At 72.8% G+C, this 115,343-nt stretch carries 94 protein-coding genes and 2 tRNA genes (2 of these 96 cut by a window edge); 41 read left to right on the top strand and 55 right to left on the bottom strand.

Annotated features, from left to right (window positions below):
- A protein-coding gene (gene rplU, locus FRADC12_RS22315) for a 50S ribosomal protein L21 (protein WP_045880039.1) crosses the window boundary here: on the bottom strand, window positions 1-34 show its 5' end (the start). Its footprint begins 284 nt before the window's first position; 34 of the gene's 318 nt are visible here — the first part of the coding sequence; the start codon lies at window positions 32-34; its stop codon lies off the left edge, out of view.
- Window positions 35-603: 569 nt separating this feature from the next.
- Here rplU and FRADC12_RS22310 point away from each other — a divergent pair.
- Window positions 604-1,137, top strand: a complete 534-nt coding sequence (locus FRADC12_RS22310; protein ID WP_045878101.1) for a hypothetical protein — start codon at window positions 604-606, stop codon at window positions 1,135-1,137.
- A gap of 179 nt (window positions 1,138-1,316) precedes the next feature.
- Here the strand turns inward: FRADC12_RS22310 and FRADC12_RS22305 are convergent, their stop codons facing one another.
- The 15 genes from FRADC12_RS22305 to FRADC12_RS22230 form a co-directional block, all read right to left on the bottom strand.
- Window positions 1,317-4,892, bottom strand: a complete 3,576-nt coding sequence (locus FRADC12_RS22305; RefSeq protein ID WP_052711089.1) for an Rne/Rng family ribonuclease — start codon at window positions 4,890-4,892, stop codon at window positions 1,317-1,319.
- A 233-nt stretch (window positions 4,893-5,125) separates the two neighbouring features.
- Window positions 5,126-5,869 (bottom strand): TIGR03936 family radical SAM-associated protein, encoded by a 744-nt coding sequence (locus FRADC12_RS22300; protein WP_045878100.1) that lies wholly within the window; start codon window positions 5,867-5,869, stop codon window positions 5,126-5,128.
- Window positions 5,850-7,820: a TIGR03960 family B12-binding radical SAM protein gene (locus tag FRADC12_RS22295; protein WP_045878099.1), complete on the bottom strand. Its 1,971-nt coding sequence runs from the start codon at window positions 7,818-7,820 to the stop codon at window positions 5,850-5,852. The genes FRADC12_RS22300 and FRADC12_RS22295 overlap by 20 nt, the downstream gene beginning before the upstream one ends.
- Before the next feature lie 44 nt (window positions 7,821-7,864).
- Window positions 7,865-9,097, bottom strand: a complete 1,233-nt coding sequence (gene rodA / locus FRADC12_RS22290; RefSeq protein ID WP_045878098.1) for a rod shape-determining protein RodA — start codon at window positions 9,095-9,097, stop codon at window positions 7,865-7,867.
- Window positions 9,098-9,194: 97 nt separating this feature from the next.
- A complete protein-coding gene (mrdA, locus tag FRADC12_RS22285; RefSeq protein WP_045878097.1) occupies window positions 9,195-11,504 on the bottom strand; it encodes a penicillin-binding protein 2 in 2,310 nt (769 codons plus the stop codon).
- Window positions 11,501-12,049, bottom strand: coding sequence for a rod shape-determining protein MreD (gene mreD, locus FRADC12_RS22280; RefSeq protein WP_084011107.1), 549 nt, complete (start codon window positions 12,047-12,049; stop codon window positions 11,501-11,503). Before mreD ends, mrdA begins: the two co-directional genes overlap by 4 nt.
- Before the next feature lie 4 nt (window positions 12,050-12,053).
- Complete coding sequence (gene mreC / locus FRADC12_RS22275; RefSeq protein WP_045878096.1) at window positions 12,054-13,088, bottom strand: rod shape-determining protein MreC; 1,035 nt, start codon at window positions 13,086-13,088, stop codon at window positions 12,054-12,056.
- Window positions 13,089-13,405: 317 nt separating this feature from the next.
- Entirely contained in the window at window positions 13,406-14,437 is a 1,032-nt protein-coding gene (locus FRADC12_RS22270) for a rod shape-determining protein (protein WP_045880036.1), read from the bottom strand.
- 714 nt (window positions 14,438-15,151) lie between these two features.
- Window positions 15,152-15,568 (bottom strand): nucleoside-diphosphate kinase, encoded by a 417-nt coding sequence (ndk, locus tag FRADC12_RS22265; RefSeq protein ID WP_013423125.1) that lies wholly within the window; start codon window positions 15,566-15,568, stop codon window positions 15,152-15,154.
- Between the two features lie 194 nt (window positions 15,569-15,762).
- The gene (locus FRADC12_RS22260) at window positions 15,763-17,145 is read right to left on the bottom strand and encodes a bifunctional folylpolyglutamate synthase/dihydrofolate synthase (protein WP_084011106.1); all 1,383 of its coding nucleotides are present in this window, start codon (window positions 17,143-17,145) and stop codon (window positions 15,763-15,765) included.
- 723 nt (window positions 17,146-17,868) lie between these two features.
- The gene (gene clpX / locus FRADC12_RS22250) at window positions 17,869-19,161 is read right to left on the bottom strand and encodes an ATP-dependent Clp protease ATP-binding subunit ClpX (RefSeq protein WP_045878094.1); all 1,293 of its coding nucleotides are present in this window, start codon (window positions 19,159-19,161) and stop codon (window positions 17,869-17,871) included.
- Between the two features lie 294 nt (window positions 19,162-19,455).
- Complete coding sequence (locus FRADC12_RS22245; protein WP_045880034.1) at window positions 19,456-20,088, bottom strand: ATP-dependent Clp protease proteolytic subunit; 633 nt, start codon at window positions 20,086-20,088, stop codon at window positions 19,456-19,458.
- A 61-nt stretch (window positions 20,089-20,149) separates the two neighbouring features.
- Entirely contained in the window at window positions 20,150-20,797 is a 648-nt protein-coding gene (locus tag FRADC12_RS22240) for an ATP-dependent Clp protease proteolytic subunit (RefSeq protein WP_045878093.1), read from the bottom strand.
- A 339-nt stretch (window positions 20,798-21,136) separates the two neighbouring features.
- On the bottom strand, window positions 21,137-22,603 hold the full coding sequence (gene tig / locus FRADC12_RS22235) for a trigger factor (protein WP_045878092.1): 1,467 nt from the start codon (window positions 22,601-22,603) through the stop codon (window positions 21,137-21,139).
- A gap of 511 nt (window positions 22,604-23,114) precedes the next feature.
- Window positions 23,115-23,187 (bottom strand) — tRNA-Pro (locus FRADC12_RS22230).
- A 229-nt stretch (window positions 23,188-23,416) separates the two neighbouring features.
- Between FRADC12_RS22230 and FRADC12_RS22225 the strand changes: the two genes are divergently transcribed.
- The 7 genes from FRADC12_RS22225 to FRADC12_RS22195 all read left to right on the top strand — a co-directional run bounded on the left by FRADC12_RS22225 (window position 23,417) and on the right by FRADC12_RS22195 (window position 33,093).
- Window positions 23,417-23,487: transfer RNA gene (locus FRADC12_RS22225), tRNA-Gly, on the top strand.
- Window positions 23,488-23,699: 212 nt separating this feature from the next.
- Complete coding sequence (locus FRADC12_RS22220) at window positions 23,700-24,506, top strand: 4'-phosphopantetheinyl transferase family protein (RefSeq protein ID WP_045878091.1); 807 nt, start codon at window positions 23,700-23,702, stop codon at window positions 24,504-24,506.
- Entirely contained in the window at window positions 24,506-26,407 is a 1,902-nt protein-coding gene (locus FRADC12_RS22215; protein WP_045878090.1) for a class I SAM-dependent methyltransferase, read from the top strand. Before FRADC12_RS22220 ends, FRADC12_RS22215 begins: the two co-directional genes overlap by 1 nt.
- A gap of 68 nt (window positions 26,408-26,475) precedes the next feature.
- Entirely contained in the window at window positions 26,476-28,326 is a 1,851-nt protein-coding gene (locus FRADC12_RS22210; RefSeq protein ID WP_045878089.1) for a class I SAM-dependent methyltransferase, read from the top strand.
- 370 nt (window positions 28,327-28,696) lie between these two features.
- The gene (locus FRADC12_RS22205; RefSeq protein ID WP_045878088.1) at window positions 28,697-28,960 is read left to right on the top strand and encodes a metallothionein; all 264 of its coding nucleotides are present in this window, start codon (window positions 28,697-28,699) and stop codon (window positions 28,958-28,960) included.
- A gap of 390 nt (window positions 28,961-29,350) precedes the next feature.
- Window positions 29,351-31,984 (top strand): Tex family protein, encoded by a 2,634-nt coding sequence (locus tag FRADC12_RS22200; protein ID WP_084011104.1) that lies wholly within the window; start codon window positions 29,351-29,353, stop codon window positions 31,982-31,984.
- Between the two features lie 200 nt (window positions 31,985-32,184).
- The gene (locus tag FRADC12_RS22195; RefSeq protein WP_045878087.1) at window positions 32,185-33,093 is read left to right on the top strand and encodes a L,D-transpeptidase; all 909 of its coding nucleotides are present in this window, start codon (window positions 32,185-32,187) and stop codon (window positions 33,091-33,093) included.
- A 117-nt stretch (window positions 33,094-33,210) separates the two neighbouring features.
- Here FRADC12_RS22195 and FRADC12_RS22190 read toward each other — a convergent pair whose 3' ends face one another.
- Window positions 33,211-33,414, bottom strand: coding sequence for a hypothetical protein (locus tag FRADC12_RS22190; RefSeq protein ID WP_045878086.1), 204 nt, complete (start codon window positions 33,412-33,414; stop codon window positions 33,211-33,213).
- Here FRADC12_RS22190 and FRADC12_RS22185 point away from each other — a divergent pair.
- From FRADC12_RS22185 to FRADC12_RS22175, 3 genes are all read left to right on the top strand, one after another.
- The gene (locus FRADC12_RS22185; RefSeq protein WP_349305895.1) at window positions 33,319-34,464 is read left to right on the top strand and encodes a neutral zinc metallopeptidase; all 1,146 of its coding nucleotides are present in this window, start codon (window positions 33,319-33,321) and stop codon (window positions 34,462-34,464) included. The two genes, FRADC12_RS22190 and FRADC12_RS22185, sit on opposite strands and share 96 nt — an antisense overlap.
- A 216-nt stretch (window positions 34,465-34,680) precedes the next feature.
- Window positions 34,681-35,601, top strand: coding sequence for a beta/alpha barrel domain-containing protein (locus tag FRADC12_RS22180; RefSeq protein ID WP_045878084.1), 921 nt, complete (start codon window positions 34,681-34,683; stop codon window positions 35,599-35,601).
- 147 nt (window positions 35,602-35,748) lie between these two features.
- Window positions 35,749-37,242, top strand: coding sequence for a VWA domain-containing protein (locus FRADC12_RS22175; protein WP_052711088.1), 1,494 nt, complete (start codon window positions 35,749-35,751; stop codon window positions 37,240-37,242).
- Between the two features lie 138 nt (window positions 37,243-37,380).
- On the opposite strand, the gene FRADC12_RS22170 is transcribed toward FRADC12_RS22175, so the two are convergent.
- Together FRADC12_RS22170 and FRADC12_RS22165 are read right to left on the bottom strand one after the other, a co-directional pair.
- Window positions 37,381-37,659 carry a GlsB/YeaQ/YmgE family stress response membrane protein gene (locus FRADC12_RS22170; protein ID WP_045878083.1) on the bottom strand — a complete coding sequence of 93 codons (279 nt, stop codon included), beginning with the start codon at window positions 37,657-37,659 and terminating at the stop codon, window positions 37,381-37,383.
- Between the two features lie 144 nt (window positions 37,660-37,803).
- Window positions 37,804-38,379 carry a TerD family protein gene (locus FRADC12_RS22165; protein ID WP_045878082.1) on the bottom strand — a complete coding sequence of 192 codons (576 nt, stop codon included), beginning with the start codon at window positions 38,377-38,379 and terminating at the stop codon, window positions 37,804-37,806.
- A gap of 153 nt (window positions 38,380-38,532) precedes the next feature.
- Between FRADC12_RS22165 and FRADC12_RS22160 the strand changes: the two genes are divergently transcribed.
- Window positions 38,533-39,057, top strand: coding sequence for a hypothetical protein (locus FRADC12_RS22160; RefSeq protein ID WP_045878081.1), 525 nt, complete (start codon window positions 38,533-38,535; stop codon window positions 39,055-39,057).
- A 30-nt stretch (window positions 39,058-39,087) separates the two neighbouring features.
- Here the strand turns inward: FRADC12_RS22160 and FRADC12_RS22155 are convergent, their stop codons facing one another.
- From FRADC12_RS22155 to FRADC12_RS22145, 3 genes are all read right to left on the bottom strand, one after another.
- Window positions 39,088-39,399, bottom strand: coding sequence for a putative quinol monooxygenase (locus FRADC12_RS22155; protein WP_045878080.1), 312 nt, complete (start codon window positions 39,397-39,399; stop codon window positions 39,088-39,090).
- Between the two features lie 181 nt (window positions 39,400-39,580).
- A complete protein-coding gene (locus FRADC12_RS22150) occupies window positions 39,581-41,206 on the bottom strand; it encodes an AMP-binding protein (protein ID WP_045880031.1) in 1,626 nt (541 codons plus the stop codon).
- A gap of 112 nt (window positions 41,207-41,318) precedes the next feature.
- The gene (locus tag FRADC12_RS22145) at window positions 41,319-42,662 is read right to left on the bottom strand and encodes an ABC transporter substrate-binding protein (protein WP_232303963.1); all 1,344 of its coding nucleotides are present in this window, start codon (window positions 42,660-42,662) and stop codon (window positions 41,319-41,321) included.
- A gap of 439 nt (window positions 42,663-43,101) precedes the next feature.
- Here FRADC12_RS22145 and FRADC12_RS22140 point away from each other — a divergent pair, with 439 nt between their 5' ends.
- Window positions 43,102-44,856, top strand: a complete 1,755-nt coding sequence (locus FRADC12_RS22140) for an N-acyl-D-amino-acid deacylase family protein (protein WP_045878078.1) — start codon at window positions 43,102-43,104, stop codon at window positions 44,854-44,856.
- Between the two features lie 189 nt (window positions 44,857-45,045).
- Here the strand turns inward: FRADC12_RS22140 and FRADC12_RS22135 are convergent, their stop codons facing one another.
- The 3 genes from FRADC12_RS22135 to FRADC12_RS22125 all read right to left on the bottom strand — a co-directional run bounded on the left by FRADC12_RS22135 (window position 45,046) and on the right by FRADC12_RS22125 (window position 49,618).
- Window positions 45,046-46,875, bottom strand: a complete 1,830-nt coding sequence (locus FRADC12_RS22135; protein ID WP_045880030.1) for a patatin-like phospholipase domain-containing protein — start codon at window positions 46,873-46,875, stop codon at window positions 45,046-45,048.
- Between the two features lie 157 nt (window positions 46,876-47,032).
- Window positions 47,033-48,115 carry an alcohol dehydrogenase catalytic domain-containing protein gene (locus FRADC12_RS22130; RefSeq protein WP_045878077.1) on the bottom strand — a complete coding sequence of 361 codons (1,083 nt, stop codon included), beginning with the start codon at window positions 48,113-48,115 and terminating at the stop codon, window positions 47,033-47,035.
- A gap of 42 nt (window positions 48,116-48,157) precedes the next feature.
- On the bottom strand, window positions 48,158-49,618 hold the full coding sequence (locus tag FRADC12_RS22125) for an aldehyde dehydrogenase family protein (protein ID WP_045878076.1): 1,461 nt from the start codon (window positions 49,616-49,618) through the stop codon (window positions 48,158-48,160).
- A gap of 456 nt (window positions 49,619-50,074) precedes the next feature.
- On the opposite strand from FRADC12_RS22125, the gene FRADC12_RS22120 reads away from it, so the two are divergent.
- Window positions 50,075-51,208 (top strand): LLM class flavin-dependent oxidoreductase, encoded by a 1,134-nt coding sequence (locus FRADC12_RS22120; protein ID WP_045878075.1) that lies wholly within the window; start codon window positions 50,075-50,077, stop codon window positions 51,206-51,208.
- Window positions 51,209-51,336: 128 nt separating this feature from the next.
- On the opposite strand, the gene FRADC12_RS22115 is transcribed toward FRADC12_RS22120, so the two are convergent.
- The 7 genes from FRADC12_RS22115 to FRADC12_RS22085 all read right to left on the bottom strand — a co-directional run bounded on the left by FRADC12_RS22115 (window position 51,337) and on the right by FRADC12_RS22085 (window position 57,333).
- Window positions 51,337-51,666, bottom strand: coding sequence for a transglycosylase family protein (locus FRADC12_RS22115; RefSeq protein WP_045878074.1), 330 nt, complete (start codon window positions 51,664-51,666; stop codon window positions 51,337-51,339).
- Between the two features lie 646 nt (window positions 51,667-52,312).
- Window positions 52,313-52,957, bottom strand: a complete 645-nt coding sequence (locus FRADC12_RS22110; RefSeq protein WP_052711087.1) for a TetR family transcriptional regulator — start codon at window positions 52,955-52,957, stop codon at window positions 52,313-52,315.
- 357 nt (window positions 52,958-53,314) lie between these two features.
- Window positions 53,315-53,686, bottom strand: coding sequence for a peroxiredoxin family protein (locus FRADC12_RS22105; protein ID WP_052711086.1), 372 nt, complete (start codon window positions 53,684-53,686; stop codon window positions 53,315-53,317).
- A 332-nt stretch (window positions 53,687-54,018) separates the two neighbouring features.
- Window positions 54,019-54,483 carry a hotdog family protein gene (locus tag FRADC12_RS22100; RefSeq protein ID WP_045880028.1) on the bottom strand — a complete coding sequence of 155 codons (465 nt, stop codon included), beginning with the start codon at window positions 54,481-54,483 and terminating at the stop codon, window positions 54,019-54,021.
- Between the two features lie 35 nt (window positions 54,484-54,518).
- On the bottom strand, window positions 54,519-55,640 hold the full coding sequence (locus FRADC12_RS22095; RefSeq protein ID WP_045878072.1) for an NAD(P)H-dependent flavin oxidoreductase: 1,122 nt from the start codon (window positions 55,638-55,640) through the stop codon (window positions 54,519-54,521).
- Window positions 55,637-56,455, bottom strand: a complete 819-nt coding sequence (locus FRADC12_RS22090) for a CoA-transferase subunit beta (protein WP_198153003.1) — start codon at window positions 56,453-56,455, stop codon at window positions 55,637-55,639. Before FRADC12_RS22090 ends, FRADC12_RS22095 begins: the two co-directional genes overlap by 4 nt.
- Entirely contained in the window at window positions 56,452-57,333 is an 882-nt protein-coding gene (locus FRADC12_RS22085; protein ID WP_045878071.1) for a CoA transferase subunit A, read from the bottom strand. The genes FRADC12_RS22090 and FRADC12_RS22085 overlap by 4 nt, the downstream gene beginning before the upstream one ends.
- Before the next feature lie 307 nt (window positions 57,334-57,640).
- Here FRADC12_RS22085 and FRADC12_RS22080 point away from each other — a divergent pair, with 307 nt between their 5' ends.
- The 7 genes from FRADC12_RS22080 (at window position 57,641) to FRADC12_RS22050 (ending at window position 64,264) form a co-directional block, all read left to right on the top strand.
- The gene (locus tag FRADC12_RS22080; RefSeq protein ID WP_045880026.1) at window positions 57,641-58,549 is read left to right on the top strand and encodes an SDR family oxidoreductase; all 909 of its coding nucleotides are present in this window, start codon (window positions 57,641-57,643) and stop codon (window positions 58,547-58,549) included.
- 31 nt (window positions 58,550-58,580) lie between these two features.
- Window positions 58,581-59,591, top strand: coding sequence for an LLM class flavin-dependent oxidoreductase (locus FRADC12_RS22075; RefSeq protein ID WP_045878070.1), 1,011 nt, complete (start codon window positions 58,581-58,583; stop codon window positions 59,589-59,591).
- Window positions 59,592-60,079: 488 nt separating this feature from the next.
- Window positions 60,080-61,360, top strand: a complete 1,281-nt coding sequence (locus FRADC12_RS22070) for a sensor histidine kinase (protein WP_045878069.1) — start codon at window positions 60,080-60,082, stop codon at window positions 61,358-61,360.
- 9 nt (window positions 61,361-61,369) lie between these two features.
- Entirely contained in the window at window positions 61,370-61,813 is a 444-nt protein-coding gene (locus FRADC12_RS22065) for a roadblock/LC7 domain-containing protein (protein WP_045878068.1), read from the top strand.
- Between the two features lie 42 nt (window positions 61,814-61,855).
- Window positions 61,856-62,266, top strand: a complete 411-nt coding sequence (locus tag FRADC12_RS22060) for a DUF742 domain-containing protein (protein WP_045878067.1) — start codon at window positions 61,856-61,858, stop codon at window positions 62,264-62,266.
- Window positions 62,267-62,406: 140 nt separating this feature from the next.
- On the top strand, window positions 62,407-63,045 hold the full coding sequence (locus FRADC12_RS22055; RefSeq protein WP_198153155.1) for a GTP-binding protein: 639 nt from the start codon (window positions 62,407-62,409) through the stop codon (window positions 63,043-63,045).
- Window positions 63,038-64,264 carry a styrene monooxygenase/indole monooxygenase family protein gene (locus tag FRADC12_RS22050; protein WP_045878066.1) on the top strand — a complete coding sequence of 409 codons (1,227 nt, stop codon included), beginning with the start codon at window positions 63,038-63,040 and terminating at the stop codon, window positions 64,262-64,264. Before FRADC12_RS22055 ends, FRADC12_RS22050 begins: the two co-directional genes overlap by 8 nt.
- A 545-nt stretch (window positions 64,265-64,809) precedes the next feature.
- Here the strand turns inward: FRADC12_RS22050 and FRADC12_RS22045 are convergent.
- Entirely contained in the window at window positions 64,810-65,838 is a 1,029-nt protein-coding gene (locus FRADC12_RS22045) for a hypothetical protein (RefSeq protein WP_232303962.1), read from the bottom strand.
- A 150-nt stretch (window positions 65,839-65,988) separates the two neighbouring features.
- Window positions 65,989-67,479, bottom strand: a complete 1,491-nt coding sequence (locus FRADC12_RS22040) for an NAD(P)/FAD-dependent oxidoreductase (RefSeq protein WP_045878064.1) — start codon at window positions 67,477-67,479, stop codon at window positions 65,989-65,991.
- Between the two features lie 110 nt (window positions 67,480-67,589).
- Between FRADC12_RS22040 and FRADC12_RS22035 the strand changes: the two genes are divergently transcribed.
- A complete protein-coding gene (locus FRADC12_RS22035) occupies window positions 67,590-68,321 on the top strand; it encodes a TetR/AcrR family transcriptional regulator (protein WP_084011102.1) in 732 nt (243 codons plus the stop codon).
- A 372-nt stretch (window positions 68,322-68,693) separates the two neighbouring features.
- On the opposite strand, the gene FRADC12_RS22030 is transcribed toward FRADC12_RS22035, so the two are convergent.
- The 3 genes from FRADC12_RS22030 to FRADC12_RS22020 all read right to left on the bottom strand — a co-directional run bounded on the left by FRADC12_RS22030 (window position 68,694) and on the right by FRADC12_RS22020 (window position 71,571).
- Window positions 68,694-69,518, bottom strand: coding sequence for an SDR family oxidoreductase (locus FRADC12_RS22030; RefSeq protein ID WP_198153002.1), 825 nt, complete (start codon window positions 69,516-69,518; stop codon window positions 68,694-68,696).
- Complete coding sequence (locus FRADC12_RS22025; protein WP_232303961.1) at window positions 69,511-70,725, bottom strand: acyl-CoA dehydrogenase family protein; 1,215 nt, start codon at window positions 70,723-70,725, stop codon at window positions 69,511-69,513. The genes FRADC12_RS22030 and FRADC12_RS22025 overlap by 8 nt, the downstream gene beginning before the upstream one ends.
- Window positions 70,726-70,917: 192 nt before the next feature.
- Window positions 70,918-71,571 carry a TetR/AcrR family transcriptional regulator gene (locus FRADC12_RS22020; protein WP_052711085.1) on the bottom strand — a complete coding sequence of 218 codons (654 nt, stop codon included), beginning with the start codon at window positions 71,569-71,571 and terminating at the stop codon, window positions 70,918-70,920.
- 228 nt (window positions 71,572-71,799) lie between these two features.
- Between FRADC12_RS22020 and FRADC12_RS22015 the strand changes: the two genes are divergently transcribed.
- Both FRADC12_RS22015 and FRADC12_RS22010 read left to right on the top strand, forming a co-directional pair.
- Window positions 71,800-72,441 carry a BlaI/MecI/CopY family transcriptional regulator gene (locus tag FRADC12_RS22015; protein ID WP_232303960.1) on the top strand — a complete coding sequence of 214 codons (642 nt, stop codon included), beginning with the start codon at window positions 71,800-71,802 and terminating at the stop codon, window positions 72,439-72,441.
- Window positions 72,442-73,584, top strand: coding sequence for a M56 family metallopeptidase (locus FRADC12_RS22010; protein WP_045878062.1), 1,143 nt, complete (start codon window positions 72,442-72,444; stop codon window positions 73,582-73,584). It abuts the gene before it with no gap.
- A 46-nt stretch (window positions 73,585-73,630) separates the two neighbouring features.
- On the opposite strand, the gene FRADC12_RS22005 is transcribed toward FRADC12_RS22010, so the two are convergent.
- The 5 genes from FRADC12_RS22005 to FRADC12_RS21985 all read right to left on the bottom strand — a co-directional run bounded on the left by FRADC12_RS22005 (window position 73,631) and on the right by FRADC12_RS21985 (window position 78,512).
- Window positions 73,631-74,056, bottom strand: a complete 426-nt coding sequence (locus FRADC12_RS22005) for a PPOX class F420-dependent oxidoreductase (protein WP_045878061.1) — start codon at window positions 74,054-74,056, stop codon at window positions 73,631-73,633.
- A gap of 78 nt (window positions 74,057-74,134) precedes the next feature.
- Window positions 74,135-74,554 carry a hypothetical protein gene (locus FRADC12_RS22000; protein ID WP_052711083.1) on the bottom strand — a complete coding sequence of 140 codons (420 nt, stop codon included), beginning with the start codon at window positions 74,552-74,554 and terminating at the stop codon, window positions 74,135-74,137.
- Window positions 74,555-74,633: 79 nt separating this feature from the next.
- Window positions 74,634-75,455 carry an ABC transporter ATP-binding protein gene (locus tag FRADC12_RS21995; RefSeq protein WP_084011101.1) on the bottom strand — a complete coding sequence of 274 codons (822 nt, stop codon included), beginning with the start codon at window positions 75,453-75,455 and terminating at the stop codon, window positions 74,634-74,636.
- Window positions 75,452-76,282 carry an ABC transporter ATP-binding protein gene (locus tag FRADC12_RS21990; protein WP_045878060.1) on the bottom strand — a complete coding sequence of 277 codons (831 nt, stop codon included), beginning with the start codon at window positions 76,280-76,282 and terminating at the stop codon, window positions 75,452-75,454. The genes FRADC12_RS21995 and FRADC12_RS21990 overlap by 4 nt, the downstream gene beginning before the upstream one ends.
- On the bottom strand, window positions 76,269-78,512 hold the full coding sequence (locus FRADC12_RS21985; RefSeq protein ID WP_045878059.1) for a branched-chain amino acid ABC transporter permease: 2,244 nt from the start codon (window positions 78,510-78,512) through the stop codon (window positions 76,269-76,271). Before FRADC12_RS21985 ends, FRADC12_RS21990 begins: the two co-directional genes overlap by 14 nt.
- A gap of 500 nt (window positions 78,513-79,012) precedes the next feature.
- Here FRADC12_RS21985 and FRADC12_RS21980 point away from each other — a divergent pair, with 500 nt between their 5' ends.
- The 4 genes from FRADC12_RS21980 (at window position 79,013) to FRADC12_RS21965 (ending at window position 83,531) form a co-directional block, all read left to right on the top strand.
- Window positions 79,013-80,089, top strand: a complete 1,077-nt coding sequence (locus FRADC12_RS21980) for a Zn-ribbon domain-containing OB-fold protein (protein WP_084011100.1) — start codon at window positions 79,013-79,015, stop codon at window positions 80,087-80,089.
- A 157-nt stretch (window positions 80,090-80,246) separates the two neighbouring features.
- A complete protein-coding gene (locus FRADC12_RS21975; RefSeq protein WP_045878057.1) occupies window positions 80,247-81,416 on the top strand; it encodes a thiolase family protein in 1,170 nt (389 codons plus the stop codon).
- Window positions 81,413-82,567, top strand: a complete 1,155-nt coding sequence (locus FRADC12_RS21970; protein WP_045878056.1) for a thiolase family protein — start codon at window positions 81,413-81,415, stop codon at window positions 82,565-82,567. The genes FRADC12_RS21975 and FRADC12_RS21970 overlap by 4 nt, the downstream gene beginning before the upstream one ends.
- 37 nt (window positions 82,568-82,604) lie before the next feature.
- Complete coding sequence (locus FRADC12_RS21965) at window positions 82,605-83,531, top strand: cyclase family protein (protein ID WP_045878055.1); 927 nt, start codon at window positions 82,605-82,607, stop codon at window positions 83,529-83,531.
- Window positions 83,532-83,908: 377 nt separating this feature from the next.
- On the opposite strand, the gene FRADC12_RS21960 is transcribed toward FRADC12_RS21965, so the two are convergent.
- Window positions 83,909-84,061, bottom strand: coding sequence for a hypothetical protein (locus FRADC12_RS21960; RefSeq protein ID WP_045878054.1), 153 nt, complete (start codon window positions 84,059-84,061; stop codon window positions 83,909-83,911).
- A gap of 108 nt (window positions 84,062-84,169) precedes the next feature.
- Between FRADC12_RS21960 and FRADC12_RS21955 the strand changes: the two genes are divergently transcribed.
- Window positions 84,170-85,609: an aminotransferase-like domain-containing protein gene (locus tag FRADC12_RS21955; RefSeq protein WP_045878053.1), complete on the top strand. Its 1,440-nt coding sequence runs from the start codon at window positions 84,170-84,172 to the stop codon at window positions 85,607-85,609.
- 385 nt (window positions 85,610-85,994) lie between these two features.
- Window positions 85,995-87,761 (top strand): S8 family peptidase, encoded by a 1,767-nt coding sequence (locus FRADC12_RS21950; RefSeq protein ID WP_045880019.1) that lies wholly within the window; start codon window positions 85,995-85,997, stop codon window positions 87,759-87,761.
- Between the two features lie 88 nt (window positions 87,762-87,849).
- Here the strand turns inward: FRADC12_RS21950 and FRADC12_RS21945 are convergent, their stop codons facing one another.
- Complete coding sequence (locus tag FRADC12_RS21945) at window positions 87,850-89,466, bottom strand: AMP-binding protein (protein ID WP_084011397.1); 1,617 nt, start codon at window positions 89,464-89,466, stop codon at window positions 87,850-87,852.
- A gap of 384 nt (window positions 89,467-89,850) precedes the next feature.
- Here FRADC12_RS21945 and FRADC12_RS21940 point away from each other — a divergent pair, with 384 nt between their 5' ends.
- Entirely contained in the window at window positions 89,851-90,930 is a 1,080-nt protein-coding gene (locus FRADC12_RS21940; RefSeq protein WP_084011099.1) for an alcohol dehydrogenase catalytic domain-containing protein, read from the top strand.
- A gap of 114 nt (window positions 90,931-91,044) precedes the next feature.
- Window positions 91,045-92,400, top strand: a complete 1,356-nt coding sequence (locus tag FRADC12_RS21935) for an MFS transporter (protein ID WP_045878052.1) — start codon at window positions 91,045-91,047, stop codon at window positions 92,398-92,400.
- Between the two features lie 10 nt (window positions 92,401-92,410).
- Here the strand turns inward: FRADC12_RS21935 and FRADC12_RS21930 are convergent, their stop codons facing one another.
- Both FRADC12_RS21930 and FRADC12_RS21925 read right to left on the bottom strand, forming a co-directional pair.
- The gene (locus FRADC12_RS21930) at window positions 92,411-93,658 is read right to left on the bottom strand and encodes a flavin reductase (RefSeq protein ID WP_232303959.1); all 1,248 of its coding nucleotides are present in this window, start codon (window positions 93,656-93,658) and stop codon (window positions 92,411-92,413) included.
- Window positions 93,659-93,693: 35 nt separating this feature from the next.
- Window positions 93,694-94,809, bottom strand: coding sequence for a nitronate monooxygenase (locus FRADC12_RS21925; RefSeq protein WP_045880016.1), 1,116 nt, complete (start codon window positions 94,807-94,809; stop codon window positions 93,694-93,696).
- A 308-nt stretch (window positions 94,810-95,117) separates the two neighbouring features.
- On the opposite strand from FRADC12_RS21925, the gene FRADC12_RS21920 reads away from it, so the two are divergent.
- Together FRADC12_RS21920 and FRADC12_RS21915 are read left to right on the top strand one after the other, a co-directional pair.
- Window positions 95,118-96,158, top strand: coding sequence for a Gfo/Idh/MocA family protein (locus FRADC12_RS21920; RefSeq protein ID WP_045878050.1), 1,041 nt, complete (start codon window positions 95,118-95,120; stop codon window positions 96,156-96,158).
- Between the two features lie 434 nt (window positions 96,159-96,592).
- The gene (locus tag FRADC12_RS21915) at window positions 96,593-97,348 is read left to right on the top strand and encodes a sulfite exporter TauE/SafE family protein (protein WP_084011098.1); all 756 of its coding nucleotides are present in this window, start codon (window positions 96,593-96,595) and stop codon (window positions 97,346-97,348) included.
- Here FRADC12_RS21915 and FRADC12_RS21910 read toward each other — a convergent pair.
- The gene (locus FRADC12_RS21910) at window positions 97,333-98,178 is read right to left on the bottom strand and encodes an adenine deaminase C-terminal domain-containing protein (protein WP_045878048.1); all 846 of its coding nucleotides are present in this window, start codon (window positions 98,176-98,178) and stop codon (window positions 97,333-97,335) included. The two genes, FRADC12_RS21915 and FRADC12_RS21910, sit on opposite strands and share 16 nt — an antisense overlap.
- 195 nt (window positions 98,179-98,373) lie before the next feature.
- Window positions 98,374-99,327 (bottom strand): adenosine deaminase, encoded by a 954-nt coding sequence (gene add / locus FRADC12_RS21905; protein WP_052711081.1) that lies wholly within the window; start codon window positions 99,325-99,327, stop codon window positions 98,374-98,376.
- A gap of 468 nt (window positions 99,328-99,795) precedes the next feature.
- Between add and FRADC12_RS21900 the strand changes: the two genes are divergently transcribed.
- Window positions 99,796-101,163 carry an acyl-CoA dehydrogenase family protein gene (locus tag FRADC12_RS21900; protein ID WP_232303958.1) on the top strand — a complete coding sequence of 456 codons (1,368 nt, stop codon included), beginning with the start codon at window positions 99,796-99,798 and terminating at the stop codon, window positions 101,161-101,163.
- 29 nt (window positions 101,164-101,192) lie between these two features.
- On the opposite strand, the gene FRADC12_RS33370 is transcribed toward FRADC12_RS21900, so the two are convergent.
- The 5 genes from FRADC12_RS33370 to FRADC12_RS21875 all read right to left on the bottom strand — a co-directional run bounded on the left by FRADC12_RS33370 (window position 101,193) and on the right by FRADC12_RS21875 (window position 106,146).
- On the bottom strand, window positions 101,193-101,390 hold the full coding sequence (locus FRADC12_RS33370; RefSeq protein ID WP_232303957.1) for a PIN domain-containing protein: 198 nt from the start codon (window positions 101,388-101,390) through the stop codon (window positions 101,193-101,195).
- A gap of 231 nt (window positions 101,391-101,621) precedes the next feature.
- The gene (locus tag FRADC12_RS21890) at window positions 101,622-101,822 is read right to left on the bottom strand and encodes a type II toxin-antitoxin system Phd/YefM family antitoxin (protein ID WP_232303956.1); all 201 of its coding nucleotides are present in this window, start codon (window positions 101,820-101,822) and stop codon (window positions 101,622-101,624) included.
- 34 nt (window positions 101,823-101,856) lie between these two features.
- Window positions 101,857-103,374, bottom strand: coding sequence for a hypothetical protein (locus tag FRADC12_RS28660; protein WP_052711078.1), 1,518 nt, complete (start codon window positions 103,372-103,374; stop codon window positions 101,857-101,859).
- 136 nt (window positions 103,375-103,510) lie between these two features.
- Window positions 103,511-104,737, bottom strand: coding sequence for a cytochrome P450 (locus FRADC12_RS21880; RefSeq protein ID WP_084011096.1), 1,227 nt, complete (start codon window positions 104,735-104,737; stop codon window positions 103,511-103,513).
- Between the two features lie 464 nt (window positions 104,738-105,201).
- Window positions 105,202-106,146: a hypothetical protein gene (locus tag FRADC12_RS21875; RefSeq protein WP_198153001.1), complete on the bottom strand. Its 945-nt coding sequence runs from the start codon at window positions 106,144-106,146 to the stop codon at window positions 105,202-105,204.
- A 137-nt stretch (window positions 106,147-106,283) separates the two neighbouring features.
- Between FRADC12_RS21875 and FRADC12_RS21870 the strand changes: the two genes are divergently transcribed.
- Complete coding sequence (locus FRADC12_RS21870; protein ID WP_084011095.1) at window positions 106,284-107,255, top strand: TIGR03619 family F420-dependent LLM class oxidoreductase; 972 nt, start codon at window positions 106,284-106,286, stop codon at window positions 107,253-107,255.
- A gap of 116 nt (window positions 107,256-107,371) precedes the next feature.
- On the opposite strand, the gene FRADC12_RS21865 is transcribed toward FRADC12_RS21870, so the two are convergent.
- Window positions 107,372-108,385, bottom strand: a complete 1,014-nt coding sequence (locus FRADC12_RS21865) for an LLM class F420-dependent oxidoreductase (protein ID WP_045878046.1) — start codon at window positions 108,383-108,385, stop codon at window positions 107,372-107,374.
- Between the two features lie 161 nt (window positions 108,386-108,546).
- On the opposite strand from FRADC12_RS21865, the gene FRADC12_RS21860 reads away from it, so the two are divergent.
- From FRADC12_RS21860 to FRADC12_RS21840, 5 genes are all read left to right on the top strand, one after another.
- The gene (locus FRADC12_RS21860) at window positions 108,547-110,052 is read left to right on the top strand and encodes an aldehyde dehydrogenase (RefSeq protein WP_045878045.1); all 1,506 of its coding nucleotides are present in this window, start codon (window positions 108,547-108,549) and stop codon (window positions 110,050-110,052) included.
- Window positions 110,049-110,720: an EthD domain-containing protein gene (locus FRADC12_RS21855; protein ID WP_045878044.1), complete on the top strand. Its 672-nt coding sequence runs from the start codon at window positions 110,049-110,051 to the stop codon at window positions 110,718-110,720. The genes FRADC12_RS21860 and FRADC12_RS21855 overlap by 4 nt, the downstream gene beginning before the upstream one ends.
- Window positions 110,721-110,777: 57 nt before the next feature.
- Window positions 110,778-111,896: an NDMA-dependent alcohol dehydrogenase gene (locus FRADC12_RS21850; RefSeq protein ID WP_045878043.1), complete on the top strand. Its 1,119-nt coding sequence runs from the start codon at window positions 110,778-110,780 to the stop codon at window positions 111,894-111,896.
- 30 nt (window positions 111,897-111,926) lie between these two features.
- Window positions 111,927-112,985, top strand: coding sequence for an NAD-dependent epimerase/dehydratase family protein (locus FRADC12_RS21845; RefSeq protein WP_232303955.1), 1,059 nt, complete (start codon window positions 111,927-111,929; stop codon window positions 112,983-112,985).
- Between the two features lie 170 nt (window positions 112,986-113,155).
- On the top strand, window positions 113,156-114,004 hold the full coding sequence (locus FRADC12_RS21840; RefSeq protein ID WP_084011094.1) for a TetR/AcrR family transcriptional regulator: 849 nt from the start codon (window positions 113,156-113,158) through the stop codon (window positions 114,002-114,004).
- Between the two features lie 201 nt (window positions 114,005-114,205).
- On the opposite strand, the gene FRADC12_RS21835 is transcribed toward FRADC12_RS21840, so the two are convergent.
- Window positions 114,206-115,343, bottom strand: partial view of an ATP-binding cassette domain-containing protein gene (locus tag FRADC12_RS21835; protein WP_157488983.1) — the end only. It continues 1,772 nt past the right edge of the window; the window shows 1,138 of its 2,910 coding nt (coding positions 1,773-2,910); the start codon falls outside the window, past its right edge — the gene reads right to left on this strand; its stop codon occupies window positions 114,206-114,208.

Raw genomic sequence — 115,343 nt, 5'->3', positions numbered from 1 at the left:
GCTGCTTGCCACCGCTGGCAACGACCGCGTACACCAGTTCTCCCTGCTCCTGTGGCCCGCGCGCCACGTCATCCGACGCCGCGCGAGCTGATCTCCTCAAGGCGCCCCACAAGCCGTGCGCGCCGGCCTCGCCCCAGAACACGAGCGGCCGACCGTCAACGCCAACCGCCGTCTGGGTCAACCCTCTTGTGTTGCCGTGCCGTGTTGGGGGCGGGCACGCGCCCGTCCGGAGTGGGCGCCAAACCTACCCCGTGTCGCTCTACCTTACAGGTCCCTGGACCGTTGGTGCGCACCGCCACTGCCTCGATCGACTCCCGCCGCAGGCGGCTCGCTTCGGCAGGCCGCATCGCCCCGATGACGGAATTCGACACCCCACCGAAGCCGACGACTCCCCTGGTTACTTTGCGTCGATAGCCAGTTCAGATGGGTACATCGCCGGGCCCAGCTGGGTGACTCCCAGCCTAGCTGCGGATCACAACCGGGTGATCCAGATGTGTCATGGCGACGGCCCACTCGCCAGGGAACCATGGACACTGCGACGGAAGTGTCCGACGGGGCGGGGAGGACGGACATGAGCGGCCGAGTCGGCAGGGCGGCAGCGCGATGACCGAGGCGGCCTGGGAGACGGCGGCCTGGGTGGCCGGCACGGTCGCGTTGGTCGCGCTCCTGGCGGTCCCGCTGGCCTGCTGGCTCATGCTGCACGGCCCGGTGATCGCGGCCCGGCTCTCGGCCGCGATCACGGCGGCCAGGCAGGGTGACGCGGCCGCCCACCTCGGCGACCAGGACGACCTGGTGCAGACGCTCGTCGTCGCGACCTACGCGCTCCAGCTCGGCGACCAGGACCGGGCCAAGGCCGCGGTGGACGGCGCGCTGCACCAGTCCCGCGCGATCCTCGACCGCATGCTGGCCGAGGCCGGCCACGATGCCCGCTCCCGCCACGATGCTCTGTCCCGCCGCGATGCTCTGTCCCGCCGCGACGCCGCCGCGCGCCCGGCTCCCAGGGCCGAGACCGCGGACCCGGCGGCCGGACCCACCACACCGGCCGGCCGGCATCCACAACTGGGCCGGCGTGGGCCCCTGCGCCGCGAACGCCCGGCGGCCGCACTGGCGGCGCGGGTCCGGCGCCACGTCGCCTAACAGCAGGCCGGCGGACGCCAAGCCGCCGGAGACCCGGTTGTCGGGACACCCAGGCGTCGCCTGGCGCCACGCTGTCTGAGAAGGCTGCCCGACCCGGAAGGCCAGGCCCGGGACCAGCCTGATCTGGCTGGCCCGGGCCCGGCCCAAGGCATCGGTACTCCGGCGGCCGCGGGTAGCCGCTACTCGGCGGAGGCGCTCGCCTCGACCGACTCAGCCGGCTTCGCGGCCGGGCGGGAGGCCCGGCGCGGCCGGCGGCCACGGCCACCGCCCGGCTCCGAACCCACCGCGGCACTGTCCGGGTCGGCGGAGTTCGCGAACACCGTCGGCCCAGCCTCCTCGGCGCTCGCGCCGTTCCCGGCTCCGTTGTGGTGGCTGTCCGCCGCCGACCCGTTGCCGACCGGCCAACCGACACCACCGGGCTCACCGGCCCGCGCCCCGAGCTGCCCGGCCCCGGCGAGCCCGCCAGGCCAGCCAGTGGCATGGGCGTCGGGCGCCGCGGCCTGGCCAGCTGGCGCCAACGCGCCGTCCGGCCCGGTCACGTCCACGCTGCTGATCTCGGGAACGGCGATCACGGCGCTCGCGGCCCGGCGGGCCCGGCGGGTCCGCCGGCCCTCTCGGGCCGTCCCGGCCTCGCCGGTCTCCGTAGTGGCGCGCCCACCGTCGCGGTCGCCCGTGCTCTCGTCATCGGAGGCGGGCCGCTCGTCGAGACCGTCGGGCTCGCCGACGACCGGCTCGTCCAGCTCCGCCGTCGACGCCAGGGCCGACCCGCGCCGGCCGGCGCGCCGCGGCGGCGGTGCCGGAATCGGCGGCACCGGCGGCTGGGCATGGTGGCCGTCCAGGTGGATGAGCACCCCGCGCCCGTTGCAGTGCGCGCATGGCTCGCTGTAGGCCTCCAGCAGGCCCTGGCCGACCCGCTTGCGGGTCATCTGGACGAGCCCGAGGCTGGTGACCTCGGCGACCTGGTGGCGGGTCCGGTCCCGGCCGAGGCACTCGGTGAGCCGGCGCAGCACCAGCTCCCGGTTGCTCTCCAGGACCATGTCGATGAAGTCGATGACGATGATGCCGCCGATGTCGCGCAGCCTCAGCTGACGGACGATCTCCTCGGCCGCCTCGAGGTTGTTCTTGGTGACGGTCTCCTCGAGGTTGCCGCCCTTGCCGGTGAACTTGCCGGTGTTGACGTCGACGACTGTCATCGCCTCGGTCCGGTCGATCACCAGCGAGCCGCCCGAGGGCAGCCACACCTTGCGGTCCAGCGCCTTCGCGAGCTGCTCGTCGACGCGGTACTCGGTGAACAGGTCGGTCGTACCGACGTGCCGGCGGACCCGGTCGCGCAGGTCCGGAGCGACCAGGTCGACGTAGCCCTCGATCGTCTCGGCCTCGCCCGAGCCCTGCACGAGCAGCTCGGTGAAGTCCTCGTTGAAGATGTCCCGGATCACCCGGACGACGAGGTCCGGCTCGCCGTAGAGCAGCGCCGGCGCGGACGCCTTCTGCGCCTTGCGGGAGATGTCCTCCCACTGGGCGGCGAGGCGTTCGATGTCGCGCTCGAGCTCCTGCTCGCTCGCACCCTCGGCCGCGGTCCGCACGATCACCCCGCCGTCCTCAGGGGTGATCTTCTTCAGGATGCTCTTGAGCCGGGCGCGCTCGACGTCCGGCAGCTTGCGGCTGATCCCGGCGTTCTGGCCGTCCGGCACGTAGACCAGGTAACGGCCTGGCAGGCTGATCTGGCTGGTCAGCCGCGCGCCCTTGTGCCCGATCGGGTCCTTGGAGACCTGGACGAGCACCGACTGGCCCGGCTTGAGCACCTGCTCGATCTTGCGAGGCCTGCCCTCCAGGCCGGACGCGTCGTAGTTGACCTCGCCGGCGTAGAGGACCGCGTTGCGGCCCTTGCCGATGTCGACGAACGCCGCCTCCATGCTGGCCAGCACGTTCTGGACCCGGCCGAGGTAGACGTTGCCCGCGTAGGACGCGGAGCTGGCCCGGGTGACGAAGTGCTCGACGAGGACGCCGTCCTCCAGCACCGCGATCTGGGTGCGGTCACCGGCGTGGCGGACCAGCATCCGGCGCTCGACCGACTCGCGGCGGGCCAGGAACTCAGCCTCGGTGACGATCGGCGGGCGCCGCCGGCCGCTGTCACGGCCCTCCCTGCGGCGCTGCCGCTTGGCCTCCAGCCGGGTGGAGCCGCTGACCCCACGGACCAGGTCGTCGTCGCGACGGGTCTCGCGGACGTGCACGACGGTGTTCGGCGGGTCGTCCGGCGCACCGGTGGCATCCTCGCCCGTCGTGGCGCGGCGGCGGCGGCGACGGCGACGGCGGGAACCGGCGCGGTCGTCCTCTTCCTCGTCCTCGTCCTCCGCGTCGAGCGCGAGCTGCTCGTCGCCCTCTTCGTCGGCCTGCTCAGCCTCGTCGGTGTCGGCAGAGGCGGCCTCGGGGGTGTCCGCGGTCTCCGCGCCGTCGAGCTCGTCCTCCCCGCGGGCCCGCCCGCGGCCACGCCGGCCGCGGCGGCGGCGCCTGGTGCCAGCCAGGTCCGCGTCGTCCAGCGACGCGTCCGCGCCAGCGGCGGCCTCGGTCTCCTCGACGTCGGCGGTCTCCTCCTCCACCGGGGCGGCGGAGGTCGGCTCCTCGGTCTCCTCGGCCTCGGCCTCGCGCGCCGGCCGGCCGGGACGCCGCTCGGCCTCGCGGTCGCGCCCACGCGGGGCGGCCGGCTCGCGGGCAGCCAGGTCGGGGGCCTGGAAGGTCACGGCCGTGATCGGCCGACGGGTCACCCGGGGGACAGCCGGCTCGGCGTCGAACCCGGTCAGGAACGGCTGAGCCTGGGCGCTCCACTGCGGCGCCGCGGACCGCGAACGCCTAATGGACGCCGCCGCGGCGGGCTCGGCGGCTGGTTCGTCCGCCTGTGCCGCCGGCTCGGCGGAGCCCGCGTCCTCGTCGGCCTCGGCTGGCTCGGCCACGGGGACCGGCTCGGCGGCGCGGGCTCGGCGGCGCCGCGTCCTCGGGGCAGCGGACGGCTCGGCCTCGGCCGGCGGCGCGCTCTCGACGTCGGCTGGCGCCGCGGCTGCCTCGGCGGTCGTCTCGGTCGGCACGCCGTCCGAGGTCGCAGTCTCCGCGGTGTCCTGGGGCTCTGAGGCCGCCGGAGTCTCGGGAGTCTCCGGGGGGGCCGAGGAGCCGCGGCGGGCGGCGCGGGCACGCCGTCGGGCGGGCGGCGCAGCCGGCTCGGCTGGCTCGCTAGCCACGTCGGTCGCGCCCGGTTGCGGGGCGGCTGGCAGGTCGGCGCCGTCAACCGGCACGGCGGTGGCCTCGGCTGGCTCCAGCGGGACAACCGGGGTGAGGACCGCACGCACGGCGCGACGGGCGCGGGGCCTGCGCTCCGGCTCGGCGGCCGGGGCGCTCGCGGCAGGCGCGACCGCCGCCGGCTGATCGGCTCCGGTCTCGGCCGGCTCAGCGGGCTGGTCCAGCTCGTCCTCGCCGATCGCGTCCTCGGCGGGCGAGGTCTCGTCGGACCCGTCCTGCGAGGATGTGATCTCGGTGGCCGTGATCTCGGTGGACGCCGGGTCCGGCGCCGCCGAGGCGACCGCCTGATCCTCGTCCGCCTCATCGGTCACAGCTGGGACGGCCATGATCGCGACGTCAGGGGACAGCTGGGCCGGCGGGCCGGCCGGCCGGCCCGCCGCGCGGCGGCGCCGGGGCGTCGCCGCGGATTCCTCCGCCGCTGCCGCTGTCTGGTTGTCGTCGCCGGGAGTCAAAATGTCGTCGGGCACGGGATATAAAGCCTCCGGGCTCCCGGGCGCGCCGCCAGTTGGCAGTCGCGACCGCACAGAAGCCGCTGTCTCGTCCGGCGGGTGAGCCCGCCGTAATCCTGCGACGCCCTGCATCAAGCCGTGAGTCGACGCGACAACCGGCCCTGATCGCTGTAGTCCGCGCCCCCTTCGGGGGGCCCAGAGGTTCGCTTACCCCCAGGCAGACATCACGGCCCGCCGAGGCTGACCGGAGGTCAGCTTTCAGCAAGGGCCGCCAGCAGCGGGTCGGCCAGCGTTCCGTCCGCCCGGATCAGTCCCTGCTCGAGCCTGGTTGGCTCCGGCGGAACCGGAAACGTCAGCGGTGGAACGGCGACCACGCCGAGGGCGGTCAACACGTCGTCTGGTCGTACAGCGGGCGTCGTGTGCCGCACAACCATCTCCAGTATCGCACAGTCGTGGCTGTCCGCACGGCAAACGGCGCAGATCACCGCCCCCCGCACGTCGATGGTCCGGCGGCCGTCCTTGGTGGTGCGCTCGACCTCGAGCCGCTCCCGGGCCAGCAGCGCCGTCACGGCGGCCGCGAGATCGGCCAGGGGCAGGCCCGGAAAGCGGATCCGCCACCGAGACGCCTCGATCCGGCTGGCGAGCGCCCCACCTGCGGCGACGGCGCAGGCCGTGACGTCCAGACCAGGCGGCAGCGCCGCGTCCAGGGCGACCCGCAGCGCCTCCAGGTCGACGTCCGTGGTCAGCGCCAGCTCAACGTACTCGGCCTCGCTGGCGATCCCGGTCTGGGTGCCACCGCACCACGACACCTTTGGGTGTGGGTTGAAGCCGGCCGAGTAGGCCATCGGCACCCGGGCCCGGCGCAGACCCCGCTCGAAGGTCCTGGCGATGTCCAGCTGGGAGAGGAACCGCGCCCGGCCACGCTTGGTGAACCGCAGGCGCAGCCGGACCACCGCGGGAGGCGGCGGTGGGCCGTCAGGACGCCGAGCCGGCACTGGCCTCGACCTTCCGTTCCGGCAGCGGCGCGACCGGGGAGATCGGCAGCAGCTTGCGGCGGGTCGGACCGATCTCGATCTGGGAGCCCATCGTTGGGCAGACCCCGCAGTCGTAGCAAGGGGTCCACCGGCAGTCGTCGAGCTCGGAGGCGCGCAGCGCGTCCTGCCAGTCCGACCAGAGCCAGTCGCGGTCCAGCCCGGCGTCGAGATGGTCCCACGGGAGCACCTCGCGCTCCGGGCGCTCCCGGGTGGTGTACCAGTCCAGCGAGACGCCGAGCGGCTCCAGCTCGGCCTCGGCGGCCCGCGCCCAGCGCTCGAACGAGAAGTGCTCGCTCCAGCCGTCGAACCGGCCGCCCTCGCGCCAGACCCGTTCGATCACCCGGCCGACCCGCCGGTCACCGCGGGCAAGCAGGCCCTCGATGATGCCCGGCCGCCCGTCGTGGTAGCGGAACCCGACGGCCCGGGCGATCTCCCGGTCGGCCCGGACCGTGTCGCGCAGCAGCTTCAGCCGATGGTCGGTGACCTCCCAGGAGGCCTGCCCGGCCCACTGGAACGGGGTGTGCGGCTTGGGCACGAAGCCGCCGATCGACACCGTCGCGCGGATGTCGCGCTGGCCGCTGGCCTTGCGGCCGGCGCGGATCACCTCCCGGGCGAGCTCCGCGATGCCGAGGATGTCCTCGTCGGTCTCCGTCGGCAGCCCGCACATGAAGTAGAGCTTCACCTGCCGCCAGCCCTGCGCGTACGCGGTGCTGACGGTGCGGATCAGGTCCTCCTCGCTGACCATCTTGTTGATGACCTTGCGAAGACGCTCCGAGCCGCCCTCTGGCGCGAACGTGAGCCCACTGCGACGGCCGTTGCGGGAGAACTCGTTGGCCAGGGTGACGTTGAAGGCGTCCACCCGGGTGGACGGCAGCGACAGCGAGGTCTGGGTCCCCTCATAGCGGTCGCCGAGCTGCTTGGCGATCTCGCCGATCTCGCTGTGGTCGGCGCTGGACAGCGAGAGCAGGCCGACCTCGGAGAAGCCCGTCGCTGTCAGCCCGTTGTCGATCATCGCGCCGATGGTCTCGATCGAGCGCTCCCGCACCGGCCGAGTGATCATCCCGGCCTGGCAGAACCGGCAGCCCCGGGTGCAGCCCCGGAAGATCTCGACGCTCATCCGCTCATGCACGGTCTCCGCGAGCGGCACCAGCGGGGCCTTCGGGTACGGCCACGAGTCCAGGTCACCGAGCGTGTGCTTGGCCGGCCGGGCGGGCACGTCGCCCCGGTTCGGCGTGACGGCGGCGACCGCCCCGTCGGAGCCGTAGCTGACCTCGAAGAACGCCGGGACGTAGACCAGCCGGCGCCGGGCCAGCCGGGCCAGCAGCTCGGTGCGCCCGCCCGGCGCTCCGGCCGCCTTGAACGCGCGGACGACGTCGGTGATGTCCAGGGCGGCCTGCTCCCCGTCGCCGAGCACGGCCGCGTCGAGGAAGTCGGAGATCGGCTCGGGGTTGAAGGCGGCATGCCCGCCGGCGATCACCAACGGGTGCGCGTCGGTCCGCTCGGCGGCCAGCAGGGGGATACCGGCCAGGTCGAGGGCCGTCAGCAGGTTGGTATAGCCGAGCTCGGTGCTGAAGCTGACGCCGAGGATGTCGAACTCACCGACCGGGCGGTGCGCGTCCACGGTGAACTGCGGGACCGCGTGCTCGCGCAGCAACGCCTCCAGATCGGGCAGCACGGCGTAGGTCCGCTCGGCCAGCACGTCCGGCTGCTCGTTGAGGATCTCGTAGAGGATCTGGATGCCCTGGTTGGGCAGGCCGACCTCGTAGGCGTCCGGGTACATCAGCGCCCAGCGGACGGTGGCCGACTCCCAGGCCTTGACCGTGGAGTTCCCTTCGCCACCGACGTACTGCACGGGCTTGCGCACCCTGGGCAGCAGCGGCTCCAGACGCGGGAACAGCGACTGTCCAGACATGGGACCAGCTTAGCCGGGCCGCCGGCACCCCACGATCGCCGCGCTCACAGGGCATAGGGGTCGGTACGGGAGCGAAGCCGCACGTTCTGCAGCAGACCCATGGCCAACATCTGGGCGAACATCGACGAACCGCCGTAGGAGACGAACGGCAGCGGCAGGCCGGTCACGGGCATGATCCCCAATGTCATCCCGATGTTGATGAAGGTCTGGAAGGAGAACCAGCACACGACCCCGGTGCCGATCAGGGCGCCGAACGTGTCGTCGGAGTCCCGGGCGATCGACAGCGCCCGCCACAGCACCACGCCCAGTGCGAGCAGCAGCCCGCCGGCCCCGACGAAGCCGAGCTCCTCGCCGGCGACCGTGAAGACGAAGTCGGTCTGCTGCTCGGGGACGAACTGGCCCTGGGTCTGCTGCCCATGGAACAGGCCGCGGCCGAAGAAGCCGCCGTTGGCGATCGCGGTCTTGGCCTGGTCCACGTTGTAGCCGGTGGTCGAGCTCGTCGCCGCGGTGGCCGAGACGAACGACGTGAGGCGTGCCTCCTGGTACGGCTTGAGCAGGTGGAAGCCGATGATCGCCGCGCCGAGCAGCACCCCGCCGACGAACAGGCCCAGCACCCAGCGGCGGGGGGCACCGGCGACGGCGAGCATCCCGAGGATCACGAAGACCAGCACCATCACGGTGCCGAAGTCGGGCTGGAGCATGATCAGGCCGACCGGTACCAGCGCGAGGCCGAGCACGACGATGACGTCGACGTCGCCCGGGCGGGCGGCGCGCACCCCGTCCCGGCTGTCGCGCTTCTCGCCGAGGATCATCGCGATGCCGACGATCAGCGCGACCTTGGCGAACTCGGACGGCTGGAGCTCGAACCCGCCGGGCAGCACGATCCAGGAGTGCGCGCCGTTGATCGTGCTGCCGACGACGAGCACGGCGACCAGCCCGACGAGTGACCCCAGGTAGACGAACGGCGCGTAGGCCCGCAGCAGCCGGTAGTCGAGCAGCATCGCCCCGGTGGCGAGCACCAGGCCGATCGCGAGGTTCAGCAGGTCACGCTTGAGGAACGACCTCGGGTCGCCGCCGGCCACGGTGAGCCGCTCGCTGGTCGCCGACCAGACCAGCAGCGAACCGATGACCGCGAGCACCAGCACGGCGGCCACGAGCAGCCAGTCCAGCCGGCGCACCGGCGAATGCCGGCCGGACGCGCGGTCGCGCAGCTGGCCGATCTTGCCCCGGAGCGCGACCGGGGACGACCGCAGCGCCGTCGATCCCAGCTCGTCCACGGCCGTTCCTCCGTTCCGCCCGAGCGAACCATCCAAACCGGTGTGACGCACTCGGCTCCCCTGCCCGGCAGCCGCCGCGGCCGGTCCAGCGCGCCGGCTACCCGGCGCCGGCGGACGGTGGCGCTCGCGGGCCGCCAGGCGCGGACGCGGTTCCCCCCGCGGCCAGCGCTCCGGTGGCGGCCGCGGGCGCCGCGCGCAAGGCGGCCGGCAACGCCACGCCCCCAGCGGCGGGCGCCGCGGCGGCCGGTGCGACCCCGGCGGCCACCGGCCCGACCGTCCCAGCCGGGCCGGCCGCCTGCGGCGCCGACGTCGCCCCGGTGTCGGGGACCATCGACGGCAGGCCAGCAGGCGGCAGCCCGCCCGGCAGCGCCGCCGGCCGGCCGACCCCGAAGATAGCCTGATAGATCGACTTCACGACCGGGGCCGCGTACATGGCGCCCTGGCCGGAGTCGGGAATGGAGACGACAATGACGTACTGCGGGTCGTTCACCGGGGCGAACGAGGCGAACCACGAGGTGTCCTGGTGTCCCTCGACCTCGGCCGTGCCGGTCTTCCCGCCGATCGGGATGATGTTGTTCGGCCAGTCGGCGAACACCCCGGTGCCGGTACCGCCGGGTTCCGTGGTGACCCCGTGCAGAGCCTCGCGGATGTAGCCGAGCACCTCCGGCGGCACCGCGACCTTGTCCTTGACCACCGGGGCGAACCGCTTCACGACCGTGCCGTCCGGCGCGACGATCGCCTTGGCCAGCTGCGGCTCGTAGACGGTCCCCCCGTTGGCGACCGAGGCGTATGCGACGGCCAGCTGCAACGGGCTCACCGAGAGGTACTGGCCCTGCCCGATGGCGAACTGGGCAGCCGCGCCGGCGTTGTACAGGTAGCCGTCGACGCAGGCCTCGGCGGCGTACTGCTGGTAGCGCTTGGCCGTCGCCGGGTCCTTCTCCTCGGGGTAGCCGTCCTTGGCCCGGCGGCAGTAGGAGTCCTTCAGCTCGCTCCAGATCTGCCGGGCCTGCGCGCGGCCGACAACGGCGCCGGCGCTCTCCCCAGGCAGGTCGATGCCGGACTTCGACCCGAAGCCCATCTCCCTGGCCATCTTGACGAAGTTCTCGGCGGCCGGCGGATAGGGGCCTTTGCCGTTGCGAAGGCCGCCGTCGCGCAGCCACTCGTCGTAGGCGAACTGATCGAAGATCACGTCACAGGAGATCACCAGCGCCTGGTGCAACGTGATCGGCCCGGCGGACTCGCCCTCGAAGTTGTGGAAGGTCTGGCTGCCGATCTGCAGCGTCGGCGAGCAGGGGAACTTCTGGTCCGGCTTGGCACCCAGCAGGCCCATCGCCGTGGCGGTCGAGACGATCTTGAATGTCGACCCGGCCGGGCCGGTGCCCTGGTAGGCCCGGGACAGCAGCGGGATGCCGTTCGCCGGGTCGGACAGCGACTGGTAGTCCTGCTGGGAGATGCCCCCGACGAACACCGACGGGTCGTAGGACGGCAGGCTCGCCAGGGCGATCACGCCGCCGGTCTTGACGTTGAGCACTACCGCCGAGGCCGTCCGGGCCTTGTCGTCGCCCGGCAGCTTGTCCAGCGTGGCCCGCAGCGCCTGCTCGGCCGCCGTCTGGACGCCCTGGTCAAGGTTGAGGACCAGGTTGTCGCCCGCGACCGGCGCCTTGTTCGAGGCGGTGCCGGAGACCCGGCCGAACCGGTCGACCTCCAGGTCCTGGACGCCGTCGACACCACGCAGGGCCGTGTCGTAGACCGACTCGAGGCCGGCGACCCCGACCAGGCTGTTGAGGTGGTAGGTCCCGTCCGAGCTGGGTTTGCCCTCCTTCTTCAGCTGCGCGGTCTGCTGGTCGAGCTGGCTCTGGCTCACCGGAGCCAGGTAGCCGAGCTCGTGTGCCGCGAGCGGGCCGTACGGGTACTCGCGGACCGCCTCCAGGTCGGCGGTGATGCCCGGGAAGCGGTCGGGGTGCTCGATGATCGCGAGCGCCTGCTGGGGGCTGGCGTCCTTCGCGATCGGGACCGGCTGGTAGGGCGAGCCGGTCCAGCATGGCTGCGGCACCTTCGGCCCGCAGAACCGGATCTTCTTCTCGATGTCGGCGACGGACATGCCGATGACCGAGGACAGCTGCTCGAACACCGCCTGGCCGCCGTCCCGCTGGCGGTCGGTGGTCGAGCGGTTCACCGAGATGACCAGCGAGGTGCGGTTGCGGACCAGGGCCGCGCCCTGGTCGTCGAGGATCATCCCGCGGGGCGCGGGCGTCACCACCTCGCGGACCCGGTTGTCCTCGGCGACCCGCCGGTAGTGCGCGCCGTCGAGCACCTGCAGCACCCACAGCCGGGCGCCCAGCGTCACCAGCAGCGAGACGGCGAGAACCCGCAGGATCACCAGGCGCAGCCGGACCCCGTCGTTCACGGGCGCCTCACCCGCCTGATCCTGCGCAACCCAGCGGTGAACGCCGGGAACAGGAACGGAGTGAGCAACGCGGCGTACAGCGCCGTCACCAGCGCCCGCACGAGGGTGTGGCCGGGGCTGGCGAGCCCGTCGGCGCCGAGCAGCGCGGCCACCGCGACGTCCGCGAGGGTACCGACGGCCACGGCGCCGGAGACCGCGGCCAGCGCGACCACGGCGGACCGCTCGGTAGCGTCGGCGACCAGGCCGACGAGATACCCCACCAACAGGAACACCAGCGTTGTCTGGCCCAGCACATGGGTGGACAGCAGGTCGCCGAACAGACCGGTCAGGAAGCCGAGGAGGGCGCCGTTGACCGGGCCGAGCACGAGCGCGGCAGTGGCGAGCAGCATCAGCACCAGGTCCGGGCCCCCGCCCGGCAGCGACAGCCGCATGACCACGCTGACCTGGGCGATCACGGCCACCAGCAGCACGAACATGACCACCGCGAAGGTCGGCGCGTGAATCGCGTCCGCGTCGCTCTCCGGCTCCCACAGCTGGACGGTCACGGCGTCACCGCGCCCCGGCCGGCGTGCCGGCCGCGCTGGGGACGGACGGGTTCGGGGCGGACGGGTTCGGGGCGGACGGGTTCGGGGCGGACGGGTTCGGGGCGGACGGGTTCGGGGCGGACGGGTCGGGGGCCGCGGCGGCGCCGGGCGGGGCGGCGGCCTGCGGCGCGGGAGCCGTGGAGGCCGGGACCGCGCGCGGCGGCAGCACCCGGTCGCCGGGGTCCGTCGCCGGCTTGCCGACCACGATGCCGACGAGGTCGAGGGAGCCGACCGAGACGAACGGCCTGACCTCGGCCGTGCGCGTCAGGCCGCTGACCTGGGTCACCTTGGTGACCTCGCCGACCGGCACCCCGGCGACGTAGTCCAGGCTGCCGAACGTGACCAGCCGCTGGCCCGGCTTCACCTGGTAGGAGGCGTCGTAGAGCGTGAAGACGAGCTTGTCCGGGCCGGAGCCGCCGGCGACGGCCCCGAGCAGCTGGGTGCCCTCCAGCCGGGCGCCGATCCGGCTGCGCGGGTCGCAGAAAAGCCGGACGACCGCGGTGTGGTCGGTCATCGAGACGACCGTGCCGACCAGGCCGTTGGCATTGACGACGATCTTGTCCACGGCCAGGCCGTCAGCCTTGCCTGCGTTGACGGTCACGGTCCAGTCGGTGCCGCTGACGTCGCCGATCGCGACCACCCGGGCGGGCACGATCGTGTACTGCCCCTTGTCGGCGAGCAGCCGCAGCGCCGAGAGCTGTCCGGCCAGCTGGGTGACCGCGCCCCGGTCGGCGAGCTGGCGGCGCAGCGCGGCGTTCTGCTGCTCCAGCCGGTCCGCGCGGTCGTGGTAGCGGTTCGGGTGCGCCAGCGACGACAGGGTCCGCCCGACCGGGCGCGTCACCGCCGTCACGCCGCCCTCGATCCCGCCGACGACGCCATGCAGGAACCCGCGCGGCCCGCCGCTGCTCTCCCCGGTCCGGTAGTCGATCGTGATCAGCAGGAAGGTGAGGACGAGCAGCACCGCGACGACCAACCGGGAACGCCTGAGGTCACGACCCACGACGACCCCTCACTCCCCTCACCCGACGCCCTGCCGGGACGTCGCCCTACCCGCGGCTGCTTCGCCACCACCGAAGCCACGGCGCCCAGCTCTGTCATCGCCCCCCAGACGAATCGCCGCCGCCCTGGCCCCGGCGCGCTTTTCCTGCGGAAGGCACGCAGCGGTCACGACAGGCGTTCGCCGGCACGGACGAACCACACCGCGCGAGCGTTCCCGATCCCGGCGGATTTCGGCGAACCGTTGTCCGGTCGGCGCCGAAATGCCCACGAAATCCGTTCGGGCCCAACGGCGGCGCGGCGAACCCAGCTCCCGAGCTACTAACGCCGGGGCTCAGAGATGAGCACCTGCTGGAGAGCCTCGAATTCCTCGACGCATTTGCCCGAGCCCATGGCTACCGAGTGCAGCGGATTGTCCGCGATGTGGATCGGCATGCCGGTCTCGTTGCGCAGCCGTTCGTCCAGGCCGCGCAGCAGCGCGCCACCGCCGGTGAGCACGATGCCGCGGTCCATGACGTCGCCGGCGAGCTCCGGCGGGCAGCGGTCGAGAGTCACCTTGACCGCGTCGATGATGGAGTTGACCGGCTCCTCGACGGCCTTGCGGATCTCCTCGGCCGTCACGACGATCGTCTTCGGCAGCCCGGTCACGAGGTCCCGGCCGCGGATCTCCGCGCTCGGCTCGTCGGGCAGCTTGTACGCCGAGCCGATCGCCATCTTGATCTCCTCGGAGGTGCGCTCGCCGAGCATCAGCGAGTACTCCTTCTTGACGTAGGAGATGATCGCCGTGTCCAGCTCGTCGCCTGCGATCCGGATCGACTGGCTGGTCACGATGCCGCCGAGCGAGATCACCGCGACCTCGGTCGTGCCACCGCCGATGTCGACGACCATGTTGCCGGTCGGCTCGTGCACGGGCAGGCCAGCGCCGATGGCCGCCGCCATCGGTTCCTCGATGATGTAGACGCGCCGGGCCCCGGCCTCGTAGCCGGCGTCCTTCACGGCGCGCTGCTCGACGCCGGTGATGCCGCTCGGCACGCAGACCACCAGCCGGGGCTTGGCGAAGTGCCGGCGCCGGTGCACCTTCTGGATGAAGTAGCGCAGCATCCGCTCGGTCGTCTCGAAGTCGGCGATCACGCCGTCCTTGAGCGGGCGGACCGCGACGACGTTGCCCGGCGTCCTGCCGATCATGCGCTTGGCGTCGGTCCCGACGGCGAGGATGCCCGTGGTGGTGGTGTTGATCGCCACGACACTCGGCTCGTTGAGCACGATGCCTCGGCCGCGCACGTACACGAGCGTGTTGGCGGTGCCGAGATCGACCGCCATGTCACGGCCGAGGAAGGACAGGGAACTGGACATCGTCGGGCCGACCTTCCCGGAGATGCGGTCTGGGTGCCGTAGGCCGGGTCCGGGCATGCCGGGCCCGCCCGAGCTGGCCCCCGACCTCGAACACGATCAGGGTTCTTCAGGCTCAGGGGTGTTCACGGGCCGCGATCCACACCGGGTACGCCCGGCGCGACGGAATCGCGAGGACTAGCGGATTGCAGGGTTTCACGAGCAACGTGCGGGGACAGGACCGAGTTTCCACCACCGGCGTGTCGGTAACCCGATTGCCCGGTTCTCTCGATGGCCCGGCATTGCCGGACCTTGTGGTCCGTTGACCGAGCTGTCGGAGTGACCGGGATGTTCGGGTGACCGGTCGTTCGAGCCTCTGGGTAGTTCGAGCCTCTGGGTAGTTCGGGTGACCGGGATGACCGGCCCGCTGCGCGGTGACAGCGAAAGCCTAGACCGCCCCACCGACAGCCCGCCGGCCCGCCGGGACCGTGTCACCCAGGGTGCCGACGGTACATCCCGCCCGGCGCCACCCGCGGCTCGCATCCAGGTCCAGACCGGGACCGGACCTGCCCGCGCGGCACACCTCACCAACCACCCCGGCCAGCAGGACGCGCGTACCCCGTCGAACCGTCCGGCCGGCGGCGCCAGCAGCCACGCCGACGCGCCCGCCCGCTCACCCCCGGAATGTGAAACGCCCGCCCGGAGAGTCCGGGCGGGCGTCAGGCAGCCGGGGCTCGGTCAGCCCTTCAGGCCGGGGAAGAACAGGTCGATCTCGCGGGCGGCCGACTCGGGCGAGTCCGAGCCGTGGACCAGGTTCTGGCCGATCTCCAGCGCGTAGTCGCCGCGGATCGAGCCGGGCACCGCCTTCACCGGATCGGTGACGCCCATCAGGCCGCGGGTGCCCTCGATCGCGCGCGGGCCCTCGACGACCAGCGCGACCAGCGGGCCGGAGGTGATGAACTCGACCAGCTCGCCGAAGAACGGCTTGCTGGCGTGCTCGCCGTAGTGGGTCTCGGCGGTCGCCTTCTCCAGCGTGCGCAGCTCGGCGGCGACCAGGGTCAGGCCCTTGCGCTCGAGCCGGCTGATGACCTCCCCGACAAGGCCGCGGCTGACGCCGTCGGGCTTGACCAGGACGAGGGTGCGCTCAGCGGACACTGGACTCCTTTGTTCGTGTCTTGGACGGTGTCAGGGGTGGCAGGTGCCGTTCCCGGCAGCTAGCCGTTCTCGGCACCTGGTCGTCTCGGCGCGCAGGCGACGACGGCCGCCCGCCCGCACAGGGTCGACATAACCCACATGTGCTTGGCGCCAACTTACCCTGTCCGCGCCAAGCGCCGATCTGCCGGCGGCCGTCAGCGAGCCAGCAGGTGGCGGGCCTCGCCGACGGTGGTGAGCGAGCCCGTGACGACCACGCCGCCGCCGCCGAGCTCCGTGTCCTCCTCGACCAGCCGCACCGCCGCGTCGATCGCGTCGTCCAGCCGGGGCGCGACCTCGACCCGGTCGGCGCCGAAGACCTCGACCGCGACCGCCCCCAGCTCGTCGGCCGAACGCGCCCGAGGGGACGAGCTCTGCGTCAGGACGATCGAGTCGAACGCCGGTTCCAGCACGCTGAGCATCGCGTGGGCGTCCTTGTCCGCGAGCACCCCGACGACGCCGACCAGCGTCTCGAACTGGAAGGCGTCGCCCAAGGCCGCGACCAGCGCCTGCACGCCGGCGACGTTGTGCGCGCCGTCGAGCACGATCGTCGGCGAGTGGCGGACCACCTCCAGCCGTCCCGGCGAGGACGTGGAAGCGAACCCGGACCGGAGCACCTCAAGGTCCAGCAGGTTCGACCCGCCGCCCAGGAACGCCTCGACGGCGGCGAGCGCGCAGGCCGCGTTGTGGGCCTGGTGCTCACCGTGCAGCGGGAGGAAGATCTCGTCGTAGTCGCCGCCTAGCCCGCGAAACGTCAGCATCTGCCCGCCGACGGCGACCTTCCGGCGGGCCACGCCGAACTCCAAGCCCTCCCGGACCAGGGTCGTGCCGAGCTCCTCGGCCCTGGCGGCGAGCACCCGGGCGGCCCCGAGCGGCTGCTGGCCGAGCACGGCGATCGCGCCGGGCCGCAGGATGCCCGCCTTCTCCGTCGCGATCTCCTCCACGGTCGAGCCGAGCTCGCGGTGGTCCAGCGAGATCGGCGTCACGACCTGGACGAGGCTGTCGACGACGTTGGTCGCGTCCCAGGTCCCGCCCAGCCCCACCTCGATCACGCCGACGTCGACGGGTGCGTCCGCGAACGCCGAGAAGGACATCGCGGTCAGCAGCTCGAAGAAGGTGACCCGCTCGGCATGCCGCCCGTCGACGAGCTCCACATAGGGGGCGACGTCGTCATAGGCGCGGGCGAACACCTCCGCGCTCACCGGCCGGCCGTCGATGCTGATCCGCTCGGTGACGCTCTCCAGATGCGGCGACGTGTAGCGGCCGGGGCGCAGGCCGAAAGCCCGGAGCAGCGAGTCGATCATGCGGGCGGTCGAGGTCTTGCCATTGGTCCCAGTCAGGTGCACCACCGGGAAGGTCCGCTCCGGGTGGCCCAGCAGGTCGACCAGGTCGCGGATCCGCTCCAGGTCCGGGATCATCTTGTGCGGGAAACGTCCGGCCAGCGCCTTCTCGACCCGCGCCAGCTCAGCGCCGGCCGCCAGTGCCTCGCCGGCCGACTCAGCGTCCGCCGGCCGCCCGCCGTCTTGCCCGTTGTCCGTCACTCCCGAAGATTATCCGCCGGCCGACCAGCCACCGCCCGCCGCGAGCGGCACAGCATGCCGTGCGGCGCGAGCCGGGCGGAGCCGAGCCGGGCCGGGCCGGGCCACACGAGCCGGGCAGCGCGCCTGAGCAGCGCACGCGCCGGCATCGACGCCGGCGAGGCATACCTGATGGTCGTCGTTCTCCGGCCGAACCCGACCACGAGGTATGAGTCACCAGCGCCCCGGCGCTGCCGGCGCCGGACGACTGCGTCGACGTCGCGAGCCCCGACAACCCGTTCCGGCCCGTTTCGGCCTCCCGCGGTCGCGACAAAGCCCAACTAACAACCACCAGGGGCCAAAGTCGCGATCATCAGTCCTCGCCCGACGCCGACCAGACACTGACGCGCCCAGCTAGCCACCGTCGCGTCCGCGCTGGACCAGACGGACGAAGCGCGAGCGACCAGGGGGGTGCCGGGGGACGGAGTCCCCCGGCATTGGGGGTTCCAGGGGGTCATCCCCCTGATCAGAAGACCGTCACAGCCGGGACCCTCGGGAAGCTAACGGAAGGCACGCAGCGCCGTGACCGGTCGACCGCCCGAGCGGAACCCAACACAGATCCCGACCCTGGACCAGCCTCCGCCGCGGGCCTCTCCCCTGACACAGAACCGCGTTGGGGAGGGCGCCCAGCGCCCGACCCGGCGTCGCGGCCCGCGGGCGCTCTGCGCCCGTTCGGGCCGCGACGCCTTACGCAGACTTCTCCTGGCGGGTGCTGCGCTTGGCGGCGGTGATGTCGCGGGGCACCAACGTGGGATTGACGTGCTCCAGGACGACCTCGCGCGTGACGACGACGCGGGCGACGTCCTTGCGGCTCGGGATGTCGTACATGACCGACATCAGCACCTCCTCCATGATCGCGCGCAGGCCGCGCGCGCCGGTGCCGCGCAGGATCGCCTGGTCGGCGATCGCCTCGAGGGCGTCGGAGGTGAAGTCGAGGTCGACGTTGTCCAGCTCGAACAGCCGCTTGTACTGCCGGACCAGCGCGTTCTTCGGCTCGGTCAGGATGCGGATCAGCGCCTCCCGGTCAAGGTTCTGCACACTGGTGAGGACCGGGAGCCGGCCGATGAACTCGGGGATCATGCCGTACTTGAGCAGGTCTTCGGGCATGACGTCCCCGAACACGTCGGCCGCGTCCGGATCGTCCTTGCCGTGCAGCACGGCGCGGAAGCCGAGCGACTTCTTCCCGATCCGCGACTCGATGATCCGGTCGAGCCCGGCGAACGCGCCACCCACGATGAACAGCACGTTCGTCGTGTCGATCTGGATGAACTCCTGGTGCGGGTGCTTGCGGCCGCCCTGCGGCGGCACGCTCGCGGTCGTCCCCTCCAGGATCTTCAGCAGCGCCTGCTGGACGCCCTCACCGGAGACATCCCTGGTGATGCTGGGGTTCTCCGACTTCCGGGCGATCTTGTCGACCTCGTCGATGTAGATGATCCCGGTTTCGGCCTTCTTGACGTCGTAGTCGGCCGCCTGGATCAGCTTGAGCAGGATGTTCTCGACGTCCTCGCCGACGTAGCCGGCCTCGGTCAGCGCCGTGGCGTCGGCGATCGCGAACGGGACGTTGAGCATCCGGGCGAGGGTCTGCGCGAGCAGGGTCTTGCCGCAGCCGGTCGGCCCGAGCAGCAGGATGTTGCTCTTCGCCAGCTCCACCTCGGCTTTGGCGCTGTCGCCCTGGGCCGAGCCGCCCGCCTGAATCCGCTTGTAATGGTTGTAGACCGCGACCGACAGGGTCTTCTTCGCGGTCTCCTGGCCGACCACGTAGCCGTCCAGGAACTCGTAGATCTCCCGGGGCTTGGGCAGCTCGTCCCATTTGAGCTCGGAGCTCTCGGAGAGCTCCTCCTCAATGATCTCGTTGCAGAGATCAATGCACTCGTCGCAGATGTACACGCCGGGACCGGCGATGAGCTTTTTCACCTGCTTCTGCGACTTCCCACAGAACGAACACTTCAGCAGGTCGCCGCCATCACCGATGCGTGCCACCGAGGACTCAGTCCCTTCGTCCAGACGATGGGGTCGCCTGCAAGTCGGGGGCGGCTCGCACCGCCCGGTCGTCGCGTGCCGAGACTGTCACTGGCCTTGCCAGGCGCCCACCGCGGCCGGCCCCAGGGCCGACGCTCCAGCTCGGGCGCCACCAGGCGGGGCCGGGAGGTCGCCCTCCCGTGCCTGGCCTGTCCTGCCTCGTACCGCCCCTTCGGGGGACGGTACCCCGCCCGGCCGCCCAGTGAGAGCCCTATCGCGCGGCTCATACGGGTCAGCCTACGGTCGTCTGTCCTGTCAGCGAGCGGCCGACAGGCGAGACGACTTACGCGTCTTGATCACCTCGTCGATCAGGCCGTACTCCTTGGCCTCATCGGCAGAGAGAATCTTGTCCCGCTCGATGTCGCGGCGGATGTCCTCTTCGGACTTCCCGGTGTGGTCCGCGAGCATTTTCTCCAACAGCGAACGCATCCGGAGGATCTCACGCGCCTGGATCTCGATGTCGCTCGACTGGCCCTCACCGGAGCCGGACGGCTGGTGGATCAGGATGCGGCTGTTCTGCAGCGCGAACCGCTTGCCCGGCGTCCCGGCGGCCAGCAGCACGGCCGCGGCGGACGCCGCCTGGCCCATGCAGATGGTCTGGATGTCCGGGCGGACGAACTGCATCGTGTCGTAGATCGCGGTAAGCGACGTGAACGACCCGCCAGGCGAGTTGATGTAGATCGAGATGTCGCGGTCCGGGTCCTCGGACTCGAGGAACAGCAGCTGCGCCATGACGTCGTTGGCCGAGACGTCGTCGATCTGGACGCCGAGGAAGACGATCCGCTCCTTGAGGAGCTTCGAGTACGGGTCCATGCCGTACTCGCCACGGGACGTCTTCTCGATGATGTTCGGCAGCACATAGCGGCCGGTCTGCTGGTGAACGGACATGATCATGCCCTCCGGAAGGAGCGGTCGTACGGAGCCGACGGGGGTGGAAGCGCCGGCGCGGTCAGAGGCCGGACGGGGTGCCGCCGGGCACCTGGCGCACCCGCTGGACGACGTGGTCAACGAAGCCGTAGTCCTTCGCCTCCTCGGCGGTGAACCAACGGTCACGGTCGGAGTCCCGCTCGATCTGGTCGATCGGCTGACCGGTGTGGAAAGCGATCCGCTCCTGCATCATCCGCTTGGTGTAGAGCATCTGCTCGGCCTGGATCGCGATGTCGGACGCGGTGCCGCCGATGCCGCCAGACGGCTGGTGCATCATGATCCGCGCGTGCGGCAACGAGTACCGCTTACCGGCGGCTCCGGCGCACAGCAGGAACTGGCCCATCGACGCCGCCAGGCCCAGCGAGACGGTCGCGACGTCGTTCTCGACGAACTGCATCGTGTCGTAGATCGCCATGCCGGCGCTGACCGAGCCACCCGGCGAGTTGATGTACAGCCAGATGTCCCGGTTCGGGTCCTCGGCGTTCAGCAGCAGCAGCTGCGCGCAGATCGCGTTGGCGATGCTGTCCTCGACGACGGTACCGAGGAAGATGATCCGCTCCCGCAGGAGCCGGTTGTAGACCTGCTCGTCGAAACCCGGGCCGCTCTGGCCCGCCGACCGGAGGCTGGGGCCACCCGGCGCGGCCAGGCCCGGCACTGCGAACTCACTCACGTTCGACTCCTCGGCTTCACTGACCTGCTGGCTTCACCGACCTGGCTTCCGTACCCGCGGGACGCCCCCAACGACGGTTGCGTGCCGGGACCGTGCCCAGGAGCGACGACAGCTTGACCGGCTCGACACTATCTGTGACCCGAGCCAGTTCCGGCCCATCCGGCTCGATGTTCGCGCTGGGCAGAGGGCCGCGCGATCCTCCGCACACGGCCCGAGGCCATGGCCTGAGGCTCCCCAACAGTTCGGCCCCCGCGGGGATGCCGCGGGGGCCGATAGTCCTGCCGGGTCGAACTCGGCAGCGCAGGACATCCGGGCGAGCCCAGGAGCCGGGATCACGCCCTAGTGGTCGTGACCCTCGTGGTCGTGACCCTCGTGGTCGTGACCCTCGTGGTCGTGACCCTCGTGGTCGTGACCCTCGTGGTCGTGACCCTCGTGGTCGTGATCGTGGACCTCGCCCTCGAAGCCCTCGAGGTCCGCCGGATCCGGACGCTCGGGCAGCTCCAGGGTCACCGCGTTGTCGTCGTCGTCCACGACGGTGGCCTGGCGCAGCAGGTGCAGCAGCGCCTTGTTGCGCATGATGTCCGCCATCAGCGCGGTCAGCCCGGCACCGTTGCCCCCGGCGAGCTGCTGGGCGTACATCTCGGGCGCGACGCCGGAACGCTGCGCGAGCATGACTATCTGCTCCATCAGGTCGCCCTGGTCGATCCCGACCGACTCGGTGCGCACCACGGTGTCGAGGATGAACTGCGACTTGATCGCCTTCGTGGCCGAGTCGCGGACCTGCACGTCGAACTCCTCGGGCTCCTGCCCAAGGGTCTTCAGGTAGGTCTCGCGGCCGACGCCGTAACGCTCCAGGTCGTGGCCGAGGCGGTGCTCCCGGGCCTCGATCTCCGAGGCCAGCACCGAGTCCGGGACCGGGACGTCGACGGACTCGATCAGCTGCTCCAGCAGCTTCTCCCTGGCCTGGTTGACCTGCTCGAACTTGCGATTCTGCTCCAGGCGCGCCCGCAGGTCTGCCTTCAGCTCGTCGAGGGTGTCGAACTCGCTGGCGGTCGTCGCGAAGTCGTCGTCGAGCGCCGGGAGCTCCTTCTCCTTGACGCCGCGGACGACCGCGGTGACCTGCGCGGTCTGGCCCTGCCGGTCGCCGGCGAGCAGCTCGGTGTCGAACGTGCGGCTGTCGCCCTCGCTCGCGCCGACGAGCGCCTCGTCGATGCCCTCGATCAGGTTGCCGCTGCCGACCTCGTAGGACATCCCGGTCGCGGTGGCGTCCTCCACGGGCTCGCCGTCGACCGTGGCCGACAGGTCGAGGGACACGTAGTCGCCGGAGGCGACCGGCCGCTCGACCGGGGTGAGCACGGCGAACCGCTCGCGCATCGAGCCGAGCTGGGTCTCGATCTGCTCGTCGGTGACCTCGGCCTTGTCGACCGTGATCCTGATGCTGGCCGCCTCCGGCAGCGCGAGCCGCGGGCGGACGTCCACCTCGGCGGTGAACACGATCGGGCTGCCCTCGGCGAACTCGGTGATGTCCACCTCCGGCCGCGACAGCACGTCGACGTCCTCGGCCTCGACCGCCTCCGAGTAGAACTGGGGCAGCGCCTCCTGCAGGGCCTCGTCGAGAATGGTCGAGCGCCCGAGGCGCTGGTCCAGAATCCTCGGCGGCACCTTGCCCGGGCGGAACCCGGACACCCGAATCTGCCGGGACAGCTTCTTGTAGGTGGCGTCCAGGGAGGGCTTCAGGTCGTCGAAGGGCACCTCGACGGTGAGTTTGACCCTGGTCGGGCTGAGTGTCTCCTTGGTGGCCTTCACGGCGCGGATGTCTCCTGGTACGACGTCGGACGGGGGACGCGCCGAGATTACCGCCACGCGGTGACCCCGGACCGCTTCACGGCCCCCCGGGAAGGTGCAGCAAACGGCAACCCCGGACAGCCCCTCGGTCAAGCCAAGCTCGACACCAGCGGGCCGAGGCCACTCCGGCATCCCAGCCGAGCAAGCCCGACACCGAGAAGCGAAGGCACCTCGACCCCCCGGTCGAGCGAACTCGACACCAGCGGGCCAGAGGCCACCCCACCACCCCCGCCGAGCAAGCCAACACCGAGAAGCGAAGCAACCTCAACCCCCCGGTCGAGCGAACTCGACACCAGCGGGCCAGAGGCCACCCCACCACCCCCGCCGAGCAAGCCAACACCGAGAAGCGAAGCAACCTCAACCCCCCGGTCGAGCGAAGCTCGACACCGGGGGTCCGGGGGTCGCCCCCCGGAGCAATATCGCGGCCCCCGGGCAGCCGCACAAAGTGCGGCAAACACGATGAGCCAGCACGTCGGGGCGGGGAGACTCGAACTCCCGATCTCCTGCACCCAAAGCAGGCGCGCTAGCCACTACGCTACGCCCCGAGGCGTTGCGCCCTCATCCTACGGGCTGGCGCGCCCTCGATCGCGGCCCGGGCCTGGCAAACCACCGGCCGATGCCCTCACACACGCCCAGGCATGACCATCAACGCAGCTTCAGTCCTACGTGACGGTGCCGGTCTCGCCCTGATCAGCGACCACAACGTCGGACCAAAGGCTGGGCCGACGGGCGGCGGGGCCTCGCCGCTGGGGTAAACTTCGGCGCGATCACTGCGCGGGTGTAGCTCAATGGCAGAGCCCCAGCCTTCCAAGCTGGCCATGCCGGTTCGATCCCGGTCACCCGCTCTCATTGCGACACAGCGGTTTCCGCGTCCGACGGCGCCGTCGGACCAGCCCTGCGTGCCACTCCCCGCCTCGCCCCTCAGGCGCGTCGCACCCGTGGGCCGACCTTCAGTCTGGTCATCTTCTCCCCGCCCGCGCTCGGTCCGGCCCCGTGGTGACATCCAGTGGCGCGACCGGTCCGGAGGCTTGTCGCCGACGATGCGAAGCTTGGCGGTATGCCGGAAGTGGGAGTGGGGGCAGCCGCGGGCCTGCTGGCCGGCCTTGTGCCGGCGAAGGCCGTCGCGGCCGAGACCCGCGTCGACGAGTCGGAGTCGGAGCTCTTCCCCCCCGAGGAGGCGCTGATCGCGCGGGCCGTGCCGAAGCGACGCCGGGAGTTCACCGCCGGCCGGGTATGCGCACGACGGGCGATGGCTCGTCTCGGGATCGCACCAACGCCGCTGCTCGCGGGCCCGAACCGGGAGCCCCTGTGGCCCGCCGGTGTCGTCGGCAGCATCACCCACTGCGAGGGGTACCGGGCCGCCGCCGCCGCCCGGGCCGAGCACGTGCTGTCCCTCGGGATCGACGCGGAACCGAACGGGCCGACGCCGGACGGGGTCTTCGAGCGGATCTCCCTGCCGGCCGAGAGTTCCTGGGTCCGCGCCGCCGCGCGAGCCGAGCCCGAGGTGCACTGGGACCGCCTGTTGTTCTGCGCCAAGGAGTCCGTCTACAAGACCTGGTTCCCGCTGGCCGGCGGCTGGCTGGGCTTCGAGGAGGCGCTGGTCACACTCGACGACGGCCCGGCCACCGGCAGACCGGCCGACGGCGGTCCGCCGGGCGACAGGCCCACGGGCGACGCGGCGCGTCCCGGGGGCACCGCGCGACGGACCGGGTCGTTCACCGCGAAGCTGCTGGTGGCGGGTCCGGTCCTGCCGGACGGGCAACGGCTGACCTTGCTACGCGGCCGGTACCTGGTGACCGCGGGCCTGATCCTCGCCGTGGTCGCGATCAGTCCGGATGACCGGGTGGACGGAGACGGTGTCTGATGAACCGAGGCGTGCTGCCGGCGGCGCTGGCCGCCGGGATTGTGATCAACACGGCTCGGCTGCGCCGCCGGCTGGCCGCGTTGCCGGTGATCGAGCCCTCGGACGACCGGGTCCACCACAAGCACGTCTTCCTGGCGGCCGACGGCGTCCGGCTCGATGACGCCCAACAGCGGGCCGCGAGCGCGTACGCCCTGCGCCACGGCCTCGACGTCCTGGACCTGGTGCCCGACGAGCTGAGCCCCGACAGGCTGCTCGACCTCGCGCGGCTGGTAGGCCCGGCCCACTACCGGACCGACCGGCTGGCCGCCGGCCGCGGCGCCTACCAGGCACTGCTGATCGACCGGGACGTGTTGGCCCGGGCCGGGCTGCGCCCCAAGGAGGTCACCGAGGTCGGCCTGGTCGCGGTCACCGCGACGCTCAAGCGGTACGCGCCGACGACCACCGGTCTCGCGGTGCTGCCCGGGCTGCGCGCCGCACCCAGGACGGGCCAGCAGCGGCTGGCCGTCCGGCAGGCGACCTCCCGGTGGGACCCGGCGCGCCCGCTCGGCCCGATGCTGCGGGACCTGGCGCTGCTGCGCTCGGTGGCCCCCGCGCCGCGCTGGACGCTGGCAGCGGCCGCCGCGAGCTGGCTTCAGCCGGTGGCGGCCGCAGCCGGAGGGCCGGTCCGGCTGCGCCCCGCCGACGCGCTCACAGCGCCACTGCTGCGCCGGCGGGCCGCCGCCGAGTTCGTCGCCGACGTGTCCGCCCTGGGCGCCGCCGCGGCGCGGAGCGCCCGGGTGCGGACGCCGGCCGAGCTGGCCCAGGACGACCCGGGCCCCCTCGCCCGCTGGGGCTTCTCGCGCCCGCACGCGTTCCCCGCCGACGACGCCGAGCACGCCGCCGAGCTGCGCGCGCTCTACCAGGCCGAGCTCGCGGGAGGAGTCGAACGTTTCCTCGCCCAACCGCGGCCGACCTGTCCCTGGTGCGGCGGCGCCCGGCTGAGCAAGGTCACCGACGCCTTCGACGCGACGCTGGCCAAGCCCGGCCGCTTCCGCTACGACCGCTGCGCCGACTGCCGGCACGTCTTCCAGAACCCGTCCCCCACCGACGAGGGCCTGGACTTCTATTACCGGGACTTCTACGACGGCCTGGGCGCACCGATCATGGAGGTGATCGGCGACGCCGGCCGGGCGGGCTACCTCGCCCGCGCCCGGTCGGTGCCCCCGACGCCGCGGAACTGGCTGGACGTCGGCACCGGCATGGGCCACTTCTGCCTGATGGCCCGCGATGTGTGGCCGACCACCGTCTTCGACGGCCTGGACCAGGGCGAGGCACTGGCGGAGGGGGCCCGGCGGGGCTGGATCGACCGCGCCTACGCCGGCCAGCTCCCCGAGCTGGCCCCGACGCTCGCCGGCCGCTACGACGTGGTCAGCATGTTCCACTACCTGGAGCACACCCGTGACCCGCGCGCGGACCTGGACGCCGCGATCACCGCGCTGCGCCCGGGCGGCCACCTGCTCGTCGAGGTGCCCAACCCCGAGAGCCTCTCGGCCCGCGCCTACGGGCCGCTGTGGTCGGGCTGGCTCGCTCCGCAGCACCTGCACCTGGTCCCGGCGGACAACCTGGTCGACGTGCTGACCTCGCGCGGCCTGCGGGTCGAGCACGTCGAGTTCGGCCGGGCCCACCTGGACGGCGACGGGATGTATGCCTGGTGGGCACTGTGCCAGCGGCTCGCCCCCTCGCTGGACCTGCCCTGGCGAACCCAGTCCGGCTCGCCCGGCGGGCAGGCCCGGCGGATGGCGACGCTGGCCGCGCTCGGGCCGTTGTTCCCGGCCTTGGTCCTCGCCGACGCGGCCGCCCGGCCGTACCTGACCGGGGGGCGGCGGTCGAACGCCTACCGGGTACTGGCCCGGCTGCCGTGACGCCTCCCGACGCTGGATCCCGGGCCCGGCCGGCCCCGGACCGCACCGAGTCGCTCCCTGGAGGTTCCATGAACCGTCGGACCTGGATGTCGGCGGCCGTGGCCGCCGGGGTCGGCCTCAACACAGCCCGGCTGCGGCGCCGGTTGTCCGCGCTGCCGGCCATCGAGCCGTCCGACGAGCCGGTGCACCACGCGCACGTCTTCCTCGTCGCCGACGGTGTCCACCTCGACGCCGCCCAGCGGCGCGCGGCGAGCGCCCACGCCCGCCGGCACGGTCTGGACGTGCTGGACCTGGTGCCCGAGCAGCTGACCCCGGACCGCCTCCTCGACCTGGCCCGGCTGGTGGACACCACGCGCTACCAGGCCAACCGGCTCACCCCAGGCCGGGGCGCCTACCAGGCGCTGCTGGTCGACCGGGAGATTCTCGCCCGCACCGCGCTGGACCCGAAGGACCTCAGCGAGACCGACCTGGTCGCGATCACCGCCGTGCTCAAGCGCCACGCGCCGACGACCACGGCCCTCGCGGTCCTGCCGGGGCTGCGCGGTGTGCCCAGGACCGGGGCCGAGCGGTTCGCCGTCCGGCGCGCCGCCCACGAGTGGGAGCCGACGAGCCTGGTCGCCCCGGCCGTGCGCGACGCGCTGCTCGCCACGGGAGCGCGCGCGGCGCCCGGCTGGACGCTGGCCGCGGCGGCGCTCAGCTGGCTGCAGCCGGCGGCGGTCGCCGCCGGGGGGCCGGTCCGGCTGGACCGGGCTGACCTGCTGGCCGCGCCGCTGGTCCGCCGTCGCGGCGTCGCCGAGCTGCTCGCCGACCTGGTCCCGGCCCGGGCCGCCAGGCAGCTCGGCCGCTGGCGGGTGTCGTTACCGCTGGCCTACACGACCGACGACGACGCGCGCCTCGAGGCGGCCCGCGCGGCCTACCGGGCCGATCTCGCTGCCGGGGTCGAGCGGTTCCTGGAGGATCCCCGGGCCACGTGCCCGTGGTGCGGCGGGTCCCGGCTGCGCCGGATGACGGTCGGCGTCGACACGATGCAGGTGAAGCCGGGCCGGTTCCGCTACGACCGGTGCGCCGACTGCCGGCACGTCTTCCAGAACCCGCGGCTGACGCCTGACGGCCTCGACTTCTACTACCGCGACTTCTACGGCGGCCTCGGCCGGGAGTCGATGGAGCGGGTGCTGGGATTCGGCCCCGGCGCGCACCCGGCCCGGGCCCGGTCAGTGCCACCGACGCCACGGACCTGGCTCGACGTCGGCGCGGGCCACGGGCATTTCTGCCTGCTGGCGCGGGATGTCTGGCCGAGCACCGTGTTCGACGGCCTGGACCTGGGCGACGGGATCCAGGAGGCCGGCCGCCGCGGCTGGGTCGAGAACGCCTACCTGGGCCAGTTCCCCGAGCTCGCCCCGTCGCTCGCCGGCCGCTACGACGTGGTCAGCATGTTCCACTACCTGGAGCACACCGGCGACCCGCGCGCCGAGCTCGACGCCGCCGCGGTCGCGCTGCGCCCGGGCGGCCATCTGCTCATCGAGGTGCCGAACCCGGACAGCGTGACGTTCCGCGCCTACGGGCCGCTGGCCTCCGGCCTGCTGATCCCCCAGCACCTGAACCTGCTGCCGGCGGACAACCTCGTCGAGGCGCTGGCGGCGCGCGGCTTCGTCGTCGAGGACGTGGAGTTCGGTCAGGTCCACATCTCCGGTGACGCGCCGCTCGCGTGGTGGGGGGTGTTCCAGCGGCTCGGGCCGTCGCCCGACCTGCCCTGGCGCGACGTTCGCCGCCCGGTGCTGGGCTACGCCCGGCGGGCGGCGGCGTTCGCGGCCCTCGCGCCGCTGATGCCGGTGGCCGCGGCCGCCGAGGCGGCGAGCCGCCCGTTCCTGACCCGAGGCGACCGCGCGAACGCCTACCGAATCCTCGCCCGCCTCCCGTGATCCGAGGGTGGAGCGGCCAGAGACGGCGCTTCGCGCCTCTGGCCGCTCCACCGGTTCGGGCGCTGGGCGCCCTCACCTAGGTGGTTCTGGGGTGAGGAGGAGTGCGGAGGTGGGCGCCTGTCCAGGGTCGGGTCCTGGGTTGCGTTTCACTGGTCGCGCATCGGCTGTTCGGGCGGAGGCGCCTGTCCAAGGTCGGGTCCTGGGTTGCGTTTCACTGGTCGCGCATCGGCTGTTCGGGCGGGGACGCCTGTCCTCGGTCGGGTGCTTCGCCGGCCGCCGGGTAGCAGGCCGGCGGGCGGGCTGTTACCGTCCGTAGCCGACAGCTCTCCGCCCTGGTGGCGGGGACCCGGCCGGCGAAGGAGGCGCGGCGGTGGCCACGTGCGAGGTCTGCGGAAACGACTACGCGATGAGCTTCGAGGTGCACGCTCAGGGCGCCGTGCACGTCTTCGACAGCTTCGAATGCGCCATCCATGCGATGAGCCCGGTCTGCGAGCACTGCGGCGTGAAGATCAGCGGCCACGGCGTCGAGGCCGACGGCCACTTCTTCTGCTGCGCCCACTGCGCCCGCGGCAAGGGCATCGACCCCACCCTGATCCGCGACCACGCCGACACCGGCCGCCTCGCCCAGGCCTGACGCCCAGGCCACCGGCCCCGGACGTCCGATCTCCACGAGAACAACGCACGACGGCATCCAACCATGATTCTCATCTCCTTGGCCACAACACACCCCGGAGCCCGGCCCCGGGTAAGCGCCGACGCCATCCGGCGGAGGCCCGGACAGCTCCCTCCGCAGGCCCGGCGGGCGTAGCTCCCGCTCCCAGCCGCAACGCGACCCAGGCTCCGTCCCCAGCGCGACGCGCCCCAGATCCCGACCCTGGACCAGCGCCAGCCTCCGTACTTCTCCCCACCCCAGAACCACCCAAGGGAGGGCGCTCAGCGCCCGAACCAGGCGGATCGGCCAGAGGCGCGAAGCGCCGTCTCTGGCCGATCGCCATAATCGGGAGGGACCGGAGGAGATCAAGCTGTGACGACGACGTCCACCGTCCAGGTTGCCGCACTGCCAACAGCGGCTGCCGGGAGGTCCATTGAGGGCCGGATCGCCGACGAGCTCGGGGTGCGCGAGACACAGGTCGTGGCGGCCGTCGGCCTGCTCGACGGCGGCTCGACCGTCCCGTTCATCGCGCGCTACCGCAAGGAGGTGACCGGCACCCTCGACGACACGCAGCTGCGCACGCTGGAGGAGCGGCTGCGCTACCTGCGGGAGCTGGAGGAGCGCCGGGCCGCCATCCTGGAGTCGATCCGCTCCCAGGGCAAGCTCGACGACGCGCTTGAGGCGCAGATCAACACCGCCGACTCGAAGGCCCGGCTGGAGGACATCTACCTCCCCTACAAGCCGAAGCGGCGCACGAAGGCCCAGATCGCCCGGGAGGCGGGCCTGGAGCCGCTGGCCGACGCGCTGCTGGCTGACCCGACGCTGGACCCGACGGCCATGGCGGCCGGCTACGTCGACGCCGAGAAGGGCGTCGCGGACGCCGCGGCGGCCCTCGACGGCGCCCGGTCGATCCTCGTGGAGCGCTTCGCCGAGGACGCCGACCTGATCGGCGAGCTGCGCGAGCGGATGTGGGGCCGCGGCCGGCTGGTCTCCAAGGTTCGAGAGGGCAGGGAGGAGGCCGGCGCCAAGTTCGCCGACTACTTCGCCTTCGACGAGCCGTTCACCTCGCTGCCGTCGCACCGCGTACTCGCGCTGCTGCGCGGCGAGAAGGAGGAGGTCCTCGACCTGGATCTCGACCCGGAGCCCGAGGACGCGGACCCGACCGCCCCGGTGGTGCCGTCGGGCTACGAGACGGCGATCGCCGCCCGGTTCAACGTCACCAACTCTGGCCGACCGGCCGACCGGTGGCTGGGCGACACGGTCCGCTGGGCCTGGCGGACCCGCATCCTGGTCCACCTCGGCATCGACCTGCGGCTGCGCCTGTTCCAGGCCGCCGAGGACGAGGCCGTCCGGGTCTTCGCCACGAACCTGCGCGACCTGCTGCTGGCCGCGCCCGCCGGCAGCCGCGCCACGATGGGGCTCGACCCGGGCTACCGGACCGGCGTCAAGGTCGCCGTCGTCGACGCCACCGGGAAGGTCGTGGCGACCGACACGATCTACCCGCACGTGCCGGCGCGCCGCTGGGACGAGGCCCTGGTGAAGCTGCACAAGCTGTGCGCGGCGCACCAGGTCGAGCTGATCGCGATCGGCAACGGCACCGCGTCCCGGGAGACCGACAAGCTCGCCGAGGAACTGGTCCGCGGGGCGGCCGAGCTGAAGCTCACCAAGATCGTCGTCTCCGAGGCGGGGGCATCGGTCTACTCGGCCAGCGCCTTCGCGTCCAAAGAACTGCCCGGCATGGACGTCTCGCTGCGCGGCGCGGTCTCGATCGCGCGGCGCCTGCAGGACCCGCTCGCCGAGCTCGTGAAGATCGACCCGAAGTCGATCGGCGTCGGCCAGTACCAGCACGACCTGAGCGAGCTGAAGCTCTCCCGGTCGCTGGACGCGGTCGTCGAGGACGCGGTGAACGCCGTCGGCGTCGACGTGAACACCGCGTCGGCACCGCTGCTGACCCGGGTGTCCGGGATCGGGGCGACTCTCGCCGAGAACATCGTCGCGCACCGGGACGCGATGGGACCGTTCCGGACCAGGACCGCGCTGCGCGAGGTCCCCCGGCTCGGCCCGAAGGCGTTCGAGCAGTGCGCCGGCTTCCTGCGCATCCCCGGCGGCGACGACCCGCTCGACGCCTCGTCGGTGCACCCCGAGTCGTATCCGGTGGTGCGCCGCATATTGACCGCGACGAGCAGCGACATCCGCGGGCTGATCGGCAACTCCAGCGCGCTGCGGGCGGTGAAGGCGACCGACTTCGTCGATGGCACCTTCGGCCTGCCGACGGTGACCGACATCCTCGCCGAGCTGGAGAAGCCCGGGCGCGACCCACGGCCGGCCTTCAAGACGGCCACCTTCGCCGACGGGGTGAACGAGATCGTCGACCTGGTCGCCGGCATGGTGCTGGAGGGCGTCGTCACCAACGTCGCCGCGTTCGGCGCCTTCGTGGACGTCGGCGTCCACCAGGACGGCCTGGTGCACGTGTCGGCGATGTCCAAGACCTTCGTGCGCGACCCTCGCGAGGTCGCGAAGCCGGGCGACATCGTCAAGGTCAAGGTCCTCGACGTCGATGTCCCCCGCAAGCGCATCTCCCTGACGCTGCGCCTCGACGACGATGCCGCCGGCGCCGGTGGTGGCGGCGGTGGCGGCGGTGGCGGCCGCGAGGGGCGCGCGCCACGGTCGGGCCCGCGCAGCGGCGGCCAGCCGGGTGGCGGCCCGAGCGGCGCCAGCCAGGCCGGCGGCGGCCGGCCGGGTGGCGGCCAGGCGAGCAGCGGCGGTCAGGCCGGCGCCCGCGATAGTGGCCGGGAGGCTCGGGGCGGCGACGGCCGCGGCCCGCGCCGGGATGGCGGCGGCCGCGGCGATGCTCGCGACGGGCGGGGTGGCGGCCCGCGTGGCGCCGGCGGCCGGTCCGGCGGGCAGCGCGGCGGGCGGTCCGCCCCGCCGAACGGTGCGATCGCCGACGCGCTGCGGCGCGCCGGTCTGGTCGACGAGAACGGCGTGCCCCGCACCGGGAAGTAGGCCCGCGACGGACCGGCCTGGGCTGACTCCGCCGCGGCCGGTCCGCCACGGCGGCCGGAGCATCCATACCCGCGCGAGGCGGACGGGTGGCCGTGTCCGCTCGGTTCCCGCTCGAACCCCACCGCCGCCACTCGTCGGCTGCTACAGCCAGTAACCTTCCGGCTGCGGCGGACGGCGAGGGGCGGGCGGGGGGCGGACAGGTGCGCGGGCGCGACCGAACGACGGCGAGCCGACTGGACGAGGCGAAGGCGACCGGCGCGGCCGCCCGAGGGTCAACCAGGGCCTTCCCGGGGACGGCCGCGGCCAGCCTGGCCATTGCCGTCGCCCTGGCTGGCTGCGGCGGCGGCCATCCACCGCCGGCCGGGACGAAGCCGAGCGTCTCGGCCAGCACGACCCGACCCGTGGCGAAGCCGCGTCCGGCCGGCCTCGATCCGGCCCACCTTCCGGCGGGGTGGAGTCTGGTCGCGTGGCCGGCGCTCGGCACCGTGCCGGTCTTCGGCCAGTCGGCGCCGGCGCCGGACGCCGCCGGGACGGCCCCGCAGCCGCCGGCCATCGCGCCGATCGGCCGTGCCGCCGACCAGCCGACGAGCACGCTTGCCAACCCGAACGCCGAGGGCGCCCCGCTGGTACTGCTGGTCACTCGCTACCAGCCGGACTGGCTACAGGTATCGCTGCCGGTGCGCCCGAACGGGACGGCCGGCTGGATTCGGACCAAGGATGTCCGCCTGACGGCGACCCCGTTCGCGCTCACCGTCGACAAGGCACGCCACGAGCTCACCGTCTTCAAGGACGGCAAGCGTGCGGGCGTCTATCCGGTCGGCATCGGCACCGGTACGACGCCGACTCCGCTCGGGCATTTCTACCTGGCCGAGTTGCTGAAACCGGCGGACCCGGCCGGCGCTTACGGGCCTTATGCGTTCGGGCTGTCCGGCTTTTCTGACGTCATCACGGACTTCCACGGCGGCAATGGCATCATCGGCCTGCACGGCACGAACCAGCCCGACCGGGTCGGCACGGATGTCAGCATGGGATGTATTCGGCTGCGTAACGCCGACATCACCGCGCTGGCGGACCTGCTACCGGTAGGCACACCGGTCACCATCAGCTGACCGGTCGAACGAACGGATCCAGGAGACCGGGGCCGGTCCGTCCCTAAATATCCGCGTCATCCTGGCCAGGTGGACGAGTGGGATTTCGGACGGACCGCCCAGCGAGAGCGGTGAGTGTCAGGTGCTGGTCAGGATGAACGTGTAGAAGAGCGCGAGCGGCCAGAGGAGGCTCGCGACAATCGCGGTCAGCAGGCTCGCCAGGAAGTGACCGTCCCAGCGGTCCGGGTGCCAGTAGCCCTGGTTCACCGTGATGATCACGCCGACGACGAAGTAGATAAGCGCAGCGACGGTCGTCCTCTGGTAGGTACGCGTTTCGGCCACCGGTTCTCCTGTGAGAAAAACCCCGTGTTGGGTTCAGGCCGAAAATTACCCACAATCGACCGTCCTACACCCCCGATCCCGCATGAGTCTGGCATCCCCCGGTTCTTGCCTCGCGTCGTCCCCTCACCGGGGCCCGCGCCGCTCCGCCGCAGACCAGATAGCGCCCGGTCAGGGCACGACACCGGTACGACGGCAGACTGTCGCCGTGCCGACGGGGCCGGTTCGGCCCGGGGCAGGAACGAGTACGGTCGCGGCGTGCGAACGAAATGGGCGGCATTGGCCGCTATCTCTGTTTCGGTGGCGTTGTCCGTGGGAATGCTTACCGGCTGCAACCCGGTCGACTCCACCACCGTCGCCTCGACGACGTCGCCAGCCTCCACCGGCGGCACGACGGCCGACCCCTCCTGCGGTGGCCCCGCCACGACCGAGGCTGACGCGCTCAAGGTCATCACCGGGGCGGTCGGCTGCCCCGGCGGGGTGAACACGTTCTGGTCACAGCAGCTGGGCAGTGTCTGGACCACCCCGCGGTTCATCGTCTACCGCGACGGCGAGATCCCCGCCGACCAGTGCGGTGCGCAGGACAAGAACGCCGACGACTTCAAGGGCAACGCGTTCTACTGCCGGCTCGACGACACCGTCGCGTACAGCCAGGACTTCATGGCGCGCCTCTACAAGCAGGGCGGCCCGTCCTACCCGATGTTCGTGCTCATGCACGAGCTCGGCCACCGGGTGACCCGGCTGACCAACCGGGTCGGGGTCGTGTCCCGCTCGGAGGAGAACCAGGCCGACTGCCTCGCCGGCACGGAGGCGAAGTTCACCCACGACGCCAAGCGGCTGCCCGGCGTCGACGTGGCCAAGGGCTCGGTGCTCTTCTTCAGCCTGGGCGACAGCTGGTTCCACAAGGAGTCGCCGTCCGACCCGGACGCCCACGGCACGCCGGACCAGCGTGCGGCCGCCTTCATCACCGGGTACACGCACGACGTCAAGAAGTGCTTCGCGCTCGGCCAGTCCCAGACCGGCTCAGTCCCGCTGACCGGCCTGCTCGGCTGACCCACGCTCCGTCACCCGTTTCGTCGTACCTCCTTTTCGTCCGGCCGCGCGGGCCGGCGGCCTGGACGCCCAGCCACGCCGCCGGCCCGCGGCGTCTTCCGCGCCGCCTCAACTGTCAGGCCCGGGGTGTCGGCCTGCCTGACATCCCGGCCTGCCCCGCCAGGCAAGATGGGGTTGGCGACGCCGGCCGCGCGGGCCCGGCGGGAAGGGGACGGCATGCCGCTGCTGTGCGGGACCGAGCTCGAGCACCCCGTGATGAACGCGGCCGGGACCTGCAAGTCACTCGACGACGTCCGTGACCTCGCCCGGTCGGCGGCGGCGGCGATCGTCGTCGGCTCGATCACCGTCGCCGCGCGCACCGGCAACTCCGGCGCGACCTACCACGCCGGCGACGGCTTCTCGCTGAACGCCCTCGGCCTGCCCAACCGCGGGCTCGAGTACTACGTCGAGCAGCTCCCTGCGATGGCCCGGTCGGCCCACGACGCGGGCAAGCCGCTCATCCTGAGCGTGGCCGGCTTCGGCGTGGACGACTACGCGCGCGCCGCGGCCGCCACGGCCCCGACGGGCGTGGACCTGCTCGAGCTCAACCTCGCCTGCCCGAACGTCTGGGACGGTGGCACCCAGAAACGGATCGCCTGCTTCGACGAGGGCCAGACCGCGGCGATTCTCGCGGCGGTCGACGCGGTTTTGCGCGACGCCCCGACGCGCGTCCCGTACGGCGTGAAGATCTCGCCGTTCTCGGACCCGGAGGCACTCGCCGGGCTCGCCGGGGTGCTCGCCACAGCGGTCGCGGCCGGCGGTGGCCCGGGCTACGTCTGCGCGACCAACACCTTCCCGAACGGGCTCGCGTTCGACGACGCCGGCCGGCCGGTGATCGGGGTCGAGCTGGCCGGCCTCGCCGGGCCGGCGCTGCGCCCGGTCGCGCTCGGCCAGGTCCGCCAGCTGCGCCGGCTGCTGCCCGCGCCGGTGGAGATCGTCGGCGCCGGCGGGGTGACGACCGGCCGCGACGTCGCCGACTTCCTGCGGGCGGGTGCGACCGCCGTCCAGGTCGCGACGGCGTACTGGAACCACGACGGCGACCCGTCCGTCTTCGGCGCCATCGCCGCCGAGTGGGCCGAGACGCTGGCGGACGCCTGAGAGATCGGCGGCGGCCGCACCGCCGTTGACGTTGGTCCTGGCCGGGTCGGCTCCCGTCCGGCCTGCCGCGGGCCGTGGCGAAACGCCTGGCCGCGCGTACGGCGCCAGTTACGCGGCCGGCGGCGAAGGCGCGCCATACTACGGCGCGTGGAGCTGACAAAAGGCGCGAACACCGCGCTTGGGGATCGACCTGTCGAGATCACCGTGGGCTGGCGGACGGCCGGCGCCGCCGGATCACAGACGTCACTCGACGTCTGCGCGCTGCGGCTTGGGTCGAACGGCAAGGTCCGCGAGGACGCGGACCTGGTCTTCTTCAACGCGCCGAGCAGCCCGGACGGCACGGTCCGCCACATCGGGCGCGCACCCGACGGCCAGGCCGAGGTCGTCACGATCGACCCGGCCCGCCAGCCCGCGGATGTCCAGGCGATCGTCGTGACGGCGACGATCGACGTGGTCACCCCGCAGCTGACCTTCGGCGGCCTCGACGTGCGGGCCACGGTGAAGGACCTGTCCACCGGCCAGGAACTCGCCAGCTTCGCCCCGCCGCCGCTGGGGCCGGAGAAGGCGCTGGTCGTCGTCGAGCTCTACCGGCGCGGCGACGCCTGGAAGGTGCGGGCCGTCGGCCAGGGCTACGCCTCGGGCCTCGCCGGCCTCGCCACCGACTACGGCGTGGATGTCGGCGGCGACGAGGATGTCACGCCACCCGCCGTGGCGACGGCTCCCGCGCCCCGTCCCGTGGTCGGTCCGGCGCCTGGATTCACGGGCCGCGGGCCCGCCGAGGCACCCGCCCAGACGCGTCAGGCCCCGGCGCCCCCGGCGCCCGCCGCCGTACCCGCCCTGGCCAAGGCCTCCGACCTCCCGCCCACCGGCGACCCGAAGATCGACATGCGGAAGCGCCTGGACCTGCGCAAGCAGGCCGTGAAGGTGGTGCTGACCAAGCAGGGCCTGAGCGGCAAGCAGGCGCGGGTCGCGCTCGCCCTCGACGCGTCCGGGTCGATGCGCCCGCTGTACAAACGGGGCACGGTGGGCCGGGTCGTCGAGCGGATCGCGGCCGTCGCCGCGACCATGGACGACGACGGCACCCTGGACGTCTGGTCGTACGCGACCGAGGCCCTGGCGCTGCCGCCGCTGCGGGTCGACTACCTGGCCGACTGGATTCCGCTGTACGTGCGGCAGCGGAAGGCGACCACCGGCCAGGGCGGCGCGGAGGCGACGCTCGCTCGTGAGGAGGCCGCCCGGCGCGCCGGCTGGCCGATCCCGAACTGGGAGGGCATCGGCGGCCAGAACGAGGAGCAGAAGGTCATCGCGGCCATCATCGACCATTTCGGCCGGATGCCCGCCCCGCCGCCAGCCCTGGTGCTGGTGCTCACCGACGGCGGCCTGTATCGAGACCGGATGATCGCGGACCTGCTGCGGCAGGCGTCGAAGCTGCCGATCTTCTGGCAGTTCGTCGGTGTCGGCAAGGCGCAGTACGGGATTCTGGAGAAGCTCGACACGCTGTCCGGGCGGGTGGTCGACAACGCCGGCTTCTTCGCCGTGGACGACCTCGACGAGATCGACGACGCGGTGCTCTACCAGCGGCTGCTGTCGGAGTTCCCGGCCTGGCTGCGTGCGGCGCGCGCCGCCGGCATCCCGGTCTGACCCGCCTTCCGCCGGTCGTGGGCCGGCCTGGGCTCGCGACTCCCCCGGCCGCGGGGGCGGTTCATGAGGGACGCGGGCGCCGGTCTCACCAGGGTGAGGCCGCGCCCGCGTCCTCGGCGCGCCGGGGGCGGCGCACCATCAGCGCCGCACGCGACGGCGGCCGCCGACGGCACGGTAGACCAGCAGCAGCACGATCGCACCGATGATCGACCCGAGGATGCCGGACGGCTGCAGCGCGCCCTCGCCCAGGTCCTTGTGGAACAGGACGTAACCGAGGAAACCGCCGACGAACGAGCCGCCGATGCCGAGCAGCGCCGTCATCGGGATGCTCATCGGGTCCGGGCCCGGAACCAGCAGGCGGGCGACGGCGCCGGCGATCAGGCCGAGCACGATCCAGGAGATGATGACGAGTAGCACTGGAATGCCTCCCAGCTAGGGGAACAGGAGATCATCCGGTGTGTACCACCCGTCATTGCCCCCAAACCGTCCCACGAAGACGCGTACGGGACAGGCAGACGAACCATCGGGCGCCGTCCGGCCCGGAACACGCCTGCGCGTCGCTCAGACGGCGAAGCCGAACTGCCGGGCGATGCCGGCCAGACCGTCGGTCCTGCCCTGGCCGAGCGCCCGGAACCGCCAGCCACCGTCGGCCCGGTAGAGCTCGCCGAACAGCATGGAGGTCTCGGTGGCCGCGTCGGTCGAGAGGTTGTAACGGGCCAGCTCAAGCCCGTGGCCGCTGTCGGCGACCCGGATGAAGGCGTTGCGCACGTCGCCGAAGCTCTGGTGCCGGTAGTCGGCGTTGTGGATCGTCACCGCGAAGACGATCCGGACGACCGACGTCGACAGGCCGTCGAGGTGCACCTCGATCTGCTCGTCGTCGCCGCTGCCCTCGCCGGTCAGGCTGTCGCCCAGATGGACGATCTCGTTGCGGGGGCTGGCCAGGTTGTTGAAGAAGACGAAGTACGACGGTGAGATGATCAGATCGTCCGCGCCCAGCGCGAGTACGCTCGCGTCGAGGTCGAAGTCCTCCTCGGCGCCCCGGGGCGCCGGGTCCCAGCCGAGGCCGACAGTCACCCTGGTAAGGCCGCCATCCTTACTGAGCGCGACGCTGCGACCCTTCGTCACGTCGACGGTCACGACGTTGCCTCCTGTGGCCTCGGAGCAGGGAAACCGGTCTGACAAGCGAACCACACCCGGCTGGAATCCGGGACGGGACGAACAACTCCATCCGGAGCGGCGGCGGGTCCACTGCCCCGGATCCCGGTCGGATCGGCCAGGAGGTGACCCAGCATGGACGACGAGCTCCTGGCCTACCTCGACCCGGCCTTCCGGTATGCCTGGTCGCGGGGGCCGACCGAGGTCACCAGCCGCGCCGAGGCCCTGCGTGACGGGCTGAACTGTGTCGCGCTCGCACACCTGGTGATCGCGGACCTGTTCGGCCACCGGCTGCCCGCTTCGCTGCGGTCGCTGGAGATGTTCCGCGACCGCACGCATTTCGAGCCGGTCCCCGGCCAGGCCGAGCCCCGGGCCGGCGACCTCGTCTGGTTCGGGGCCGCCGACCCGCCGGTGCCGCCGGACGAGTTCGTGCCGCGTTTCCGGGACGGTGAGCTGCTCAACTTCCGCGATTTCGCGGTCAACCACGTGGCCATTCACACCGGCAGCCGAGCCGGCGGCGACCACCTGCTCCTGCACGCGAGCGTGACCGACGGGACCAACGCGCTGTGGCCGCTGCGGCGCTTCGGCGACCATCCGCGGTACGCCAGGACCTATGGCGTCCGCCGGCTCCGCGCGCCGCTTCGCCGCCCCGAGCGGTAGGAGTGTGCGCGCGGGATCAGCCGAAGCCGCTCAGGGGCGCAGCTGGCCCAGGGCCGGGTCACCGGCGGGAACGGGGGTGAGGAAGACGAGATCGGGCGGGCCGTCGAGACGGCCGTCCAACGCGCTGAACATCTTGCCGATCGCGGGACCGGCGCCATGCGCGGCCATCGCGGCGTCGTCGGCCCACTCTTCGACGAAGACGAACTTGCCGGGGGCCTCGTGCAACGAGTACAGCTTGCAGCCCGGTTCCTGGTGCATCTCGGGGATGAGGTCCACCAGGATCGCGCGGACCTCGTCGACCTGGTCCGGCTTCGGGGTCATGGTCGCGACGATGACGGGCATGGCTACTCCTCACCACAGTTGCGTGGAACCGCTGTCCAACAGGGGCGGATGGACCGGCGGGCGGACGTCGGGGCCGCTCGCGGCGCCCGTTTCTCAGATCCTTACGTGGGCAGCTAGCCGGCGCACGCCCTTTGGCCGCGTCGCCCGGCCCAGCCGCCCGCGCACCACGGTGAGGGCCGGGTCAGTTCACCTGGCGGGTCGTGTCTGACCAGTACCGGGCGCGTAGGGCCTTCTTGTCGGGCTTGCCCAGCGGGCTTACCGGGATGGAGTCGGCGTAGTCGACGGTCTTCGGCGCGTGGTGGGAACCCTTGCGGTCCCGGACCAGCGCGGTCAGCTCGCCGGTGAGCACGTCCTCGGGGGTGGTGACGCCGGGGCGGCGCACGACGACGGCCTTCACGGCCTCGCCCCACTTCTCGTCCGGCACGCCGATGACGGCCGCGGCGGCCACCGCCGGGTGAGTGGCGAGCACGTCCTCGACCTCACGCGGGAAGATGTTGAACCCGCCGGAGATCACCATGTCCTTCTTGCGGTCGACGATGTAGAGGAACCCCTCGGCGTCGCGCCGGGCGATGTCACCGGTGTGCAGCCAGCCGTGCCGGAACAGCTCGGCCGTCTGCTCGGGCAGCTTCCAGTAGCCGCCGCAGTTCAGCGGGCCTCGCACGCAGATCTCCCCCGGCTCGCCGTCGGGGACCTCGTTGCCGTCCTCGTCGAGCAGCGCGACCCGCACCCACGGCACCGGCCGGCCGCAGCTGGCCAGCCGCTCGGGCCGGGAGAGGTCGTGCTCCTCCTTGCGCAGCACGGTGATCGTCATCGGCGACTCGGACTGGCCGTAGTACTGGAAGAAGATCGGGCCGAACCGGCCGATCGCCTCGACGAGCCGGGCCGGCGCCATCGCGGCGGCACCGTAGTAGATCGTCTTCAGGCTGGAGACATCGGTGGTCGCGAGCTTCGGGTGGTCGAGCAGCACGTAGATCATCGTCGGTACCAGCATGGTCGAGTTGATCTTGTATTTCTCGATGGCCTCGATCACCAGGCCGGGGTCGAAGCCGGGCAGCACGACCAGGCAGCCGCCGCGCAGCAGCACCGGGATGAAGAAGGCGGCCCCCGCGTGGCTGAGCGGGGTGCACATCAGGAACCGCGGCTCGTCGGGCCACTGCCACTCGGTGAGCTGGATGTTCGTCATGGCGGCGGCGCCACGGTAGGTGCCCATGACGCCCTTGGGCTTGCCAGTCGTGCCACCGGTGTAGGTGAGGCCGCCGACGTCGTCGGGGCCGACATCCGGCGCCTTCAGCGGCTTCGGGCCGAACCTGGCGGCGAGCTCCAGCAGGTTGGGGCCGAGATCGGTCGACCCGAAGGTGACCACCTGGCGCAGGGTCGGCACCCGGCGGACGTACTCGGCCGCCCGCTCGGCGAACTTCTCGTCCACGACGAGCGTCTCGACCTCGGCGTCGGTGAGGACGTAGACGTGGTCGTCAAGCGAGCCGAGCGGGTGCAGCGAGGTTGAACGGCAGCCGGTGATCATGTTCGCGCCCATCGCGAACAGCACCTCGGGCCGGTTCGGCGACAGCATCGCGGTCCGGCTGCCGACCCGCAGGCCGACCGACGCGTATGCCTGCGCGTACCGGCTGATCTCGGCGGCGACCTCGGCGGCGGTGAGCGCGACGTCGCCGATGTAGACCGCTGGTCGGTCGGGGTTGCGCCCGAGCGCGGCGATCAGCAGATCCGGCAGGAAGGACGGGCGGTACAGGTCGCCGGCCTGCGGCGGCGCGAGCCGGTCGGGTACCGCGTCGGCGACCAGCTCCGGCATGTCCGCGAAGTTGACCGGCCGGCTCGCCGCCCCGGGTAACGCTCCCGCCGTCTCGCCGCTCACCACGCCACTCCCGTGCGGTCGTCCGCGGCCCGGGTCTGGGGGGCCGCGGTCATGTCGTGAACGGGTTGGCGAGCGTGACGACGTTGTTGTCGGAGCAGTTGAAGAAGCCCTGGTTGGGCGCCGTCGCGGTCTTGTCGTAGACGAAGCCGGTCGGCGTGACCTTCATCAGCAGGTAGCAGTGCGAGACCTCCTGCTCACCTGGCCTGAGGTCGATCTTCGGGTAGAGGCCGCCGGCGGTCCACGCGGTCTGCGTGCCCGCCTTCGCGAGGACGCAGTCGACGGTCAGGGTGTCGCCGCATGCCGTCGCCGACTTGGCCCACAGCACCCAGGAGCTCAGCGCGAGCGCGGTGAAGGCGGTTAGTTTCGCGTTCGGGACCGTCGCGTGGACGAGATCGACCGCCTCCTGGGTGACCGGGCTCTGCGCGGCCAGCTCGAACGGCAGATGGTCCATGACCAGCCACGTCGGCGGGAACTTCGTGCTCTTCGCGCCCGCGATGGTCTTTGGGTCGTAGAGCTGGTTCTCAATGATCATGTACTTGAGGTTCAGGCCGACGTCGTTCATCGCCGTGACCACCGGGGTCAGGTCCTGGACGCCGATCGCCTCGTAGCCCTGGACTCCCTTGCCCTTGAGCTCCTCGACGTACGGGCGCCAGTTCGTCACCAGCGCCGGCGGCTCCTGGTAGTCGGTCACCTTGTAGCCGAGCTGGGTGAGCGCCTCCTGCAGCCGCAGGCCCTGCGGGCGGATGTCCGCGAGCGAGCTGCCGCTGATGCCGATCGCGTTCATCGCGTCGGGGAACATCCGGGCCATCGCGAGGAACCCGGCGACCGGGTAGCGGTTCGCGGTGTTCGGCGCCGCCCGCAGCTGAAGCGGGGCGTTCAGCGACTGTGGCGACACGCCGTAGGCCGGGACCGCGCCGAGCTTGCAGTCGATCCTCGGCCGCACGCCGGGCGCGTCGAGGACGTTGCCGCCGCCGACCAGCATGAAGTCGGTCTGGCAGGCGTCGAGGGTGCGGGCCGCGACGTCGGTGAGCTTGGCGTCGTGCCTTTTGACCACGATCTTGCGCCCGTTGATGCCGCCAGCCTTGTTGCACCAGGCGGCGAAGGCGTCGGCGACGTCGAAGAACTCCTGCCCCAGGCCCGGGGTGACGGTGCTGCCCGGGTCGCCCATGGTGCCGATCGTGATCGACGACGCGGTCACGCCGCGGCCGGTCGCGGTGCGGGCGGAGCCCGGGCCGCAGATGCCCTTCTCGGTACCGAAGTCGCCTGCGCCGGCCGTGGCCGGCGCCGCGGCGGTGGGTGACCCGACGGCGTCGCCACCACCGGTCTCGGTCTCGTTCGTGGACCTGGTGCAGCCCACGACGACGAGCAGCAGCGCGCTGGCTGCCGCGAGCACCGGCAACCGGACCAGGCCGCGGCGGGCGCCGAGGCGCGGTCGCGGCCTCTCGAGACACGGGCGGGAGCTTCTGCGGGCCATCGGACCTCTCCGTGGGGTCGTCGTCCGTGGTCAGTCCTGCGGTCGGCACGGGACCGGTCGCGCGGCGGCCGGGACGTGCGCCGTCCGGTTGACAATCCGCCAGCCACAGCCGCGAGCGGCGCCGACGCGCGGGGCCGGCGGCGGTCACGACAGATGTCGTAGCGACGCGAGCGCGGCCACAGACTAGAACAGGTTGCATCTTTGGCGAAAGTGAATCTGGCGAAGTCCTGGCCGCTCGTCAGCACGCGGCGGGGCGCCAGGCCGGCCGTCCGCACGGCCGCCGCGGCGGCGCGGTGAAGAACCTGACGACCCGTCAGGTACCGGGCTACTGTCGGACCTGGAGCGGGAGGAGGCGACAATGCTCGATCTGGTCGTTCAGGGCGGGCAGCTCGTCGACGGGACCGGGGCGCCGGCGCGCGCCGCGGACGTGGGCGTGCGGGACGGCCGGATCGTGGCGGTCGGCGCTCCCGGCACCCTGCCGGCCGGCGACGCGGCACTGACCGTCGACGCCGCCGGCAAGGTCGTCTGCCCCGGCTTCATCGACGTGCACACCCACTACGACGCGCAGCTCTGGTGGGACCCCAGCGCCAGCCCCTCCAGCCAGCACGGCGTGACGACCGTGCTGGGCGGCAACTGCGGTTTCACGCTCGCCCCGCTGCGCCCGCGTGACGGGCGGCCCGGCCCCGACGAGGCCGACTACCTGCGCCGGATGATGGCCAGAGTCGAGGGGATGCCGTTGGAGGCGCTGGAGTCGGGCGTCGCCTGGGGCTGGGAGTCGTTCGCCGAGTACCTCGACGGGCTCGACGGGCGGATTGCCGTGAACGCGGGCTTCCTGCTCGGGCACTGCGCGCTGCGCCGCTACGTCATGGGCCCGGCGGCGATCGGCTCGGCGGCGGACGACGGCGCCGTCGCCGCGATGGCCGCGGGCCTGCACGCCGCGCTGGACGCCGGGGCGCTGGGCCTGTCCACCACCCTCTCCGGGACGCACAGCGACGGCGACGGCCAGCCGGTCGCGTCCCGCTGGGCCAGCCGGGACGAGCTGCTGGCGCTGGCGCGGGCGGTCGGTGAGCACGAGGGGACGTTCCTGGAGGGCATCGTCCCGGGCTGCCTGGACATGTTCAGCGACGACGAGATCGAGCTGCTCGGCGAGTTGTCCGCCGCGGCCGGCCGGCCGCTGAACTGGAACGTGCTCACGATCGGCTCGGCGGCGCCGCTGCGGGTGCCGCGCCAGCTGGAGGCGTCCCGGCGGGCCCGCGAGCTGGGCGGCCGGGTGATCGCGCTGACCATGCCGACGCTCGTCCCGATGAACATGAGCCTGGGTACCTTCTGCGCCCTGCACCTGATCCCCGGCTGGGGCGAGGTCATGCGGCTGCCGACCCCGGCGCGGGTCGACGCTCTGCGCGACCCGACGGTCCAGGCCCGGCTGCTGGCGGCGGCCCACGACCCGGCGGCCGGGGTGCTGCTGCGGCTGACGAGCTTCGGCCGCTACGTCATCGGGGACACCTACTCCCCCGCGAACGAGGGCTTGTCCGGCCGGGTCGTCGCGGACATCGCGGCCGAGCGTGGCCAGGACCCGTTCGCCACGCTGGTCGAGATCACCGCGGCCGACGACCTGCGTACCGTCCTGTGGCCGATGCCGACGGACGACAACCCCGAGTCCTGGGCCCTGCGCGCGCGGACCTGGGAGCACGAGGACGTGCTGCTCGGCGGCTCGGACGCGGGTGCCCACCTCGACCGGATGGCCGGCGCCCCCTACCCGACCCGGTTTCTCGGCGACTGCCTGCGCGGCCGCAGGCTCGTCGGGTTGGAGCGGGCCGTCGCGATGATGACCGGCGAGCCGGCCGCCGCGTTCGGCCTGCGCGGGCGCGGGATGGTCGCCACCGGCTACGCCGCCGACCTGGTGGTTTTCGATCCCGCGACCGTCGACAGCGAACCAGCCAGGTTGGTGCGCGACCTGCCGGCCGGGGCCGCCCGGCTGACCGCCGGGCCGGTGGGCATTGAGGCGGTCTTCGTCAACGGCACCCGCATCGTCACCGACGGCCGGGCGACCGGCGCCACCCCTGGCACGCTGCTGCGCTCCGGCCGGGACACCGGCACGGTCCCGACCAGGTAGCGCTTTCCCCTGCGCAGCCAGCGATCAAGGCGGTCTCACGCCCCATCGAGACGCCTTGATCACTCGTTGTGCAGGCAAAACGGCGTGTGACGCCCCGGTTTGTCCGCCTTTCCCCTGCGCAGTTCTCGATCAAGGTGTAGCCGCTTGCCGGATGATCGGCGTCCGCGCAGGCCAGTCGGCGCCTCGGCTTCAGACCTTGGGACGCATGCGCATGACGGGGGGCGGGGTGGGTGCGGGGCCCTGGATGAAGCTCAGGGACGGGGCCGCGGCCCAGCCGGTCGCGAGCCCGAGCAGCGCGAGGGTGCGGTCGCGGGCGGACACGCCCCACTGCGCGTCGTAGGTCGTCGCGCCGTCGCCGGGCACGGCCGCCTCGCCGAGACTGGCGAGCAGCTGCTGGAGCTCGGGGGTGAACGCCTTCGCCACTGTGCTCGGGTCCGCGTTGCGGCCGCCGACGAGGTTCTGCTGGAGCTGGCGCATGAGCAGGGTGTAGCGGGCGAACAGATGCTCGTCCCAGTCGAACGTGGTGAGGAGACTCTCGCCGGCGGCCGCGCCGCTGGCGGCCAGGGCGTTGATCTGGTCCGGCGTCATCGTCAGCTGGATGCCGCCGGTGCCCTCGGGCAGGCGGATCGAGCGGATGCGGTCGGAGAAGCCGGGCAGTTCGGCGAGCAGGGTGTCCCGCCAGTTCAGCGTCGTGTCGAGGATCTGGCCGAGGAACCCGAAGAAGCTGCCGATCTGGGCCACTCTGCGCAGCTTCTCGGTGCGCAGCGCCGCCGGCGGCGCGACCGTCGCCGTCGCGACGGGGTCGCCGGGCTCGCGGACCGGCTCACGCTTGCCCGCGGCCCGGGGCGTGGGGACCAGGTCGAGGCCGAAGGTGGGCCGGGTCGGCAGCCAGGTGTCGAAGAAGTGCATCGGGAAGTTGCTGGAGATCCCGCCGTCGGAGAACCAGTGCCGGACCGGGCCGGTGCGGCCCACGCCCTGGGCCCACAACGGCACTGCGCAGATCAGGGCCGGGAAGCTCAGGCTCATCCGGGTGCCGACGATGACCGGCAGGTCCAGCCCGGGGAACGTCCGCAGGTCGGTCGGCCCGAGAACGCCCTCCGGTGTCGGCACCGGCGTGCTGACCTGCTCCAGGTGCGCCAGCACGTCGCCCGGGAAGAGCCGGGCGAACTCACCGGGTGAGTAAAGGAACTGCCCCTCGGCGAACGGCAGGCTCAGCGGCTGCGCGGCGCTGAGGTCCGTCGTCATCATCTCCAGCGCGATCTTCTCGTCGGCCCGCCGGCCGCCGGCGAGGTCGCGAAACGTCAGCGGCGCGCCGTCGACACGGCCGGCGCAGCGCTGGATCTGACCGTGCAGCCACGGTGTCAGCGCGGGCTGCTCGCCGCGCCCGGCCGGCATGCCGGAACAGGCGCCGAAGAAGTCGCCGGGCAGGCGGCGGACGGTCCGCAGGGCGCGCACCAGGACCGCCGCGAGCAGGCCGAGCAGCGACGTGACGAGCAGGACCACCGCGACCACCAGCCAGCCGTACCAGCGCTGCCCGGCCAGGCTGCCGCCGAAGCCGTAGAGGACGCCGACCATCGCGCCGAACGAGATCCCGCCGGCGATCAGCACCTGCGCGGCGAAGTACCGGGCGGCCCAGCCGCCCAGCACCCGCAGCCGCGCCGGCCAGGACGAGCCGGCCCGCTGCAGGCCGAACAGCAGGCCGAACGCCCACCCGGCCGCCCGGCTGGGCTGGAACAGACCGACGAGCAGGCCTGGCGCGGCGACCTGCTCGGCCGCCTCGGTCAGCGGGCCGAACCCGCCGGGGCTGGTCGGCTCGCGCCGCCGGGCGTAGTCGCCGAACTGGGCGGCGGCGGTGAGCGCGGCCCCGATCGCGCCGGCGGACGCGCCGCCGATGGAACGGAAGTCGTAGCGCTCGTGCAGCTCGGCGACGGCGGCGGGATAGACGATGCCGCTGGTGATGCCGCCCTGCATGATCAGGTCACACTGTTCGCGCGGTCCGGACGGCGGCTGGGCGGGCATGGCGGCCTCCACGACCGCCGGGGACTGGGGGCTGGGTCGAGAACCGACGATCAGCTACCAAAGGTAACGGACCGCGCCGCGTGCCGGCCGTCTCCAGCCGGCCGCTAGGGCGCTTCCCGCGGATCCTGGTCGCGGCCGAAGATCCACGGGAAGCGCCCTAGGCGTCCAGAGTGAGGACGCCGCGAGCGAGGTCGCCGTGTTCGAGGTCCTCGACCGCGCGGTGGAAGTCGGCGAGCGGGTAGGTGCGGGTGACCAGCTCGTCGAGCAGCAGCCGGCCGCCGCGGTACAGGTCGACGTAGCGGCGGATGTCGCGCTGGGGCTGGGCCGAGCCGTACCGGCAGCCGAGGATCGACTTGTCCAGGAACATGCCCGCGACGTTGAACGACGCCTCCGTCGCCGCCGCCGGCACCCCGAGCAGGACCGCCGAGCCGGACCAGGCGAGCGCGTCGATGGCGGCCCGGATGAGGGCCGGGTGGCCGACGCACTCGAAGACGTAGTCGTAGCCGGTCGGCTCGGTGTCCTGGATGGCCTCCTTGATGACCGTGGTGGCGTCGGCGCCGGTCGGATTGACGAAGTCCGTGGCCCCGAACGCGCGGGCGAGAGGCTCCTTCGCCGGGTTCACGTCGACGGCGACGATCCGGGCCGCCCCGGCGATCCGGGCTCCCTGCAGCACGTTGAGCCCGACACCACCGACACCGAGCACCGCGACGGTCGAGCCAGGGTGGACCTTCGCCCGCTGCAGGACCGCGCCGACGCCGGTGACCACGCCGCAGCCGACGAGAGCCGCCGACGTCAGCGCGACGTCCTTCGGGATCGGCACACACTGGTTGGCCTTCACCACGATCTCCTCGGCGAAGCAGGAGAGGTTCGCGAAGTTGTACGCCGGCTCGCCCCGCCAGGTGAACGGCTGCGGCCGGGCGCCGAACGTCGAGCGGCACATCGTCGGGCGGCCCGCGTCGCAGTGCTGGCAGGCGCCGCAGTTGCCCAGCGTGGAGAGCACCACGTGGTCGCCGGGCCGGACGTGGCCGACGGCGTCGCCGGCCGCGGCGACGACACCCGCGCCCTCGTGGCCCAGCACGACCGGGGTCGGGAACGGGATCGTCCCGTTGATCACCGACACGTCGCTGTGACACAAGCCCGCGGCCACGATGCGCACCAGCGCCTCGCCCGGCCCCGGGCCACGGACGGTCAGGTCGTCGACCAGCTCGGCCTTCTGGCCGTCGAACACAACACCGCGCATGATCTCCCCTTGGTCTCTCGGGCGGCTGTCGGGTGGTGGCGCTCAGCCGGGCCAGACGATGCTCTGCAGCTCGCTGTACGCCTGCAGCGCGAAGACGCCGCAGTCGCGGCCCACTCCGCTGTGCTTGAAGCCGCCGAACGGCGTCTCGTGGTTGCGGGCGACGGTGTTGATCCCGACGTTGCCGCTGCGCAGCCGCGTCGCGACGCGGTAGGCGCGCGCGGTGTCCCCGGAGAAGACGTAGTCGTACAGGCCGAACGGGGTCCCGTTCGCGATCTGGACCGCCTCGTCCTCGTCGCCGAAGGCGAGCACGACGACAACCGGCCCGAAGAACTCCTCCTGCGCGACGGTCATGTCCGGCGTCACGCCGGTCAGCAGCGTCGGCGCCGCGTAGAAGCCGCGGTCCAGCTCGGGACGCGTACCGCCGACGGCGACGGTCGCACCGGCCCCGGCGCCCTCGGCGACCAGGGCCTCGACCCGGTCGCGCTGGCTGGCCGAGATGAGCGGGCCGACGACCGTCGAGGCCAGCATCGGATCGCCGACCGGGCAGAAGTTCGCGTAGCCGACGAGCTTCTCGACCAGCTGGTCGTGCACCGAGCGGTGCACCAGTGCGCGGGTCGGGGCGGTGCAGATCTGGCCGGAGTGGAAGGCCCAGGTGCTGCCGATGCCGGCCGCGGCCCGGTCGAGGTCGGCGTCCTCGAACACGATCGCGGCACCCTTGCCGCCGAGCTCCATGAGCTGGCGCTTCATGTCCTGGCCCGCCGCCGCGCCGATCCTGCGGCCGACGGCGGTGCTGCCGGTGAAGCTGATCATGTCGACGTCGGGCGAGGCCACCAGCGCGGCGCCGGTGTCCACGGCGGACCCGGTGACGACGTTGACCACCCCGGCCGGCACCCCGGCCTCGTGGACGATCTCGGCGAACCGCAGCACCTGCAGCGGATCCTGCGGAGCCGGTTTGATCACGACGGTATTCCCCATCGCGAGTGCCGGCGCGACCTTGCCGGCCATGTTCACCAGCGGGAAATTGTACGGGGTGATGCAGGCGACCACGCCGACCGGCGCGCGGCGGGCGACCGCGCCGACAAGCCCGCCCGGGGCCAGCGGGGTCGCATCGATCGCCTGCGGCGGCAGCGCCACCAGCGACGGCTCCAGCGCATGCCGCGCGTACCGGCTGAACCGCTCGACGGCCACCGGCACCTGCATCGTCGACGCGACCCGCATGGTCGCGCCGGTCTCGGCCTGCACCAGCGGGACCAGGTCGTCGTTGTACTTCGTCAGGAGGTCGGCGACCCGGCCGAGCACCTCCGACCGGCGCGCCGGGCTCGCGGTCGCCCAGCCCTCGAACGCCGCCCTCGCCGCCGCCGCGGCCTGCTCGGCCTGCGCCGCGCTCGCCTCCGGCGCCACGCCGACGACCTCCTCGGTGGCCGGGTTGACTACGTCGTAGTGGCCGCCGGCCGGTTCCACCCACTCGCCGGCCAGGTAGATCCGGCTGCTCGGGACGCCCATGGCGTGTGCCCCCTCGTCCGCTGAAGTGGCCGCGGGCGGCGCGCCCGTCGCCGGGCCGCCCGACCGAGGGCCGTGGTTCCTCGCGTTCCCCCGGGTCCGTGTCCTCGGGCTCTTCAGCCGTCCGGCGTGAAGGACCGACGAGGATGACGGTTTCTGACGGAGCATCAGGCCCCTTGCGTGGCGGCCTGTCGCGGCTAGAGTGTAGAACAGGTTCTACCTCGAAGCCGACAACGAGCTTTCCCCTCACACCGTCAGCGGTCGAGGTGGCCCTCAGCCCGAGGGGCGGGAGAGAGGGCTCGTCACCCGGGCAGCTCCGGCGCAGGCCGGCGCAGGCCGGCGCAGGCGCCGGCGGCCAGGCGCACGCCGGGCGCCTGGCCCCGCGGGCCAGGGCGCGCGTGCCCGCCGCCGCCGGCGCACCACCAACCACCAGACAGCAGGCGAAGGGTGGCCTCGTTCATGGAGTTCGGGATCTTCAACTCGCTCTACCTGCCCAAGCGGCTGTCAGACCGCGACCCGATCGGCGCGGAACACAGCCGGCTGATGGACGAGGTCGCCTGGACCCAGGCCGCGGACCGCGCCGGATTCAAGTACACCTGGGCGACGGAGCACCATTTCCTCGAGGAGTACTCACACCTGTCGGCGAACGAGGTCTTCCTCGCCTACGTCGCCGGAACCACCAGCAATATCCACATCGGCAGCGGCATCTTCAACATCACCCCGCCGGTGAACCACCCGGCCCGGATCGCCGAACGAGCCGCGATGCTCGACCATCTTTCCGGCGGCCGGTTCGAGCTGGGCATGGGAAGGGGCTCCTCGAGCACGGAGCAGAAGGGCTTCGGCATCGAGGATCCGGCGCTCACCAAGCTTATGTTCGACGAGGTCGTCGCCGAGCTGCCGAAGATGTGGAAGGACGAGCCGTACACACATGACGGCCAGTTCTTCACCATGCCCGAACGCAACGTCCTGCCGAAGCCGTACACCCGGCCCCACCCGCCGCTGTGGGTCGCCGCCGGAAACCCGGGAACTTTCGAGAAAGCCGCCAAGATGGGCCTGGGCGTGCTGTGCTTCGCCAACAGCTCGCCTGACGAGCTGGCGCCGCTCATCGAGACCTACAAGAAGAACATCGAGAAGGCCGAACCCATCGGCGGTTACATCAACAACAACGTCATGGTGACCAGCCAGATGCTCTGCCTGGCGGACGGCGACCGGGCCCGGCAGATCGCCACCGACATCACCATGAGCTACCAGCACAGCCTGGTCTTCCGGTACCTGGACACGTTCCCGAAGCCGAACTGGGTGCCCGACTGGCCCGCGACCCTGCCGGAGCCGACCGCCGAGATCCTCCAGCTCGGCGTCCGGGCCGGCACGATCTGCATCGGCGACCCGGACGAGGTCGAGCGCGCGGTCCAGACGTACGTCAACATCGGCGCCGACCAGCTCGCCTTCGGCATGCTCTCGACCACGATGCCGATCGACATCGCCGTCGAGGCAGTGGACATGTTCGGGCGCCACGTCCTGCCGAAGTTCGACAAGGACCCGGTCCACAGCACCACCCGCCAGCGCGAGGCCCAGCTCGCCGCGAAGGCCTGAACCGCCCAAGCCGCCGTCCGGACTTCCGGCCCGGACCGGGCCCGAGAAACGCACGAAGCCCCGCGCCATGATGGCGCGGGGCCCGTTTCCTTCGTTGTTCTCGGGTGTCCGGCCGGCCGGACACCGGCTCAGATCTTGTGGCCCCAGCAGCCCTTCGAGGCGTACCACGGGCTGGTGCCGGACGTGGCGTACAGCTTGTAGGCCTTGGCCCACTGCTCGGACACCGAGGCGTTCTGCGGCAGACCACGGCCGCCGAGCGAGTGCCAGGTCGAGGGCAGGAACTGGAACAGCCCACCGGCACCGATCGAGTTCACCGCACGCGGGTTTCCCCCGGACTCACACGGCACCACGGCCGAGAGGAAATGCGCCGCCGACGGACGGGCCGAGGCGGAGGCGGGCTGGGTGGCGACCAGACCGGTCCCGACCACCGCCGCGGCCAACGCCGGGGTGGCGATCATCGCACGGGCACGGGTGGAGAGGCCACGAAGCAAGATTGAAATCCTTTCCCACGCCTCCGAAGACAGGCAGAAATCCGCGCGCACTCCAACCCGGCGAAAACCCGGTCCGGAATCCGTACCTCGGAAAGGGCATCGACACTACGATGCCAGGCGCCACCTCGGTGACGCGCCCACCCCCGGTCCCTGCCAAACAGGTCCGAAGAAAAACGCCGTAACGCGGGGGCAAAGAAAAGGCGTCCCGCCCGGCGTGTGCCCCACCGTCCAGCGCGGCACGAGAACCACCATGACAGCCCACGAGCGGCCGTGGCAAACGACCGGAACTGGGTGACGCGAGTCACACGTCAAGGAGTGGGGCTGGCGCGGCCGGACATATGCCGACACGTTCTTCGGCAGTGCCGACGCACCGTCACTGGGCGCTCTCTCGGCCCGCCGGCCGCGCCGGTGGGTGACCAGGCCACTCACATCGGACGCGCCCCGTCGACCCGTCCGGCGCGCTGCGTCAACGCGGGTGACGACACTCACGGCGAGCCAATGCGTCCGCTTTGTCGGCAGCTGGACGGCGGACGACGCCGGTCGCCGGGGTTCCGCGATGGCCGACCGGCCGGTTCCCGCGCCACCGGGCCCGGACCAGTACGTCGTGTTTCGGCTACCTGACGAGGGCCTGCTGACCGGCGAGGACGACGGCGACGGTGTCGCCGAGGGAGGCGCGGACGCCGTCGAGGGTCATCCGGTCCCCAAGCCAGTAGCGCAGGTCGCTGAGGAAGACCTTGCCGATGATGTTGGTTATCAGCCTGTCCCGCTCGTCGACGACGTGGTCGGACCCGAACGCGGCGACCCCGATCAGACCGATCATCGCCTCGTCGACGTCGTCGATCTCGGTGCCGATGGTCGCTGACGCCAGCGTCATCGCCTGGATGAGGGCCTCGGCGACCAGCCGGTCCCGGCTGAGCTCGTCGACCAGGCGGTTCATCATCGCCAGCACCCTGGTCGCCGGGTCGTCGGAGCCGGACGGCTGGTCGAGCACCGCGTCGCGAAGGCCGGCCAGGTGACGGGCCAGCGCCGAGGCGAGCAGGTGCACCTTTGACGGGAAGTACCGGTACAGGGTGCCCAGCGCGACCCCGGCCTGTTCGGCCACCTCGCGCATCTGCACCTCGTCGTAGCCACCGCGGCTGGCCAGGGCGAGCGCCGCGGAAAGCATGCGTTCCCGGCGCGCCTGCTGGGAGGGAGTCGCCGTCGTCGCGGGCACGCCCTTCGCCGGCGGCGTGGCCGCCGCGGCCACCGCCTCGCTCACCGGGGCCTCCTCACTGGCGCTCGGCGCAACCGCCGACCCCAAAAAATTAGATCCTGTTCTACTCTAGGCCACCCGGCCCACTCCGCAGCCGCGCGCCGTGTCGCGCCGGGCCGGCGGGCCCCCGCCCGCCGTCCGCCGGTCCGGTGCCTTGGAGCACGTTCCGCCGCCCGGTCCAGCTTCGCAGAGTGACGGGCATACTGGTCCAATCTGTTGCCTAAGTCGCTCGGATGCGTGCGGCCGCGAGCCCGCACCCAGGGCATGACGCCCCCGGGAGCGCCGTCCTGGCGTGGCGGGGCTGCCCGGAGGGCCGCTCCTGGCGGTGACGGAGGGCCACACCGGCCGCCTTGGCGATGGTGGCTACCACAGCGCGTCCAGGGCGCGCAGGACCGCCGGGCGGTCGTAGCCGGCCGTCGGCATCGTCGCGGCCTTCGCGTACCGGACGAGTCCGGCCCGGTCGACCAGGACCGTGCCGGACCGCTGCACGGCCCCGAACATCGCGCGCGGTAGGCCGACCGCCTCGTGGGGGCTGCCATGCGCCCCGGTCACGACCGGGAACGGCAGGCGCTGCCAGGCTGCCCACTCGCGGGCGGTCGGCAGCCCCTCCGGTACCGCCACCAGGATGCTGGCCCCGAGGGCGGCGTAGTCGTCGGCGTGCCGAGCCAGGTCGCGGACGTGCCGGACGCACACCGCGCAGGTCGCGGCGCGCATGAAGTACAGCAACACGTGCATGCGGATGAGTGTTCGCGACCAGCGCGGTCAGCGGCTCGACGTGGCCGTCCCGGGCGGCGGCGATCAGCTGCGCGCTGGCCCACTCGGCACCGCTCATGCCCCGCCCTCCCGTCCGGCTCGATGCGTACGACACCCCCATAAGAGTGGGCCCACGGCGAAAAGGATTCGCGAGGCCAAGACACAGGTTGACCAGCACGCTCCAGACGGCAAGGTCCCACGACGAACGCGGACACGACCCGCCAGCTCGGGCGCAGCGGCATCCAGGCCAGCGCGCGGCCCCGCGGGCGTTGACGACGCCCGCCGTCGCAGCCGGGCGGGTGCGCGCGCGGCCGCTAGAACAGGTAGCGCGCGAGACTGTCCGCGACACACACCTGATGGCCGGTGCCGCCAGTGGTGAGAGTGACCCGGAAGGTGGCCTGGAGGCCGCCGGGGACGTCGGCAACGTCGACGATCACCAGGCGGCCGAGGAAGGCGGCGCCGACCGGCAGTGCGGCCGGGAAGTACACCGGGCCGGTGCCGTAGTTGACACCCATCGCGAAGCCGCGGACGTCGACGAGCCGGGGCAGCACGTCGTTCACCAGCGACAGCAGCAGCAGCTTCGGCACCGCCCGACCGGTCGTCGGCCCGGCACAGGTCGACGGCGGGCCGGCCGGCCGGGCGGACCGGCCGGTGGCGGTCTCGAATGCCTCGACTCGGTCGGGGCCGACGAGCACCGGCCCGGCCGGGCCGAGCTCGCGGCCGACCGCCGCGCGCACCGCGTCCGCGCCGGTCAGGACGAGCGGCGCCGGCTCGCTCATCGGGACTCCGGCTGCCGCTGACGGCGCCGACTCGCTCATCCGGGCTCCGGCGCCACGGTGATCGGCCGCGCCGGCCGCAGCGGCGCGCCGGCACCGGGAGCCGCGAGCCGGTCGAGGACGGCGGCCGCCTCCGCGACGATCCGGCCGACCAGCTCGTCGACAGTCGGCAGATCGTCGATCAGGCCCACCACCTGGCCGGACGTCATCAGCCCGAGATCGTCGCGGCCCTCGACCATGGAGGCGCGCAACAGCATCGGGGTGTTGGCACTCATCAGCACCTGGCTCCAGGTCAGCCCGCCGTGGGAGCGCAGCGCCCGGCCCTCGCGCATCAGCCCGCGCCAGGTCGCGCCCGAGGCCCGGCGCAACGCGGCCGCGTTGCGGATCGCGCGCGGGAGCCGGGTGAGCGGACCGGCCGAGTTCAGCCCATCGACGAGCGGGGTCCGCAGCACCCGGTGCGGCACTCCGTCGACCCGCGTGGTGACGATCGTGCCGTCGACCCCGGCGGCCAGGTAGTGCGCCTTGACGGTGTCGGCGACCGTGCTGTCCGCGGTGAGCAGGAACCGGGTGCCCATCCCGATGCCGGCTGCGCCGTAGGCGAGCGCGGCGACGAGGCCGCGGCCGTCGAGGTAGCCGCCAGCGGCGATCACCGGGATGTCGACGGCGTCGACGACCTGCGGGACGAGCAGCGACGTCGGGACCGCGCCGGTGTGCCCGCCGCCCTCCGCGCCCTGGACGAGCAGCGCGTCGGCACCCCAGGACGCGACCTTCTCGGCGTGCCGGCGGGCCCCGACGGAGGGCATCGTCACGATCCCGGCCTCGCGCAGCCGGGCGAACAGGTCCTTGCGCGGCGCGAGCGCGAACGACGCGACGCGCACTCCTTCGGAGACCATGAGCGCGACCCGGTCCTCGACGTCCTCGGCGTCGGACCGCAGGTTGACGCCGAACGGCGCGTCGGTGCGTTCCTTCACCGTCCGGATGGCGGTGGCCAGCTCGTCGAGCGTCATCGTCGCCGAGCCGAGGATCCCCAGCCCGCCGGCGGCGGCGGTGGCCGCGGTCAGCCGGGCGCCGGACACCCACCCCATCCCGGTCTGGACGATCGGGTACCGCGCCCCGGTCAGCTGGGTGAACGCCGTCTCGAGGCGCGGGTCACCACTCACGCGGCCACCTCGCGGTAACGCAGGCCCCTGGGGTCGAGGAGGTCGAGCAGGTCCAGCTCGGCACGCGTCGGCGTCGGCGTCACCAGTACGGCCGCCTGGCCAGCAGCCGGCAGGACAAGCGGGAAACCGGTCGCGGCGAGGACCTCGTCGACGGTCACGCCCGGGTGCACGGAGGCCAGCCGCAGCCGGTTGTCGGGGCTCGCGAAGTCGAGGACGGCGAGGTCCGTGACCACCCGGCCCAGGCCGTGGAAGCGGACGGCGGACGGCCCGGCCGCGCGGGCCCGGTCGTAGCCGACGCCGCAGACGACGTCGACGCGCTCGACGAACACCCGCGGCCCGTGCCTGGGCACCCAGTAGCTGGTGCGGTGGTTGACGGTGTTGCCCGGGGCGCCACGGGTGCCGATGAGCTGGGCCCTCGGCCGGGCGTGCGGGCCGACCACGGAGATGTTCATGTTGCCGTAGGCGTCGAGCTGCGACGGGATCATGATGACGTGGCGGCGGCCGGCGGCCACGACGTCGAACACGGACCGGAACGGCAGCCAGCCCTCCACCACCGCGTCCGACGGTGGCGCGCCCAGCGGCGGCGTGTTGGCCAGAAGCATGGCCTCGCCGTCGGAGAGCAACAGCTCGGGGGCGAACAGCAGGCGGGCGAGCCGGGCCCCGAGCGTGGGCGCGGTCCCGAAGGCACTGGCGAGGATCTCGCCGGCGCCGCGGAAGGCCTCGGCACACGCCAGCGCGCAGACGTCGGCCCGGCGGGCCACCAGCCCGCCAGGTCCTTGCACCGGCCGCGCCGGGGCCGCGTCGGGCCGCGTCATCGAGCGGTCTCCTTCTCGCCCCTAAGCGGCCGCTGGGCCTGGACCGCGGCCTGGTACGCGGCCTCGTCGCCGGAGAGGTACCGCTCGTGGAAGGCGGCCCAGTCCGAGCCGCCGCCCGCCGCGGCCGCGTAGGCACGCTGGAACGCCTCGTCGCGGCCGTAGTCGGGCACGCAGCTGGTGAAGTGGGCGCCGTTCGGCGTCTCGACAACCGCGTCGACCATCATCCGGTTGATGCGCAACGCCTGGACCGGGGCTTCCTTCGTCAGCTGGGCGGTCTCGACCACCCGCTCGCAGGACAGCACCCGGTGGCGCGCGGCGAGGCAGAACAGGTCGTCGAAGTACGGGTCGGGGCCGAGGAACGCCGCGTTACCGGCGGCATCAGCCCGGTTGGCGTGCACGAACGTGACGTCGAGCGTAAGCGCCGGCACGGCGACGAGCTCCTCGCCGTCCGGGTAGGGCGACGTGACGGTCCGCAGGCCGGGGAAGGTCGTCGGGACGTCCGAGCCGAGGCCGGCCCGGATCGGCAGGAACGGGAGCCGGTGCGCGGCGGCGAGCAGGCCCCACTGCAGCATGCCCTCGTCCAGCTCGCGGAACTCGATCTCGCCGCGCTGACGGGCGGCGCGGAAGTGCGGCTCCAGCGCGATCGAGTCGAGCGAGACGAACCCGCTGACCAGCACGCGGATCTTCCCAGCGGCAGCGAGCAGGCCGACGTCGGGGCCGCCGTAGGTGACGACAGTCAGGTCGGTGGCCGGGCCGCGGGCGAGCGCCCGGATCAGGGCCATCGGCTTGCGGCGCGAGCCCCAGCCGCCGATGCCGACGGTCATCCCGCTCTCGACCGCCGCGACGGCGGCATTCATCGTCGTCAGCTTCGCACCCATCAACCGCCCCTCAGCCGAGCGTGCGGCCGGTGTCCGGACCGCACGGCGTACGTAACACAAGCGCTTGCTTGGTCGGGTAAGTTACCAGCCGTCGACGGCCACCGCGCGGAGATGACGGGCCGGCGGACCACGCGGCCACGGGCCGCGACGCAGCCGAGAGCGAAGGGGTGGCCGCACCGTGAGCGCAGGAGTGAGCGAGCGGAGCGGACGTCCGAGGCGGACCTACGAGATCGGCTTCGCCGATCCCGCAGGAACCCCGGAGGACAGCCGCGCCAAGAGCGAAGCGACGGAGCGAACTCGGGATGCCGTGAGCGAGGACGGGGTCTGTGCCGGACGGGTCGTGATCGTCACCGGCGCGGGGCGGGGCATCGGCCGGGCGCACGCGCTGGAGTTCGCCCGCCAGGGCGCCCGGGTGGTCGTCAACGACGTCGGGGTGGCCGCTGACGGCGCCGCCGCCGGCGAGCCCGTCGCGCAAGGCGTCGTCGAGGAGATCAGGGCCCTCGGCGGCGAGGCGGTCGCGAACACCGACGACGTCGCCGCCTGGGCCGGGGCCCAGGCACTGGTGCGCACCGCCCTGGACGCGTTCGGCCGGCTCGACGTGCTGGTCAACAACGCCGGCTTCGTGCGCGACCGGATGCTCGTCTCGATGACCGAGCCGGAGTGGGACGCGGTCGTGCGCGTCCACCTCAAGGGGCACGCGGCGCCGCTGCGGCACGCCGCCGCCTACTGGCGCGACGAGGCGAAGGCCGGGCGGCGCCCGGACGCCAGGATCATCAACACCAGCTCCGGCGCGGGCCTTCAGGGCAGCGTCGGACAGGGCAACTACGGCGCGGCGAAGGCCGGGATCGCCGCGCTGACGCTGATCGCCGCGACCGAGCTGGCCCGCTACGGGGTGACGGCGAACGCCATCGCGCCGTCGGCACGGACCCGGATGACCGAGGGCGTCTTCGACACGATGGCGCCGGTCGAGTCCGGCTTCGACGCGATGGACCCGGCGAATATCGCGCCGCTGGTGGTGTGGCTGGGCAGCGAGCGCTCCGCGCACGTCACCGGACAGGTCTTCGAGGTCGAGGGCGGGAAGCTCGCCGTCGCGAGCGGCTGGCGGCACGGGGTGCCGATCGACCGCGGCGCCCGCTGGGAGACGGCCCAGGTCGGGGCCGCCGTCGACAAGCTGCTCGCCACCGCTCCCCCGGCCGAACCGGTCTACGGCGCCTGACGCGCCGCCGCCAGGGAATGGGAGATCAGCCATGCTTTCTGTGCTGCGGTTCAACTTCGCGGTGCCCGGGCTCGACCGGGGCGGGCTCGCCGCGGCCTACCAGGCCGGCATCAAGATGGCCGGCTACGCCGACGCGGCCGGGATCCCGATGGTGTCGCTGGAGGAGCACCACGGCGCCGACAACGGCTGGAGCCCGGCGCCACTGGTCAACGCGGGCCTCATCCTCGGTGCGACGAAGCGGGTCCACGTCATCGTGCAGGCCCTGCTGGTGCCGTTGAGCGACCCGCTGCGGCTGGCCGAGCAGCTCGCGGTGCTCGACCTGGCCGGCCGGGGGCGCATCACCGCGGTCGCCGGCCTCGGCTACCGCCCTCTCGAGTACGCGGACGCGGGGCTGGACTGGTCGAGGCGTGGGGCCCTGATGGACGAGTCGCTGACCGCGGTGCTGGCCGCGTGGACCGGGGAGCCGTTCGAGTACCGCGGCCGGACGGTCCGGGTGACGCCACCACCGGCGAGCCCGCCCGCGCAGCTGCTGTGGGTCGGCGGCTCGGCGAAGGTCTCGGCGCGCCGGGCGGCCCGGCTGGGGCTGCCGTTGTGCCCGGCGAACAACCTGCCCGAGCTGGAGGCCTATTACTACGAGCAGTGCACCCAGCAGGGCACGTCCGGTTTCGTCGTGATGCCGCCGACCGAAACGGCGTTCGTGCACGTCGCCGAAGACCCTGACAAGGCGTGGGCGGAGCTCGGCGAGCACTTTCTCGCGGAGGCGACGCTGTATTCGTCCTGGCAGCCGGAGGGACAGACCTCGGCCGCGCATTCGCACGCGACGACCGTCAACGAGCTGCGTGCCGAGGGCCGCTACCGGATTCTGACGCCGGACGAATGCGTGCGGCGGGGACTGTCCGCCGGGCCCGGCGAGCTGGGGCCGGTGACCGTGCTGCATCCGCTGTGCGGCGGAATGCCGCCCGAGCGCGGCTGGGAAAGCCTGCGCCTCTTCGCCGAGAACGTGCTTCCCCGCGTCGCCGCCGAGGCCGCTCCCACTGGCTGACCGAGGCCGGCTACCGGCTGTAGAGGCGCCTTTGGGCCGAAGCCGGAGCGGTGAGCTTTTACACGCCCAGACTCGGGACCTTCTCCTCTCGCTTTTGGCCCGAAAGTCACACCGGGGCCTGCTCGTCGTGCTGGAGTTGTCAGCCAGCACGGGCTGACTGTTCGGAGCTGACCCGGCCCGCGAGCCGTGGGCGATTACAGTGCGTGTTGTCTCGCGTGGTCCTCCGGCTGCCCGCGATACGCGGTGCGGCCGGGACGGTACGCTCAAACCACCCCATGTTGGACGGCAATCCCCAGTTAACGGCCCCCGAACGCCCCCGCGGGCCGCGAATCTCCGGATCGTCATCACCGGCAGAAAGTCGGCGAGGCCAGCGAGCGAACGGGCCGGGAGGCGACTCCCCGGTGTGACGCGTCCGCTCGTGGCACACCGGCCGCACACCGGTCCGCGTGGAAAAAAAGCCCCGCACGACGAGGAGCATCCAGGCTGGTATGACGACGCGCGCTCGGGAACTCCTGAACCGGTCACGTGCGCTGCTGGGCGGCTCCCGCGAGGCGGCCGCGCAGCTGCTCGCGCCACCGCCCACCCGCTCGACGCCCGCGCGATCCGGCCGAACGCAGGCACCCGCGGGGTCGCGGGTGCCCGGCGCCCGCGCGGCGGCCACGCCCAGTCCGGCGGAGGAGGCCCTGTCGGCGATCTGCGCCGACCTCGCGCTGCGGGACCTCAACCTGGTCGACACGCTGCTCGCGCAGCTGGAGGAGATGGAGTCGCGCGAGGAGGACGCCGACCGACTGGCCGAGCTCTACCGACTCGACCACCTGGCCGCCCGGCTGCGCCGCAACGCCGAGAACCTGCGGGTGCTCGCCGGCCGGGACGCCGGCGAGCAGGGCTCCCAGACGTCCTCGCTGATCGACGTGATCCGCGGCGCGATGTCGTCGATCGACCACTACCAGCGGGTCACCGTCGGGCGGGTCGTCAACCTCGGGGTCGTCGGGTTCGCCGCCGAGGACGTCAGCCGCCTGCTCGCGGAGCTGCTCGACAACGCGACGAAGTCGTCCCCACCGCACTCGCCGGTCCGGGTCGGCGCCCACCTCACCGAGACCGGCAGCGCGCTGCTGCGGATCGAGGACGAGGGCATCGGGCTGCCGGCCGACCGGCTGCGCCAGATCAACCAGCGGCTCACGGCGGATCCCGTACTCGACGACGACGCGGTCCGGCACATGGGGCTCGCCGTGGTCCGCCGGCTCGCCACCCGGCACGGGATCAAGGTGTGGCTGGATCACCGGCATCCGCACGGCACCACCGGCTCGGTGCTGCTGCCTGCGCCGCTGGTCTGTGAGCTGCCGGACGCCGGCTGGTCCGGCCTGCAGACCGTGTCGGTGCCGGCGGGCACCGACAGTCCCGGCCGGTCCGGCGACGTCGAGGACGTCCAGGCGACCACCCCGCTGAACGGGCATGCCGGCTCCCGGCCCACCGCCGTGAGCACGCGAAACGCCGGGCGACCGGCCGCCCGGCGCGCCGAGCCGGCGCCGGCCAGCCCGCCGCCGCCGGCAGCGGCGTCGGCGGGTACCACCGCCAGCGGACTGCCACGCCGGGTTTCGCACAGCCTGCGGGACACGTACGGGGACGCCATCGGCGCGCGTGCCGGGGCGGGATCACCCGAGGGCGCGGCCGAGGCCGCCGACCCGACGGTCGGCCACAGGAAACTACTGGCGGATCTGGGCGCGTTCTCCGAAGGCGAGCGCGCCGCCCGCGACGAGCGAGCGGACTGAGGACCCCACGTGACGCAGGAGCACAACGGCCACCCCGAAACCGACTTCACCTGGCTGATCGACGACTTCGTCCGCAAGGTGCACGGTGTCACCCACGCGCTGATCATGTCCTCGGACGGGCTCTCGCTGACCTCGTCCCAGGAGATGACCACCGAGGAGGCAGAGCGGCTCGCCGCCATCGCCAGCGGGATGCTCAGCCTCGCCCGCAACAGCGCGGCCCTGTTCGGCAAGGGAACCTGCGAACAGATCATCGTGCGGCTCTCGCAGGGGTACTTCCTGTTCATGGGGATCGACGCCGGCGCGGGCCTGGCGGTGCTCACCAGCCCCGACTGCGACATGAAGGTCGTCGCCTACGAGATGACCCAGTTCGTCATGCACGCCGGGCACGCCCTGACGCCCGAGCTGCGTGCCGACCTGCGGCGGGTGCTGGTCGGGCGCCGGCCCAGTGACTGAGCCCCGGCCGGCCGCTCGCGTCGAGACGACCAGAGGATCGTGATGGTGCCGCAGGTGAGCAAGGGAAAGGAGCCGCAGGTGGACGAGCCGCGCGGCAAGCCGGCGCACCAGGCTCGCAGCAAGCGGGTCCGGCCCTATGCGCTGACGGGCGGGCGCACCCGGTCTCGCTATCACCTGCTGGTCGAGACGCTGGTGTCCGTCCCACGCTACGACCCGATGCTGAGCGAGGCGCTCATGCCGGAGTCGAAGGCGCTCTACGAACGGGCCCGGGGGCAGATGTCGATCGCCGAGCTGTCCGCGTTGCTTTCCATTCCGCTCGGGGTGGTTCGTGTGCTGATCAGCGACCTGGCAACACAGGGCGCCGTGCTCATCCATCCAACGGCACACGCGTTCCGGGACGACCGCAACGTGCTGGAGCGAATCCTGCGTGGCCTGCGGGAACTTCCCGTCTGAGAAGCACCGGACGGATCACCGGAGTACCGTTTCCTGTTATCTCCCGGGCCGGTCCGGGCACTGTGTGAGAGCTACTTCGAGACCCACGCCAGGAAATCAGGCGCCATGAAACTAGGAACACGGACGTGAGCCCTGCCGAGATGAGCCAGCGCAACGGGTCGTACCAGGGTGGCCAGCCAGCCGACGGCGGTTCCGCCGGCCCGCTCACCATCTCGGCGAAGATCGTCGTCGCGGGTGGGTTCGGCGTCGGGAAGACCACCTTCGTCGGCTCGGTGTCCGAGGTGCCGCCCATCAACACCGAGGCGTGGATGACCGAGGCCAGCGAGCGCGTCGACGACCTGCCGCCGAACGGCAAGCTGACGACCACCGTCGCGATGGACTTCGGCCGGATCACGCTGTACTCGGATCTCGTGCTGTACCTGTTCGGCACGCCGGGGCAGGCGCGGTTCTGGTTCATGTGGGACGACCTGTCGCGCGGCGCGCTGGGCGCCATCGTCCTGGTGGACACCCGCCGGATCGACCAGTCATTCGCGGCGATCAACTATTTCGAGAACGACGCCGACGTGCCCTTCATCGTCGCTGTGAACCGATTCGACGGAGAGCTCTGGCACGACCTGGACGAAGTGCGCGACGCACTGGCTCTCAGGCCGGGAACACCGCTGGTCACCTGTGACGCCCGCGATCCGGCGTCCACTGTGCAAACCCTGCGTGAGCTCGTGCTGTACACGTTGTCGCTGACCGAGACGCCGGAGCTAAGAAAGGCACGAACACATGCGTAAAGTGCTGGTCGTTGGGGCTGGCCAGTCCGGGCTGCAGCTTGCCCTGATGCTCCAGGAACATGAATACGACGTCACCGTGATGTCGGCGCGGACGCCGGAGGAGATCCGCGGCGGGCGGGTCATGTCGACGCAGGCGATGTTCCACACCTCGCTGCAGCACGAGCGTGACCACCAGCTGAACCTCTGGGAGTCCGACGCCGTCAAGATCGAGGGCCTCGGCGTCTCCGTGCTGGCCCCGGATGGCAGCCGGGCGCTGGACTTCTTCGGCAGGCTCGACCACTACTGCCAGTCCATCGACCAGCGGGTGAAGATGGCCGGCTGGATCGAGCTGTTCGAACAGCGCGGCGGGAAGCTCATCATCCACGGCGTCACCACCGGCGACCTGGACTCCCTGACCAACCACTACGACCTCGTCGTCGTCGCGGCGGGCAAGGGCGAGCTGGTCGGGCTGTTCGACCGGAACCCGGAGCGCTCGCCGTTCACCGCCCCGCAGCGCGCGCTGTCGCTGGCGTACGTGCACGGCCTCGCGCCGCGCCCGGAGCACCCGGACAACCCGGGGGTCCGGTTCAACATCGCCCCCGGCGCCGGCGAGCTGTTCGTGATCCCGTCGTACACGCTGAGCGGGAACTGCGACATCCTGTTCTTCGAGGGCGTCCCCGGCGGGCCGCTGGACGTCTTCGCCGACCAGCCCGACCCCGATGAGCACCTGCGCCGGCTGCTGGAGCTGGTGAAGACGTACGTGCCGTGGGAGTACGAGCGCTGCGCGGACGTGGAGCTCACCGACGCGCGGGCGACCCTCGCCGGCGGGTACACCCCGGTGGTCCGCCAGCCGGTCGGCGAGCTGCCGTCGGGTGGCATCGTGCTCGGCATGGCCGACGTCGTCGTCGCCAACGACCCGATCACCGGGCAGGGCTCGAACAACGCCGCCAAGTGCGCGGTCTCCTACCTGGACAGCATCCTGGCTCACGGCGACAAGCCGTTCGACCGGGAATGGATGACCGCCGCGTTCGAGACCTACTGGTCCTACGCCCAGTTCGTCACCACCTGGACCAACGCGCTGCTCGGGCCGCCACCGGAGCACGTCCTGCAGATCCTCGGCACCGCGCAGGCCAAGGACGCGGTCGCCCGCCGGTTCGTCAACGGCTTCGACAACCCGCCGGACTACTTCGAGTGGTTCATGGACCCGGCGAAGACGGCCGCCTACCTCGCGACGGTCTGAGCCCCACCAGCCATCATCCGGCGGCCCCGCGCTCCAGGCGCGGGGCCGCCTGAATCCTGCGTCGGCCCAGTCCTACGCCGTGATCACGAGACTGGGCCAGCTCGTAACCACGGCGTAGGAGTGGACTGACGTTCCCTGGCGGGACGGCGACGGGGTCTCCCCGGCACGCCCTTCGCGCGGATCAGTGGCTGGGCACGTCGCAGGCGCCGCTGGTGCCGCGTCCGACGAGGTTCGCCGCTTCCGGCGTCCCCATGACCGCTGTTTCAACCCTCCGATGGTCGTAACCGGTTCTGTTTCGTAGCCACGAGGACCCTGCTGGCCAATTCGGGAGAGCCTCGGTGATCTAGAAGAGGCGCCCAGACATACGCCGCATAACGGACGCCGGAGCGACCGCTCGCCCCCTGATCGGCGGCCAGTCCCGGCCGAATCGTAGCTGCGTGTAAGTAGCTGCGTGTAATTGGCCAGCAGGATCCATGAGAGGACCAGAACAGCGTCAGGGCGGCGGGCAGACGTTGACCGCCGCCGCCAGGTCCCAGGGCCCGAGGTCACTTCGGGGCCGGCGACGCGGACCGGGGCGCCAGCAGCGGCCCGATCTTGCTCAGGAGCGGCCCGAGCGTGCTCGACAGCGGCGCGAGCTTGGCCATCAACGCGGAGCCGAGCGTGTCGAGTGACGGAGCGCCCACCCCGCCGCCGGCCATCGAGTTCAGCATCGGCTGGAAGATCGGGCCGAGCGCGGGCTTGACTACGTCGAGCAGGCTGACCCCGACGTCCGCGCCGGGCCACTCGGCCGCCCCGGGGTCGAGCAGGCCCAGCCACGGGTCGTTCGCCGCGTAGGTGACCAGCGGCGGCAGCACGTTCGGCCACATCGCATGGATGATCAGCGCGAGCTGGGCCGCGCTCAGCCCGGTGAAGAGCCCGCGCACGGCGGTGCGCGGGGCCAGCGCGGCCGGGACGTGCGCGGTCACCTCCACGGCGCCGAACCACGGGAAGACCGCGATCCGGTACTGCGGCCTGGAGTACAGCAGGCCAGGCGTGCCCGGTGGGATGGCCTCCCAGGAGCCGTCGCCGGGCACCAGGTGCCCGACCCCCGGCAGGTACGGCGCCAGCTCGTACGTCGGCCCCACATGGGCGATCTCGGCGATCGCGGTCCTGATGTTCACCTGGCCGTCAAGTGTGTGAATCCCGTAGGCCTGCAGACGCCCGACCGTGTATAGCTCGCCCGGTCCGGCGGGCACCTGGTCGAGCGCGGCGACGAGCGGCCCGGTGCTCAGGAAGCCGGGGACGTCGAGCGTGCCGAGCGGGATGGTCTCCCGTTCCAGCCCAATCGGCCCGAACGGCGGCAGCCGCCCCGCGTCGGACGCGACCGGCACCGGCACGCCCACTCCCAACGGAAGCGTCACCCCGGACGGCAGCCTCGCCCCCAACGGCAGTGCCACCCCGGACGGCAGTGCCACCGCCGGAGTCGCCGCCGACGCCGGTGGGCCGACCAGTCCCGCGGCGCCGACGCAGCCGGCCGCGGCCAGCGTGACCACGAGGGAACGGATGACCCCAAGCCGGCCACGTCGACTACTCATAGTAACCATCGGTCGGCAGGCTAACGGTCCCGGGCCAGCTGGCCCCGCTACCACACCCCGGCGTGGCGCGCCCGTGGACCATCCGGCCAGCGGGCACGCCCCGTTCTCGTCAGACCGGAGTCGCCACCACACAAGCCTGCCACGGCCCCGTCACCGCCGCTCCCGCCGGGGCAGAACCGGCGCGTCCCGTCCGGTACCGACCGTCCCACCGCCGGACCTTTTCTCCTCGTGATATTCCTCTTCGACGTTGACGGTCCAGACGTCATGACGGGTGCCGTCGAGGATGTTCTCGACCGTCAGCATCGCCGTCAGCATGGAATGGTCGGCGTTGTTGTACCGGTGCATGCCGTTGCGGCCGACCGGGTGAACGTTCGGGACGTTCTCGGCGAGCCATTCACGCATGATCTCGACGTTGCGCCGATAGAACTGGTCGTAGGTCGGGTAGGCCTTCGGCACACGGACGACGTAGCCTCGTTCTACCGCGCCAGGGCGCACCAGGCCCAGCATCTCCAGTTCGCGCGTCGCGAGCGCGACCAGGTCTCCATCGGGGCTGGACCACATGTCGTCGCCCTCGAAGACGAAGAACTCCAGGCCCAGGCAGGTCCGCCCCTCCTTGACCAGGTAGGGCGACCAGGAGCCGTAGTTCTGAATGCGACCGACCCGCACGCCCGGGTCGTGGATGTAGATCCAGTTGTCCGGGAAGCTGAACTCCGCCGGCACGACGAGGGCGACGGTCAGGTAGTCGCGGTAGCGCAGGTCCTTCGCCGCCTCGACGACCTCCGGCGGCGCCGGTGGGTCCAGGCTCAGTACCAGGGTCGACAGCGGCGTCGAGGAGATCACCTGGTCGGCCGGCACGCGGGTTCGGCCGCCGTCTCCCGAGCGGACGGTGACCGCCGTGGCCCGGCCACCCGCGTGGTGCACCGCGGTGACGGAGGTGTTCATCGTGACCGTGCCCCCCATCTTCTCGACCTTGTCGCGGCAGGTCTCCCACATCATTCCGGGGCCGAATTTCGGATAGTGGAACTCCTCGATCAGGCTGGTGATGTCCTTCTGGTTCCGCCTCGGCAACACGGCGTTGACGATCGCGGACGACAGTGAGAGGTTCTTGACCCGCTGCGCGGCCCAGTCCGCCGGCATCTCGATGACCGGGATTCCCCAGAGCTTCTCGGTGTACGTTTTGAAGAACGTGCGGTAAAGCCGCCACCCGAAACGCGCGACCAGCCAGGCCTCGTAGTTGCTCTGGTCCCTGGGAGGCCGCAGCCTCGCGCGGGCGTAGGACCCGATGGCGAGCGCCGCCTGCCCCGGCCCGAGATTGCGCAACGCGTTCATCGCCCGCAGCGGGTAGTCGTAGAGCTTTCCCTGGTAGTAGATCCGGCTCATCCGGGGCCGGAGCAGGAAATCCTCGGCCGGCAGGATCTCGTGCCACAGCGCGTCGACGGCGGCGACCTTGGTGAAGAACCGGTGGCCGCCGATGTCGAACCGCCAGCCGTCGCGTTCGACGGTCCGGCTGATGCCGCCGACCACGTCGTCGGCCTCGAACACCGTGACGGCCGCGGCGCGGGCGGCCAACTGGAAGGCGGCGGTCAGGCCGGCGGGACCGGCGCCGATGACCACCGTGTGCGGAACCTGGGGGGAACTCACGTCTCCCTCTCCTTGGTCGAGGACGAAGGGCGACCAGACGGACACACCTGTCCATAAATCTAGACAGTGAAGTCTAAAATTCTGGGCGCGTGAGTCCAGGAGAGTACCCTGTGCCGGTGACCACGGGCGCGGGGGGTTCAGACGCGACGGGGGTCGTCACGACGCCAGGCCGTGGCCGGCAGGCGAAACGCGACGCGATCATGGGGGCCGCGTTCGAGGTCTTCGCGCGGCAGGGCTACGCCGCGACCAGCCTCGACGACATCGCCTCCGCCACCCCGGTCTCCCGCCAGACGCTCTACAACCACTTCGGCGACAAGGAGACCCTGTTCCTCGCCGTCGTGGACGACCGGATCACGGTGAACCTCGAGGCGCTACGCGGCGCGACGCACGCCTTCCCCGACCGGCTCGACGGCGTCGACGACGCGGCCCGTTACCTGGTCGAGCTGGCGGGCCGGATCACCGAGGTCTTCGCGAGCCCGGACACCGCGTCGCTGCGGCTGCTCGTACAGACCGAGGCCCCCCGCCACCCGAAGCTGCTGGCGCTATGGCAGAAGCGCGTGGCGACGCCGGTCTGGCCCGCGCTCATCGGCTGCCTGGCCCGCCTCGCCCATGCCGGCGCGCTGTCCATCGACGACCCGGCCCGCGCGGCCGGTCAGTTCGTCACCCTGGTCACCGGAGCCTCGTGGCAGATGACCGAGCTCGGCACCTTCGCCCTCGCCGCACCCCCAGCCTTCGGCTCCCCGGAACTCGACACGGCGATCCGCGCCAACGTGGACCTCTTCGTCCGCGCCTACGCCCCGGCGGCCCAACCAATGCCGACCACCGGCCGAACGCCGGGCTAGGCGCGTGGCGGGCGGCCAGTTCCGGCTTGGGGAGCCTCGCGCGAGGCCGAAATCCGTACCCAACTGGCGATCAACGGCCCGCGTCTCCGCTCCGGCGCTCGATGATCGCGGACTTGGTATGGAAACTGGCAGCCCATGCCCGATTTGCGACATCTCTCCATACGTAGTTCGCGATCATGGCCAGTCAACTGGCTCGAACCGGCCGAAGATCCCCGTCTGGGTATGCGATCTGGCTGCGGCACAGGCCACGGTCATCCGAGCGGCGATCAGGTCGTAGGGACCGCTCTCGCGTTTCGCTGCCGGACCTGACCGGACGCGTAGCCGAACACGACTGGACGTGGTGAGACCCGTGACCGGGCACCTCGCCGGGCGCTACGGGTGCTGGCTGCTGACGGAGACGACCTCGCCGGTCAGATAGGTGGAGTAGTCGCTGGCCAGGAAGGCGATGACGGTCGCGACCTCCCAGGGCTCGGCGGGACGACCGAACGCCTCCCGGCTGGCGAGCTCGGCGAGGAAGTCCGGGTCGCTGACCTTCGCCAGGAACGGGTGCATGGCGAGGCTCGGCGCCACGGCGTTCACCCGGACCCCGTAGGGCGCGGCCTCCATCGCGGCGCACCTGGTCAGCGCCATCACGCCGGCCTTGGCCGCGGCGTAGTGAGCCTGGCCGGCCTGCGCCCGCCAGCCGACCACGGAGGCGTTGTTGACGATCACCCCGGCGCCGGCCGGCAGCATTCGGCGCAGCGCGGCCCTCGTCGCCCGCATGGTGCCGGTGAGCGTCACGTCGAGGACGGTCGCCCACTGCTCGTCGGTCATCTCGGTGAGCGGCACATCGCCGCCCAGGCCCGCGTTGTTGACCAGGACGTCGAGCCGACCGTGGGTGGCGTGGACGGCGTCGAACAGTGCGCCGACCTGCTCCTCGCTGCGCACGTCGCACGCGACGGCGAGCGGCTCCTCACCGGCGATGTCCTTGAGCCTGGCCGCGGCCTCGCCGAGGCGTCGGACGTGATGGTCGGAGACGACCACCGTCGCCCCCTCCAGCGCCGCCCGCCAGGCGGTCGCGAACCCGATGCCGGTTCCCGCGGCGGCCGTCACCAGCACGACCTTGCCGCGCAGCAGGTCCCGCCCGGGCGGCGGCTCGGGCGCGGCCAGCACAACCGGCGGCGCGGCGGGGCTCCTGGTCAGCTTCGGGTCAGGCACGCGGCAGCCCCAGCGTTCGCTCGGCGATGATGTTGCGCTGGATCTCGCTCGACCCGGCGTAGATCGTGTCGGCCCGGCTGAACAGGAACAGCGACTGCTCGGGCCGCAGCTCGTACGGCTCGCCCTCGACGAGCATGCCGGCGGCGCCGAGCACGTCCATCGCCAGCTCGCCGAGCTGCTGGTGCCAGGTGGACCAGTAGAGCTTGCCGATCGACGCCGCCGGGCCAGGCGGGGTGTCGGCCGCCGAGTCGGCGAGCGTCCGCAGCGCGGTGAACCGCATGATCTCGACCCCGATCCAGGCCCGGACGAGCCGGTCGCGCAGGTCGGGCCGTTCCCAGGCGCCGTTGCTCCTGGCCAGCGCGATCACCCGCTCCAGTTCGCGCTTGAAGCCGATCTGCTGGCCGACAGTGAACGTGCCGCGCTCGAAGCCGAGGGTGGCCATCCCGACCGTCCAGCCATCCCCCTCGGCTCCGACCAGGTTCACCGCGTCGGTGCGGGCATCGTCGAAGAAGACCTCGTTGAACTCCGAGGTCCCGGTCATCGAGACGATCGGGCGGATGTCGATGCCGGGCTGGCGCATCGGTACGAGCAGGTAGGACAGGCCCTTGTGACGCTGCGAGCCGGGCTCGGTGCGGACCAGGGCGAAGCCCCAGTCGGACTGGTGGGCCAGCGACGACCAGACCTTCTGGCCGTTGATCACGAAGTTGTCGCCGTCGCGGTGCGCGCGGGTCTTGAGCCCGGCGAGGTCGGATCCGGCGCCGGGCTCGGAGTACAGCTGGCACCACAGGGCCGCGCCGGCGCGGATCGGCGGCAGGAACCGGCGACGCTGGTCGTCGGTGCCGAACGCAATCAGCGTCGGGCCGACCATGCCGTCGCCGATCAGCCCGACCCGGGCCGGCGCGTCGGCTCGGGCGTACTCCTCGTGGAAGACCACCTGGTCGGCCAGCGAAAGCTCACGCCCGCCGTAGGCCTTCGGCCAGCTCAGACAGGTCCAGCCGGCCGCGGCGAGGTGCCGCTCCCAGGCTGCCCGCAGCTCGAAGGCCTCGTGCTCGCGCCCTGGGCCGCCCAGCCCGCGCGCCGCCCCGAACTCGCCGGTCAGGGCGTCCGCGAGCCAGCCCCGCACCTCGGCCCGGAACCCGGCCGACTCGCCAGCCTCACCCCGGCCGGCGGCTGTCCTGGCGGCCGCGGGCCGCACCGTCGACACCACGACAGCCAGGCTAGCCGCTCACCCAAGCTAGCGCTTGGTTTTGGTCTCCGGTCCAGCCCTGTCACGGCCGAGTCCGCGTCGCCGCGCGGCCTGTGGATCGCAGGTTCGGCGTCGGAGCGCGGTCGGAGCCGGACCAGGACCACCTCCGAAAACGGCGACCAGTGCCCGCTGGTGCGGCCGGGCCGGTACCGGCTACGCGGGCCGGGCGCGGATGCCGTCGAAGACGGTCGCGAGGAAATGCTCGGCCAGCTCGCCCGGTGCCAGCCGCCCATCCGGGCGATACCAGTGCACGGACACCCAGATCGCGTCCCGCAGGAACCGGTGGGTGAGCTTCGGGTCGAGGTCCGCACGCAGCTCACCGGCGGCGATCCCGGCCCGCAGGGCGTCCAGCCACAGCCGCTGGCTGGCCTCCTCGGAGGTGCGCAGGTAGCCGAACCGCGGCAGCGTCGCGAGGTAGCCGCGCTCGTTCTGGAAGACGGTGACGGCGGCCCGGTGCCGCGCGATCGCCGCGAACGCCGACCGGACCAGTGCGGCGATCGTGTCGGTCGCCGGCGCCGGGACAGCCGCGATCGCGGCGTACTCGGCCTGCAGCTCGGTGAGGAAGCTCGACAGCAGCTCATCGATGATCGACTCCTTGGAGTCGAAATGGTGGTACAGGCTGCCGGAGAGCATGCCGGCGGCGTCGGCGATCTCGCGGACCGTGGTGGCCCGGTACCCGCGCTCGGCGAACAGCCCGGCGGCGATCTCGACGATGGCCGCCCGCCGCTCCGACTCCCCCGCGGCGGTCGGCCGCCCGAGACGGCCGCCACGGCCCGGCCCGCCGGCGCGGGTTGACGAGGTGCTCACGGCAGGATTATCGCCTGTCAACCAAGCGCTTGGTCGGGCGGATCGCCGGGCCGCCCGCAGCGGGCGCCGATCCAGGCCCGGTTCAGGGGCCAGCCTAGGGAGAAGGTGCGCGAATCGTGCCCGAGCGGGTGCGCGGCGTCCGCCACATGCCGGCGCGGTCCGGCCTCGACGCGCCGTAGCCACCCCACCCCTCGCATAGAGGTCGCCGGGGTCCGTATGGTCATAGGCGTGGTATCCGATGCCGACGCAAACGCGGACGATGCCCGTGACGACCGCCTGGGTGGGACCGGCCTGCTGGACGGGGCCCTCACCGAGGCCGGCGCCTACGGCGCTGACGACCTCGACGACCACGCCGGAGCGATGACCGGAGTGGGGCTGGCCGCCGCCGCTGGACGCGGCCGGCGCCGGTCACCGGGGTCCCTGGAGGCCGAGATTCTCACGGTGCTGCACACCGCGCGCCGCGAGCTCTCGCCCGCACAGGTACGGGAGCGGCTCAACGGCGGCCCCGCGCTGTCCTACAGCGCCGTCGTGACGACGCTCACCCGGCTGCATGGCAAGGGCGTCGTGACGCGCCGACGAGCCGGTCGCGCGTTCCTCTATGTCGCGAAGTCCGACGCCGCGAGCCTGGTCGCCTGGCGGATGAACCGGCTGCTCGACGAGCAGGCCGACCACCGCCCAGCGCTGACCCACTTCGTCGCCGCCCTCTCGCCTGGCGACGAGGCGCTGATCCGTCAGCTGCTCGCCGAAGGGTCGTCCGACCGCGGCAACGCCCCAGACCGAGGCTGGGACGGCGCGGCTCGACCTCCTGACGCCCGAGACGGGCGGCGCGGGCACGGTTCAGGCTTCGGCGGCATACCGGCCGGACACTGAATGGTCCGCGAGCTGGTCCTGTGCGCGCTCGTCGCGCCGCTGCTGGGCACGCTCGTGATGCGGCTGCTCGCCGACCGGGTGGCGGCCGGAGTCGCCGTCGTGGCGTTCACCGTGTCAGCCTGCCTGCTGGCACTCGCCACGGCGCTGGTGCTGTTCGCCAGCGGCATCCACACGACGACGGCGATCGTGAAGACAGGCAAGCGCGGCTGGACCACCGAGGCGTGGGCCGACGCCGGCCGAGACGCGTGGCTGTCCGGTCCGTTCGCGATCGTCGCGATCGTCGCGGCGGTATCCGCGATCCGCGCCTTCCACCGGCAGCGGGCGGCCCTGCGGGCCGCCGAGGACGAGGCCGCGGCGCTGCCAGGTGAGGACCTCGTGGTCGTCGTGCCCGGCACGGCGCCGGACGCGTTCACGCTGCCCGGCGTTCGCGGCCGGATCGTGGTCACCGAGGCGCTGCGGGACGCGTTGAGCAGCGACGAGCTCAAGGTCGTGCTGGCGCACGAGCGGGCACACCTCGCCTGTCACCACCACCGCTACGTCGACGCGGCCCGGCTCGCCGCCGCCGGCCAGCCACTGCTGCGCCCGGTCGCCCGGCTGGTCGAGTACGGCGTCGAGCGCTGGGCCGACGAACGGGCCGCGCTCGAGATCGGGGACCGGGCTCTGGTCGCCCGGACCATCGGTGCCGTCGCGCTGGCCACCGCCGCCGCTGGCTCGGCGGCCCCGGCCCGGTCGGCGTCCGCGTCACCGTCCTCCGGGAAGCCGGCCCCGGCCCGGCGGCTGTCGGCCCGAGCGGCCGCGCCGGCGCCCGGCGCCTCCTGGTGCCCGACGCACCAGTCCGGCCGTCATCCGGTCGAGCCGCACGCGCTGCGGATCACCTCGCCCGCCTGGCTGGTCGACCGCCCGCGGCGCACCCCCAGCAGGTGGCGGCCCCGTTACGCCCGGCTGCGCCCGGCTCAGCCCGGCCCGGTCCCGCGCCGCGTCAGCGCCCTGCTGCGGCCGCTGCCGAGCAGCAGGCACCGGATGCTGGTCACCATCCCCGCGATCCTGTCGCTGAGCTCCTGCCTGTGGGCCGGCAACATCGTTTACGACGTCCACACCCCGTTGCGGATCGCCCTGACCGTCGAGGACCAGTTCGGGCCCTGAGCCACGCGGGTCCAGACCGGCCCGCGACGGACCACTCGGCGACGCGCTAGTCCGCGACGGCGCGCTCGGCCAGGACGCTGGTCGGGGTGAGACGGACCAGAAGCTCGCCGGGCACGCCGTTGCGGCGGCCGAACTCCTCGGCTCGGTCCGCGCCCATGTAGCGCCCGCCGATCACCGCGGCCCACCGGCGCACCTCGGCGAGATCCTCCGAGAGCGTCACAGTGCCGTTGACGATCACGAACGCGTAGGGCGGCGTGTCGTCGTCGACGCACAGGCTCGCCCGACCGTCCCGGCGCAGGTTGCGTCCCTTGACCGTGTCGGCGCCGGTGTTGAAGAGGATGTCCTCCCTGTCGAGCACGAACCAGATCGGGGCCAGATGCGGCCGCCCGTCCGCCCGCACCGTCGCGAGCTTCCCGGTCCGCGTCCCGGCCCCCGCGAACGCCTGCCACTCTCCCGCACCCATCGCAACCATGCCCCCACCCTGCCACGGCCGGCGCGCCCACCGACAACCCGAGCGGCCTGACCGCCAGCTCGGCGCGGGCGCTCCGGCTCAGGTCGGCGGGTGTTCGCGGTCGAACAGGATGCGCGCGAGCCAGAAGCGCAGGAACGCGGCCATCGAGTAGCGCACGAACAGCGCGGCGCCCACGACGGTCACGGAGACGCCGACCGTGCCGAGCACGACCGCGTCCCGCTGCTGCAGCGGGTTCGTCGTCGAGTGCGACAGGAAGTAGGCGACGATCCCGAGCACCGGCCCCAGCACGAGCAGCAGGGCGCCGGCGCGCAGCAACAGCCCGTCGAGGCGGCCTCGCGGGTCACGGATGCGCAGTGTCGCCATCTCCGCGCGGAACGCCTCGGCCCGGCTCCCCGGCCCGGGGCCGGCGGGACCGGTGCCGCCGACCTGGGCGGCGTCGCCCCCGGTGCCAGGCGGGCCGGCCACGGCGGTCGGGGTGCTGGTGGTCTCGGTCGTCACGATCTCACCTCGTCGATCGTCGTGGTGGCCCGGCGGGCGGGCCTTCGTGTGGTCACGGCGGGTGGCCGTCCGGGGCGTCTCATGGCGCGGCGGCGCGCGGGGCCGCCACGCCGGAGTCGTCAGGCGGGCGCTGGCCGAGCAGGTAGGCGCTCGACAGCCGGCCCGCGATCTCGGCGGGCGGGCCGGCCACGGCGACCCGTCCCTCGACCAGCACCGCGGCGATGTCGGCGACCGCCAGGACCGTCGCCGCGAACTGCTCGACCACGATGATCGTCACGTTCTCGGCGGCGACAGCCCGCACGGTCTCGTACAGCTCGGCCACGACCCGGGGTGCGAGTCCCATCGACAGCTCGTCGAGCAGCAGCACCGCTGGCTCGGCCACGATCGCCCGGGCCAGGGCGAGCATCTGCTGCTCGCCGCCGCTCATCGTGCCGGCCGGCTGGTGCAGCCGCTGGCCGAGCCGCGGGAACCGCGCGACCGCCCGCTCCTCCACCTCGGCCACCGACATCCCGGCCCGCCGGTGCGTCATCATCCGCAGGTTCTCCCGGACCGTGAGACTCGGGAACACGCCCCGCCCCTCCGGGATCAGGCACAGCCCGCGGCGGGCGAGGTCGACCGGGTCCGCGCCCGTGACCCGCCGCCCGCCGAGCACGACGTCGCCGCCGGCGCACGGGTGCAGGCCGGCCAGCACCCGCAGCAGCGTCGACTTGCCGGCCCCGTTCGGACCGAGGATCGCCAGCACCTGACCCGCCCGGACGGAGAGGTCCACGCCGTGGAGGACCTCGACCCGGCCGTAGCCGGCCCGCAGCCCGCGGACCTCGACGAGCGGCGCTCCAGGAGCAGCGGCCGGCGCCACGTCCGGCGCGTCCACGGGCCGGCGCTGCCGCAGCCCGGCGATCATCGCGGCTCCCCGGCGGCGTGCCCGGCCGGCGCGGCCAGCCCCGTGAGCGTCAGCCCGTCGGCTGGGCCGCCCGGCTCGGGAACGGTGCCGAGATAGGCCTCGCGCACGCGCGGGTCGGCCCGCACGCCGGCCGGGTCACCCTCGGCCATCAGGCTGCCGAAGTCCAGCACGTACAAGTGTGCGCACACGCCCATGACCAGCGTCATGTCGTGCTCGACGAGCAGGATCGCCAGGCCCTCGTCGGCGAGGTCGCCGAGCAGGTCGCCGAAAGCGGCCGTCTCCGCCTCGTCCTGCCCGCTCGCGGGCTCGTCGAGCAGCAGCACCCGGGGCCGGACGGCCAGCGCCCTGGCGAGCTCGAGGCGCCGGCCCTGCCCGGTCGGCAGGGTGTCGGCCCGCCGGTCGGCCATCGCGGCCAGGCCGACCCGGTCGAGCAGGGCACGCGGGTCGACCGTGCCGGGACCGCGCTGCCATGCCACGCCGGTCCGCGAGTGGCGGCCCGGCATGCGGCGGCGCAGCCTGGCCGCGAGCTGCACGTTCTCCAGCACGGTGAGCTGGCCGAACAGCTCCAGGATCTGGAAGGTCCTGGCCATGCCCCGCCGGGCCCGCCGGTAGGGAGCGAGGCCGGTGACGTCCTCGCCGTCGAGCAGCACCTGCCCCGAGCTGGGAGTGAGCAGGCCGGTCAGGACGTTGAACAGGCTGGTCTTCCCCGCACCGTTCGGCCCGATCAGCCCGGTGACCCGGCCGGCCTCGACCCCGAGGCTGACCCCGTTCAGCGCCACGTGCCCGCCGTAGCGAACCGTCACGTCGCGGACCTCAAGCAACACCAACGCGGACCTCCCGCGGCAGACCGGGATCGACGGTGTCCAGCGCGAGCCGGGCGTCGAGCACGTCGAGGTCGGCCCGGCTCACCGGCGCGTCGAAGCCGAGCCACTCCAGCGGGCCCGACAGCCCGGCGTCCGGCCCCTCGGCCGGCGCCCGGGCGCTGACGGCGGCCAGCGCCGGGTTCGGCGCGGCCGCCGCCCAGGAGCCGCCGACGACGGCCCGCGCGACCAGCGGCGCCGCGGCCGCGACCACCGCGACGACCACGAGGAACAGCCCGCCGGTGACCAGGTGGGCCAGCTCCAGCGCCCAGAACGCGGCCACGACGCCGACCGCGCCGACGAGCACGACGGGCGCCCGGCGCACCGGCTCGTAGGCGGGCCGCAGCACCGAGGGGATCAGGCCGTTCGGGTTGGCGGCCAGCGCGAGCGCGGCCAGTCCGGTGACGGTCGCGGTGACCCTGCCCGCCGAGTCCCCGGCGGCGCTGCTGACGGCGGCGCTGCCGAGCAGCACGCCGGCGGCCAGCCCGCTGCCGATCGAGCTCACCCCGCCGACCACGACGAGCAGCAGCAGCGTCAGCCCGGTGAAGAAGCTGAACGCGTCCGCGGTGGTCGAGCGCACCGCCGAGGCGTAGACACCGCCGCCGAGCCCGGCGATCGCGGCCGAGAGGGTGAACACGACCAACGTCGTCAGCCGGACGTTCATCCCGAGCGTGGCCGACGCCGCCGGGCTCTCCTTGACCGCGATCAGCCGCTGGCCGAGCTCGCTGCGCCGCACCGCGATGACGACGAGGGCCGCGGCGACGAACAGCACCGCGCCGGTGAAGAAGAACGCCTTCGAGGAGTCGGTGTGGAAGGACCCGAGCCGGAACCGGTCGACGGACAGCGTGCCGCCCTCGAAGAAGTCGAAGCGGTGGCCGGCGACGGTGAACGACGGCAGCTGGAAGATCCAGTTGTCCAGTGTGACGGCGAACGCGCCGGTCAGCAGCGCCAGGTAGATCCCGGACAGCCGCAGCGCCGGCAGTGAGACGACGGCGCCGACGACGGCCGCGACGGCGGCGGCCAGCAGCAGGGCCGCCGGATCGCCGCCGTGCCCGGCGTGCGCGACGACCGCGCCGCCGATCCCGGCGAAGCTCAGCTGGCACAGCGAGATGCGGCCCGCGTAGCCGACCAGTGGCACCATCGACAGGCCGACGATCGCGAGCCCCCACATCGAGGTGGAGGCGAACAGGTCGGCCGGGCGCATCGTCGTCGCGGCGATCAGCGCGGCGAACAGGACCGCGGTGCAGAACCACAGCCCACCGGCCCAGGTCGGCGTCGGGGTGATCTCCCGGACGGCCAGCGACGGCCGGCCGCGCAGCCGGGAGGCCCGCAGCACCAGCAACGCCACCAGCAGCACCAGGACCGGCACCACCGGCAGCACGCCGCGCAGGTACTGCTGGCCGTAGCTGATCTTCGGCAGGTAGCCGACGGCGAAGTCGGACAGCAGCCCGACGACGAGCGCGCCGGCGAACGTCATCGGAAGGCTGCGCAGCCTCCCGATGACGGCGGCCGCGTAGGCGTTGACGATGAGCAGCGTGAGCGGGATGGCCGACATGGTCAGCTTGGGCGCGATCAGGATGCCGGCGAGCGCCGCCAGTGCGGTGCCGATCATCCAGGCCAGCCGCGCCGACGTCCGCGGCCGGGCACCGTTCAGCGTCGCGAGCGCCGGGTCGTCGACCCGGGCCCGCATCGCGATGCCGGCCCGGCTGCGGTGCAGCAACAGCCACAGCGCGCCGGCGACCGCCGCCGCGACCAGCAGGACGATCAGATCGTTGTACGGCACCTGGATGTCGCCGAGATGGACGCCCCGGCCGGCGAACAGCTCCCGCGAGCCGCGGAACTCGCTGGGGTCCCAGATCCACTGGTCGACCGAGACCAGGACGACGAGCACCGCCACGGTGACGACCAGCCTGGTGGTCTCGGGGGCGCCGGCGAGCCGGCGCATCACCACCCGTTCCAGCAGCAGCCCGAACAGCGGGGCGGCTACGCAGACGCAGAGCAGCAGCGCCACCGGTGTCGGCCAGCCCCAGCCGTAGCGCAACTGCCAGTAGACGAACGCGGCGAGCATGCCGGTCGCGCCGTGGGCGATGTTGAACACGCCGGTGGTGACGTAGGTGAGGGTCAGCCCGGACGCGCTGATCGCGTAGATCCCGGCCGTCGTCAGGCCACTGATCGTGAAGACCAGGAACTCGTGCATGCGCCGACCTCCCGTCTCCTCTGTCGGCCGGCCGCAGCCCGCTCGGACGATCCCGGCCGTCGATCATTGTGGCCTACGCCACAGCCACACGTGAAGACATAGAACACATTCTCAATCGATCATGCAACGTTTTCACGGGCGGGCTAATCGCAACCAGGGCGACGGCGAGTGGCCGGACGCAACCACGAAACCGACCCCAGATCAACTCTGACCACCGACATTCACACCGCGGGGCCGTAAGCGCCGGGAGGGCGCGCCGGACCTCCCAGATCGCCGACCTCCCAGATCGCTTCCGTCGATCCGGGAGGGACCCCGAGGCGGAGCGCCCCGCGGTCGCTCCGCGTCCGTTCGGGGCGCTCACCCTAGAACCTGTTCTTATTTTGCGGTAGAACAGCAACACGTTCTCGTCGCGACTCGTCCGTCGACACGTTCATCCGTCGCTCCCCCGCCCGGCCGGCGCGTGCCCCGGGCGGACGCGATGCCAGGAGGCAGCCTTGCCTGTGTCAGCTGGGGCATCCGAGGTCGAAAGCCCTGAGACCTCCGCGGCAGCGACCGTGCCCAGGATCGTCACCAACACCGTCGAGTTCCCGTACCGCCGCAGCCTCGGCCCGGTCGTCGGCGGGTACTTCATCGCGCTCGCCGCCGGCCGGATCACCGGTGTCCGCAGCGGCGCGCGGGTGCTCTGCCCGCCGTTGGAGTATGACCCGGACACCGGAGCGGCCACGTCCGGCGAGCTGGTCGACGTCGGCCCGGCCGGCACGGTCTGGACCTGGACCTGGGTGCCGGTTCCGGACGCGCGCCACCCGCTCGACCGGCCGTTCGCCTTCGCGCTGATCCAGCTCGACGGGGCCGATACCAGCCTGATGCATGTCGTCGACGCCCCCGAGGGCGCGCTGCGTAGCGGGCTGCGGGTGGTCGCCCGGTTCCGGGCCGAGCCGAAGGGCCGCCCGGACGACCTCGCGTACTTCGTTCCCGAGGAGACCGCCGGTTGCGCCGAGGCCGTCCCCGGCATCGTCGACGCGGCGGCCCGAGCCGCGGCCGGACCGGGCGAGCCGGTGGCCACGATGGAGTTCTGGTCGTCGCTGACCTACAAGGAGGCGCTCGCCCCGGCCGGCGAGCGGTACGCCCGCTCGATGATGGCCGGCAGGCTGATCGGCCAGCGCTGCCCGACCTGCGCGAAGGTCTACGCGCCGCCCCGCGACTTCTGCCCGATCGACGGGATCCCGCTCGACGAGAGCCAGGACCTGGTGCTGCCCGACCGGGGCGTCGTCACGAACTTCACGATCGTCACCCCGGTGGCGTATCCGGGCCAGAAGGAGACCGAGCCGTTCGTGCGGGTCTCGGTGCTGCTCGACGAGGTCGAGGCGCTGCTGGGCCTCCAGCCCGTCGTCGACGTCGCCAACGAGGACGTACGGCCGGGCATGCGGGTCGAGGCGGTCTGGCTGCCCGAGGCCGAGCGCAGCGCCGACGAGTTCGGCAACCGCGGCTGGGGCGCCACCACCGGCGCGATCGCCGGCTGGCGCCCGACCGGCGAGCCGGACCTGCCCGTCGAGCGCTACCTGGACCGGGTCTTCTGAGCGCGGCAGGCAGCGAGTGGAGGTCCCGTCGGCAGGGTCCCTGCCGAATCGGCGAAGCCGATTTGGGAGGTCGGGCAGCAAGGACGGGGCCGGAGCTCGCTGCCGACGGAGCTCAGCAGTCATTCCGCGCGCGACCGAGCTCAGCAGGGGTGCAGACATGACAGACAACGAACGGGTATTCGGCGAGCCGGTCGCGATCGTCGGCTACGCCCTGTCGCCGATGAGCGAGTTCGCCGAGTCGACCGAGGTGCAGCTGTGCCTGGACGTCGTCACCCGGGCCCTGGTCAGCGCGGGACTGGAGCGCAAGGAGATCGACTTCACCTGCTCCGGCAGCGCTGACTACCTGTCGGGCGGCACCTTCACCTTCGTCGCGAACCTCGACGCGGTCGGCGCCTGGCCGCCGATCCGCGAGTCGCACGTCGAGATGGACGGGGCCTGGGCGCTGCACGAGGCCTGGGTGCGGCTGCTGATCGGCGACGAACGCACGGCGCTGGTCTTCGGCTCCGGCAAGTCCTCGAGCGGCGACCTCGCCCGGGTGCTGAACCTGCAGACCGACCCGTACTACCTGGCGCCGCTCGGGGTCGACCCGCTGTCGCTGGCCGCGCTGCAGGCACGGGCGCTGCTGGACACCGGGACGGCGACCGAGCGTGACCTGGCCGCTGTCGCCGCGCGGGCCCGGCAGGCCGCCGCCGCCAACCCCCACGCGGTCCCTGCGGTCGCGGCGGCCGGCCGCGGCCTGACCGAGCGCCCGGACGCGCCCTCGGACGCCGAGATCGACGCGCTGCTGGCGGCTGAGTACGTGCGCTCCCCGCTGCGGGTGCATGACGCGCCGCCGGTGACGGACGGGGCGTGCGCGCTCGTGCTCGCGACCGCGTCCGTGGCGAACCGGCTGGCCGCCAAGCACGGGATCAGGCCGGTGTGGATCACCGGCCTGGAGCACTTCATCGAGCCGCACCAGCCTGGCATGCGGGACCTCACCGACTCGGTGTCGACCCGGAAGGCCGCGCAGGCCGCCGGCCTCGGCTGCGGTGGGCCGGTCGAGGTCGCGGAGCTGTCCGCCACCTACAGCCACGAAGAGATCATCCTGCGGGACGCGCTCGGCCTGCCGGCGGACTGCGTCGTCAACCCCTCGGGTGGGGCGCTGGCCGCGAACCCGGTGATGGCCACCGGGCTGGTCCGGGTCGTCGAGGCCGCCCGGGCGATCCGCGAGCAGGGCCACGGCCGGGCGCTGGCGCACGCGACCTCCGGTCCGTGCCTGCAGCAGAACCTCGTCTGCCTGCTCAGCCGCGAACCGGGTGAGCGCGAGCCGCAAGGAGAGACGCGATGAGCGGCGAGCCGTGCGCGATCATCGGGATCGGCCAGACCCACCACAAGAGCAAGCGTCTCGACGTCTCGCTCGCGGGTCTGGTCCGGGAGGCGGCGAGCCGGGCCCTGCAGGACGCGGGCCTCGACTGGCCCGACATCGACGCCGTCGTCCTCGGCAAGGCGCCGGACGCCTTCGAGGGCGTCATGATGCCCGAGCTGTACCTCGCCGACGCGCTCGGCGCGGCCGGAAAGTCGATCATGCGGGTGCACACGGCCGGCAGCGTCGGTGGCTCGACGGCCATCGTCGCCTCGCACCTGATCCACGCCCGCCGGCATCGCCGGGTGCTAGCCGTCGCGTTCGAGAAGCAGTCCGAGGGCAACGCCCAGTGGGGGCTGTCCGGCGGGAAGTCGGGCTCGATGGGGGCGGGTGGCATCTTCGCGCCGTGGATCCGCTCCTACATCCGCCGCTCCGGCGCGCCGGAGCACATCGGCTGGCAGGTGGCCGTCAAGGATCGGCGCAACGCGCTGAAGAACCCCTACGCACACCTCAGGATCGCCGACATCTCGATGGAGAAGGTCCGCGACTCGTTCGTGCTGTGGGACCCACTGCACTTCCTGGAGTCCTGCCCGTCCTCCGACGGCGCGTGCGCGCTGGTGCTGACCGACGAGGCCGGCGGTCGCGACGCGGCGGCCCGGGGGAACCCGCCCGCCTGGGTCGCGGCGACGGCGATGCGCAGCGAGCCGACGTCGTTCCCGAGCCGTGACCCGGTCCGCCCGCAGGCCGGCGTCGACTGCGCCCACGACCTGTACCGGGCCGCCGGGATCACCAACCCGCTCACCGAGATCGACGTCGCCGAGCTCTACGTCCCGTTCAGCTGGTACGAGCCGATGTGGCTGGAGGGCCACGACATCACCGGCCCGGGCGACGGGTGGAAGCTGGTCGAGGCGGGCGAGACGGAGATCGGCGGGTCGTTCCCGGTCAACCCGTCCGGCGGCGTCCTGTCGTCGAACCCGATCGGCGCGTCCGGGATGCTGCGGTTCGCCGAGGCCGCGCTGCAGGTACGCGGCCGGGCCGGGGAGCACCAGGTCGACGGCGCCCGCACCGCGCTGGGCCACGCCTACGGCGGTGGCGCCCAGTACTTCGCGATGTGGATCGTCCGATCCTCGCTGTAGCCCGGTGTGCCCGACGCCCGATCGGAGGAGATCGCCGGTGGCGTTGCCCGAGGAGTTCCACGCGCTCGCCAGGAAGGTCAACAACTGGGGCCGCTGGGGATCCGACGACGAGCGCGGCACGCTGAATCTGCTGACCGACGAGGCGGTCCGCCGGGGCGTGGCCGCCGCACGCACCGGGAAGCGCTTCTCGCTCGCGCTGCCGCTGTCCCAGGACGGTCCCCAGCTCGGGTTCATCCCCGGCCGGATCAACCCGATCCGCACGATGATCTCGTTGAACGAGCCGCTGACCGGCGACCCGTCGCAGGTCTGCTTCTCCGACGACATGGTCGTCATGGGTGTGCAGGCGGCGACGCACTGGGACGCGCTGGCGCACGCGTCCTATGACGGGCGGATCTACAACGGCTTCGGCGCGGCCACGGTCACCGCGGCCGGGGCGGCCCGCTGCGGCATCGACAAGGCGGGGCCGATCGTCGGGCGCGGCGTGCTGCTCGACGTCGCCCGGGCCCGCGGCGTCGAACGGCTGGACTCGGGCTACGCGATCACCAGCGACGATCTGGCCGCGGCCGTCGGCCTCGCCGGGGTCGCCGTCGAGCCGGGCGACCTGGTGCTGGTCCGCACCGGCCAGATGCGGCTGCTGCAAGCCGGCGACAAGATGGGCTACCTGGCGCCGGTGGCGGGGCTGTCGCTGCGCTCGGTGGAGTGGATGCGCGCGCAGGACGTCGCCGCCGCGGCCACCGACACGGTGGTCTTCGAGGTCTTCCCCTGGGAGCGGGACGACGCGCCGCTGCCGGTGCACCTGCTGCACCTGGTCGAGATGGGCCTGACCCAGGGGCAGAACTTCGATCTGGAGACGCTCGCGGCCGACTGCGCCGACGACGGGATCTACACCTTCCTGCTGTCGGCGACCCCGGAACCGTTGGCCAACGGACTCGGCGGAATCGTGGCACCGGTCGCCATCAAGTAGGGCGAATCATCCCGAACGGGCGCGGAGCGCCCGCGGGACTATGCGCCTGTCGGGCGCTGAGCGCCCTCCCTACCCTGCTTCGGCAGGGCGTGGAAGTCGGTCGCCGGCCTTGTCGATTGCCGGTTTCGTGGGCACGTTGGCGGCGTCGGGCGCCCAGGCGCAAACACGCCAGAACCCCAGGGAGTTGCCGACTCTTCGCCGCCGGCTCGTCTCAATGCCCGGATCCGTTGAGCGCGGCGACGACCTGCGGGTAGTCGCCGCGCGCCTCTCCGAACCGCAGGAAGCGCACCGCGTCGACGCGGCCGGAAGCGCTATCGCTTCCGGCCCCTCAGTCGTTTTCGATGTACGGCAGGTCGCGGGGCGCTCAGCGCCGCCGGTCACGGGAAGCGGGATCCGAAGAACTCGTCACGGGGGCTGGACGGGCGCGGCCCGAAGTCCGGATCCCTGGTGTCAGGCCCGAACAGCCAGGACAGAACGCTGCCCAGCACGAGCAGACCGACGACCACGGCAGCGGTCGCGGCGGCGGTCACCGCGCGTCGCCGACGCTGACGCCCATCGCGGGCGGCCCGACAGGCGTCCAGACCGGTCGGCGGAAAGCAGCTGACGGGACCGTACCGAAAGCGCTATCTTGTCTTCTCATGAAATATAGTAGCACCGGCCGCAGCGACACCGGCAGTGCCGAGAAGGTCGCCGACGAGCTGCGCGCGCTGGCGGACGCCCGCGCCGTGGGGGCGCGGCTGCCCAGCACCCGCGAGCTGCAGCAGCGCCTCGGCGTCGGGCCGGTCACCGTGCAGCGCGCGCTCGCCCGGCTGGTGACCGAAGGGGTGCTGGTCACCCGGCCAGGCGCCGGCACGTTCGTCGCGGCGCGCCGCGCTCCCCGCTTCGGGGACACCGACTGGCAGCAGGTGGCGCTGGGCGCGAGCCCGGTCGCCGGGTCCGGCGGGGTCGAGCTGGTGCTGGGCCGCGCGAGCGTCCACGGGTTCGAGCTGGGTTCGGGCTACCTGGACGCGTCACTGCGGGCCGACAGCAGGCTCGCGGCCGCGGCGACCCGCGCGGTACGGCGCCCGGACGCCTGGGCCGCTCCCCCCGCGATGGGGGTCGCCGAGCTGCGCAGCTGGTTCGGCCGGCAGATCGGTGCCGACCCCAGCGAGGTGCTGATCACCCCGGGCGCTCAGGGCGCGCTGTCGGCCGCGTTCCGCGCGCTGCTGCCGGCGGGCAGTCCACTGCTGTTCGCGGTCCCGACCTACCACGGCGCGCTCGCCGTCGCGCGCAGCGCGGGCCTCGTTCCCGTGCCGGTGCCCACCGACGCGGACGGGGTGCGTCCTGAGCTGCTGGAGCGGGCGTTCGCGGCCACCTCGGCCCGGCTGCTGTTCCTGCAGCCCACGTACGCCAACCCGACCGGCGCGGTGCTCGCGCATGACCGCCGTCGCACCGTCCTCGACATCTGCGAGAAGGCCGGCGCCTTCATCGTCGAGGACGACTTCTCCCGTTGGCTCGGTCATGGCCAGCTCCCGCCGCCACCGCTGTGGCGTGACGACGACTCAGGGCACGTCATCACCATCTGCTCACTGACGAAGATCCTCGCGCCGAGCCTGCGGGTCGGTGCGCTGGTGGCGCGTGGGCCTGTGATGAACCGGCTGGCCGCGATGCGCCAGGTCGACGACTTCTTCGTGCCGACGCCGTTGCAGCACACCGCCATCGAGATGGTGACCGGCCCCGGCTGGGCGGCCCAGCTGCGGACCGTCTCGGCGGCGCTGCGGGTGCGGATGGCGGCGCTGGCGGCGGCACTCGCGGCCGAGCTGCCGGACTGCACCTTCGAGAACCCGCGCGGCGGCATCAGCCTGTGGCTGCGGCTGCCGCGCGGCACCGACGACCAGGTGGTCGCGAGCCGGGCGGCGCGCCTGGGGGTGTCGGTGGTGCCGGGGCGGTACTTCGTGGTCGGCGAGCAGGACTCCAGCCACCTGCGCCTGTGCGTCGCCGGGATCGGCGAGCAGGACATCCCGACCGCGGTCGCGCTGCTGGCCGAGGCGGTCCACGCCAGTGCCGGCTCGGTCGAGACCGGCGCCCTCGTGGGCTGACGTCACCCGCCGGGGCTGGCGACCCGGGGACGGCGGCGGCCCAGGGACACTCGCCCCAGAGACAGTCGACCAAGGACGAGGCACCCGGCCGGCCCTCGCGCCGGCGGCGCAAACCGGTGTCCCAAGACCGAGTCGACGGGGACCTCACAATTCCAACCGGTTCACCGTTCCAGCGCGGAAATCAGCCACCGGGAAACCGCGGAAACATCGCCGCAACTACCCTGCCTTCGTGGGGCGTGCTGATGGTGTGCTCAGAGTGGTATACGCACGACGGATCCTCAAAACCCGCCACATCTGGTAGCCATGCCACGATGCTTCTACTACGGTGTCGAACGCGGATCCGTCGGATCAAGCGCATTCCGCCCCCAAAAAGGTGACCGTGTTCATGCGCAGCTCCTCCTCATCCCTCCCCCAGGACCGTCGTACCGGCCGAGGGCGCCGGGCCAAGCAGGCAGCGCTGGTCGCGGCGCTCCTCGCCGTCCCGGCCGCTGTCGCGCTGCCAGGCCCGGCAAACGCCGCCGCGGCGCGGACCTACGTCGTCGTCTACGCCGGCTCGGCCGAGTCCGGCCGCGCGGCGGTCGCCTCGCTCGGCGGGACCGTGGTGTCCGAGAACGCCAAGGTGGGCCTGGCGACCATCACCTCGACCGACCCGGCCTTCGAGGCGAAGGCCGACCGCAGCGCGGCCCTCGTCGGTGCCGCTCCCAACTCCCCGATCGGCTACGCGGTCCCGGACGCGGCCGGCGGCTCCTCGACCGATCCCGGCGACTCGTTCACCCAGAAGGAACGCAGCTCCTCCCGGTCGGGCGGCTCGCCGAGCCACTGGGGCCCACCCGTCAAGCCCAGGACACCGGCGGACGAGCCACTCGCCGGCGCGCAGTGGGACATGCAGATGATCGGCGCCACCCAGGCCGGTTCCTACAAGTCCCAGCCGGGCAACAAGGGCGTGCTGGTCGGCGTCATCGACACCGGCATCGACGGCACCCACCCGGACATCGCGCCGAACTTCAACGCCAAGCTGTCCCGCAACTTCGTCACCGACATCCCGACCGACCCGGTCTCCGGCGAGGAGATGGACGGGCCGTGTGAGCACCCGTCCTGCGTCGACCCGGTGAACGAGGACGACGACGGCCACGGCACTCACGTCGCCTCCACCATCGCCTCGCCGGTCAACGGCCTGGGAATCGCCGGCGTCGCGCCGAACGTGCAGCTGGTGAACATCCGGGCTGGTCAGGACGCCGGCTTCTTCTTCCTGAAGCCGACGATCGACGCGATCACCTACGCCGGTGACATCGGCGTCGACGTGGTCAACATGTCGTTCTACACCGACCCGTGGCTGTTCAACTGCACGGCCAACGCGGCGGACACCCCGCAGCAGCAGGCCGAGCAGCGCACGATCATCGCGGCCACCCAGCGCGCGGTCGCCTACGCGTCCGCCCGTAACGTCACGCTGATCGCGGCCTCGGGCAACGAGTCGACCGACCTCGACCACATCTCCTCGGACGACACCAGCCCGGACTACCCGTACCCGCAGTCCGGCACCGCCGCGCACTCGCGCGTCATCGACAACTCGTGCCTGTCGATGCCGTCGGAGGCCAAGGGCGTCCTGTCCGTCAACGCGATCGGGCCGTCCAAGCGGCTGTCGTACTTCAGCAACTACGGCCTGACCCACACCACCGTGGCGGCGCCCGGCGGTGACTACTACGACCAGTACGGCACGGCCGCGTTCCACACCCCGGGGAACCTGATCCTCGCCGCCTACCCGAAGAACGTCGCGGCCGCGGTCGGCGACATCGACGCCGCCGGCAACCCGACGACGCCCTTCGTGATCCGTGACGACAGCAAGGGCGTCACGTCGTACTACCAGTACCTGCAGGGCACGTCGATGGCCTCACCGCACGCGGTCGGGGTCGCGGCGCTGATCGTCAGCCAGCTCGGGCGCCCCGACCGGGCCCATGGCGGGCTGACGCTCGACCCGAAGGTCGTGATGCGGGCGCTCGAGCAGACGGCGACTCCGGTGGCCTGCCCGACCGCCAACCAGTACCCCGAGCCCGACCATGCCGGCTACGCGCCGGTCTGCCAGGGGACAGTGAAGGACAACGGTTTCTACGGGTACGGCATCATCAACGCGTCGAACGTGGCCAAACTGCGCTGAGCACCCGAGTGGTCTGAGCACGACATTTGACGGGCCCGGACGGTATTCGCCGTCCGGGCCCGTTCTGTTTTGCGGGTGAGGGCCTCGCTCAGGCCGTGTAGCGGGCGCGCAGCTCGTGCTTGAGAATCTTAAGCGTCGCGTTTCTGGGCAGCGCGTCGAGGATCTCCAGGCGCTCTGGAATCTTCTGCGTCATCAGCCCGGCGGCACGCAGGAACGCCACCAGCTCGGCCAGCGAGGGTTCCGGCCCACCTGCCACAGGCTCGACGACGGCGCAGACCAGCTCGCCACGCTCAGCGTCCGGCAGCCCGACGACCGCGACCGCGCCGACCTTCGGGTGCTGGTAGAGCAGGTCCTCGACCTCCTTGGCCGAGACGTTCTCGCCCTTGCGGATGATCACATCCTTGAGCCGGCCGGTCAGGGTCACGTGCCCGTCCGGGCGGATGACGCCCAGGTCTCCGGTCCGGAACCAGCCGTCCTCGTCGAACGCGGCGGCGGTCGCCTCGGCGTCGGTGTAGCCGGCGCAGACAGTCGAGCCGCGGACCCGGACCTCGCCCTCCACGCCGACGGGCGTGACCACACCGTCGGCGCCGACGACACGCACCTCGACGCCGGGCAGCGGGGCGCCTTCGGAGTACATCAGCGCGTCGTCGCTGTCGGTCGGCGAGCCCTGGGTGATCATCGGGATCTCGGTCATTCCGTAGCCGTGGGCGATCGGGATGCCGAGCGCCCGCCGCACGTCGGTGAACAGCTCCGGTGGCTTGGGCGCGCCGCCGCCGGCGAGCAGGCGCAGCGTCGGGACCAGCGGCTCGCCGGGCGTCGGCGACTGCCGGCTCGCGGCGAGAAGCGCGGTGTAGAAAGTGGTCGAACCGCCCGCGAGGGTGACCCCGTGGCGGCGGAAGGCGGCGATCGCGTCGGCCGGGACGAACGCCTCGAGCAGCAGCGCCGGGAACCCGACGGACAGCATCATCGCCAGGTAGTCCGGCCCGCCGATGTGCGCCACCGGGAAGGCGATCGAGCCCACGTCGTCCGGACGGGCGCCCAGCGCCAGCGCGAGGCCGACGCCGGCCGCGATCAGCGAGGAGTCCCGGTGCCGCACGCCCTTGGGCTGCGAGGTCGTGCCGGAGGTGTAGTAGATCCAGCGGATCTTCTCGCCGTCGGTGGGCGGCGCGGGCAGCAGCGCCGGGTCGCCCTGCGGGAGGGCGTCCGCGCCGGTGCCGACCACCAGCACCCGCGGCCGGTAGACCAGGTCCGCGCTCGCCGCGGCGGCCAGCTCGACGTAGTCGGTCCCGCGCCAGGTCCCGGGGACGCAGAACAGCCGCGCGCCGGTCTGGCGCAGCGCGACGGCGACCTCGCGCTCCCGGTAGATGTGGATGATCGGCACCTGGACGGCGCCGAGGCGGGCGAGCGCCATCGACAGCACGACCGTCTCGACCCGGGTCGGGAGCTGCCAGCAGACCCGGGCGCCCGGCCCGACGGCGTACTCGTCGAGCAGCCCGGCCGCGACCCGCTCGGCTCGGGCGGCCAGCTCGGCACAGCCGACCCGCACCGGACCGTCGTCGCCGTCGGCGAGTAGCAGCGGCGCGTCCGGGGTGAGCGCCGCGCGGCGCGCGAGCAGGTCCCACAGCGTCTTCACGTCGGCGCCAGTGATCATGCCCGCCGCCTCGGCCGCGCCCGTGGCCGGTGCCGCCGTCGGGGTGCTCGCCATCCGCGTGCCCTCCAGTCCTCGCTCCCGGCAGCAATATAGAACCTGTTCTATCCAGTGGCCAGGTCGAGCCCGAGCATCCGGATGGCGCCGCTCCATCCGCGGGCCGGCGTCACGGAACCGGGCCGGCAGCGGTCCGCCACAGGTGCGCGGGCTCCACGACGTGGTCGTCCACGCTGATGATCCTCGGCAGCTCGCCGAACGAGTGCCCGCCGTCCGTCGTCATCGCCAGGTCCTTCCGTGCCGACCAGGTCCTTCCGTGCCGACCAGGTCCTTCCGTGCCGACCAGCGCCGACGGACGCGCGGCGCGGCTGGTCCGCTCGGCGCGCCCCGACGCTAACATCAGACCTGACGGACCGTCAGGTCGTCTCGCGCGCAGGAGGTCCCATGACCCGTACCGGCGACATGCCGGCCTACCGGATCACCGCCTGGCTACAGTCGCCGCACCTGGTCGACACGCAGGTTCCGAAGCCTGGCCCCGGCGAGGTGCTGGTCGCGGTCGCGGCCAGCGGGCTGTGCCACTCCGACCTGACGATGTGCCAGATTCCCGGCGAGATCGGCGAGCTGATCGGCTGGCGGATGCCGTTCACCCTCGGGCACGAGATCGCCGGCACCGTCGTCGAGGCCGGACCGGACGCGCCGGACGCGCCGGACGTGCCGGACGTGCCGGACGTCGGCACCGCCGTGGCGCTGGTCTCGCCGACGTCCTGCGGCCGGTGCGCCTACTGTCTGGCCGGCCGGGACAGCGCCTGCCCGAATGGCCTCGCCGGCCGGGGCTACGGCCGCGACGGGGGTCTCGCGCCGTACGTGGTCGCGCCGGTGCGTGGGCTGATCCCGCTGAACGGGCTCGACCCGGTCGCCGCCGCGCCACTGACCGACGCCGGCGCCACGTCGTACCACGCGGTCCGCCGGGTGCTGCCGGTGCTGGAACCGGGCAGCACCGCGGTCGTGCTGGGCGCGGGCGGGCTCGGCGGGTTCGCGATCCAGCACCTGAAGGCCTGTTCCCCGGCCCGCGTCGTCGCCGTCGACGTCTCCCCCGCCCGGCTCGTCACGGCGGCGGAACTGGGCGCGGACGAGACAGTGCCGGGCGTCGGCGACGACCCGGGCATGACCACAGGTGCGATCAAGGAGCTGACCGGCGGCGGCGCGGCCGCCGTGCTCGACTTCGTCGGCACCGACGCGACGATCGCGGCAGGCATCGGCGCAGTCCGCCCCTGCGGCGCGTTCGGCCTGGTCGGCTCCGCCGGCGGCAGGCTGCGGGCCGGCTGGTACGGCGGCCTGCCCCGCGAGGCGGAGGTCTTCACCTTCCAGGGCTCGACGATCGCCGACGCGCACGCCGTGATCGCGCTGGCCGCCGCCGGCCGGATCCGCAGCCTGGTCGAGGTCTTCACGCTCGACCAGGTCGCCGACGCCTACCGCGCCCTCGACGAGGCCACCCTGCGCGGCCGCGCCGTCGTCACGCCTTAGGCCCAGACCTCCGGTCCCACTGGCGTCGTTCAATGATCATGAGCCTGGGCGTCCCGGATGTCCTGGCTGGGGCTTTCGTGCTCGGGACCGGGGCGGCGGCTCTACGATCACGCCATGTCAGCCCCACCCGCCGACGCGCGGGACAGCACCGACGACGGCCGCGCGGTGGCCACCCAGCCGGCCGGCACCGCCCAGCCGGCGGGAACGGCCCGGCCGCCGGGATCCGCACGGTCGGCCGGGGCTCCCGCCGCAGTGCCCGCACGGAACCAGATTCGCTACCGCGACCCCGTGCGGCTGCCCTACCTGCTGTCGACGGTCGGGCTGGCGTGCATGACGGCGGTGGCCGCTCCGTTCTTCTCCCGCACGCTGCGGGCCGCGCCGTTCGCGCTCGCGGGCGTCGAGGCGGCCGGCCGGGCCGGCGGCGCGGCCGCCCGGTATGGCCGCAACCAGCTCGCCGACCGGCGTCCCGGCCTGCGGGGCGCGCTGGACCTGGCGGCCAGCGCCGGGCTGGCCCTGGCCGCCGGGTTCCTCGCGGCCAGCGGTGCGTTGTGGCAGGCCGGTGCCTGCCGGGCCGGCTCGTGGGCGGCGCGCGGGCTGGGCACGCCGGCGCTGGAGGAGCAGGCGAGCGCGGCCGGCCCGGCCCGGCTCGGCCGCCGGCTGGGTTTCGAGCGTTCGGTCGGGGCCCTCGGTGGGGCCGTGGGCGCGCTGGTCACGGTGGCTCTCCTCAGTTTCACCAGCCCGCGCGGTGTCATCGGCTTCGCCGCGATCCCGATCGCGCTGGCAGTGGTGGTGAGCGCCGTGGCCATGGTCCGAGGTCGCTCCAACGCACCGGAGGCGCCCACGGCGCCGACCCAGATCACGATCACCCAGCTGCGCGGCCGGGCGCTGGGCACCCTGCTCGTCGGAGTCGCGTGCTACGAGGCGTCCAACATCGCGGTGGTCCTGCTCCTGCTGCGGGCGTCCAAGGTCGTCGGCTCCAGTGGCACGCTCGTGACCGCCCAGCGGGTGGCGCTGTGCTATGGGCTCTACCAGTTGACCGCCGCCGTCTGCGCGGCCTGGGTGGGGCGGCTGGTGGACCGCGCCGGGACCGGCCTCGTGCTCGCCGCCGGCGGGGTGAGCCTGCTGCTGGCCTACCTGGGCCTGGCCACCATCACGGCCGACCACAACGTCACGCTCGCCGTCTGCTTCCTGCTCGCGGGCGCGGCGGCCGGCGCGGTCGACACCGCCGAGTACACCGGCGTGGCCCGGCTCGCCGGGCCGGAGAGCTGCCGGGCCGCGTTCGGGGCGCTCGCCGGCATCCAGAGCGCCGGCCGGGTGCTCGCGACGCTCACGGCCGGCGGTCTGTGGACGCTGGTCGGGCCGAAGGCCGGCCTCCTGGTCTGCGGCCCGCTGCTGGTGGTCGCGACGGTCATCTTCCTGCTGCGGGCCGACCGTCCGCACCGCCAGGCGCGGGCCGAGCTGACCGGCTAGCGGCCTGGCGTCAGGCCGGCTGGGTGCCGCCGAGAGCGGCGGTGACGGTCGCGGCGGCAGCGCGCAGCGCGGCGACCGGGTCGCCGGCGCCGCCGTCGAGCGGGCGGTGGACGCCGATCAGGGTGAGGACGAGGACGGCGGTGCCGTCCCGGCCGAAGACCGGCGCGGACAGGGTGCGCAGCTCGTCCGCGTGCTGGCGTGCCCCGTCCGCCGCGGGCGACGCCGCCGCGGGCGACTCGTAGCCGGGCGGCAGCGACCGGATCAGCCGGCGGATGGCGTCGTGGCCCGGGTCGGCGGGGTCGGTCGGGTCGGCCTTCGCGAGGACCGTGTTCAGCGCGCCGTGCCAGTCGCGACCACGGCCGACCGAGTAGCCCGCCGCGCGTACCTGCGCGAGCGTCTCCTCCAGCGCGGCGACGGTGCCGGGCGGGCTGTCCTTGCCGGCCCGGTCCAGCCAGGCCCGGCGCGCCAGCGGGCCGGCCCAGGCGACGAACGCGGTGCCCAACGGCGGCAGGAACGGGATGCGCTGCCCGACCCGGGGCGCGAGCTCCCCCGACGACCCGGCGCTGGCGTTCGCGACCAGGACCATCTCGTCCCCGACCGCGGCGCTGGCGACGCACTCGGCGGCGAACCGGGCGGCCAGGTCCTCGAACTGCGGCCGGGCCAGGTCGGCGGTGCGCAGCTGGACGGCCAGGTCGCCTTCCCAGGCCGCGAGCGACAGCGGCGAGAACCGGCCATAGCCACCCTGGAAGAACACCAGCGGCAGCACGGAGCGCCCGACGTCGAGGGTCCTGACCCGCCCGAGCACGAGGTCGTGGTCGCCGGCGGGATGCACCGCCTCCAGGTCACAGTCGATCCAGGCGACGACGCCGTCGACGACGGGTGCCCCCGACGGCGCCGAGCGCCAGGACAGCTCGGTGAACTTGTCGCCGCCCCGGACGGCGAACGTCCGGCAGACCGCCTCCTGGTCGAAGCCGAGGATGTTGACGCAGAACCGGCCGGTGGCGGCGATCCGCGGCCAGCTCGACGAGGAGCGGTCCGGGAAGAAGGCGACCAGCGGTGGGTCGAGCGACGCCGAAACGAACGACCCGACGGCGAGCCCGACCGGCGCACCGCCGGCGTCGAGGCCGGTGATGACCGCGACGCCGGTTGGGAAGTTCCCAAGCACCCGGCGGAAGAGCCCTGGGTCGATCATGACCGGCCGAGGCGGCCCGGAGGCCGTGGCGACTGGTCTCGCGTCGTTCGACGGTTGCGATGTCATGGCGAGGTGCCTCCAACCGGATGTCGAGCCCCGCCTCAGTCCTCGATCAGGCCGGACAGGCGCTGGGTGGTCGCGACCCATTCCTCGACGAGGCCGTGCACGACCTCGTCGGCGGGCCGGCGCGCGTTCATCCGGCCGACGATCTGCCCGACCGGGAAGCCGTTGAGCTCCGGCGTGCCGGCCCGGGTGAACCGGCGGGCCGCCTCGGCCCAGACCACGCCCTGCAGCGGCATCGGCAGCGTCTTCGGCGCGTCCGGCCGCTCCCAGGCGTCGGTCCAGGCGTTGCGCAGCAGCCGGGCCGGCTTGCCGGTCATCGAGCGCGACCGGACGGTGTCCCGCGAGCCGGCCCGCAACAGGTTGTCGACCACGACCGGGTTCGTGTCCGCCTCGGCGACCGTCAGCCAGATCGAGCCGGTCCAGGCGCCCTGGGCGCCCAGGGCCAGCGCCGCCGCCATCTGCCGGCCTGAGCCGATCCCGCCGGCGGCGAGCACGGGCACGTCCGGCCCGACCGCGTCGACGACGTCCGGGATGAGCACCATCGTCGAGATCTCGCCGGTGTGCCCGCCGGCCTCGGTGCCCTGGGCGACGATGATGTCGACGCCCTGCTCGACCTGCTTGACGGCGTGCCGAGGGCTGCCGACGAGCGCGCCGACCAGGATGCCGTGCTCATGGGCCCGGTCGACGATCTCCTTCGGCGGCGGGCCCAGCGCGTTGACGAGCAGCCGGATCGGGTGCTTGAGCGCCACCTCGACCTGGCCGGGGCCTTCCAGGTCGACGGCGAGCCCGGCGGCCTTGATGTCCCGGCCGTCCTCCGCCTCGTCCGGCAGCGGCGGCACGCCGTACTCGGCGAGGACACCGTCCACGAAAGCCCGGTGCTCCGGGGGCACCAGGCCGGAGATCTTCTCCCGGGTGAAGCCCTCGCCCTTGCCCATGTACGCGTTGGGCATGACGATGTCGACCCCGTAGGGCCTGCCGTCGACGTGATCGTCGATCCAGGACAGCTCGACCTCGAGCTCCTCGGCGTTGAACGCGAGCGCGCCGAGCACCCCGAACCCGCCCGCGCGGCTCACGGCCGCCACGACGTCCCGGCAGTGGGAGAACGCGAAGATCGGGAACTCGATGCCGAGCTGGTCACAGATGGGTGTTCGCACCACGGCCCCTTGTCGGTGAATGTCGGTCGGTGGATGTCGCCGGGGATGGGCGGCGCCGAGGGCGCGCAGGCGCCGGCAGCCCCGTCGGCGGTTGTGCCCCGGTGGCCAGGTAGTGAGGGCATACAAGCATCTTTCGCCCTCAAATGGAACCCGTTCTAGTTTTTTCGCGACGGCCGGTTTTTGCCGTGACCGGTGCTGGACGTCGCCGCGTCCTGGTCCGGGCGCCTGCGGGTAGCAGCGGAGGCGCGGGCCGCCTGCCGGCCGGCCCCGGGCGAACCACCTGCCGGCCGGCCGCCGGGCGGAGCAGGATGGCTGGCGTGGCAGAGCGGATCCGGTGGGGCATCGCCGGCACGGGAATGATCGCGCGGGACTTCGCCCGTGACCTCGCCCTCGTCAAGGACGCGGAGCTGGTCGCCGTGGGCTCGCGGGCCGCGGCGAGCGCCGAGGCGTTCGGCGCCGAGCTCGGCATACCTCGCCGGCACGCCTCGTACGCGGCGCTGGCCGACGACCCCGAGGTCGACGTCGTCTACGTGGCCTCGCCGCACACCGGGCACCTGGCTCACACGCTGCGGTTCCTCGGCGCCGGCAGGCACGTGCTGTGCGAGAAGCCGCTCGCCGTGAACGCGGCGCAGGCCGCCGCGATGGCCGCCGCCGCGCGCCAGGCCGGGCGATTCCTGATGGAGGCCGTCTGGAGCCGGTTCACTCCGGGTTACCGCGCGCTGCGCTCGGTCCTCGACGCCGGGGAGATCGGCGACCTGCTCCTCGTCGAGGCCGAGTTCGGCTTCCGAGCCGGCTTCGACCCGGCCCATCGGCTGTTCAACCCGGACCTGGCCGGCGGCAGTGTGCTGGACATCGGCATCTATCCGGTCCAGTTCGCGCACCTGCTGCTCGGCACGCCGGTCGCGGTGACCGCGAGCGGGGTGCTGGGCTCGACCGGCGTCGACGAGCACGTCGTCGCCGTGCTGCGCTACGCCGACGGCGCGCTCGCCGTGGCGAAGTCCTCGCTGCGGGCCGACCTGCCGGGCGCGGCCCGGGTCGTCGGCACGCTCGGCTCGATCGAGCTGCCCAGCTCGATGTGGGCGCCCGAGGCCGTCGTCGTCCACGCTCCCGCGGCGCCGAGCAGGATCGGCGCGGACGACGCGGAACCGGTGCCCCCGCGCCGGATCGACACGCCGCTGGACGGCATCGGGCTGCACTATCAGGTCCGGCATGTCCACGACCGGCTGCGCGCCGGCCACCTCGACAGCGACGTCATGCCGCTGGCCGAGAGCATCCGGATCGCCGAGACGCTGGACGCCATCCGCGCCGCGGTCGGCGTCCACTACCCGGACGACGAGCAGATCGCGTAGTCAGCACCGTCCTGAACCAGGATCTGTCTGACGCCAGCCGCCGCTTGGCCGGTGTGCACCACCACACCAGGATCCGGTGGAGCGGAAACCCAGAGATCGTTTCAGCTCCGGAGCGCGCGAATGGGGCCGCGACCACGGCGGATGGCAACTCGCAGCAGCACCAAACTCGCACGTCGCCGTCGGCCTGGAGGACCGAAGGACCTGGTGGTCGTGCGTTCTGGATCTTTCTGACCACCGGGTATGACTCGCGTGCACGGAACCTCGCCGCCGCGAGGAGCCTCAGTAGCCACGCTGCCGGAGGCGGACTCGTTGCTCACATCGGGGTTCCTAGCGGCTCCGCTCGGGCTGGCGGGTGGATAGCGTCGCCGGGTGCGATCGGCCCAGTTGTCCGGAACTGGGAAGGTCGAGGCCCCCGCGGGGCCGTGTGCGCGGCGGTGAGCGGCGCCGCCGTAATGTTCCTGGTCGTCGCCGGAGTCCTCGCGGGGATCACCGGGACGGTTGGGCTCGCGTCGCTGGTGTCCTACCCGGCGCTGCTCGCGGTCGGGCTGCCGCCGCTGGACGCCAACGTCACCAACACCGTGGCCCTGGTGTTCATCGCGCTCGGCGCGGTCGGCGGCTCACGGCCCGAGCTCGCCGGGCAGGCCCCGCGCGTGCTGCGGTTCGGGGCGCTGACCCTGGTCGGTGGCTCGGCCGGCGCCGTCCTGCTGCTGACCACCCCGCCTGGCGCGTTCCGGCTCGCGGTGCCCTGGCTGATCGCGGCCGCCGGGGTGCTGCTGGCGCTGCAGCCGCGCCTGGTGCGCCGGGGCACCGGCGCGTTGGAGGAGCACGGGCTGCCGATCCGGCTGGCGGTGCTCGGGGTGGGGGTCTATCTCGGCTACTTCGGCGCCGGTGGCGGCGTCGCGATGCTCGCCGTCCTCGCGCTGACACTGCCGGAGCCGCTGGCCCGGGTCAACGCGGTCAAGACCGTCTCGTCGGGCTTCGCGAACCTGTTGGCCACGATCATCTTCGCGTTCTCCGGCCCGGTGCACTGGGCCGCGGCCGGCCCGCTCGCCGTCGGTCTGCTCGCCGGCGGCTACGCCGGGCCCGCGGTCGTGCGCCTCGCCCCTGCCACCGTGATCCGCCTGCTGGTCGCCGTCGCCGCGCTCGGCCTCGCGGTCTGGCTCGGCCTCGACGCCTACGGCGCCCGCTGACCGAGCCCGCCGTCGGCGGTGCTCGGGTCCATCAGGGCGTGGACTGGGTAACCGTGGCTCGGGCAGCGGCAGGTCACACCGGTCTCGCGGAGGTCGAGGACCACGTCGGTGAACCGCTGCGCGACCGCGTCGACCAGGCCCAGCTCGGTCAGCCCCAGGTCGGGGACGACGGCCAGGCCGACGAACGACAGCACCAGATAGGGCGAACGGATGCCGCAACCGAGCGCCACCGCCGCGTCCTGCGCGGCGGCGAGCGCGTCCCGGGTCTGCTCGAACGGGGCGTCGCTCATCAGCCCGCCGACCGGGAGCGGGACCGCGGCGAGCACCGCGCCGTCCGCCACGGCGACGAACCCGCCGCCCAGCTCGCGCAGCGCCCGCACCGCGGCGACCAGGTCGGCGTCGCTCGTCCCGACGGCCACGACGTTGGCGTTGGTGCAGTTCGTCGAGATCGCCACCGCCCCGGACCGCAGCGTGAAGCCGCGCACGAACCCGACCCCGGTCAGCCCGTCGCCGTGGTGGCGGTCGACCACCGCGATCTTCAGGACGTCACGGTCGACGTCCGGCTGGACCAGACCGTCGAGCACCGGCAGCTCGACGTGGAACGCCCGCTTGAAGTAGCTGCGCATGACGTCCATCCCCGCCGTCCCGGCGACGTTGGCCATGCAGTCCGGGTCGGTGAGCACGCAGACGGTCCCGCGCGGGACCGTGAGGCGGGCCAGCTCGCCCGGGGTGAGCATCGTGTACTCGATGTGCAGGTGCGCGTCGACGAACGTCGGGGCGACGTGCAGGCCGGCCGCGTCGATCTCGACGGTGGCCGCCCCGGCGGTCATCCGGCCGAAGGGGGGTGACGGCGGCGATGTGGCGGCCGGAGACGACGACGTCGCGTTCGAGCAGCTCGCCGGTGTGCACGGCGAGGACCCGGCCGCCACGCACGATCAGGTCGGCCGGCGCCGCGCCCGTCGCGACCCGGCGGGCCAGCAGCAGCTCGTCGACGGCCGGCAGCAGCTCGGGCCGCAGCTGGCCGCTCATCCCGCGTCGCCCGCCGGTGCCGGGCCATCGGACGCGTTGGGGCCCTCGGGCAGTGCCGGGCCGCCGGCTGGGCCGGGGCTCCCGTTCGGCGACCGGGTCCGGTCCGCGACGAAACGGTCCACGTCGGCCAGCAGGGCGGCCTGCAGCTCCAGTGCCGCGAAGCTGGCGGTGACCGACGCACGGGCGAGGCCGGCGAGCTCGGGCAGGCCCCAGCCGTACGCGTCCGCGCAGGCCACCCACTCGGACTCCAGCCGGTAGCCCATCGCCGCCGGGTCGTCGGTGTTGACAGTGACGGCGACGCCGGCGGCGCGCAGGGCGGGCAGCGGGTGGCTCGCCCGGTCGGGGTAGAGCCCGAGCGCCAGGTTCGAGCGCGGGCAGACCCCCAGCGGCACCTGGGAGTCCGCGAGGCGGTGCAGCAGCGCTGGATCCTCCGCGGCGCGGACCCCGTGGTCGATCCGCTCGGCCTGCAGCAGGTCGAGCGCGTCCCAGACGCCCTGCGGGCCGGAGGACTCGCCGGCGTGGACGGTCCGGCGCAGCCCGGCGCCCGCCGCGCGGCCGAAGGCCTCGGCGAACCGCGGGCCGGTGCGCCCGGCGGCCCGCTCGTCGCCGTCGATCGAGAGCGCCACCAGGCGCGGCGGGCGGGCCTCGACGATCCAGTCGACCAGCTCGGCCGCCTCGGCCGGGGACTGCTGGCGCAGCAGCGACGCGCACAGGTTGACGACGCACAGGCCGTCCTGCTCGGCCTCGTCGAGGCCGGCCGCGAACGCGCCGAACAGCGCGCCGAGCCGGCCGTGCCAGGCGCCCCAGTGAGTCGGGTTGATGATCACGTCGGCGTACCGGACGCCGGAGGCACTCTCCCGGGCCGCGAACCGGTAGGCCGCCCGAGCCGCCTGCTCCGGCGTCCGGACCAGCCCGCCCTCCCAGTCCAGGAACCGCAGGAACGCCGACAATGTCGACTGGGGGGCCTCCGGGTCGACTGGGGGGCCTCCGGAGGTGCGAAGGAAGAGCGTCGCGCCTCCTCCGGCCGAGCACTGGGTGCACCCGCCGGCACGTCGTGCGTGTCGACGTCGAACAGCGTCGCGGCCGGGCCGGGCAGCCGTTCGCCGGCGGCCTTGGCCAGCTCCAGCAGGTCGGCGAGGTCGAAGCACCCCTCCAGATGGACGTGTACCTCGGCCTTCGGCAGCGCCCTGACCAGCGTCTCGTCGATGGCCGGGCCAGCGGTCTCCAGAGTCACGACCGTGAGCCTTCGTAAGGCGCCCGGGCCCTGTCAACGGACGGGGACAGACGTTACGTCACGGCAATACGCGCAGCTCAGCGGGCCGTTCTGGCAAAGGCCCGGCAACCTCGCGAGTGTCCCGCCGGAAATGCTCGGGGTCCGGTCGCCGACCGCCGGCCGAGCCCGGCCCAGAATGCCGGTCATGACGGATGTACCCATGGCCGAGGCACTGACCGGCACCGAGACCTCGGGCCGTGCCGTGCACGGGGCATCGATCCCCGATGCCGAGCTCAGCAGCCGTGTCGAGGCCGCGAGCGGCGTCGAGGCCGTCCGCACGAGCGGCGCGGCGGGACTGCTCGGCGCACTGCTGCCCGCCCAGCGCTGGAGCCCGGCGGAGACCGCGCTGCTCGCCGAGCTCGACCGGGTCGCCGAGACGGAGCTGGCACCACGCGCGGCCGCGAACGACGCGGCCGGCCGCTATCCCACGGCAAGCATCGCCGCCCTGCGCGCCGCCGGCCTGACCGCGGTCAGCGTGCCGGTGGATCTCGGCGGGCCGGGCGTCTCGCACCGGTTCTTCCTGGAGGCGCTGGTCCGCCTGGCCGCCGTCGACAGCGCGGTGGCGCAGGTCTGGAAGGTCCACGACGAGCTGACCCGGGAGATCCTGGTCTACTGCCCGGACGACCTGCGCCCATGGCTGGCCGGGGAGCTCCTGGCGGGGAAGATGCTCGGCCTCGCGGTCGCCGAGACCGGCAAGACCGCCGCCGACCCGTGGAAGACCGTCGTCATGACCGCCGACGACGGCCGCCGGGTGATCAACGGAACGAAGATCTACACCACCGGCGCGGCCGAGGCCGACTACGTCGCCACCTGGGCGTTCGACCCGGTCGCCGGGGCCGGCGACCCGTTCCTCGGGTTCGCGCTGACCCTCGTCCCCGCCGGCACTCCCGGGATGACCGTCCACCGCGACTGGGACGCGCTCGGCCAGCGGGCCACCGACAGCGGGACGATCACCTTCGAGGACGTCACGGTCGACCCGGCCCTCGCCGGCAGCGTGCCCGGCCGGGCACCGCTGCCCCAGAACTCGGTCCGCTACCAGGCCGGCTTCGCCGCGGCGCTGCTCGGCATCGGTATCGGCGCGCTGAGGGCCGCGAGTGGCTTCGTCGCCACGGGCACCCGGCCCTGGGTGACGGCCGGCGTCACGCGGGCCGCCGACGACCCGATGGTCCGCCGGCTGACCGGCGAGCTGGCCACCGACCTCGCGGCCGCCTACGCGCTGACCCTGGCCACTGGCGACCTCCTCGACGCCTTCGAACGCGGCGAGCTCGACCGCACGGCGCTGGCCATCCCGATCTACGCGGCCAAGGCGGCCGCCTCCCGCGCCGCCGTCCGCGCCACCAGCGAGATCTACGCCCTGATGGGCACCCGTTCCACCGCAGCCGGCCACGGCCTCGACCGCCACTGGCGCAACGCCCGCATCCTGTCCCTGCACGACCCCGTCGACTGGAAGCACGCCGAGCTGGGCCAGTACCTCCTCACCGGCCAAGCCCCCGAACCCGGCATCTACACCTGACCGTTCCCGCGCCAGAGACCGCCGAGGCGTCAGTCAATGATGGCGCCGGTGTCCGCTGTCGCCAGGCCCAGCGTTCGGCAGGCGGAGAGCAGCTTCTTGTCGCCGCTGACGACCACGAGATCAGCGGAGGCCAGGAGCAGCGCAGCCGCACAGTGCACGGCGTCGTAGGCGCGCAACGCCAGTTGTCGAGCGAGCGTTGCCGCCTTCGCAACGAGACTGTCGGTCACGGCCAGAATGTCGAGCTCGGCGTACAGGTCGTCCAGCTGGAGGAGTGCCGCCTGGTGCGCGCGTGCTCAGCTTCCCGAGCCGATTCGCCTGGGCTAGCGCGGCGGCGGCCTCCACGTGCAACAACCTGGACGACACCATCCGGTCGGCCGCCTCCCAGACCCGGATCGCCTTGGCCGAACCCGGCTCGTCGATCAGCAACGCAACAGACGCCGACGTATCGGGATAGCAGATCATCCGCGCTGCTCGCTGACGAGATCGCTGACAGTGCCAGTCGCCGCGATCGGTCGAGGTCTCGTCCAGGTGCCCGACCGGGCCGGCTCCACCAGTCCCTCCGCGATCAGTTGTTCGAGCTGGGTGGGCTCCGTGACGGGCATGAGGCGGGCGACGGGGCGGCCGTGGTCGGTGATGGTCAGGGTGCGCCCCGTGCGCACTTCGGCGAGGTAGCGACTCAGGTTGTCGCGCAGGTCAGCGGGCGGGGTGCAGGGAGAGAGCCAGGGCGGTCATGGCGTGGCGGTCTACGCCGCGGACCCAGATGCGCGTACCGGCGCGGTCGAAGACGAGGTGGCCCTGCAACAGCAGGCCGTCCGGGGGCCACCAGCTGGCGGGGGTGCCGTCCGGCAGCCGGATCCGCTCCCAGCCGGCGGTGTCCGCGATGCCGGCGCCGGTGGACTGGCTGACGGTGAGCAGCTCGCCGTTGTTGGCCGCCGGGAAGGCGACCACGACCGCACCCTCCGGCCGCCGTTCGATCCGGCCGACGAACGCTCGCCCGACCGGGACGCACAGCGTGAAATCGACCTCGTCTGCCAGCTGGGCGAGCGGGCGCGGGCGGGCCGGCACCACGGGCTCGCCGGCGCCCGGATTCCGCAGGCCAGCCGGCTCGGCGACGCCACGAGAGGGCACGAGCGCGACCGGGTTGGGCGGACCTGACGACCCCGGCTCCGGCGGCATTTCCTCGCCTGGCCGCCCGTCCTCAGCAGCCAGCCCGGCCTCGCCGGGCGGCACAGGCTCGCCAGACGGCACAGGCTCGCCAGACGGCACAGGCTCGCCAGACGGCACAGGCTCGCCGCGCGGCACGGCCTCGCCGCGCGGCACAGGCTCGCCAGACGGCACAGGCTCGCCGCGCGGCACGGCTTCGCCTGGCGAAGCGGCCTCGCCCAACGCGCCGGCCGCCGAAGGCGACCTGGCCCCGGGCCGGCCGGCCACGCCGAGGTCCAGGGCCGCGAGGTCGAACAGGCGGGGATCGGCGGTGTCGCCGACCGTGAGCCGGCGCAGCGCGACCCGCTCGATGGGCCGGCCACGGAAGAAGGCGGCGAGCTCGACGACGACGCCGGTCGCGTCGTCGACGACGAGATCGAACCGCTGTGCCCCGTCGGCCAGCCCGGCCAGCACCGGCGGGCGCGCGCCGGGACGCGGCACCGCGGCCAGCCGCGTCGACGCACGGCCCGCGACCTCGGTCGACGCGGTGAGCCGAGGCCGCAGCCAGGCCAGCAGCAGCCAGGGCCGCACGAGCAACTGCTCGCGCACGACGACGCCAGGACGGCGCGGCGAGCCTGGCCTGGCCGTGGCCGCGCCGACGGTGCCGGTTCCGCTGATCTCCTCGCCGCGCCGGCGGCGCCACAGCTCGCCGTGCACGACGGTGACCTCGTCCTCGTCCGGCCACTCGACCCGCAGCATCCCGGCGGCGGCGAGCAGCCGGCCGCGGCGCACCACCGGGTCGGTCGCGTCCTCGCCCGGGGCGGGCGCCGCCGGCACCGGAACGAAGCCGAAGGCGGGGATCGGCGGGGCGACAACCGCCGATCCCGGCCCGTCGGGCAGCCCGGCGCCGTTCTCGGCGCCCTGGCCGTCCAGATCACGCACCTGCTGGGCGCGGCGGGCGTCCGCCGCGGCGCCGGGGTCGAACCGGTGCACGAGCTCGGCGTGGACGGAGGGCCACCGCTCGCCGCAGGTGACCATCGCGGCCAGTACGTCGCCGAGCGTCCTCATGTCGCGATGTTGACACAGAAAGCGACCGAGGTTCCGTTCATTGTCGACCCCGCGCCGTCAACGGCCACCGTCGACGACAGTCCCGGACGGACCGGTCTCACCTGGTTACCAGCCGGGCCGGCGACGACGCGGACGATCAGGCGGGGACGAGCCTGACCTGCATCTCCTTGATGCCGTTGATGAAGTTCGAGCGCAGGCGGCGCGGCGCGGCCAGCGGCTCGACCCGGGCGACGCGGCGGGCGAGGGTCCGGTACATGATCTCGATCTCCAGCAGGGCGAGGTGGCGGCCCAGGCAGAAGTGCGGGCCACCGCCGCCGAAGCCGACGTGCGGGTTCGGGTCCCGGCCCACGTCGAACGTGTGCGGGTTCTCGAACACGGTCTCGTCGAAGTTGGCCGCCGTGTAGTACATGAGGATCTTGTCGTTCTCGCGGATGAGCTGGCCACCTAGCTCGACGTCGCGGGTGGCGGTGCGCCGGAAGGCCATCACCGGGCTGACCCAGCGGACCATCTCGTCGGCCGCCTTGCGGGCGAGCCCGGCCGGGTCTGCGCGCAGCCACTCCCACTGGTCCGGGCTTTCGATCATCGCCTGCATGCCGCCGGAGATAGCGTTGCGGGTCGTCTCGTTGCCGGCGACGATCAGCAGGATGAAGAACAGGTCGAACTCCAGCTCGGAGAGCTCGCGGCCGTTCTCGTCCGGCACCACCAGCTTGCTGACGATGTCGTCGACCGGGCAGGCGCGCTTGGCGGCACCGAGCTCGTTGGCGTAGGCATAGGCCTCCACCGCGGCCTGCAGGCCCTCGTCGGGGGCCGGTGCCAGCTCCGGGTCGTCGGCCGAGAGCATCCGGTTCGACCATTCGAAGATCTTGTAGCGGTCCGCGTTGGGGACCCCCATCAGCTCCGCGATGACGACGAGCGGCAGCTCGGCCGCGCACATCGTCACGAAGTCGCCGGAGCCCGTGGCCAACGCCTTGTCCACAATTACTTCGCAGGCATGTTCGATCTTCTCGGCCATCCGGGCGGCGGAGCGCGGCGTGAAGCCGCGGTTGAGCAGGCTGCGCAGTCGGGTGTGGTCCGGCGGGTCCAGGTTGACCATCATCATCTGCTGCTCGGCCAGCGACGTCGGCGTCTGTTCGTTGAGGAAGCAGGTCTGCCGGTACGACGAGAAGATCTCCGGGTTGCGCGAGACGAAGTTGACGTCGGCATGCCGGGTCACCGACCAGAACCCGTTCGGCTGCTCGAAGTCCGGGTGACGGAAGACCGGGGCCTCGGTGCGCAGCACGGCGAACTGGCCGTGTGGCAGGCCCTTGACGTACAGCTCCGGGTCGTAGATGTCGATGCTGTCGAGGCTGATCCGAGCTGCCATGGGGACCTCCGGGTGCGGCGGCGACCGGTACGCCGAACAACGGGTGGGCGGGGACCACGGTCCCGTGGGGGCGGTGCTCGTGATGGCCGGCGCTGGCGCTCCCGCCCTCCCGATGGCCGTCACTAGAACACGTTCTCACTTGCTATGAGACCTGAGTAGCCGTCAGGTTGCAACCCCTACGGGCCTTCCAGTAAAGGGCAAGTTTGTAAAGTTGCCAAGACCCCTACGGCCCTGTCAGCACGGAGCAGTTTTGTAAAGCCAACGACCGGCTGGCCCACCCGCGCCACCGGCCCGGCCGGTGCACCGTTCACCTGGGGAAACACGACGTCGCCGAGGCAGGCCGACCGCCGGCGTCCGGGCCAGAGCGGTCGTGGCGAGCCTCGGCGACGGTGGCCGACGCCCGGACGGTGCCAGCCGTGACGTGCCGGCAGGGGCGGGCCGGGCTGGGCTGGGACCGGCTGGGCTCAGCGCAGCTCGTCGACGTAGGCGTCGGTGCCCGGCAGGGTCGGGATGAACGGCGCGACGAGCTCAAGGCGGCCGACGCCGCCCCGCTCGGCCTCCTCGCCCGCCCGGGCGAAGGACTCGTCCCACACCTGCCGCGGGTCGGTCCCCAGGAACCACAGCACGGTGACCCGCCGGCCCAGGCCCTCGACCTGCTTGACGTAGGACATCCGGTTGTCCGGCAGCGGCAGCGGCGTGAAGAACAGGCCCATCGCGACGCCCGACCCACCGAGCACCCGCGGCGCCCGCCTGGTCCGGAGCCAGTCCAGGACCCGGGCCACCCCCGTGCCGCCGCCTCCCTCGCTGACGTCCGCCGACTCGGCCGGCGCGTCGATGACCTCGACCACCAGCCCCTGGTACGGGTACTCCAACGCGTGGATGTCACGCGGCTGGGCCGCGGCTCCCGGCGCCGGCGTGTCCCGGTAGGCGGCCCCCAGGTAGCGCTGGAACGCGGTGAACACGTGGTCGCGGTCCAGGTAGACCCGGCCGTCGGGGAGCAGGCGCTGGTTGGTGGCCACCGTCCAGCGCATGTGGTCCTCCTGGCGGCCCTTCGTGATCCAGTAGGTCGCGATGTAGCAGCCGAGCGTGACCGGCTGGGCGATCACCGAGTCGTGCGGCCGGCGCAGCAGCTGCAGCTCGCGGGTGGCGACCCAGCGACGGCCGGTGAACATCCACGGCATCGCCATGGCGCCCGCGAAGAAGTGGTCGTCCTCGTACCAGCGGTTGTAGGCGCGCTCGTGGCCCGGCCGCGGCTCGACCATCGTGATCAGGGCCGAACCGATCTCCACCGCGTACGGGCCGGCCGCGGCCAGGTCCGTGTAGGCCTGGTCGGGCTCGGCCCAGGCCACCGGCCCGGTGTGGCGCCCCGGCTGGCCAGTCGTCTGGCCTGGCTCGCTGGTCGTCGTCATGGGGGCTCCTTCGTGAAGATCACCCGAGCACCCGACGGAGGCCGCCGGCCAGGCCACGTCGCGGGCCTGGGAAGCGTAGGCCACCATGTCCGGGCGAATCTGTCGACCCGTCAGAAAATCTTCTACACTCCCGCCCCGTGAACGCGACCGCGCCGCAGCCGGCGCCCCTGCCCGCCCCCGGTTCTCTCGCCTTCGGCATGCAGCTGCCGGTCCAGGCACAGAGCACGCTGTTCGCCGAGCCGTGGGAGCGGACCGCCGGACCCACCGAGCTCGCCGCCGTGGCCGTGGCCGCGGACGAGGCCGGCTTCGACTACGTCGGCGTGTGCGACCACGTCGCGATCCCCCGCCGGCTCGCCCCGGCGATGGGCACGGTCTGGTATGACACGGTCGCCACGCTCGGCTGGCTGGCCGCGCGAACGACCCGCACCCGGCTGCTCTCGCACGTCTTCAACATCACCTACCGGCATCCGCTCCTGACCGCGAAGGCGTTCGCGACCCTGGACGCGCTGTCCGGCGGCCGGGTGATCCTCGGCGCCGGCGCCGGGCACGTGCCGGAGGAGTTCGCCGCGCTCGGCGTGGACTTCCGCCACCGCGGCCGGCTTCTCGACGCGGGGCTCGCGGGCGTCGACGCCGCCCTGCGCGACGAGTTCCCGGCGGTGGCCGGCGGCGAGACCCCCGGTCTCGACGGCGGCCTCGGCCAGGCGCCCCGACCGGTCCAGGCGCCGCGGCCACCGATCTGGGTCGGCGGGTCGTCGCCCGCGGCGGTCCGCCGGGCGGCCCGGTACGAGGGCTGGCTGCCGCAGGGCACCCCGCGCGGCGAGATGCGCCCGTTGGTCGAGCTGTTCGCCAAGGAGCGCGCCGCCGCCGGGTTCGAGGCGCCGGCCGCGATCGGCACCGTCACCGAGTGGCTCTACGTCGGCGCTGCCGGCTGGGACGTCGACCGGCCGTGCGTGAGCGGCCCGCCCGCGCGGCTGGCCGAGAACCTGCGTGAGTACGCGGCACTCGGCGTCACCCACCTGCAGGTACGGTTCCCCAGCCGCACCCAGGCCGAGCTCGTCGACCAGGTCGCCGCGTTTGGCGCCGAGGTCGGCCCCCTGCTCGCCGGCTGAGAACCACGCGCGGCTCGCCGTGCCGCTCAGAGCACCTGCTTCGCTCCGTCGGCCGCGAGCTACAGCCCCGTCCTCCGCAAGCTACGGACAAGACCTACGCCCGCGTCCTCCTGCCCTCAGAGCAGGTCCGCAAGTACTCGCAGCTGGGCTGGGTCGCGGATTCCGCCGACGAGGAGCGTCGTGACCGGAGAGTCGCGCCAGAGGGCCAGCCGCTCGCGGATGCGGGCGAGCGGGCCGACCAGCGCGATGCCGTCCGCGAGGTCGTCGGGAACGGCCGCTGCCGCCGCGGCCCGGTCGCCGGCGAGGAACAGCCGCTGCACCTCGGCGGCCTCCTGCGCGTAGCCGAGCCGGCCGATCAGGTCGAAGTGGAAGTTGGCCGTTTTCGCACCCATCCCGCCGATGTAGAACGCCACCATCCACTTGACCAGCTCCAGGCCGGCGGCGACGTCGTCGGTGATCGACACCGTCACCGGGCAGGCGATCTCGAAGCCCGGCCTGGCGGCGGCCAGCGCGTCGGCGTACGTCTTCGGGCCGCGGTCGGCGTGGTAGAAGACCGGCACCCAGCCGTCGGCGATCTCGGCGGCCAGCGCGACGTTGCGGGGCCCCTCGGCACCGAGATAGATCGGCACCTGGGCGCGCAACGGGTGCAGGATCATCTTCAGCGGCTTGCCCAGGCCGGTGCCACCCGGGTACGGCAGCGGGTAGTGCGGTCCGTCGGCCGTCACCGGATCCTCGCGGGCCAGCGCCCTGCGGACGATGTCGACGTACTCGCGGGTGCGTGCCAGCGGCTTCGGGAACGGGACGCCGTACCAGCCCTCGACCACCTGCGGCCCGGAGACGCCGAGCCCGAGGATGACCCGGCCGCCGGACAGGTGGTCGAGCGTGGCCACCGTCATCGCGGTGCACGCGGGGGTGCGGGCCGAGAGCTGGATCAGGCCGGTGGCGAGCTTGATCCGCTTCGTGTGGGCGCCGTACCAGGCCAGCGGGCTGACGGCGTCGGACCCCCAGGCCTCGGCGGTCCACAGCGAGTCGTACCCGCAGTCGTCGGCAGCCCGCACCAGCTCCAGCTGGGGGGGCGGGCTCGCCGGCCAGTAGCCGAGGTTGAGGCCCAACTTCAGGTCCGCGGTCATCGCGTCTCCTCGTCTCGATCCCGCCAGGCGTCGTCGGCCGGACGTGCGCGTACCCGGACAGCGTTGCGGATTTCTAGAACTCGTACTAGTTTTCCGCTGCTGAACCAGTGACGCATGCCACTCCCCCACCTCGCCGGGCCGCCCGGTACACGGAGGCGACGATGCAGGTCCAGGACCGGCTGTTCATCGGCGGCGGCTGGGTGGCGCCGGCCGGGACGAGCACGATCGAGGTGGTCTCGCCGCACAGCGAACAGGTCGTCGGCCGGGTGCCGGAAGGTACCGTCGCCGACCTCGACGCCGCCGTCGCCGCCGCCCGGGACGCCTTCGACAACGGCCCCTGGCCGCGGCTTTTACCGGCGGAGCGGGCCGGCGCCATCGGCCGGCTCACGGCGGTGCTGAACCGGCGCGCCGAGGAGGCCGCCCAGGTGATCAGCACCGAGATGGGCAGCCCGGTCAGCTGGGCCCTGTTCGGCCAGGTCTACTCGGCGACGTTCGCGCTGGACTACTTCGCAGGCCTGGCGCGGACCTTCCCGTTCAGCGAGGTGCGCGCGGGCATGCTCGGCCCGGCGCTGGTCCGGCGGCTGCCGGTCGGCGTCGTCGGGGCGATCGTGCCGTGGAACGTGCCGCTCTACGTGACAGCACTCAAGCTCGGCCCGGCGCTGGCGTCCGGGTCGACGATCGTGATCAAGCCGGCGCCGGAGACGCCGCTGTCCGCGATCCTGCTCGCCGAGGCGGTCGAGGAGGCCGGCCTCCCGCCGGGCGTCGTCAACATCGTGCCGGCGCACCGCGAGGTCGCCGAGCACCTGGTCCGCCATCCCGCCGTCGACAAGATCAGCTTTACCGGCTCCACCGCGGCCGGCCGGCGCATCGCGGCGATCTGCGGCGAGCGGCTGGCCCGCTGCACCCTGGAGCTCGGCGGCAAGTCGGCGGCTCTGCTGCTCCCTGACGTCGACCTCGACGCCGCGCTGCCGGGCCTGCTGCCGGCCGCGCTGATGAACAACGGGCAGGCCTGCGTCGCGCAGACCCGGCTGCTCGCGCCGCGGGAACGCTACGACGAGATCGTCGAGGCGGTGGTCGCCAAGGTGGGCGCCATGAAGGTCGGCGACCCGTTGGACGCCGCCACCGAGATCGGCCCGCTGGTAGCCGCCCGCCAACGCGAGCGGGTCGAGGGCTACATCGCCGCCGGCCGGGAGGCAGGCGCCAAGGTCGCGCTCGGCGGCGGCCGGCCAGCCGAGCTAGAACGCGGCTTCTACGTCGAGCCGACCGTGTTCTCCGAGGTCGACAACGGCATGAAGATCGCCCAGGAGGAGATCTTCGGGCCGGTGCTGGCGGTGATCCCCTACTCGGGCGTCGACGAGGCGGTCGCGATCGCCAACGACTCCCGCTACGGCCTGTCGGGCTCGGTGTGGACGGCCGACACCGACCGCGGCCTCGAGGTCTCCGCCCGGATTCGCACCGGAACGTTCAACGTCAACACGTTCATGCTGGAGAACGCGGCCCCGTTCGGCGGGTTCAAGGAGTCCGGCGTCGGCCGCGAGCTCGGGCCGGAGGGCCTGTCCGCGTACCTGGAGTACCAGTCGGTGAGCCTCCCGGCGGGCTGGGCTCCCGCGCCGGGGCAAGCCGCGCCGACAGCCGAGGGAACTGGCTCCGCCGGAGCGCAGGGGTGAGCGCCGACGCGGCCCCCGCCGCCTTGGCCGCCACCGGGGCAGGCCTCGACGGGCCTTCCCCCGGCGAGATCCTGCTGTTCCTGTTCACCCGCAGGGACGGCATGTCCGAGGAGCAGTTCCGCGAGCACTACCTCGGCGTGCACGCGCCGATGAGCGTGGCGCACTCGACGGCGACCGGCCGCTACGTCGTCCGCCTGGTCGAGGGCGGCCACGGCTCGCTGCCGCTGCCGGTCGACGCGATCACCGAGATCCACACGGCGTCCGTCGACGCCTTCGTCGACCCGGAGCAGGGCTGGGACTCGGCGGAGAACTGGAAGCTGGTGATCGACGACGCGGCGAGCTTCCTGGCCGGTTTCCACATGTACCGGGTGAGCCGCGAGGTGCTCGTCCCGGCCGCCGGCGCGGCCGAGCCGACCACCGTGCGGGCACGCACGCCCGGGGTCGTGCTCGCCCAGATCTTCCTGGACGGCGCCGCGGCGCAGGACGCGACCGACGAGGCCGCCGGCCCCGCCGCGATCCCGGGCACCGTCCGTTACCGGGTGCTCGGCACGCTCAGCCCCGACGCCCCGCCGGTGCACGCCGTCGACCTGGTGACGCTGCCGGACGCGACGGCGGCGCGCTACCGCTCGCACGCGTACGTGCTCGGTGAGTACGTGCAGCAGCCGTAGAAGACGTGAGATGCACCTTCCCGCCGGCTCGTCAGCAGAGAGCGAGGCCCTGAGGCCATGAAGACCAAGGCTGCCGTGATGTGGGAGCTGAACCAGCCATGGGTGGTCGAGGAGATCGAGCTCGACCCGCCGAAGGCCGGTGAGGTGCTGGTCCGGTGGCACACCGCCGGCATGTGCCACTCCGACGACCATCTGCGCACCGGGGACATGGGCGCGGGCACCCCGATCGTCGGCGGCCACGAGGGTGCCGGCGTGATCGAGGCCGTCGGCCCGGGCGTCACCACCCTGGCCGAGGGCGACCACGTCATCTGCACGTTCATGCCCAGCTGCGGCCAGTGCCGCTGGTGCGCCAGCGGCCGGTCGAACCTGTGCGACCTCGGCGCGAACCTGATGATGGGCTACGGCGTCGACGGCACCCCCCGGTTCCACGCCCGCGGCCAGGACTGCTCGGCGATCTGCTTCCTCGGGACGTTCAGCGAGTACGCCGTGCTGCACGAGCGCAGCGTCGTGAAGATCGACGAGGACATCCCGATGGACGTCGCGGCGCTCGTCTCCTGCGGTGTCCCGACCGGCTACGGCTCGGCGGTCCACACGGCGAAGGTCGGGCCGGGCGAGACCGTCGTCGTCGTCGGCGCCGGCGGGGTCGGCATGAACGCCATCCAGGGCGCGCGGATCGCCGGCGCGGAGCGGATCGTCGCCGTCGACCCGGTGGCCGGCAAGCGGGACTCGTCGAAGCTGTTCGGCGCGACCCACACCGCGGCCGGCTTCGACGAGGCGACCGCCCTGGTCCGCGACCTGACCCAGGGTGTGATGGCGGACGCCGCGATCATCACCATCGGCGTCGTCCGGGGCGAGGAGCACATCGCACCGACGATGGCGCTGGTCTCCAAGGGCGGCCGGGTCGTCGTCACCGGGGTGACGCCGGTCTTCGACGCGGACGTGAAGCTCTCGCTGTTCGATCTGACGATCTTCCAGAAGGAGCTGCGGGGCAGCCTGTTCGGTGCCTGCAACGCACGTGCCGACCTACCGGTGCTGTTCTGCCTGTACCGGTCCGGCCAACTCAAGCTGGACGAGCTGATCACCCACCGCTACCCACTCGGGGAGATCAACACCGGTTACGCGGACATGCTCGCGGGACGCAACATCCGCGGCGTCATCGTGCACGACGTGGGCTGACGGAGGCGGGCATGGCTGACGGAGGCGGGCATGGCTGACACGGCGGAACCCACCAGCTACGACCGGCTCTCCGGCGGCGCCACCGGCCCGCAGGACCAGGCCGAGCCGGCCCACGGCGCCGGCCCGGTCGGCCTGGTCGACCGGACGATCCTGGTCACGGGCGTCACCGGCCAGGTCGCCAGGCCGCTGGCGATCGCGCTCGCCCGCACCAACACCGTCTACGGCGCGGCCCGGTTCAAGGACGCCGCGCTGCGCGACGAGCTGACGGCCGCGGGGGTGCGCTGCACCCCGGTCGACCTCGTCAGCGGTGACCTCACCCAGCTGCCCGAGCGGGTCGAGTTCGTGCTGAACTTCGGCGTCGTCAAGTCGAACCGGTGGACCGTCGACCTGGACGGCAACACCGGGGGCACGCTGGCGCTGGCCGAGCGGTACGCCGGGATCGCGACCGCGTTCCTGCACTGCAGCTCGGGAGCGGTCTACGCGCCGGACCACGACGGCCTGCTCGCCGAGAGCCACGACCTGGGCGACAGCCACGCGGTCTGGCCGTTCCTGCACACCTACAGCATCAGCAAGATCGCGTCCGAGGCCGCAGCCCGGTACGCCGCGCGCCGCCACAACCTGCCGACCACGATCGCCCGGCTCAACGTCCCGTACGGGCCGACGGCCGGCGGCCTGCCGGACTACCACCTGCAGATGATGGCCGCCGGGATGGCGGTGCCGGTCTTCGGCCCGAACGAGGCGGACGCGACCCCTACCCGCTACCAGCTCCTGCACGACGACGACACCGTCGCCATGATCCCCGGGCTGCTGGCGGTCGCCGGCGTGCCGGCGACGACGCTGAACTGGGCCGGGCCGGAGACGGTCAGCGTCCAGGAGTGGTGCGCCGAGCTAACCGCACTGACCGGCATCCCGGCGACGTTCGACTACACCACGGCGACCCTCGGCAGCGTCGTCATGGACCTCAGGACGCTGCACGAGCGGGTCGGCATCGCCCTGGTGCCCTGGAAGGAGGGAGTGCGCGCGATGATCGCATCGCGCCACCCGCACCTGGTCCGTGACGAGGCCGAAGCGCCGTCACCGGCCAGCTGACCTGACCGGGCGTCAGCAGGGCGGCCCCCGGCGGCGCCCGGCCTGACCACCCTGGAAGCCGATGGCCACGCCGGTCACGGGCCTCAGGCCGGGCAATACGCGGTGACTGGTGAACACGGTCACATGCCGGGTTCTGACGCACCGTCGGGTCGTCGCCTTACGCTTACCGTGTGTCTCCTACCGACGCACCCGCCCTGGACAAGCCCGCCCGCGCGCGGTCCCGAGCCGGGGCCGGTACCGCGGCAGCGCGGCTCAAGGTCGGCACGGAACCCGGCCACCAGCCCGGCCCGGCCGGCGCGGCGGCGGCGCCGGAGGCCGGCCCCGAGAGCGCCGCGGGCGCCGGGCCGGACCCGCGGACGACCGCGAGCGGACCGGCGCCACGCGCGGCCGACGGCCGGGTCCCGGGCCGCCGCGGGCTCGCGACGAGGGCCCGTCTGCTGGAGTGCGCCGCGGCGATGCTGGAGAGCACCCCGTACCGCGAGCTGACCGTCACCGACATCAGCCGCGAGGCGGGAACGTCGCCCGCGACGTTCTACCAGTACTTCGTCGACATGGAGACGGCGATGCTGGTGCTCGCCGAGCAGGTCGCCGACCAGGGCGCGCAGCTGTCCGGCCTCGTCGGCGACAGGCCCTGGCGGGGCGTGACGGGGTGGCGCGGCGCCGAGGTTCTCGTCGACGGGTTCCTGTCGTTCTGGACGAACCACCAGCCGGTGCTGCGGGTCGTCGACCTGCTCACCGAGGAGGGCGACCAGCGGTTCCGCCGGGCCAGGGTACGGATGCTCAACGCGATCACCCGAGCGCTCGCCGCGGTGATCGAGGAGGCGCAGACCCGGGCCGGCCGCAGCGCCGAGCTGGAGCCGATGGCGATGGCCGGAGCGCTCGTCTCGATGCTCGCGCACGTCGCCGCGCACCAGCCCGGCTTCGAGTCCTGGGACATCCACGTCAGCGAGCTGCGCGAGGCCATGGTCCGGCTGGTCTTCTGGGGCGTCACCGGCCCGAAGGTCCCCCGCGTCATCTAGGGCGATCGGCCGGAACCGGGCGCGGAGCGCCCTTCGCAGACCTCCCAGATCGACTCCGTCGATCCGGCAGGGACCCCGGCTCCGCCTGGTCAAGCGCTGAGCGCCCTCCCCTACGCGGTTCGTGGTGAAGCTGGAAGCCAGGGGCCGGAGCTGTTCCTACTCGGGATCTTGGGTCCTATTCGCCCGGCGGCGGACGGCGCGTCAGGTGGCGGGGCCGCCCCATTGGCCGGGGGGCTGCGGCGAGCCTGGCTGCTGCTGGGGCCACGGGATGGCGCCGCTCGGCGGGCCGGTGACCGGCGGGTACGGGCTGGGGCCGGCCGGCGGCGCGTAGCCGGGGGCGGTGTAGCCGGGGCCACCCGCGGGCGGCCCGTAGCCGGGAGCCGGCGCGGCCCCGTAGGCGGCCACGGCCCCGGCGGCGACGCCGACGGCGGCCGGGCGGCCCACCTTCGGCTCGATCCGGCGCAGCATGACGGTGGTCAGGTAGAGCATCGCCGCGCCGATCACCGCGGCCAGGATGATGTCCAGGAACCACACCCCGGCGGTGTGGTTCCACAGCGCGTCACGCGGGTCGCTGTCCGGCGTGCGGCCGAGGAACTCCACGGCGTTCAGGTCGTCGGTGGAGGCCATCGCCGCGAAGCCCCAGCGGGCCGGGGCGAGCCAGCTCAGCTGGGCCAGCCCGACCGAGTTGCTGACGGTGATCAGACCTCCGGAGAGCACCAGCTGCGCCATGGTCACCAGCACCAGGAACGGCATCGTCTTGTCGGCATTGTCGACCAGCGTCGAGACGAGCAGGCCGATCATCATCGACGCGAGCGCGGCGACGATGATCGCGATGAGGCATTCCAGCAGCGGCGAGCCGAGCGCGGCGGCCTCGGGCGGCGTGCGGCCGAGCAGGCCGATCAGCGTGAACACGAAGCACTGCAGCGTGGTGATGCCGGTAAGGACGACGACCTTCGAGCCGAGGTAGGCCGTTCTGGACAGGCCTATCGTGCGTTCTCGGCGATAGATGTCCCGTTCCTTGACGATCTCGCGGACCGAGTTCGCCATGCCCATGAACGACGCGCACAGCACGAGCACGACCAGCACCTTGGCCGCGTCCCCGTTGGGCCGGTTGGCGATGACGCCCAGCCCGTGCGGTGCCGGGATCACCCGGGGGATCACGCCCAGCAGGATCGGGAACAGCGCGATCAGCCGCAGGTACGAACGGTCGGCGACGATGACCTTCAAATACCGGCGGGTCAGCGTCGACAGCTGGAAGGACACCGGCTGCTGGCGCACGCTCGGCAGCGCGGGTGGGGCCGTGCGCACGAGCGGCGCGACCATCGCCGACGGCACGTAG

This window comes from Pseudofrankia sp. DC12, assembly GCF_000966285.1.
Lineage (GTDB): Bacteria > Actinomycetota > Actinomycetes > Frankiales > Frankiaceae > Pseudofrankia.
Note: the sequence above shows the minus strand (reverse complement) of the source record. Positions and strands in the feature narration are given on the sequence as shown.

Excerpts from the sequence above, each read along its gene's own strand:
- FRADC12_RS22310 (WP_045878101.1), top strand. The coding sequence starts at position 604 with ATGACCGAGGCGGCCTGGGAGACGGCGGCCTGGGTGGCCGGCACGGTC.
- FRADC12_RS22295 (WP_045878099.1), bottom strand. The coding sequence starts at position 7,820 with ATGTCTGGACAGTCGCTGTTCCCGCGTCTGGAGCCGCTGCTGCCCAGG.
- FRADC12_RS22270 (WP_045880036.1), bottom strand. The coding sequence starts at position 14,437 with ATGTCCAGTTCCCTGTCCTTCCTCGGCCGTGACATGGCGGTCGATCTC.
- FRADC12_RS22245 (WP_045880034.1), bottom strand. The coding sequence starts at position 20,088 with ATGTCCGTTCACCAGCAGACCGGCCGCTATGTGCTGCCGAACATCATC.
- FRADC12_RS22220 (WP_045878091.1), top strand. The coding sequence starts at position 23,700 with ATGCCGGAAGTGGGAGTGGGGGCAGCCGCGGGCCTGCTGGCCGGCCTT.
- FRADC12_RS22215 (WP_045878090.1), top strand. The coding sequence starts at position 24,506 with ATGAACCGAGGCGTGCTGCCGGCGGCGCTGGCCGCCGGGATTGTGATC.
- FRADC12_RS22210 (WP_045878089.1), top strand. The coding sequence starts at position 26,476 with ATGAACCGTCGGACCTGGATGTCGGCGGCCGTGGCCGCCGGGGTCGGC.
- FRADC12_RS22180 (WP_045878084.1), top strand. The coding sequence starts at position 34,681 with ATGCCGCTGCTGTGCGGGACCGAGCTCGAGCACCCCGTGATGAACGCG.
- FRADC12_RS22160 (WP_045878081.1), top strand. The coding sequence starts at position 38,533 with ATGGACGACGAGCTCCTGGCCTACCTCGACCCGGCCTTCCGGTATGCC.
- FRADC12_RS22155 (WP_045878080.1), bottom strand. The coding sequence starts at position 39,399 with ATGCCCGTCATCGTCGCGACCATGACCCCGAAGCCGGACCAGGTCGAC.
- FRADC12_RS22150 (WP_045880031.1), bottom strand. The coding sequence starts at position 41,206 with ATGCCGGAGCTGGTCGCCGACGCGGTACCCGACCGGCTCGCGCCGCCG.
- FRADC12_RS22140 (WP_045878078.1), top strand. The coding sequence starts at position 43,102 with ATGCTCGATCTGGTCGTTCAGGGCGGGCAGCTCGTCGACGGGACCGGG.
- FRADC12_RS22135 (WP_045880030.1), bottom strand. The coding sequence starts at position 46,875 with ATGCCCGCCCAGCCGCCGTCCGGACCGCGCGAACAGTGTGACCTGATC.
- FRADC12_RS22130 (WP_045878077.1), bottom strand. The coding sequence starts at position 48,115 with ATGCGCGGTGTTGTGTTCGACGGCCAGAAGGCCGAGCTGGTCGACGAC.
- FRADC12_RS22125 (WP_045878076.1), bottom strand. The coding sequence starts at position 49,618 with ATGGGCGTCCCGAGCAGCCGGATCTACCTGGCCGGCGAGTGGGTGGAA.
- FRADC12_RS22120 (WP_045878075.1), top strand. The coding sequence starts at position 50,075 with ATGGAGTTCGGGATCTTCAACTCGCTCTACCTGCCCAAGCGGCTGTCA.
- FRADC12_RS22115 (WP_045878074.1), bottom strand. The coding sequence starts at position 51,666 with ATGATCGCCACCCCGGCGTTGGCCGCGGCGGTGGTCGGGACCGGTCTG.
- FRADC12_RS22105 (WP_052711086.1), bottom strand. The coding sequence starts at position 53,686 with ATGCACGTGTTGCTGTACTTCATGCGCGCCGCGACCTGCGCGGTGTGC.
- FRADC12_RS22100 (WP_045880028.1), bottom strand. The coding sequence starts at position 54,483 with ATGAGCGAGCCGGCGCCGCTCGTCCTGACCGGCGCGGACGCGGTGCGC.
- FRADC12_RS22090 (WP_198153003.1), bottom strand. The coding sequence starts at position 56,455 with ATGACGCGGCCCGACGCGGCCCCGGCGCGGCCGGTGCAAGGACCTGGC.
- FRADC12_RS22085 (WP_045878071.1), bottom strand. The coding sequence starts at position 57,333 with ATGGGTGCGAAGCTGACGACGATGAATGCCGCCGTCGCGGCGGTCGAG.
- FRADC12_RS22075 (WP_045878070.1), top strand. The coding sequence starts at position 58,581 with ATGCTTTCTGTGCTGCGGTTCAACTTCGCGGTGCCCGGGCTCGACCGG.
- FRADC12_RS22070 (WP_045878069.1), top strand. The coding sequence starts at position 60,080 with ATGACGACGCGCGCTCGGGAACTCCTGAACCGGTCACGTGCGCTGCTG.
- FRADC12_RS22060 (WP_045878067.1), top strand. The coding sequence starts at position 61,856 with ATGGTGCCGCAGGTGAGCAAGGGAAAGGAGCCGCAGGTGGACGAGCCG.
- FRADC12_RS22055 (WP_198153155.1), top strand. The coding sequence starts at position 62,407 with ATGAGCCAGCGCAACGGGTCGTACCAGGGTGGCCAGCCAGCCGACGGC.
- FRADC12_RS22050 (WP_045878066.1), top strand. The coding sequence starts at position 63,038 with ATGCGTAAAGTGCTGGTCGTTGGGGCTGGCCAGTCCGGGCTGCAGCTT.
- FRADC12_RS22045 (WP_232303962.1), bottom strand. The coding sequence starts at position 65,838 with ATGAGTAGTCGACGTGGCCGGCTTGGGGTCATCCGTTCCCTCGTGGTC.
- FRADC12_RS22010 (WP_045878062.1), top strand. The coding sequence starts at position 72,442 with ATGGTCCGCGAGCTGGTCCTGTGCGCGCTCGTCGCGCCGCTGCTGGGC.
- FRADC12_RS22005 (WP_045878061.1), bottom strand. The coding sequence starts at position 74,056 with ATGGTTGCGATGGGTGCGGGAGAGTGGCAGGCGTTCGCGGGGGCCGGG.
- FRADC12_RS21995 (WP_084011101.1), bottom strand. The coding sequence starts at position 75,455 with ATGATCGCCGGGCTGCGGCAGCGCCGGCCCGTGGACGCGCCGGACGTG.
- FRADC12_RS21985 (WP_045878059.1), bottom strand. The coding sequence starts at position 78,512 with ATGCACGAGTTCCTGGTCTTCACGATCAGTGGCCTGACGACGGCCGGG.
- FRADC12_RS21975 (WP_045878057.1), top strand. The coding sequence starts at position 80,247 with ATGACAGACAACGAACGGGTATTCGGCGAGCCGGTCGCGATCGTCGGC.
- FRADC12_RS21970 (WP_045878056.1), top strand. The coding sequence starts at position 81,413 with ATGAGCGGCGAGCCGTGCGCGATCATCGGGATCGGCCAGACCCACCAC.
- FRADC12_RS21955 (WP_045878053.1), top strand. The coding sequence starts at position 84,170 with ATGAAATATAGTAGCACCGGCCGCAGCGACACCGGCAGTGCCGAGAAG.
- FRADC12_RS21950 (WP_045880019.1), top strand. The coding sequence starts at position 85,995 with ATGCGCAGCTCCTCCTCATCCCTCCCCCAGGACCGTCGTACCGGCCGA.
- FRADC12_RS21945 (WP_084011397.1), bottom strand. The coding sequence starts at position 89,466 with ATGGCGAGCACCCCGACGGCGGCACCGGCCACGGGCGCGGCCGAGGCG.
- FRADC12_RS21940 (WP_084011099.1), top strand. The coding sequence starts at position 89,851 with ATGACCCGTACCGGCGACATGCCGGCCTACCGGATCACCGCCTGGCTA.
- FRADC12_RS21935 (WP_045878052.1), top strand. The coding sequence starts at position 91,045 with ATGTCAGCCCCACCCGCCGACGCGCGGGACAGCACCGACGACGGCCGC.
- FRADC12_RS21930 (WP_232303959.1), bottom strand. The coding sequence starts at position 93,658 with ATGACATCGCAACCGTCGAACGACGCGAGACCAGTCGCCACGGCCTCC.
- FRADC12_RS21920 (WP_045878050.1), top strand. The coding sequence starts at position 95,118 with ATGGCTGGCGTGGCAGAGCGGATCCGGTGGGGCATCGCCGGCACGGGA.
- FRADC12_RS21910 (WP_045878048.1), bottom strand. The coding sequence starts at position 98,178 with ATGACCGCCGGGGCGGCCACCGTCGAGATCGACGCGGCCGGCCTGCAC.
- FRADC12_RS21900 (WP_232303958.1), top strand. The coding sequence starts at position 99,796 with ATGACGGATGTACCCATGGCCGAGGCACTGACCGGCACCGAGACCTCG.
- FRADC12_RS28660 (WP_052711078.1), bottom strand. The coding sequence starts at position 103,374 with ATGAGGACGCTCGGCGACGTACTGGCCGCGATGGTCACCTGCGGCGAG.
- FRADC12_RS21880 (WP_084011096.1), bottom strand. The coding sequence starts at position 104,737 with ATGGCAGCTCGGATCAGCCTCGACAGCATCGACATCTACGACCCGGAG.
- FRADC12_RS21875 (WP_198153001.1), bottom strand. The coding sequence starts at position 106,146 with ATGACGACGACCAGCGAGCCAGGCCAGACGACTGGCCAGCCGGGGCGC.
- FRADC12_RS21865 (WP_045878046.1), bottom strand. The coding sequence starts at position 108,385 with ATGACCGCGGACCTGAAGTTGGGCCTCAACCTCGGCTACTGGCCGGCG.
- FRADC12_RS21860 (WP_045878045.1), top strand. The coding sequence starts at position 108,547 with ATGCAGGTCCAGGACCGGCTGTTCATCGGCGGCGGCTGGGTGGCGCCG.
- FRADC12_RS21850 (WP_045878043.1), top strand. The coding sequence starts at position 110,778 with ATGAAGACCAAGGCTGCCGTGATGTGGGAGCTGAACCAGCCATGGGTG.
- FRADC12_RS21845 (WP_232303955.1), top strand. The coding sequence starts at position 111,927 with ATGGCTGACACGGCGGAACCCACCAGCTACGACCGGCTCTCCGGCGGC.